Below are 115343 nucleotides of genomic sequence, written 5' to 3' on the forward strand. Positions count from 1 at the left end.
GCCAGGTCCCCTGATCCACCCCACAAAATACACCCCAACACCCTCGCGGGGTGGAGCAGCCCGGTAGCTCGTCAGGCTCATAACCTGAAGGCCGCAGGTTCAAATCCTGCCCCCGCAACCAAAATCCTATACAAATCCTCACGCAACGCCTCAGCCTCACAGCACGAGGCGTTTTTCACGTTCCAGGCTTCACACACAAAGCCCGCATTTGACAGCACAATCAGTTCGTCTTCCATCGTGCTCTCGTGCTCTCGTGCTCTCGTGCTCTCGTGCTCTCGTGCTCTCGTGCTCTCGTGCTCTCGTGCTCTCGTGCATAACTCACACTGGGGTCCCTCCAAAGATATGTCTGTGCGTGCGCCACCCGGCACACGCAGCGCCAGTCATGGGACAGACTGGTCTTTTAGGTCGACAGATCCGCGGTGACGGCCTCGATAGGGGCGAGGGAGAGCAGAGAGGTAGATCCAGACGAGAAAGATGATCCAAGTGCTCATCCGCTCTTATGATCGTCTTACTCATCAGCCCGTCGCTTGGGCCATCCGAAATCATTTTGATAAAGGCGGGGACCATGTGTCAGTCACCAGCGTCTGGCTGGCCGCGTCGGCAGACATAATCTTCCGGGACAAACCTATGTCCGCCTATAGACCGTCGCCTCGAACGTCACCTGATTTCGTGCGGGCTTTAGTCTGGCCGCAGCACAGATCGGAGGAAAAGCCTGAGCCTAGACGTACAATATTCTCCTCCTACCGCCCCGATCAGATGCACATCTCGTCACGCAATGCCTCGCACGAACTCACGCCCATTAGCGACATGTCTGTGTGCACTTCACGCTGCAAAAGACCGATTGCATGACGGATCGACGCCTCACCACCCAGACAGGCAGCATAGAGGAAGGGGCGGCCTACAAGCACCGCTGAAGCGCCACGCATCAGGGCCTTGATCACATCCGTGCCACGTCGAAAGCCACTATCAACCAGCACGGTCATATCCGCGCTTTCAGCCTTTACCGCGCTGAGCACATCAATCGGAGAGACTGCACAGTCGAGCTGTCGCCCGCCATGATTGGATACGACGATACCATCGGCGCCAAGTTCCCTGGCTAGCCGCGCATCATAGGGGGAGAGAATACCCTTTATGATGAGTGCGCCTCTCCAGTGACGCCTCAGCATCTCGACATGCTTCCAGCTGAAGCCCGGATAACCCGTTACAGCATTGATCTCGCGTGAAAAAATCGAGGGTCTGGCAACCGGGTCGATATTGCTGATTGCGGGAATCCCGCGTTGTTGCAACGTGCGCCATCCCGTTTTGTAGAGCCAGGAAGGATGACCGATCATATCCGCTACAAGGCGTGCGGTCGGTCTGAATGGCATTGTATAGCCGTTGCGCTTGTTATTCTCCCGGTTCGACCCGACAGCGACATCGGCTGTGAGCATATACGCGGAAAAACCCGCATCGGCGACACGAGCGGCCATATGCTGAATGTTGTCTTCGTCGGGCTTTTGATACCCGGCAAACCAGCATCCCGGATAGGACCGTCCGATTTCCTCCATGGGCGTGATGGCGTTTGCACTTAGAACGTAGGGTATGCGTGCCGCCCTGGCCGCGCGGGCCATGGCATTATCCGCATCATAGCCAACGACGGCTGAGGCGCCCATCGGTGCGATCATGAACGGGCTGGCGTACTCCTGACCGAACAGCGTGATTTTCTGACTACATGAGGACACGTCGCGCAGGACACGCGGGATTGTTTTGATCCGAGCCAGCGCCGCGAGGTTATGCCGGACCGTAGCGCCGTCATCAGCTCCGCCAGCGACATAGCCGAAAATCGCGCGTGGCAGATGCCGCTTTGCAAGACGCTCGAAATCGTTGAGGTTCAGGATAGACGAGGCAGATTTCAGCATGGCTCATGTCTCACGTTTATAGGCTGTTGCGCTCTTGCGTCCTCGGATCCTTTGTCCAGCGGGAGAGGGGCAATGGGGCCGACAATAAAGAGATAGGACAGCGCCCCGAGCAGGCCGAAGAACCCGGTTGCGCAAAGCGGAACAAGGAATGAACCGTGGGTCAGACTGACCATCAGCCCCGTGAAGCTCGCAATCACGATACCGGCAATATTGGCCGCGCTGTTCTGCATCCCACCAAGTGTCGCAACAAGGTCCGGGCTGGGGGCGAGGTCGGCCGGCAGCGACCAGATATTCGCACCAGTGAAGGCAATGCCCCCAAACGAAAGTGAGAGGAGCGTGATGCAAAGCCATGTCTCGGTCACGAAGGCGGTCAGGGCAATGACCGATGAGAGAAGCAATCCGCCAACGAGGCAGGTTTTGCGTGCGGCAGTAAGGCTCCACCCATGATGGTGGAGGCGATCGGATGACCATCCTCCGAGCCAGGCAGCCGGAATGGCGATGACACCCGGGATCATGCCGATCAGCCCGAGATCCTTGAGCGAAAACCCGTGGGCTGAAACGAGGTAGCTCGGAAACCAGGTAGCGAAGAAATAGAATACGAAATTGGCGCAGAAGAAGCCGAGCATCATACCCCAGACGGAGCGATGTTTCAGTAGGGCTTTCCAGCTACCGGGAGGGGCTTTCAGGGCTGGTGGCTGGGCGGCTCTCAGGCGCGCAAGCTCGTCTGCGCTGACCCTCGGATGGGCATCCGGGTCGTGATAGAGACCAAACCATACTGCGACCCAGACAAGCCCGAGTGCTCCTGCCGCCACAAAGGCGAGACGCCATCCCAGCCATGCGATGAGCAGCGCCACGACAGGCATCGAGAGAGCCGCGCCAGCGCGGGAACCGCTATCGAATATGCCGGCTGCAAGGCCTCGTTCCGCCTTGGGGAACCAGAGCGATGCGACCTTGGCATTGGAGGGATAGCTGCCGGCCTCACCGACGCCAAGCGCCAGTCTGAGCCCCAATATACTCAAGGGGCCGCGAACAAGCGCTGTCAGAGCCGTGCAGACGGACCACCAGATTACGGCAAAAGCATAGGCAGAGCGCACCCCCACCCGATCCACGATCATGCCGAATGGCAGTTGCATGAATGCGTAGGTCCAGAAGAACCCACCCAGAATAACGCCAAGGACAGCCGGATCGATATGCAGTTCGCGGGCCATGAACGGGGCGGCAATCGCGATTGTTGCTCTGTCGATATAATTGATGGTGGTGGCAGCAAAGCAGAGGATGATCATTAGCCAGCGAAGTCGGGGCATGATCTCTCTCCGATCATGAGGGAGGAAAGGAGTGTCAGTGTGGCAGACAGGCTGGGCCGGATGAGCGCGCAGCTCTCTGCAGGCCCGAAACGGTTGGGCCCGCAGATGAGGGGGAGGGTTCAGGCCTTGCGGGGTAGAACCCGACGCAGATACTCGCGATTGGTAGCGCTGACGCTCAGGCCGTCACCGCCGTAATGCTCGACCAGAAAGGCGCTTTTGAAACCATGGGCGAGGGCCATCTTGATGGCCGCGCGATAGCTGATCACCCCGAATTCTAGGGGTGCCGGGGCCGTGACGACCATGCCGGTGGTTGCGTCTTCCGTGCGGTAGTAATTCTTGACGTGCCAGTAGCGGGCGAACGGTGCGACTTTCTGCATCATTGAGGCCCAGTGCTCGACAGGGCGGTGCAGCCGGACCAGATTGCCGAGATCGGCATTGATGCCCACTGAAGGATGATCGACATCCTGTACGAAGCGTACCGCGCTGTCTGCCGTGCCCAGATAGGTATCCTCATACATCTCAAGCGACAGACCGACCCCGACTTCCTGGGCATGTCGCGCAAGTTCGCGGATGCGATCGACCGCTTTCTTCCATACGGACGGGTCATCGGGATTGACGCTGCCCTGCGCTGTCCAGAACCAGAGCGCCGCCTTTTGCGGGGGCGTAAGGGGGTAAAAGAGGCCGAAGGAGACTTCAGCAATGCCAAGTCGGGCCGCTGTGTCGATCACCCTGTGGCTATAGGCCAGATTCTCGTCGCCAGCCTCGGGATCGATGACCGAGCGCCGTGCGGTGGAAAGGCCCGGCATGGTCAGGCCCGCTTCCCGGACGAGATCGGCGAAGATTTTCAGGCGGGCTTCCGGCAGATCGGCGAGGCGTATCCAGGAATCTGTGGGGTCGATTTCCGTAAATCCTGCATCAGTCACTTCAGACAGCGTGGCGGCCCATTGCTCCGGCGTCTGGTCCTGCACGCTCGATCCATCTGGCAGGATATTGGCATACTGGATCATGGCGGCAGCGATGGGCCAGTTGGTGCGATCATAGGTGGTCGACATGGTCGGTTCCTTTATGATGAGGGAAGGCGAGAGGCCCTGACATCGGGCAAGGCGCGCGCGAGGGCGCTTAGTGCACAGGGCGATGCCGGGGGTGATGAGGTGGCGTTTGCTCGGCGTTGTTGTTGCGGGGCAGGAACGCGGCGATGACAAGCCCGACCACGCCGGACAGGGCGACGGCGTAAAGTCCGGCCATGGGGGTGTGCCAGAACCCTGTGGCAAAGCTTCGGATGTTCGGGGCGGCGAACCCGCCGAGATTACCCAGCGCATTGATAAGCGCGATCGCGCCAGCAGCCTGAACCCCGGTGAAATGGGCAAGCGGGAAATTCCAGAATACGGCCTGCACCGTGACAACGCCCGCTGCGGCAATGCACAGACCGATCAGAGCGACAGGGCCGAAGCCAGAGCCTGATATCACAAGCCCGATCGCCGCCGCCGCGAGGCAGCCCAGCAGCCCGGAGCGCGGGGCATCGTGCTTCTGGACAAGTTTCGTGACGACATAGGTGGAGAGAATGGCGCAGGCCCAGGGAATGGCACTGACCAGCCCGACACGCAGCCCGATTTTCTCATGCAGGATGGTCGAGACCTGCTCGGGCAGGTAGAAAACCACGCCATAGCTGGCAATCTGCATCACCATATAAAGCGCCAGAAACTGAAGCAGCTTGGTGGAATGGAGCAGGGCACCCAGTCTGACACTGTGGCCCGTCGCCCCAGCCTTGCTGGCGGCCTCGCGTTCGAGGACGGTTGAGAGCGTGGCTTTCTCTTCCGTCGTCAGCCATTTGACGTCCTGCGGCCTGTCGGGCAGCACGAAATAGGTGGCGATCCCCATCGCTACGGCCAGTCCGCCCTCGAGCAGGAACATCCACTGCCATCCGGCAAGACCGAAGGCGCCATCAAGACCAAACAGCGCACCCGAGAGCGGATTGCCGAAGGTCATCGCAAGCGGATAGCCGAAATAGAACACGCCCAGGACGCGGGTGCGCTCTTTTTCGGGAAACCAGAATGTCAGATAGAGCATGATGCCGGGAAAGAAGCCGGCCTCTGTCACGCCCAGCAGCGTACGCAGCAGCACAAAGGACAGATTGCCCTGGGTGAACATCATGGCGGCCGAGACAAGCCCCCATGTCACCATGATGCGGGCCATCCAGCGTCTGGCCCCAACGCGATAGAGAATGAGATTGCTCGGGATTTCGAACAGGGCATAACCGACAAAGAAGACGCCTGCACCGAAGGCAAACATGGCATCCGAAACGCCGACATCGGTTTGCAGCGCCTGTTTGGCCGATGAGATATTCGACCGGTCCAGAAAGGCCACGATATACATGAGGATGAGGAAGGGCAGCAGCTTGGCAAAGGCCTTGCCGGTTGCTCGGGCGCGCAGGGTGTCTTGCGAAGGCGCTTCGGCGCGCGGACTTGTTTTCTGATCGGGGCTCATGGTGCATGTGCTCCTCGCTCGCGCCAGTCTTGTGAGACTGGCGCGATGCTGGTCAGGCGGAAGAGAGGGTCAGGCAATCCGCCCTGCGAGTTCGTCCTCGATGTGAGCCCGGATGATCTCATCGAAGCTCTGCTCGGTCGTGAAACCCAGCGAAAGGGCCCGGCTCGGGTCAAAGCCTCTGGCCCATCCGGCCACGATGCGAGCTATGGCCTCGTCGGGCTCCCGGCGGATAAGCGCCACGGCTTTTTCTCCGGCAACGCGGCGCAGGGCGGCAATCTGTTCTCCCACCGTGATCGACAGGGCGGGCAGTGAGAGATTGGGTCGCTCGCCCAGCCGGTTCAGATCGAGCACTGCGGCATGACGCAGGAATTGCACAGCTGAACGAGGGCTCGTCATCCAGTGGCGTGTGGTGTCAGGCACGGGCAGAGTTGCCTCAAGCCCGACCAGCGGCTCGCGTATGATGCCGGAGAAGAACCCGGAGGCCGCGCGGTTCGGTTTGCCGGGGCGGACGCAGATGGTCGGCAGACGCAGGCCGATACCATCGAATATCCCCCTGCGGCGGTAATCGGCCAGCAGCAATTCGCCCATGGCCTTTTGCGTGCCGTAGCTGGTTTGCGGTGTCAGAATGTAGTCATCGGGAATGACATCGGGAAAGTCACCGCCGAAGACGGCGTTGGATGAGGCAAAGACAACGCGAGGTTTCCAGCCCTCACGCGCGCCATGATGGCGAATGGCCTCAAATAGCGCCCGTGTCCCATCGAGATTGACGCTGTACCCCTTTTCGAAATCGGCTTCGGCCTCGCCAGACACAATGGCAGCGAGATGGAAGATGATGTCGGGGCGACCGCTCAATAGGCGGTCGGCGGCGCCAGGCTGGGTGAGGTCGCATGTCATGGTTTCGCATCGTCCCGAGAACCCGGCTGGCGCTGAAGGTGCGACCACATCCGCGAGCGTCAGGATTTCGGGGCCGTCCGTGCCGGGAAGGGGATTCGCGACCAGGCTTTCAGTGAATTTGCGCCCGATCATGCCTGCGGCGCCAATGACGAGGATATGCATCTGTGTCACCTTTTCGTTCGGACAGAGCCGAATTGAGATGAACGAAAACTATCCGAAAGTTAATGGTGCGCTAGAAGCAAGATTGAACTGGGCGATCAGGAATTCTGATCGACTCACGCTCTATAGCGCTGAATACCAGCTGTGCCGCGGGAGAAAGCGGTCGTCCTGGCTGGCTGATGAGCGAGAATGGCCCGAGGAAATCCGGCATGGCGACTGAAAGACGGCGTATGAGCCCCGCTTTTTCGTAATGTTGGCTCACGCTGCAAGGGATGACTGCCAGCAGGCAGGAATGGAGCAACAGGTCGATGGTCGCGAACATCGATGACGCTTCGATGGGATGAGCGGGCAAGGGCAGGAGCGCCGTGGTGAATGCGGCTTCTATCGCCCGTCTCATGGGGCTTGGCGCAGTCTGGAGAATCCATTTTTCGTTCGCGACGTCCTGCAGCGTCAGGGTGCCGGGGTCGGGCATCGGGTTATGAATGCTGGTCACGACGCAAAGCGGCTCCTGGGCGAGCTCACGGCAATCGAGCGCCATCGGGCCGTGCAAACTGAGCGCACGCCCAATGACGAAGTCGAGACGACCGGTTTCCATACCCAGCAAGAGGGCATCGCTCGTATCGATGGTCAGTGAGAGACTGATGCCGGGCTGTGTCTGGGCGATGCGAGCAAAGACGGGCGAAATGATATCGGGCAGGGCGGCCACAATCGAGCCCACGCGCACCGTGCCATAGGTCCCTTCCTGCATCGCGTTCATATCGAGCTGGAGCCTGTCGATATCATTGAGCATCAGGCGGGCATGGCGCGCGGCCAGAACACCGCTTGGGGTGGGAAATACGCCTTGTGACGAGCGCTCGAAAAGACGTGTGTTCAGCGCGTGTTCGACTTCCTGCAGCAGCTTGGATACCGAAGGCTGGGAGAGATTCATCCGCTCGGCAGCGCGGTGCAGGTTATTGGTTGCCTCAAGCTCCAGAATGAGCCGGAGATGACGCAGCTTGAGACGGTTGATGAGAGAATGGGCGGTCATGAGATGGATATCCGCGTCACATATCGAGTGGACAGCCGCTGGGGCTCAGGGGCGCGCATAGGGTTTCAGAAGCATTCTTGCGCCGTGACGATTGCTGAATCATCCGCTATGTCGCGCGCAACAGCCGGGGCTTGATCGTTGATGTCATGATACGGGCGCACCTAGTCCTGCGGGCTCAGCGGTATCTGAGGCATGCACTGGCGCAGGAGTGTCATGACGGTGAGCGCTGCCGGAGTTGGCGCGCGTTCGCGCACGGTCATGATCCCCCACGGGGCGACATTGAAGGAAAAATCGATCAGCAGAATTGCGATCTGGCCGAAATCCGATTGCAGGGCGGCGGCCGGGGCCGAAAGCAGGGTGAGCGCCTGGCTGCGGGTGATGTAGGCGAGTGTCATCATCCAGGAATCCGACGAGACGATGCGGGTTGGCAGGGGCAGTTCGCGCTCGAGAAAGAGTTCCTCTAGGCGCTGGCGCGACCGGCTGCCGCGACGCTGGAGAATCCAGGGAAATTGAGACAGGGTTTCGAGCGTGTGCGGCCCTGAAACAGCGAGCGGATGGTCTGGAGCTGCTGCGACAACGAGTTGCTCTGACGCAATCTCCTCGTAGCTCACAGGATGAGCCGACGGAATAACGGGGCGACGGCCCAGCATGATGTCGATCTGTCCATCAATGAGCATCTGGAAAAGACTGTCGCTTGGGCCACTGCGTATTTCGAGCTCGATTGCAGGATAATCGTCCTGCGCGATGCGCAGCATGTCGGCGAGTGACTGCACCACCGGGCCATCGATGGCGCCAATCGAGACATGGCCAATCCTGCCATCGACAAGGGCGTTCAGTTCAACGCGGGTACGCTCGAGTTCATCGAGCATGACCAGCGCATGGCGGGTCAGGACCTCGCCTGCAAAGGTGGGGATCATCCGTCGCCCCTCCAGCCGGAACAGCCGGATTTTCATCAACTCCTCGAGATCGCCGATGAGTTTGGAAGCGGCAGGCTGGGCCATGCCAAGGCTCTCGGCCGCGGCCAACAGCGTCGAGTGGCGCGAAAAAGCCGCGAGAAGTTGCAGATGCCGAAGCTTGAGACGCGACGCGATGAACCAGAACGGGCCAAGATGGGAATGTGACATGGCAAGTTTCATATTAAAATAGGTATGGATCGTATCGATACGAGTATTGGACGCTCCCCGTTCCGGGTGAATATTTCTACGTCCACGACATCGCTGGAACATCCCGTTTCCAGCGTCCATCAAAATGATCGTGAGGAAATATCATGGCCGTTCAGACAATCAGAAGCGCTGCTGTCATCGGTGCGGGCTATATGGGCGGCGGTATTGCGCAAAGCATGGCGGCGGCCGGTATGCGTGTCACGCTGGCTGATATTTCGCCCGAGGCTACCCAGCGTGCGCATGAACGCCTGCTGGGTGAGGCGCGCGCCTTTGAGGATCAGGGACTCATCCTGCCGGGCAGCTATGATCGTATCATGACCAACCTGACCACAGCCTCCTCGATCGAGGAGGCTGTGCGCGACGTCGATTTCATCGAAGAGGCCGTTTTCGAGCGTGAAGACGTCAAGAAAGAGGTCCTGGGGCGCATCAGCGCAGCGGCGCGGCCCGATGCCATTATCGGGACCAACACCTCCACCATTCCTGTGCACGTGCTTGCCCCGTTTGTGACAGGGCAGGCCCGTTTTCTCACGGTGCATTTCAGCAATCCGGCCCCGTTCATTCCGGGTGTCGAGCTTGTATCGGGTGTGGAAACGACAAAGGAGGTCGTGGCAACGGTCAAGGAGATGCTGGGCCGTGTCAATCGCCAGTCAGCCGAGGTGGCGGACCGCCCGACCTTCGTGCTGAACCGCCTGCAATATGTGCTGTTCAAGGAGGCGAACACTATTGTTGAAGAAGGGATTGCTACGCCGCAGGATGTGGACACGATCGTGCGCTCCACTTTCGGCTTCCGCCTGCCATTTTTCGGGCCTTTCGCTATTGCCGACATGGCGGGTTTGGAAGTGTATGTGAATGGTTTCGTGACGGCCGAGAACGCCTTTGGCGAGCGTCTTTCATGTCCCGACACGGTGAAGAAGCTCGTGGCCGAGGGCAAATACGGGGTGAAGAACGGCGCGGGATATTACGGACAATATACGCCGGAGGAGGCGGCAGCGCTCGTTGCCTACCGGAACAAGGCCTATGCCAAGATGGCGGAGCTGCTGCGTGAGCTCGGACCGTCGCCTCTTGAGAAGAAATGAATGCTGACGCTCGGAGCCCTTGAGCGGCAGGCGTGGGACGGCATGTCGGCCCCACGCCGTGCGCGGCGATGTCGGGGAGGTAGGGCGCTACGCCAGAGCATGTAGAACATAAGGGGCACAGGCCGGGAAGTAGAACGCTTGGAAAAAGACCCCTTGTCTTGCCACTACTCTCTGTTCGCCACCATATGTGCTGCCTGCGCGTGACCAGTCAAACTACAGGCCGTCAATAGCCCCAAGGTGATCGGTCCGGAGGATGTCCGAGCGAGCATAAAGGTTTACTGATATGAACGATTTATTTACGGCATAGGAATTGATTTAACTTTATACTTACAAATATCTTTTAAAAACGATTTCATGGTTTTTGGGGAGAAACTGCGAGTTTACATTGCGCTACAGAGTGATTTAAATGGACAATCATTCACGTTGGCGGAACGGAACTTCGAGATCATGTCTGATAGGGTGAGCTTTTCGGGATTGCCGTGCTGAGGGCTGAAAACCCCCGTCGTGCAGCGCTGCGCAGGCATGTGCATGAAGCGCATGAGCAGCTCGATCACCTGATTGGCGATCTCACGACCGCGCGCGAGTATCGGCGCTATCTGGCTGGTATCGCCGGATTTCGTCTTTCCACCGAAGCGTCGCTCGCTGCGCAGCGCTATCCAGACTGGTTCGAGGGTTGGCGCCCGGTTCGCATGCAGCACACGCTTGATCAGGATCTGCGGCAGCTCGGGATTGCCCGGCCTTGTCTGACACCCGTTGAGCCCCCGGTCACGGAATCGGAACTTCTGGGGATGCTTTATACCCTCGAAGGGTCTGCACTGGGCGCAAAAATAATTGCGCGCCGTGCGGCTGCCCTGGGGTTTGATGCGGCGTATGGAGCCAGTCATCTGGCCGAGCAAACGGCAGCGCCCGAAAACTGGCGCAGGTTTCTGGCTCTTCTGGAAAAGGCTCCCGAATTCGATGACATTGAAGCGGGGCGTGCGGCGGCCGCTCTGTTTCGTCACGCGCGCGACGCCGTGACAAGGGTCGACCGCGCTGAGGAAAAAGTCGATGGCTGAATTTGGTCAGGTCGATCTGACAAGTTGCGATCGCGAGCCGATCCACATCCCGGGGAGCATCCAGCCTCATGGGTGTCTGATTACCTGCACCATCAGTGATTTCGTTGTATTACGGCACTCTGCCAATACGGCCGAAATGCTCTGCCATCAGCAGCTTGGTGTTGGATCTGATCTGATTGCCCTGTTCGGTGCTGATGTCATTCATGACATTCGCAATGGCCTGACGCTGAGCGTGACGCAACGAAGGCCTGTCTTCCTGCTCAACCAGGCTCTTGGTCCGGATCTGTATTTTGATATGGCGGTGCATATCGTCAACGGTGAGGTGGTACTCGAATGCGAGCCCGCAGCGCCGACGCATCGTGCGACCAAGTTCCTGACGCAGTTGCACGGCATGATGGACCGTGTGCGCAAGACAACCGACATCACGCGGTTGTTTGATGTTGTGACCATGCTCATGCGCGGTTTGCTCGAATATGACCGCGTTATGGTCTACCGCTTCGCCGATGACTGGTCCGGGAAAGTCGTTTCCGAAGCGCGGGCGCTTACCCTTGAGAGCTTTCTGGGACAGCATTTTCCAAGCGCCGACATCCCCGCACAGGCGCGGGAGCTCTACCGCCGTTCACCCATTCGCATGATCGGCGATGTCAAATTCACTCCCGTTCCGTTGATTGAAGGGCAGGGGCTGGCGCCGCTCGACATGTCGCTGGGGCAGTTGCGAAGCGTTTCTCCCATCCATTGCGAGTATCTGACCAATATGGGGGTCCGCGCCTCCATGTCGATCTCGATTGTCATCGATGGTGCTCTGTGGGGCATGATCGCGTGCCATCACTATGCGCCGCGGGTACTGCCGATTGCCGAGCGGGCCGTGGTGCAGATGTTTGCCGAATTTTTTGCGCTTCAGGTCATCGTCATTCTCAAGACGACGCGTCTTCAGGTGGCAGAACGGACGCACGGGCTTATCGAGAGCGTGCTGCGCAATGCCGCGTCCGTTTCAGACATGCCCGCATATCTGCGTGGGCAAATCGGTCGTCTGGCACCGCTCATCCAGTCAGATGGTATTGCGATCTGGATCGACAATGAGTGGACGGGTCATGGTATCTCGGCGCCTCCTGAGGTGCAGGAGCGCTTTGTGGATCTGGCCCGCACGAAAGCTGTAACGCAGATCTGGCAGTCTGATCATCTGGTCAAGGATCATCCCTGGATTGCGGCGCACACGGCGCAGGTGGCTGGCGTGCTGATCATTCCGATCTCACCCCAGCCCCAGAACTATGTTTTTCTTTTCCGTCGCGAAATTGTACAGACAATCAACTGGGGTGGGGATCCAAAAAAGACCTACCAGCATGGGCCGCACGGCCCGCGCCTGACGCCGCGCCAGAGTTTTGCCATCTGGAAAGAGCAGGTGCATGAGCGGTGCCTTCCCTGGTCGAGCTTCGATATCGAGGCGGCGGCACAGTTGCGCTCGGCCCTGATCGAGGTGATGGGCGTCTACCACCAACAGCAGCTTTCCGAGCGCGCTGACGCAGATCTGCGTCAGCGTATGCTCAATGAGGAACTCAACCATCGAGTGAAGAATATTCTGGCGGTGGTGCAATCCCTAATCGGGCGGCCCGTTTCTGCAGAACGCACGATCGAGGAATATGTCGAGATCCTGCGTGGGCGTATCAAGGCGTTGGCCAGCGCTCATGACCAGGTGGCGCGTACGGATGGTGGCGGATTGCTGCGTACACTGCTTGAGGCCGAGCTGGAGCCCTATCGTCACCAGCCTTCTGCGGTTGTCCTCAATGGGCCCAATCTCTGGCTGTCCGGCCCTGCGCTCTCGGTGGCAGCTCTGACCTTGCATGAGCTTGCAACCAATGCTGCAAAATACGGGGCCTTGTCTGTTTCGGGCGGTAATCTGCGCATCACCTGGTTTGCTGATGAGCCCGCAGGCTGCTGGGTTCTGGAGTGGACCGAAATGGGGGGACCCAAGGTTAGCCCTCCAAAGGGAAATGGCTTTGGCTCCATTCTCCTTGAGCGGGCGATACCACATGAACTTGGCGGGACCGCAACGCGAGAATTTCGTCCCGAGGGGCTATTCATCCGTCTGACGTTCCCGGTACGCCATGCTGTTCTGGTGGCCGAGACGGCTACAGTACCGGAGGCTGAATTCGTCCCTGCGGTTGATTCGGCGCAGACCGAGCGCCTGCATGCAACCCGGGTGCTTCTGGTTGAGGATCAGCTGCTAATTGCAATGGAGACGGAGCAAGCACTGAGCACATATGGCGTGCGTCATATCCGAACCGTCTCCTCTGTTTATGAGGCTCTGCAGGCCATCAAGGAGCGCTGTCCGGATGTGGCGCTGCTCGATTTCAATCTCGGCAAGGAAAACTCGCACGAGGTGGCAACGCTCCTGCGCAAGAAGGGGGTGCCCTTCATTTTCGCCACGGGGTACGCAGATCGTACCATGATCCCCAGCGAGTTCAGGGATGTGCCGGTTCTGCGCAAACCCTACGCCATCAAAAATGCTGTACAGGAACTGCTTCGCGTATTGCCCAAGGAGAAAGAGGGCTGACGTGCCGTCAGAGAACGCAGTGAGCGAGAAATAACGCTCTTTGCGGCGCTTTGACGTTCTTGACTTGTTCCTGCTCGATGCCCATTTCGGGTATATGAAAAAGACCCTCGCCGCACGTCTGGAAATTCTCTCCGATGCCGCCAAATACGATGCGTCCTGCGCATCCAGCGGCGCGCGTTCGAAGAAGAAACCGGGCGAGGAAGGGCTGGGCTCGAAGGCGCCGAACGGGATCTGCCATGCCTACACGCCTGACGGGCGTTGTATCTCGCTGCTCAAGATCCTGATGACCAATTTCTGCATCTATGACTGCGCTTACTGCATCAATCGCTCATCGTCGAAAATCGAGCGCACGCGGTTCACAGTCGAGGAAATCATCTGGATTACGCTCGAATTCTACAGGCGTAACTATATCGAGGGTCTGTTCCTCTCTTCAGGCGTCATCCGTTCCTCCGACTATACGATGGAGGAAATGGTACGTGTGGCGCGCGAACTGCGTCTCGTCCACCATTTCCACGGCTATATCCACCTCAAGACAATTCCCGATGCGGCACCGCATCTCATTGAAGAAGCCGGTCTCTATGCAGACCGCCTTTCCATCAACGTGGAAATGCCGACCGATGCCGGATTGGCGGCTTATGCGCCTGAGAAGGATGCGGGCCATATCCGGCAGAGCATGGGCGCGCTACGCCTGCGTATTCAGGAGTCAGGCGACAAGACACTGAGCGGTCGCAAGCCAAGACGGTTTGCGCCGGGTGGCCAGAGCACACAGATGATCATCGGAGCCGATAAATCGACCGATCGCGATATCCTGCGCAGCAGTGCCTCGCTCTATTCCGGTTATGCGCTGCGCCGTGTCTATTATTCGGCTTTCAGCCCCATCCCCGATGCCTCGGTGGCCTTGCCTGCCCAGTCTCCCCCGCTCCTGCGGGAGCATCGCCTGTATCAGGCGGACTGGATGGTTCGGTTCTATGGGTTCTCCTTCGAGGAGATCGTTGCTGAACGGCAGGATGGCATGCTCGATCTGGAGCTTGACCCGAAGCTTGCCTGGGCTCTGCAAAACCGCGCGCAGTTCCCACTCGATCTGAACCGTGCCAGCCGTGAAATGTTGTTGCGCGTACCGGGCCTTGGTCCGCGGAGCGTCGGTGCCCTGCTTTCGGCGCGCCGTCACCGGATCATCAGGCTGGAAGATGTGGAGCGTCTGAACGTGTCCCTGCGCAAGATCAAACCTTTTGTGGTAACAGCGGATTGGTCGCCCGGTCGTCTGATCGACAAGGAAAATCTTGCGGCATCATTCCGCCCGCAGCCGCAGCAATTGAGCTTGCTGTGAAGTCGATTTCTCTCCCGGCGGATGCCGGGTTTGAACAGTGGCGCAGCACGGCAAGGGCTGCATTATCACAGGGGCTGAGGCCGGACGACATCGAATGGGTCAGTCCTGACGTGGACCAGCCGGAGCTGTTTGGGGCCGCCGAGGCGGTTGCTGCGTTAGAGCCGACCGCTGACAGCCCGACCCATTCGGGCGCGCATGTCAGCAAGGCAGGCCTTGCCATGCTTCGTTCGATCCTGCGGTACCGCGATCCAAAGCGTTTCGCCCTTGCCTATCGCCTGTTGTGGCGGCTCCAGACAGAGCCCGCACTCCCTGCAATCGCGACAGATCCGGATGTGCGTGAGGCCGCACGTATGGACCATCAGATCCGTCGCGACGCGCACAAGATGAAGGCGTTCCTGCGTTTTCGGGAGGATAGCGCAGAAGAGGGGACGCGCAGGCGTTTTATCGCCTGGTTCGAGCCAGAGCACTATATTCTTGAGACGGTGGCCCCGTTCTTTGCCGAACGCTTTTCGGACATGGACTGGCTCATTCTGACGCCAATCGGATCGATCCTCTTCGAGAACGGCAAGGCAGTCCATGAGAGCACGCCGTGCGAGCCGCCGGACCTGAAAGACGATGTCGAAACGTTGTGGCATCGTTATTATCAGTCGATCTTCAACCCAGCGCGCATCAAGACAAAGGCGATGCGCTCGGAAATGCCAACCAAATACTGGAAGAATCTTCCCGAGACACGACTGATCCCGTCGATGCTCGCCAATGCTGAAAACCGCGTGGCGGCCATGGTCGCCTTGCAGAATGATGGAACAGCCCCCGGTTTTCATGAGCGCCATCAGGCGGAATGGCAGCGCAAGGCGGAGGAGGTCAGGGCAGCAGAGGCTGACCTGACGGGGCTTCCGGCGCTGGCGACGGCTCTGGAGCGCTGCCAGCGCTGCTCATTGTGCCGTCATGCGACGCAGGTGGTGCCCGGTATCGGGCCCGAGAACGCATCCCTCATGTTGATCGGGGAACAGCCGGGCGATCAGGAGGATTTGCAGGGCAAGCCTTTTGTCGGCCCGGCCGGACAGGTCCTTGACCGTGTTCTTGCAACTGTTGGCATCGAGCGCGAGAATGTCTGGATGACCAATGCGGTCAAGCACTTCAAATTTGTCTCGAAAGGCCGCCGGCGGATTCACCAGACCCCGGACAGAACCGAGATCGTCGCCTGTTCGGACTGGCTTCGTCAGGAGATTGCCCTGGTCCAGCCAAAGCTCATCGTCACGCTGGGTGCAACCGCCTTGCAGTCACTGGAGGGGAAGAGTGCGAGGCTGGGTGCAAGCCGGGGGCATGTGCGTAGCGCCAATGGCCTGCGCCCCCCAACCCTTGCTACCATCCACCCGTCCTATCTGCTTCGCCTCCCGGATCCGCAGCGTGCGCGGGAGGAGGAAGCCCGGTTCAGGCAGGAACTTGCGATCGCACGCGACTGGCTCCGTGCGCAGCAGGCAGCCACGTAGCCCGCCTTTCCCGGCGGGTTCCTGTTGGAGTTCAAAGGCGCCTGACAACCGTCATCGCGCCCCTCAACTTGTTCACCGTATTGACGCTGGGGCCATACTGCTTCCCGAGCGCTTCAGTTTCCCTACGCGTCGCGCATCCAGGCTGCGGCATTACCCGGCAGGAGGCCCGGCTCTTCGACAGGGTGGCTGACCAAAATTATGTCGCCCTCTGGAAGGGAGACGGCATCGCTGCCGCAGTTCAGTACGACGCGGATCGGGCCATTCGTGAACTCGACCACGTTACTGCGCTCCTCTGCCCAACTGAGCTCACCATGACCCAGTCCGGCGGCCTTGCGTTCGGCGAGCAGTGCGCGATAGAGCGCGAGTGTTGAGTCAGGGTCCTTTTCCTCTACCGAGACCGCATAGTTCTTGTAGTGATCGGGCTGGGGCAGCCAGAGTTTGCCTGTCTCATTGAAGCCAAGCGATGGCCCCTTGTCGCTCCACGGCAGGGGGATACGGCAGCCATCGCGACCGATCTCCTTGCCTTCGGTGCGGAAAAAGGCGGGATCCTGCCGGTACTTCCGGTCCAGCGTGGTGTGATCCGGCAGGCCAAGCTCTTCTCCCTGATACAACGTGGCTGAACCAGGCAGGGCAAGCGTCATGAAGATCACGGCCCGCGCCCTGCGCAGGCCCAGCGCCTCGTCAGGTTGCTCATGGGCCGCGTCGATTCCCTGCGGGCGTGCGCCGGCGTCCTTCAGTCCCATCCGCGAGGCATGGCGTACGGTGTCATGGTTGGACATGACCCATGCTGTTATGGCGCCGACCTCGTGCATGGCCTCGAGGGAGTCGGTGATGATTTCCCGATACTTGGCAGCGTTCCAGCGACAGAGGAGATAGTCGAAGTTGAACGTCTGCTGCATCTCGTCGGGCCGGACGTAGCGTGCAAGGCGTGCAAGCGGCTTGACCCAGGCCTCGGCAACCAGCATCCGGTCACCGGGGTAGCTGGCGAGAAGCTTGTGCCAGCTGCGATAGATTTCGTGCACGCCGTCGCGGTCCCACATGGGGGCGTCGCTCGGGGTCTTGTCGTCATCCTCGCCCACCATCGTGGCGCGCTCGGTATAGGGCGGAAGGCCTTTTTTCTTGATCAGGCCGTGAGCCACATCAATGCGGAAGCCGTCGACACCGCGATCCAGCCAGAAGCGCAACACGGACTCGAATTCCGTGCGGACTTCGGGATTGTCCCAGTTCAGGTCGGGCTGACAGCTGTCGAACAGATGCAGATACCATTGCCGGGGTTTGCCGTCCTTGCGCTCAGGTTCACGTGTCCAGGCGATCCCGCCAAAGACGCTCTGCCAGTTATTGGGTGGCTCATCGCCATTCTCTCCCTTGCCGTCACGAAACAGATAACGCGCACGGGCGACACTGCCGGGCTCGGAAGCCATGGCTTCCTTGAACCAGACATGCTGATCCGAGGTATGGTTGGGCACCATGTCGGCAATGAGGCGCAGACCATGATCATGCGCCTGCTTGATCAGCGCCTCGTAGTCATCGACCGTGCCGAAAATCGGGTCGATCTTTCGATAATTGGAAATGTCGTAACCCGCGTCCCCCTGAGGGGACTGGAAGCAGGGCGAGATCCACAACGTGTCGATCCCGAGATTTTCGAGATAAGGCATGTGGCTGATGATGCCTGGCAGATCGCCAATGCCATCACCATTGGAGTCTGCAAATGAGCGTGGATAGACCTGGTAGATAACCGCGTCTTTCCACCAGACAGGATTTGAACCGTTCTGAGACATCGCATTGTTTTCCACGAGATTAGTCTCAGGAAACATCTGGCGGGCAGCCGGGTTGGGTCAGTCACACTAAATTGCACTGATCCACCCACCCCGCAGGATGGGTGGATTGCAGATTTCAGATCAATCGCCGTCGGGTAAAAGGCGAGGACGACTTACTTCTGATACCCCGCCTGACGGATGACGCGATTGGTGGCGGCATTGGCGGCTGAGAGGCCAGCGTCAACAGTGGTTGAGCCTGCCAGAACAGAGGCGATTGTCTGGCCAACCTGCGTGCCGATGCCCTGGAACGGGGTGATATCGACAAACTGTGCCCCGACATAGGGGCGCGGCTGGGCCGTCTGGCCAGAGGGGTTCGAGCTCTCGATGGCCTTCAGCACGAAAGAAGAGAACGGCGCGACCTTCTGGTATTCAGCAGACTGGTAGGACGAGCTGCGCGTCCCGGGGGGAATATTCACCCAGCCATCCGTCTTCGCCACAAGCTGGATATACTCTTTGGAGGTCGCCCACTGGATGAAGGTGCTGGCGGCCTCGGCGTGGGTGGACGATGCCGGAATGGCAAGGTTCCACGACCAGAGCCAGGTCGGGCCACCCTTGAAGCTGCCGGTGGGCAGAGAGGCAAAACCGACCTTGTCAGCCACAGAACTCTGCTTGGGGTCGAACACCGTACCCGCTGCACTGGTGGCATCGACCCAGATGGCGCAATGCCCTGTGGCGAAGAGGGACAGGTTCTCATTGAACCCGTTTGCACTGGCACCCGGCGGGCCAAATTGCCTGAGAATGGAGCTGTAATAGGTGATGGCGTTATGCCAGGCTGGGGTATTGAGCGTCGGCTTCCAGCTCATATCGAACCACTGGCCGCCAAAGCTCGTGACCATGGTGGTGACCACCGTCATGTTTTCGCCCCAGCCCGGCTTGCCGCGCAGGCAGATGCCATAGGTATCGGTCGATTTGTCGGTCGTCTTGGCGGCAAAGTCGCGTATCTGATCCCAGCTTGGCGTTTCGGGCATCGTGATCCCGGCCTTGGCGAAGAGATCCTTGCGGTAAAGCGTCATGACGCTCTCGGCATAGAAGGGCAGGGCATAGACCTTGCCCTCGTAGCTCACGCTCTCACGTACGGGCGCGATGATGTCCGGCAGGTCGTAGGCCGCAGACAGATTATCGAATTTGTAGAGCCAGCCCTGCTTCGCCCAGAGCGGAACCTCGTAATTGCCGATGGTGAGGATATCGAACTGACCGGCATGGGTGGCAATATCGGTCGTCACGCGCTGACGCAGCACGTTTTCCTCAAGCGTGACCCAGTTCAGATGGATATCGGGATGCGCTTTCTCGAACACGCTCGACAGCTTGCGCATCTCGATCATCTGCACATTGTTGACGGTCGCAATCGTCAGGGTCGTATCGGCCTTGGCCTGGGCGCCAAGTCCCAGCCCGAGGGCGGCGCTGGCCAGAAGCAGGGATTTCTTCATATGGGCTGTCCTTGGAAAAACTCTGGTGAGGTAAGGCGCTATTGTGGACTCTGGCTGGCAGCAAAGATGTCTGCCATGCGGGACAGGCGGAGCCATATTCCGCAAGGGGGCGGCTTAAATGTAACAGGCGTTCCCCGCTGACCGGTGTTCAGGGCACCGCAAACAGGGCAGGGTGATATCAAGGCTGTGGGTAGCGGGGTCGGTATGATGCCTGAGCATGGATCACGTAACTTCTGGCGTTCGGGTTCCTGCGTCCCATTCCTTGAGGAAACGCGTCGGCACACGCTGTCATCCTTTCAGAAAATTAACAAGAAGATGACAAGTCTGTAACATGAATGTGTTATGCGTGTCCGTGCCTTGTGGGGTGGGCAGGCATTGGCAGGTTGCGCCTTGCGGTGTGGGCGGTAGAGGCTCTGTAACAATTCATACAATCTGTAGTGCTTTCGACCTAGTTCTCCGCATTCTTCTTGCTAATACGGAGGTCAAGGACATCGTTCTTGGTGTCTTCACAAATATAGGAAGATGACGAGCATGATCTCGAAGAAAACTTTCTGCATGTTGGCACTCGCTGCCGCGCCTTCTCTTGCGGCTCTTGCCTATGCACATCCTCCGGTTTCCGGTCCTGTTGGTCCCGTTCCCCCGCCGCCGGGCCGTATGGGCATGATGATGCCCCCGCCGCTGATGGGCATGCTGCGCGGCGTGGATCTGACGAAGGAGCAGCGCGACAAGATCCATGCCCTCATGCATGCCCATCGTCAGGATCGTCGCGAGGCAATGCACCAGCGTCGTGATCTGGATACCCAGATTGGCGCCCTGCTTCTTGCCAAGGGGCCTGTCGACAAGGCGAAACTCGATGGGCTGATCAAGCAGAAGGAGGCGCTCAACGCCAAGGATGAAGAGGCGATGGCCGCCGATGCCGTGGCTATCCACGATGTTCTGACACCCGAGCAGGTCGACAAGGCCCGCGTGACGCAGGACAAGCTCGACGCGCTTGAAGGCCAGATCCGTGATCTGCTGCGTCCCCCCCATGTAAAGGGCGCCGCCGACAAGGATGACGACGACGCACCCTGATTCCGCAACCCCGCGAGGTGCTGCCGAGGGGGCGGGTAGCCGCCCCTGAAGGTCGGGTCTACGACGATCACTGCTGCTCACCCTGTGTGCGTCGGGCGGCCTGATTGATGGTGTGACCGGGAAGAAGAGGGGCGGGTGGGGCAGATCGCTGTCCTGCCTGCCCCTTTTTCTGTCATCATGATGCCGAAACGAGGGCAGGCGGGCGCAGGGCAGGTTTTGCCTTGACTTTGCCGCGATACCCCTTTAGCTCCCTGTCCAGATTTGAAACGCCACCCCGCGAAGGCTCGCGCAGTGGCGTCTTTCTGTTGCTTATAAGGGTTCCACGTGTTCGACACGCTTTCTGGCAAACTTTCCGGTGTATTTGAGGGTCTGTCCAAGCGCGGCAGGCTGTCCGAGGCGGATGTTGCCGAGGCGATGCGCGAAGTGCGTCTGGCCATGCTGGATGCCGACGTGGCGCTGCCCGTCGTGCGTGACTTCGTCAACAAGGTCAAGGAAAAGGCCGTCGGAACGGAGGTGCTGGAGAGCATTTCTCCCGGTCAGGCCGTTGCCAAAATCGTCAATGACGCCTTGATCGAGGCGCTTGGCGGTGCGGGCAATGTGCCGCTGAACCTTGCTGCTGCGGCGCCGGTGCCCGTCCTGATGGTCGGTCTTCAGGGCTCCGGCAAGACCACGACATCGGGCAAGATTGCCCTGCGCCTTCTGACCCGTGAGCGCAAGCGCGTTCTGTTGGCCTCGCTCGACGTGCAGCGTCCTGCCGCGCAGCTTCAGCTTCAGCAGCTGGCGGAGCGCGTCGGCGTGGGCTCGCTTCCTATCATCGCCGGTCAGCAGCCTGTCGAGATTGCAAAGCGCGCTCTCGAGACGGGCCGTCGCGAAGGCTATGATGTCGTCATTCTCGATACGGCAGGTCGTCTGTCGATCGACGAAGCCCTGATGCAGGAAGTGCGCGACGTACGCGATGCGACCAGTCCGGTCGAAACGCTGCTCGTGGTCGATGCCATGACGGGTCAGGACGCGGTGAACACCGCGCAGCGCTTCAACGAGGCGGTTGGCATCACCGGTGTCGTCATGACCCGTATGGATGGCGATGCGCGCGGTGGTGCGGCGCTGTCGATGCGCGCCATCACCGGCGCCCCTATCAAGCTGGTGGGTCTGGGCGAAAAGCTTGAGGCGCTGGACGATTTCTATCCCGAGCGCGTGGCCGGTCGTATTCTCGGCCTTGGCGATATCGCCGGGCTGGTCGAGAAGGCCAGCGAGACGCTCGACCATGAAGAGAGCGAACGCGTCGCCAAGAAGATGATGGCGGGCAAGTTCGACCTCGACGATTATGCCTCGCAGCTGCGTCAGATCGGCAAGATGGGTTCCATCTCCGGTATCGTCGGCATGCTGCCCGGTATGGGCAAGCTGAAGGACAAGCTTGGCGATCAGGATCTCGATACCTCGATCTTCCGGCGCCATCAGGCCATCATTTCTTCAATGACCAAGGACGAGCGCAAGACGCCCTCGATCATCAAGGCCTCTCGCAAGAAGCGTATTGCTGCCGGTTCCGGCACGACGGTTCAGGAGGTCAACAAGTTGCTCAAGCAGTTTGACGACATGTCCACCATCATGAAGCGCATCAGCAAGATGGGCCTCGGTGGCATGAAACAGATGCTTTCCGGTCTCATGTCGGGCGGTGCTCCCGGCGGGCGGCCCGGCGGTGGCTTTGGTGGCCCGCGCCGCTAACCCCATCCGGCATGATTTCACATAGTTTACGATACCCTGGAGTTTAAAAAATGAGCGTTAAGATCCGCCTTTCGCGTGCAGGTGCCAAGAAGCGTCCGTACTACCACATCGTGATTTCAGACAGCCGCAGCCCGCGTGACGGACGCTTCATCGAGAAGGTTGGCGCCTACAACCCGATGCTGCCTTCCGATCACGCCGACCGCATCCGTCTGAACGACGAGCGTATCAAGCATTGGCTGTCGAACGGCGCGCAGGCGACCGATCGCGTTGCCCGCTTCCTTGGCAATGCCGGTCTGATCGAAAAGCCCGTTTACAACGAGCAGCCCAAGCAGTCTGCGCCGAAGAAGCGCGCCCAGGAGCGTGCAGCCGCCAAGGCCGCAGCCTGAGCCGTAGACCAGGGATAGGCTTCAGTATTCCATGACGACCGTCAGCGCCCCTTCGGATGTATCGAAAGATATTCTGGTCGCGACCGTGGGCAGGCCCCATGGCGTGAAGGGGCTCGTGCATCTTTTCGCGGCAACCGATGACCCGGCTTCGGTCGAGGATATCGGGGCATTGCATGACGAGAAGGGGCGCGTATGGCGGGCGGAATGGCAGGGTCATGGCATCGCACGTCTGTTCGACGCGTCGGGTCGCCCCGTTACTGACCGCGATGAAGCGTCGCGTCTCGTGAACCTCAAGCTCTATGTCGGCCGGGACTGCCTGCCCGATACGGATGAGGACGAGTTCTATCATGCCGATCTGATCGGGCTGCGCGCCGAAACCCGCGAGGGCACGGTGCTGGGCACGGTTGCGGTCATTCATGATTACGGCGCGGGTGTCAGCCTCGAAATCACGGCCGCAGGGCAGGATGACAAGGGTCAGGATCTGATCGTGCCCTTCACCCATGCCTGTGTGCCCGAAATCCTGTTCGATCAGGGCCGGATCATTGTCGAGCCGCCGCATGAGGTGGAAGTCGAGGGTGATCTGTCGGGCAAGGCCGATGTGGCGGTGCGTTCATGACCTGGCGCGCTGATATTCTCACCCTTTTTCCGGACATGTTTCCGGGGCCGCTGGGGTTCTCCCTGGCGGGGCGAGCGCTTGAAGAAGGCGTCTGGTCTTTGGGTGTGCATGATCTGCGTGATTTCGGTCGCGGGCGTCATCGCGCCGTGGATGACACGCCATTCGGTGGTGGCGCGGGCATGGTGCTTCGGGCCGATGTGGTTGCCGAGGCGCTGGACTCGATCGAAGCCGATGGCCGCCCGGTCATCTACCCGACGCCGCGTGGCGCACGCCTGACACAGGCGCAGTCGCGCGAGTTCGCATCGGGTGACGGGGTTGTGGTGCTGTGCGGGCGCTTCGAGGGCGTTGACGAGCGTGTTCTGGAGCGACGCAATGTCGTGCAGATTTCGCTTGGCGATTTCGTGCTGTCGGGCGGGGAAATCCCTGCCTATGCACTGCTCGATTCCTGCGTGCGCCTTCTGCCCGGTGTGATGGGGTCCGAGCTGAGCGATGCCGAAGAAAGCTTCGGTGACGGTCTGCTTGAATACCCGCATTACACCAAGCCAGCCTCATGGGATGGCATGGATGTGCCGGACATCCTGCTTTCAGGACATCATGCTGCGATTGCGGCCTGGCGTCACGAGCAGGCCTGCCTTGTGACACAGGCCAGACGCCCCGACCTCTGGGCGGCCTATGCTGAAGCCAAGACCAACAGATAAATTTTCGTTTTCTCGGAGAAGTACCATGAACATTGTCCAGCAGTATGAGGCGCGCGAAATCGAGCGTCTGACCGCCGCCCGTCCGGTTCCAGAATTCCAGGCCGGTGACACCGTGCGCGTTGGCGTGCGCGTTGTTGAAGGCACGCGTGAGCGCGTACAGGCCTACGAAGGCGTTGTGATTGCCCGTTCCAACAAGGGCCTGAACAGCAACTTCACGGTTCGCAAGATTTCGAACGGTGAAGGCGTTGAGCGTATCTTCCCGCTCTACTCCCCTTCCATCGCTGAGATCGCTGTTGTCCGTCGTGGCAAGGTGCGTCGTGCAAAGCTGTATTATCTGCGTGAGCGTAGCGGCAAGTCGGCTCGTATCGCCGAGCGTCCCCGTGACGTTGTCAAGACGGCTTCCTAAATCAGGATAGTCAAAACCGGTTCATGACGAAGGAGAGTATGGTGGCGCGAACATTGTTCGATAAAATCTGGGATGACCATGTGGTCGAACGCCTCCCGGACGGCACCTGCATCCTATACATAGACCGGCACCTTCTCCATGAGGTGACAAGCCCGCAGGCTTTCGAGGGCCTGCGGATGTCCGGGCGGCGCCTGCGTCGTCCGGATGCGACGGTTGCCGTGGTCGATCACAATGTGCCGACCTCGGACCGCTCGCTGCCGATCGAGGAGCCGGAATCCCGGCTCCAGATCGAGACGCTCGAAAAGAACGTTGCCGAATTCGGCGTTCCCTATTTCAAGCTGCGCTCGAAAGACCAGGGGATCGTGCATGTGGTGGGACCCGAGCAGGGCATCTCCCTGCCTGGCATGACCATCGTCTGCGGTGACAGCCATACCTCGACCCATGGTGCGATGGGGGCTCTGGCCTTCGGTATCGGCACCTCAGAGGTCGAGCATGTCATGGCCACGCAGACCCTGCTGCAGAAGCCGGCCAAGAACATGCGCATCACGGTGGCAGGCCAGGTTGGGCCCGGCGTGACGGCCAAGGACATCATGCTCGCCATCATCGGCAAGATCGGGACCGCTGGCGGAACGGGTCACGTGATGGAGTTCGCAGGCGACGCCATCCGTGCGCTCGACATGGCCGGGCGCATGACGCTGTGCAACATGTCGATCGAAGCAGGTGCCCGCGCCGGGTTGATTGCGCCGGACGAGACGACCTTTGCCTATGTCGAGGGCCGCCGCTTTGCCCCCAAAGGCGAAGATTTCGAGAAGGCCTGCGCCTATTGGCGCACCCTGGCCACCGATGACGGTGCGGTGTTCGACACTGAGGTGACGCTCGATGCCGCCTCCATCCAGCCCAATCTAACCTGGGGTACCAGCCCCGAGGACGTTATTGGTATTGATGGCATCGTGCCCGATCCGGCAAGCTGCAACGATCCGGCCCGTGCGCGTCAGGTACAGCGTATGCTCGATTATATGGGTCTCGAAGCCGGTCAGAAGATCGCCGGGACCAAGATCGACGTAGCGTTTATCGGCTCCTGCACCAATAGCCGCATCGAGGATCTGCGCTCAGCAGCCGCCATTGCCAAGGGCCGCCATGTGGCGCCGGGTGTGCGCGCCATGGTCGTGCCGGGGTCGGGCCATGTGAAGGCCGCCGCCGAAGCCGAAGGGCTGGATCAGATTTTCCGCGAAGCGGGATTTGAATGGCGCGAGGCCGGGTGCTCGATGTGCCTGGGCATGAACCCGGACAAGCTGACATCTGGCCAGCGCTGTGCCTCGACCTCAAACCGTAATTTTGAAGGGCGTCAGGGGCCGGGTGGTCGGACGCATCTCTGCTCGCCTGCGATGGCTGCTGCGGCGGCGGTCACAGGCTGCTTTGTCGATGTGCGGGAGATGGCATAATGGACAAGTTCACCACACTCACCGCCATTGCGGCCCCGATGCCGGTCGAGAACATCGACACGGACCAGATTATCCCGGCACGTTTTCTCAAGACCATCCAGCGCAGCGGCCTTGGCAAGAACGCCTTTGCCGCGCAGCGCTACAACGAGGACGGATCGGAAAAGCCGGAATTCGTGCTGAATCGCGAGCCCTACCGCCAGGCCGAGATTCTGGTCACGCTGGACAATTTCGGCTGCGGTTCCTCGCGTGAACACGCGCCTTGGGCGCTGCTGGATTTCGGTATCCGCTGCGTGATTGCGCCGAGCTTTGCAGATATCTTCTTCAATAACTGCTTCAAGAACGGCATCCTGCCGATCCGTCTGCCGCGCGAAATCTGTGAGAGCCTCATGGAAGATGCGCAGATGGGGTCCAATGCCCGCATCACTGTCGATCTGGAGAAGCAGGTCGTTCAGCGTCCCGATGGCAGCACCATTGCGTTTGAGGTTGATGCGTTTCGCAAGCACATGCTGATCGAGGGGCTCGATGATATCGGGCAGACCCTGCAGCATGACAGCGCCATCGCGTCCTTCGAGCAGAAGCGCCAGAGAGACGAATCCTGGCGCCCCACCATTGTGATGGAGACGGTTTCGTGAGCCAGGCCCATAAGCTACTCGTTCTTCCCGGCGACGGGATTGGCCCCGAGGTCATGCGCGAAGTCGTCAAGATTGCGCGCTGGCTGGACGAGGCCAAGGGCCTCAAGCTGGACATGACGGAAGAGCTCGTCGGGGGGGCTTCGCTGGCTGTTCACGGCGTGCCGCTGCGCCCCGAAGTTGTGGCGCTGGCCAAGGAAGCCGATGCCGTGCTGTTCGGCTCGGTTGGCGATCCGAAATGGAGCGAGGTCTCGTTCGACAAGCGCCCCGAGGCGGCTATTCTGGGCCTGCGTCAGGAACTCGAGCTTTTCGCCAATCTGCGCCCGGCTCAGGTCTTTCCGCCTCTGGTCAATGCCTCCTCGCTGAAGCCGGAACTCGTGGCCGGTCTCGACATCATGATCGTTCGCGAGACGGTGGGTGGCATCTATTTTGGCGAGCCACGTGGCATCGAAACGCTGGCCGATGGCTCACAGCGCGGAATCAATACCGAAGTCTATGCGACCTCGGAAATCGAGCGCGTGGCCCGTGTTGCGTTCGAACTGGCCCGTCTGCGCGATAATCGCGTCTGCTCGGTCGAGAAGTGCAACGTGATGGAAAGCGGTCTGCTGTGGAAGCAGGTTGTGACCGCGCTGCATGCGCGTGAGTACAGCGATGTCACGCTCAGCCATATGCTGGCCGATAACTGCGCCATGCAGCTGGTTCGCAACCCGAAGCAGTTCGACGTGATCGTGACCGGCAATCTGTTTGGTGACCTTCTTTCCGATCTGGCCTCCATGCTGACCGGCTCGCTGGGCATGCTGCCCTCGGCCACGCTGGGCCCGGTGCAGGAGAGCGGCAAGCGCCATGCGCTGTACGAGCCCATTCATGGTTCGGCACCGGATATTGCAGGGCAGGGTATTGCAAACCCGCTGGCGCAGATCCTCTCTTTCGCCATGCTGCTGCGTTATTCGCTTCAGCGTGAAGACGAGGCCTGCCTGATCGAGAAGGCGGTATCAAATGTGCTCGCCAGTGGCTTGCGCACGGCCGATATCATGTCCGATGGTATGAACCGCGTCGGCACCGAGGAAATGGGCGCCGCTGTTCTTCAGGAAATGCAGAAGCTGGCCTGAGAGCCAGCCGGAGGAAGATATGTCCCTGATCGCTGCCCGGCTCAACCGGATCTCTCCCAGCCAGACGATCGCCATCACGCAGAAAGCGCGGGCCCTGAAAGAAGCAGGGCGGGACATTATCAGCCTCTCTGCCGGTGAGCCGGATTTCGACACGCCGCAAAACGTCAAGCAGGCCGCCTGCGACGCCATCGCCCGTGGCGAGACGCGCTATACGGACGTTGCTGGAACGGCCCCGCTGCGCAAGGCGGTTGCCGCCTGGCTGAACCGTGATTTCGGCCTCGATTACAAGGCAGAGGAGATTGTCGTCTCCACGGGCGGCAAGCAGGTCATCTATGACGTGTTCACGGCCACGCTCGATGCTGGGGACGAGGTGATCATCCCGGCACCGGCCTGGGTCTCCTATCCCGATATTGTGGCGCTGGCCGATGGCACGCCTGTCATCGTTCAGACAAATCCCGAGAACGGCTTCCGGCTCGACGCCGAAGCCCTTCGTGCAGCGATCACGCCCAGGACCAAGTGGCTGGTGCTCAACTCGCCCTGCAACCCGACCGGCGCGGTTTACTCTGAAGCCGATCTGCGTGCGCTGTGCGACGTGCTGCTTGATCACCCGCGCATCTGGGTGCTGACCGACGATATCTATGCCAAGCTGGTCTATGACGGCCATGTGAGCAAGACACTGGTGCAGGTTGAACCGAAGCTGCGCGAGCGCGTGGTGACCATGAATGGTGTGTCCAAGGCCTATGCCATGACGGGCTGGCGCATCGGTTTCTCGGCTGCGCCCGTCGAACTGACCAAGGCGCTCATCAAGCTTCAGGGACAGAGCACGAGCAATCCTTGCTCTATCGCTCAGGCCGCAGCGCTTGAGGCTGTGACAGGACCGCAGGATTTCATCGGTGAGATGGTGTCAGTCTATCAGGGCCGACGCGATCTCGTCCTGTCCATGCTGGCTCAGGCACCGGGTCTGACCTGCACAAGACCAGAGGGCGCATTCTATGTGTTCCCCTCCATCGCGGGGCTGATCGGCAAGAAGACAACGTCCGGCAAGGTCATCGAGAATGACGAGGTCTTTGTCACTGAACTGCTTGAGGAGACGGGTGTTGCCGCTGTCCATGGCAGCGCCTTCCTGACGCCTGGATATTTCCGTATCTCTTATGCGACCGATACCGAGAGCCTGCGCGAGGCTTGCACCCGTATCCAGCGCTTCTGCGCCGCTCTGAGCTGAAGCAGTGAGTTTTCGTCTTGCGCAGCGCCTGCACGGCCTGCCGCAGCCTGCCACCATAGCCATGTCCGCCAAGGCGCGCACCCTGCGTGCGGCGGGTGTGGACGTAATTTCCCTCGCATTGGGCGAGCCCGATTTTCCTTCACCGCCTGAGGCAGTGGAGGCGGCCTATCAGGCGGGGCTGCGCGGCGATACGAAATATCCACCCGTTGGCGGTCAGCCCGCGCTCAAGGCCGCCGTTGCGAAGAAATTTCTCGACGAAAACGGGCTAAGCTACGCACCGGAAGAGATTCTGATCGGCAATGGTGGCAAGCAGCTCATCTACAATGCCTTTGCCGCAACCATCGACCCGGGCGATGAGGTGATTGTCCCCGTGCCCTATTGGGTGAGTTATCCGATCATTGCGCAGATGATGGGCGGCGTTGCGGTACCGGTACCCTGCCTTGAGAGCGATCGGTTTCGACTGCGTGCCGAAGCTTTGCGCGCTGCGATTACGCCGCACACACGCTGGCTGGTCCTGAATTTCCCGAACAATCCCAGCGGGGCCATTCTCGAACGCGATGATCTGGAGGCGATCGCCGCTGTACTGCGTGACGCGCCGCATGTTCTGGTCATGGCCGATGAGATCTATGAGCATCTGACTTTCGACGGACGCCGTCATGTGTCTCTTGCTTCTGTTGCGCCGGATCTGAAAGACCGCATCCTGACGATCAATGGCATGGCCAAGGCCTATGCCATGACTGGATGGCGTGTCGGGTTTTGTGGTGGGCCTCAGCCCTTGATCAAGGCCATGACGAGCATCCAGAGCAACGCGACGTCAGGCATCTGCACGCTGGCGCAGGCGGGGGCAGTGGCCGCGCTGGCCACACCGGCGGCGGGACGCGATACCATGCGTGATGTGTATCAGCAGCGGCGCGACATTGTTGTCACGGCCCTGCGCGCCATGAAGCATGTTTCCTGCGCCATGCCGGAGGGGGCTTTCTACGCGTTTCCGGGCATTGGTGCGGCGCTGGGCAAGACCACAGCCAAGGGACGCGTTCTGATTGATGATGTTGCGTTTGCCGAGGCGCTTCTGGAGGAAGCGCATGTGAGTGTGGTGCCGGGCAGTGCCTTCGGTCAGCCCGGTCATATCCGTCTCTCCGTCGCCGCCTCGGATGATATGCTGCGTGAAGCCTGTCAGCGTCTCTCGTATTTTCTCGATACGCTGGCCTGACCATTATTATGGGGGCAGTATTGCCCTTAGGGTTGTCAAACCGGGTGCGGGTCAAACCTGCTCCGACTAGAAGGGCGCCGTCTGGACGTGCGCTCCGGGGGATGCGACCATAAGGCATGATCACACCCTTTCCAGAATTCAATACGCTTGATTTTCCCACCCCGAGCCGTGAGAGCCTCGATCAGGCTTACGCGGTTATTGGCGAGACACTCGATTCCGGTGATATCGCTTCTGCCATCACCCTGTTCGATACGCAGCGCCGCGCCTATGAATCCTGGTCCGCGCTGGTCGAACTGCGTTTCGCGCAGGATACGCGTAATGCCGATTATGTGGCGGCTCGCAACTACGCCGATACGCTGACGCCTTACGCGACCGGGCTAGAGACCGATATCAAGAAGCGCCTCCTCGCGTCGCGAGAAGAGACCGCGAAGCATCTCTCCGCCCATGTGCTTTCCTTGTGGGAGGCCGATATCACCACCTTCGACGAGCGTATCGAGAGTATGCTGGCGGAAGAGGCCCGCCTTTGTGCGGAGTACACGGCGCTTCTCGCGGCGGCCGAGATTCCGTTTCGTGGTGAAACGCACAACCTCTCCGGCATCGAACCATTCCAGCAGGAGTCGGATCGGGCCACGCGTCATGAGGCTGAAGCGGCGCGCTGGAGCTTTTACGAAGCAAATGGTGAGACGCTGGACCGGATCTTCGACGATCTGGTGCGCGTACGTGTCGCAATGGCCCAGACGCTCGGGTTCAACTCCTATGTCGAGCTAGGTTACCGCCGCATGCGGCGCACGGATTACACGGCCCCAGATGTGGCCCGTTTCCGCGAGCGTATTGCCACCCATGTAACACCGTTGGTTCAGGCCCTGCTGCAACGCCGACAGCTTGAAATGGGCTGGGACAGTCTGAAGGCCTGGGATGAGGCCCTGGTCGATCCACGGGGTAATCCTGGCCCGGCTGGTGATTATGATCTGATGATCACCCGTGCCCGCGAGATGTTCTCGCGCCTCGATGAAAGCGGAGAAATGGCCGCGTTCTTCGCTGAAATGGTCGAGCGCGACTATGTCGATCTCAAAAACCGTGGGGGGAAGGCCGGGGGTGGCTTCTGTACGTCGTTTTCGACGCAGGGTACGCCATTCATCTTTGCCAATTTCAACGGAACACATGGCGATATCGGCGTCTTCACCCATGAGATGGGGCACGCCTATCAGAACTGGAAAAGCCGCTCACAACCGGTAATTGACATGCTCTGGCCCACCATGGAGGCAGCCGAGATCCATTCGATGGGGCTGGAGTTCCTGACCTGGCCAGAAATCGACTTGTTGGTGGAAGATGGGGCAGGCGAGCGTTATCGCCGACTGCACCTGATCGAGAGCCTGTGCTTCCTGCCCTACGGCGCCTGTGTGGATCATTTCCAGCACGAGATTTACGCCCACCCGGATATGACGCCGCAGGAACGCCACGCAACATGGCGGCGTCTGGAACAGCAGTATATGCCCTGGCGGGACTGGGGCGATCTGGCCTATCCGGCCAAGGGCGGCCGCTGGCAGGCCCAGCGCCACATTTATAATTCGCCGTTCTATTATATCGATTATACGCTCGCGCTGTGCGTGGCATTGCAGGTCTGGCTGATTGCCCAGGTCGATGCGCCACGCGCGCTCGATCTGTATCGCGGCCTCTGCGAGGTCGGCGGGAGCGAGGCTTTCTGCACCATCGTGCGTCAGGCCGGGCTGACTGTGCCGTTCGAGGACGATGCCTTGGCTGAGATTGTGCACGAGGCCGAGCAGATGCTCATGATGTGACGCCGGCACACTGATCCGGCGCAGCCGGATCAGGTATCGCGTCGACCCAGCCCCTTGGCATCCGTGGTTCGGGGCAGGTCGGCGCGATCGGGCGCGTTAGCCGCGACGATTCCACTTGTCCAGCAGATCAAGAACGGCCTGTGTGGACATGGCACGGGCATTGCCCAGCGTGTTCGCCCCATCGGCATTGAGCAGGGTGCGCCCGGGTGTAACGATCAGGACTGTGGGCACTTCGTGAATGGTCACGCCGTATTGCTTGGCGATGTCAAGATTCTGGTCGATGCGACCGACATTGACCGGCACGACAACAAATTGCGATTCGAGCCACTGCGCCACTTCGGGCTGCTCGAAGATGCCGGCGAGCATGCGGCAGTCAGGGCACCAGTTGCCGCCAAAATCGATCAGCACCTTGCGCTTGGTACGAGCCGCAGTGGCGAAGGCTTCCTCAACCTGTGTCTTGGCCAACGCGATATCAGGATAGACATCCTTCGCCGGTGTGATCTGCACATCCTTGTCGAGTACCGGCGGCGCGGGCGGTCCGTCTTCAGCATAGGCCACATTGCTGATAAAGGCAGGAGCCGCCACCGAGAGCGTCGAGAGACCGAGGGCAAGGGACGTCAAAACACCGAATTTGCGTTGGAACACGAGGCGGGCCTTTCGGTTGGCAGGGGCATTGGGGCAGGACAGCTGGGCCAGGGGCCCGGAGATAAAAGCGCTTGTCCGATGGCGAGGGGTTGAAAGTCTGACAGAGTATGAAATGTTTCCTGTCCCGTGGGAATACAAGAGAGCGAGGAACGCATCATGAAACAGCGCCAGCCCGTGAGCGATCCGGGTACAGAGGTCTCGATCACCACGACCCTGCTGCGTACCATCGGGCTTGTCGGTCTGACACTCGTCCTCGCCTGCCTGATCCGTTTTGTACCCTTTCTCTCCCACGGTGTGCAGTTCGTTGCAGGCACGCAAATCTGGCAGAAGCTCTATGCGCTGCTTGGCATCGACACGAGCCTCGGGCGTGAGCAGCTTATTCTGATCGGAATCATGATGGCGTGCTTCATCGTGGCTCTGGCTGTGCAGACCGGCCTGGTCTACGCGTTGTCGCGGTTCCGGCGCTGAGAAAGCCACGTCAGCACGGCAAGCAGCAGCCAAGACAGCATCGTGAGCGTGCCGCCCCAGGGTGCAATGAAACCGAGGGCTGGCCCGTTCAGGGCCAGCGTCACCACCGGGGCAACAAACAGGACCATGCCGAGCGCCATGAGATAGGCCGCCCAGCGCAGGCCGTTCCAGCCGCTCAGGGCAATACCCATGAGCGCAATGGTGTGCCACATGAGCATCTCAACGCCTCGTGCCAGCATAGCTCTGCCGCCGGGGATGAAGTGTGTATCCGGCAGATGGGCATCAAGCGCAGCCAGCATGACACCGGTACAGCCAGACAGCCCCGCCAAGGTCAGAATCAAACGTTGCCATCTCATCATGGGAAGCACACTCTTCATCGCTACGCGGTTCGGTCGGGAAAACAAACCTTTACCACACGCGTTGCACCGCCGGGATAACGAGAAAAAGGGAATGCCCATGAAATTCGGATTGAGACCTGAGCTGCGTGTTGGTCTTGCGCTTTTGCCGCTCTGTGCCTGCACGCCGGCCTATCCGAAGTTGCCTCCGCTCCCGGACAAGGCCCCGCCCTTTACGACGGCCGATGCCGCCTTCCTGCAGCAGGCCAATGAGCACGACCTTACGGAAATTGCTCTGGCAAAGCTGACGGTAGACCATGCTCGATCGAGCGACGTGAAAACGCTGGGTCAGGACGCACTGAAGGATTATGAGGCGCATCGTAAGACGCTGTCGACGTTGGCTGGCAAGCATGACCTTGCTCTCACCACCACCGTGCTGGCCGCCGATCAGGAGAAGACAGACCGACTGTCAAAGCTGCACGGCCCCGCATTCGATCGCGCCTATATGACGGCGATACGCGACGACGCCCAGGCCAATCAGGCATCCATTGGTACGGTGTTTACCACCACCAAGGACAGCGATGTGAAAGCTGCAGCGACCGATCTGCAGAAACTCGATCAGCGCTACATCTCTTCAGCTTTCAGCTGGCTGCCGCAACTCGCAACGCGCAAGCATCGGTCTGGCACGCACCGATGAGCGTACGCCTCGATCGGATCGTGACGCGCGGTGGTGATGGCGGGATGACATCCCTCGGCGATGGCGAGCGCGTGCGCAAGGATGATCCGTTGATCGAGGCGATGGGCTGTGTCGATGAACTCAATGCAGTGATTGGTCTGGTACGCCTTATCGGGGCCTTTGCGGACGAACTCGCTCGTATCCAGAATACGCTGTTCGATATCGGGGCAGTGCTGTGCATCCCGGCCCGTAACATTGGTATGAACGATATCGAAGCCGAGCTCTGTTGGCTGGAGAACGAGATCGAACGGTTACGGCAGGGGCAGGAGCCCCTGCGAAGTTTCGTATTGCCAGGGGGAACAGATGGAGCGGGCTGGGCGCATCTGGCGCGTACCATCGCCCGTCGATCAGAGCGGCGCCTTGTCACGTTGAATCAGACGCGACTTGCAGGCGGCGTAACGTTCCTCAACCGTCTTTCGGATTATTTTTTCGTTCTTGCGCGGCACTTTAACGATGATGGCCGCAAAGACGTGTTGTGGCAGCCGCGCGAGGCATAACACCTGCCTCGCAACGTGTCGCTGCATGAGTGCTGCCAATGGTCAGCAGGTCGTGGGTAACCGCGTTTGCGCTCTTATCGTCAATGATGGACAGATTTTCGTGAAAAAGTTCCCGCTAGATTGGCAAGTCGCTATGTGGTCGGACAAATATCTGTGATATACGTTAATATGTCACATGACAGCCCGCAGCTTGGGATCGAGTGCAAATCGCACCTGTAAGTTGATTTGTTTTCGCCATATGGGCATGTGCAAGCATAATCATATCATGGGATATAATTCGCGAGATTGATTGAGGGTTAATGAGAAGTACTTGTTGGGATTTGATTTGTTACGCTCCCACAAACAGCGTATTTCGCCGAGTGTCGTCAAGGTGACAACGAAAAGTCAATGGTCTAGAAGTTTGTCTAGATCAATCTCTCTGAATCATTGCTGTGAGATTAATTATATTTCTGATGAAGAGTGTAGTTATTTTGTGGTGGATAAATTAGTATTTTTCGACCGGATGAAGTAAAGTGGATATGAACCCGGATTTATCAAATAAAGAAGATCGTTCAGAAAGTGAAATCAGCGAGGACTCCTTGCGTCTTGCGCTTGAACGTCTTGGTACCAGTGGCCGCAAACGCGGCACTCACACAAATCATGCCAAATCTTCTGTCGAGCCGCGTCGTCGTCGCTTTGTCCAGGAAGGGCAGGTCGTTGTCGAGCATCACCAGGGCTCACGCATGGCGCAACGGGCTATGCCGATGCAGGGTGATGATAGCAGTGACGAAATCAACCGTCTGCGCAACCTTCTCAAGCTGGAGCAAAGACGCGCCGAGGACGTGCAGCGGGAGTTAAGTGATGCGCAGGTGCAGTTGCGTACGCTTGAGACGCATCTTGTACATGAAAAACTGCATGTCAAAGAGCTCAAGACGCGCTGCGTCGATGCCGAGCAGGCCCTGCTTGACGCGCAGATCATGATTGAGCGGCTGCAGGCGCAAGTGGCGGTCCCTAAAGCCATTGCCGAGCATGTCGCCTCAACCGAAGAAATCGTGGTGAAAAAGACCCGTGGCCCTGGGCGTCCGCCAAAGGCGCGACTGCCGGCTGAGCCAGCGCATGAGCCTGAGCCTGTCCAGTGGTGGAAAGACTAAGGTCGCTTCTTTTGATGTTGTGGGTAAATGGCAGGTTGCTGACAACCGGATGCTGAGTCCGGCTGCCCGTTCAGGGCTTCTGAGTTCATGGGCTCATACCAGGTCGTCAGGTTCTCATCGTGCGTGGGCCAAAGGCACCCTATCCTCGCGCGCCTGCCATTCCACGCATTTCTATTCCTGCCCGCGTGAACGTGACAGCTGGCGCGCGAACCAGATCAGGCTTGCCGCAAACACGGCCAGACCAACGATCTGCGTGACCCCTGCGCCGACCGGCAACGCAAGGAGATCGCCGTGGCCGCTCATGCCACTCAGCACGGCAACCACGACACCGATCAGGCTCTCACCAACGATGAAGCCCGAGGCGATCATTGTGCCGGCACTGTCATCGTCATGCACGTCGTTACGATGGGCCTTGTCAAATAGCCGACCGATTACAGCGCCGATGGCGATAGTGACCGACACATCGGCTGGGAGATAGATGCCCATTCCTACGGCCAGCGGGGGGAGGGCGAGATTACGCAGCCTGAACAGGCGGTCAATCACGATCAGGGCGGCACCAATCGCAGCACCGATCAGGATCATGGTCCAGTCGAGATTATGCAGCAGAATGCCGCGCGCCAGATCGACCATGAGGGCGGGCTGCGGTGCAGCGAGTGCACGTGTGGGATCCATGTCCGGACGAGGCATTGTGCCGACAAAACCATAGGCCTGATACAGCACGTTCAATACGGGCGGGATGATCAGGGCGCCTACCACGCAGCCAATCAGCAGCACGATTTCCTGCTTCCAGGGGGAGGCACCGACAAGCTGGCCGGTTTTCAGATCCTGCAGATTGTCGTTTGAAATCGCGGCCGAGCCGGTTAGGGCCGTAAGCACGAACAGGATATAGGCAATGGCAATATGCTGGTCATGGGCCGAGAGTGCGCCCGGCACCAGATGAAGGGCTTCGAGCCCCATCAGGGCCATGCAGAGCGCCACGACACTGATGATCGAGATGCCGGAAATGGGAGAGGAGGATGATCCGATAATCCCGGCCATGTAGCCGCAGGCGCTGGCCACAAGAAACCCGATGAACAGACAGGCAGCGAGGCCCAGAGCCAGCATGACCACCAGCAGGAAATCATGCGGTGTGACGGGCCACAGGAAGAGCGTGAACAAAGCGCCCAATCCGAGAACGAGCGCTGCGAGCAGGATGTTCATGATGGCGGGGGGCAGGTCGCGGTCCGTCTCATCCAGTGTCTGGCGATGCGTGCCAGAAAAGGCTTCCCTCAGGCCACGCGCGACGGGACCAAGCAGGGAACCAACGGTCCAGAGTGCCGCGATGGCGATTGTGCCAGCGCCCATGAACCGCACCTTGTGTACCCATATTCCAGTCGCGAAATCGGTGGCCGAAACGCCAGCCGGGTGGGGCAGAATGGCCGTGAGCCAGGGCACGGTAATTCCCCAGCCCAGCACCACGCCGCCCAGCATGGCGAGCCCGCCTGTCAGCCCGACCAGATAGCCCGTACCGATGAGCGCAAAGGAGTACGCCCCTTGCAGGCGGAAGATGGACTGGCCGAGACTGAGCGTCAGGCTCCAGCCATCCTGCATTACGCGCAAGCCGGTGCTCATGAATGTCACGACGGCAGCAAGCACGCTGCCGCGGATCAGGGATCTGAGCGCCTGCTGGTTTCCCTCGGGGGAGGCGACGCGTAGGATCTCGGCGCAGGCAACGCCTTCAGGGTATGGCAGGGCGCTATGGGTGACCAGTGCGCGGCGCAGGGGGATTGTGAACAGGACACCCGTCGCGCCACCGAGCAGGGTGATGAAGAAACTCTGCCAGAACGGAAAGCCGCCCCAGAATCCGATCATGACCAGACCGGGGATGGTGGCAAACACGCAGCTTAACGTTCCCGCTGCCGAAGCCTGTGTCTGGACCAGATTGTTTTCCAGGATCGTGCTGCCACCGAGGGCCCGCAGCACCGCCATGGAGATGACAGTCGCCGGAATGGATGAGGCAAAGGTCAGGCCGATCTTGAGGCCAAGATAGACATTGGACGCTGTGAAGATGACCGTGATCAGAGCGCCGAGAATGAGTCCTCTTATGGTTAATTCTCGTGTCGCCTTGCTCATGCTGTCTCTCTGTGTCGATTTCGTAAGGAACTGGTCCTACGACGAAGCGATCAGAAACGAAAGACGAAGTTGGACTGGTAGTAACTTCCGCTCTTGCCACCGGCTGCGCGCAACCCGTCCGAGCCGAAGAAGCGCGCCCCATATTGGGTCCATGTGAGGTGACGATTGAGCTGTAGCGTCAGCGAGGCCTGCGGCACAACGCCGATAAACCCGCCATGCAGGTTATTGAACGTGTAAGCGCCCGAGGGACCGTAAACAGCATCATCCGTCGATTCACGCCAGAAGAACGGGCTTTTAAACTGAAGGCTGAGCCAGTTGCGTGGCGTGATACGCAGGACCGGCGACAGGCTCACGAGGTTGCTTGGTGCAATATAGGTCGTGGTATCAAGATAGTTCGTCTGAGGGTTGAACGGGGCGATGTAGGTGCCGATGGTGCCGTTATTGCTTTTTGAGGAACCACCGGAATACAAATCGGCCTGCACACCGATAAAGGGATGTAGTGGCGAGGGTGTATGGCGGTAGCCGGCAATGGCGTTGAAGGCATAAGCCGAGACAGCCCGGTTCTGTCCGGTACGGTTAAGCTCGAAACTGCCCCCCTGATAGAGCCCGCCAACCGAGAATTCAAAGGATGGCGCGCCGCCATACCAGCGAAATCCGTAATCCTGACGCGCCGTCGTTCCGTTGAGCGTCGACCGGTTATAGGCGAGAGCCGCCGAACTGCCGCCCAGGCGAAAGGCAATCAGGAAGAGGTCGAGAAAGGACGACACGCGCTCTGCCCCAAGAGAGAAGGAAGGCGGTGCCCAGGTCACGTCGATACCGTGCAGACGGGTGCTCCAGTCCACGCGGTCATGAAACATCTTGTTGAACGTCACATTCGTGCCGACGAAATCGTAGACATCTGCGCGCAGGCGCGGCCAGATGGCATAGCCACGCACACCGTTCCAGGAGAGGGGAACGTTGGGCGTCTCACGGTTATAGAGAATATAGGATGGCGCATCGAGAAACTGCTGACGCCCCACAATCACCCCGGCCTTTGCGCCAGCAAGCCTGGAGCGCAGTTCCACGAACCCCTGTTGCAGGTCGAGGCGCTTGCGATAGGTGGTGTTGTAGCCAAAACCGCCCCAGCCAGCCGCATCACCATTAATGAGTTGGCCGAAGAAGCGCACATGCTCGCCCAGGTGAAGGTCGGCACCGTAGAGGTTGCGCACGGCAAATCGCCCCGAGCCAGCCGGGCCACGTGTCCCGAGAAAGGGCGTCTCCTCCGACCAGTTGCGCAGGCGGGTTTCGCCGGAAAAGCTGAGCCACCAGCGGCCACTGGCATTGAGCGGGATATATTTGATGGCATCGAACAGATCATCATGGCGCTTCCTGTCACGCAGGAAAGACCAGTCTTCCGCCCAGGGGGCGACACCGTAGCGGCCTATCGGGCCGAACCCGGCAGATTCACCGTTTCCCCGCGTGAAAACACCCCAGTCACCCTGCGTCCCGTGCGGGGGACGGTTTTGAAGCGGGGTCACGCGTCGCGGCTGCCCCACCGGCCCGGCATGGGGAAAGTTCTGGATCTCGGGTCGGCTGGTGCCGCTTACCGTCACTTGTTCATCGGCGGCCGTCGGATCAACGCGTGGTTTCTGGCGTGAAACCGATGTGGCGGTCGTCGCCGTGCGGCCTGTCTTGACCTGATTGATGGTTTCGTCATGCGCGGCGCAGGGAAGCGAGCCTGCAAGCAGGAGCAGGGCAGGCAGGGCAGGATATGGGCGCATGACGAAACGTTCCGGAGAAAGATGGTTCCCCAGCGTATCAGCATAAAACGAAGATATAAAGTGTTTCTATAAAAACACTATATAGATATGTGGTTTAATTCGTGTGGGCAGTGAATTTTGCCGGGCGCAGATGGGTCTGGTTGTAGTCAAGCTGTTCACGGCTGAGCTGGAAGCCGATCTTCAGGGAGTAGTTGGTCAGTTGCAGATCGGGCGACGCTGGCACATCGATGATGCGTACCGGCGTACGCAGCGAGACGGTGGACTGGTTGCCGGCAAACGAGACAGGAACCTCGAATTCCTTCTTGTCGATAATCTTGCCGTCGCGCATCACGGCCACGAAATAGGGCAGGACGATATCCTTGCCATCAGAGGCCGGGCCGCGCTCGACCGTAATGCCCAGGCTGAGGCGTGAGCGAACGGTTTTCTTGGGTGCGCCTTCACAATTGCCGGTCAGACCGCTCATGGCCGCATGGGTCACGAGGCTGCCTGCATCCAGTCCATGGCCATCATACTGATAATAATCGGCTGCCGAACTCAGGATTTCGACCGGAGGGCAGACAGGGGCAAAGGCGCTCTGATCGTCCTGATTGCAGGCTGTAAGGGCTGTGCCCGTGCCGAGTATGGCGAGCAGAGGGAGGAACTGGCGGGCATATCTGGTCATGAACAAGGCTCTCGTCTATTCACCGGTGCGGAAACCGAGCCCGGTATGGTATGGTGGCGACACAACGCCAAATGATCATGCAATCACGGGCTCATATCAATCATGGGCTTGCATACTGGCAACGGGTTGCGTAGCTCCCATATGCGAGCCCATATCGCGAAGCGTTGCATCATCTGACATGCGTGCTGCCATGGGGCTTGTTCGCATATACCGCCTGCCGTGAGATTGGGGAACACCATGCCCGACACCTTGACCACTTCACGCCCGCAAGAGACCTCGGAGCAGGCGTCCGGGGCACAAACGCTTCGCGTTCTTCTGGCCGGGCCGCGTGGCTTCTGTGCTGGCGTGGACCGGGCCATCCGCGTGGTGGAAGAAGCCATCCGCCGTTATGGCGCCCCTGTCTATGTCCGCCACGAGATCGTGCATAACCGCACTGTTGTCGAGAATCTTGAGGAGCAGGGCGCGATCTTCGTCGAGGAGCTCGACGAGGTCCCTGCGGATGGCCATGTCGTGTTTTCGGCGCATGGCGTGCCGAAATCGGTTCCGGCCGAGGCGCAGCGTCGCAACCTGCTTTACCTAGATGCGACCTGCCCACTGGTCTCGAAAGTGCATCGTGAAGCCGAGCGCCATTTTGCCGGTGGTGGCCCCGATGCCCGTCATATCCTCATGATCGGCCATGCAGGCCATCCTGAAGTCGTCGGCACGATGGGCCAGCTGCCCAACGGCGCCGTGACGCTTATCAACGATGCGGAAGAAGCCCGTACCGTCCAGCCCGCCGACCCGACGCGTCTTGCCTTTATCACCCAGACGACACTTTCGGTGGATGATACATCAGAGATCGTCGCGATTCTGCGTGAGCGTTTCCCGCTCATCGAAGGGCCGAAGAAGGAAGATATCTGCTACGCCACCACCAATCGTCAGGAGGCCGTGAAGGCCATTGCGCCGGAGAGCGACCTGGTGATCGTGATTGGCTCGCCCAACTCGTCGAATTCGCAGCGTCTGCGTGAAGTGGCCGAGCGCTCGGGCGCCAAGCGTGCGCTTCTCGTGCCCAAGCTGGCGGCGCTCGACTGGAGCGTGCTTGAAGGTGTTACCACGGTCGGGATCACGGCAGGGGCCTCGGCACCTGAATCGCTGGTTCAGGAAATGGTCGATGCCCTCTCGACTCGCTATAAGCTCGATATCGAGGAGCGTATCGTGAAGAAGGAAAACGTCGCGTTCCGTCTGCCCAGCCCGCTCGGCGAACCCGTCTGAGATCTGGCGGTACACGCATGAACGCTTTTCTGTCCGCCTGAATCGATGGCGGTTTATACAACCATCCCGCCAGAGACGCTTGAGGCTTTTCTGGCGGAATACGATCTCGGTCCGCTCAAGAGCGTGGATGGGATCGCCGAGGGTGTCGAGAACACCAATTACCTGATCGAGACCGAAGCCGGGCGCGCAATCCTCACCCTCTATGAAAAGCGGATGAATGAGGCCGAGCTACCCTGGTTTCTTGGCCTGATGCAGCATCTTGCCCGTCGTGGTCTCAAATGCCCGACCCCGGTGATTGCGCGTGACGGCGTCGCCCTGCGTCGGCTCATGGATCGTCCGGCAGCGATCACGACCTTTCTCACCGGCCGACCGATTGCCACGATCACGGCGGGGGCGTGCTTCTCGCTGGGTCAGGCGCTGGCGCGGCTGCATCTGCTGGGGGACGGCTTTCGGGCACGTCGTGAAAACAGTCTTGGTCCGCAGGCCTGGCAGCCGTTGCTCAACTCCTGCCACGGCGCAGGCGACAGCCTGTATCCTGGCCTGACTGAAGAGCTTCAGCTTGCCATTGCCGACGTGCTGGGGGCGTGGCCGCAGGAAGGGACCCTCCCGCAGGGGCAGATTCATGCGGATCTTTTCCCGGACAACGTGTTTTTTGAGGGCGGGAATGTCTCCGGGCTGATCGATTTCTATTTCGCCTGCACCGATCTCTATGCCTATGATCTGGCGATCTGCCTCAATGCCTGGTGCTTTCCCGACGAGCAGACAGCCTCGCCCGCGCTCATTGCCGGGATGATGGGAGGCTATCAATCCGTGCGGCCGCTCGCGGTTGAGGAAAAGGCGGCCATGCCGGCGCTCGTTCAGGGGGCTGCCATCCGTTTCCTGCTGACCCGGCTCTTTGACTGGGTCAACACGCCAGCGGATGCGATCGTCACACGCAAGGACCCGCTGGCCTATCATCACAGGCTTCGAGCCTGGCGCGAGAATGCGAAGGGGTTGCTCCATGTCTGAGGCAGCCAAGGCACCGCTCCCCGAGGGCGCGCCGCAGGTCGAGATCTGGACCGATGGGGGATGCCGCCCCAATCCGGGACCTGGAGGCTGGGGCGCATTGCTCTGTGCCAACGGGCATGAACGTGAGCTTTCGGGTGGCGAACCCGAAACCACCAATAACCGCATGGAACTCACGGCAGCGGCTGAGGCGCTTGAGGCGCTCAACAGGCCCTGTCATGTAACGCTCCACACCGACAGCGAGTATCTGCGCAATGGCATCACGCGCTGGCATACCGGCTGGGTAAGACGCAACTGGCGCAATGCGGCGGGTGATCCGGTCAAGAACATGGATCTGTGGCAGCGTATTCTGGAAGCGGAGAAGCGCCACCATGTGACCTGGCTCTGGGTGCGCGGTCATAGCGGCAACGTCAACAATGAACGCGTGGACCAGCTTGCCACTGCGGGACGCGAGGCTATCGAGCGGGGCTGATGGCCCCGGCCATTGCGTGCCGACACAAATATCTTTCTTGCCCCTCTGAGACGAGCCCCCGCCCAATGTCTCATGGCTCGGCGCGTCACAGCGCCGTCAGACACCGCGGGGCCTCACCCCCGTATCCAAGCCTTGCGAAAACCCCGGATCAGACGGGCAGGCAGATACGATGAGCGATATCGGTTGCGTTATCGGCGTCCTGCATCAGGCCGAGCAGTTTGAGCTCGTCCACATATTGCTCGACCTGCACACGAAGTGGATGCCCCGTGACCGGATGGCTGGTAATTTCGCGATCCAGCATGCCCTTTGCATCGTCCGGTGCGTCCTTGTCCTTGTCCCACAGCAGCGCCAGCTCATCGCGATGTGCAGGGAATTCGTGCTGGGCATCGCTGAGCGCGGCGGTGAGGGCGGCAGCGAGGCCGGGATCCTGAGCAAGAGCCCTGGTTGCGATACCGAGTGTTAGGTCGATTCTGTCGCGCTCGGCCCCCGTCATGCTGTCGAGCATGTTCCAGCTGACTCCCTTGGTCTGTTGCAGGATTCGCCATCCCATCGGGTCATGTATGGCAACGGCATCGAGTTCGCCTGCGCGCAGGGCATCGGCCATGTCATCTGCAGGAATGGCAACCCAATGCACCGAATCGGTAGGATGCAGCCCGCGGCGACGCAGCTGGATGCTGACGAATCGTCGGTCGGCTCCCTCCAGGCTCACGACACCAATCTTCTTTCCAGCGAGGTCAGCCACCTTGTGCAGCTTCAGGTCGCGTCGCACCAGAAGCCGATAGCTGCCGCCCCTGATGCCGCAGGCCAGTTTCGCCGGCAGGTCCTCGGCGTCGTCCTGATAAAGTACGGGCAGCCAATCGAGCAGGGGGCTCAGGGCCGCATCAGCGCGGCCGTTCAATACGGCATCGATCGCGCTGTTTCCGCCCCCAACCTCAACAATCTCGACCTGCAGATTGTAGCGACCGAAAAGCCCCTGCTGGCACAGCCAGAGCAGGGGATCATAGTCAGGTTCTGGCCAGGCCAGCCGCACGCGCCGTGCTTTGCCATCTGTCGCGATCTGTGTGCGATGATGGAAAACATGCCGTGATTGCAGGACTGTAGCGAGAATGATGCCGCCTGCACCCATGAGAACAAGTCGGCGGGAGGGCGCTGCCATCAGAAGAAAAACTCCATATGCAAAAAAAATGACAAAGGGGGGTTTACCCCATGAAAAGCTTTCGCTAGATAGTGCCTCGCCGGTCCCGAATAGCTCAGTTGGTAGAGCAAGCGACTGTTAATCGCTGGGTCGTAGGTTCGAGTCCTACTTCGGGAGCCAGGCATTTCTCCTTCAAAATTCATGTTTCATCTGGTGTGATCGTATCAAGGCGATCCAGCGCCCACAGGCGCGGGAACATCCTGATCCAGAGCCCCGCGACGACAAGCGTGCCAATGCCGCCTGCCACAACTGCGGCTTCAGTGCCGATGGCTGTCGCCAGCATACCGCTCTCGAATTCACCCAGCTGATTGCTTGAGCCGATAAACAGCATGTTTACGGCGGAAACACGGCCCCGCATGCCATCGGGCGTGGCAAGCTGTGTGAGGGCACCGCGCACCACCACACTCACCACGTCAGCAGCGCCCAGCACGGCCAGGGAGAGGACGGAGAGGGTGAGAGAATGCGAGACGCCAAACACAATCGTGGCGATGCCGAAAATACCGACAGAAGCAAACATGATGGGGCCAGCATGAGATTTGAGCGGGTAGCGGGCAAGCACCAGCGAGCCCATGAGCGCCCCCACAGCCGGTGAGGCCCGGAGTATGCCAAGCCCTATGGGGCCAAGATGCAGGATATCATCGGCATAGACAGGGAGCATGGCCGTTGCCCCGCCCAGTAGCACCGCGAACAGATCGAGTGAGATCGCCCCCAGCAGATCGCGCCGACGTTTGAGGAAGGCGATGCCCCCGAACAGCGATTCGAGGCTCATGGGCGAACGATTGCCCATATAGGGCTTCAGCCTGAGCAAAGAGGTCGAGACCAGCGCGATGGTAAAGCCGCAGGCGCAGGTCAGATAGCAGAAATCCGCGCCCATGCCGTAGAGCAGTCCGCCCAGGGACGGGCCAATGATCGAGGCTGTCTGGAACAGGGAGGATGACAGCGCCGCTGCCCGCGGGAACTGTGCCGGGGTGGCGATTGAGGGCAGAAAGGTCTGCTGGCAGGGCCCCTCGAAGGACCGAAGTGCCCCGAAACACGCAACGAGTGCATAGAGCGCCCAAGGCGCCAGCTGGCCCGTCATGGTGGCGAAGGCCATGAGAAGCGCACCGCACACCTCGATCGCCTGACAGATCTGCACGATACGCTTGCGATTATAGCGATCAGCCACATGGCCCGAGATGAAGACCAGCGCGAGCATGGGCAGGAACTGGGCGAGCCCGATAAGGCCAAGCGCTGTGACGCTATGGGTCAGGGCATAGGTCTGCCAGGCAACTGCGACGGCAAGCACCTGTGCAGACAGGGCAGAGAGTGTGCGACCGGCGAGAAAGGGCCTGAGCCCGATGATATCGCGCAGCGCGTCGGAGGGAGGAGGGGGCGAAGCGTCGGGTGAAAGGGGCTCTGGCATGGCGCAGTCACTATAGACAGCGTCCGTAATCCAGCAATGTTGTGTATGAAAATCGGCAGCGTGCATCAGCGCAGGTTTCCACCTGGCCAAAAGCGTCAGAATGCCCGCGCAGCATGGTGATTGCGCGATTGCATTTCACGGGTTGCGCAGGCAGGTTCCGCCGCATGACTTCAGACAGCGACATTGCCCCCGAATCGTCTCCGGCCCCGGTGCAGGCTGGGGCCGTTCAGCCCGATATACGCGTCGGGACCATCGCCTCGGCGCAGGAAGAGGGGGGCAAGACGCTGCTCTGGATCGATTTTGGCGCCCATCTGGGTGTCCGTCGTGCCACAATGACCCTGGCAAGAAACTACAAGGCACCGCAGCTGGTTGGCAGGCAGGTTTGCGCTGTGGTTAACCCGCAGCTGCAAAACACGACCGTCAATCAAGTGCTGGCGCTCGGCATGCCTGATCGCTCCGGCGACATGGTGCTGATCTGCCCGGACCACCGGGTGCCAGATGGAGGAAAACTGTTCTGATGGCTACCAACTACGCTACCGTCACCTGGGACCAGCTGCACCGCGATGCCCGCACCCTCGCTTCGGCCCTGATGGCGCGCGGCGAATTCAAGGGCATCGTGGCTGTCACAAGGGGCGGGCTCATTCCGGCGGCCATTATCGCGCGTGAGCTCGATTGCCGTCTTGTCGAATCCATTTCGGTCATCAGCTATGCGGGCGAAAGCGCACAGGACCAGAAGGAACCCCGTGTCGTGAAAGCCCCGATTGCTGCCGGTGACGGCGAGGGCTTTCTGGTGATCGACGATCTGGTCGATTCCGGTGAGACGGCCAAGGTCGTGCGCGATGTGTTGCCCAAGGCGCATTTCGCCTGCCTTTACGCCAAGCCCAATGGCAAGCCGCATACGGATCAGTATGTGATGGAAGTGGCACAGGATACCTGGGTGCTCTTTCCGTGGGACACGGCGCCGCTCTTCGTGCCGCCGCTGGCCCGTAACCTGGGCGCCTAACTTTTGGGCGTAACCTCGGATAATTCTTCAGTTTTTTCGAGAGTGCATCTTTCACCCTGCCGCGAGTTGCGGTAGGGTCCGCGCGTTCGGGGCGTGGCGCAGCCTGGTAGCGCGCTTGTTTTGGGTACAAGAGGCCCCCGGTTCGAGTCCGGGCGCCCCGACCACCACCACCAAGGGTATGGCGATACGCGCCCTTAGCTCAGTTGGATAGAGCAACAGCCTTCTAAGCTGTGGGTCGCTGGTTCGAATCCAGCAGGGCGCGCCATTTTCCAAGGGTTCCCTCGCTCTGGATTGCAAAGTTTGCAGATGGTTTGCCCGCACGGTGGGCAGCTTGCCAAAACGTTTACATCAGCCGACCACGCGAAGCCGTGATCGAGACGATTTTTGTCGTTTCACGGATTTGGTGCTTTTCCCAAACGTCCACTTATCTGACTGCCGACGATTCGCGCCCTGTGATGAGTGAAATGTCTTTGCACTGTCACCGGGCGCGGACTTGTCGGGCGGAATTCGGCAGTATCACTCCTCGGCAAAGAAATCCTCATCCACGCGCTTGAACGCAATCTGTCGGTTGATGCGCACGCCCACGCCATATTCGATCATCAGGTCGGTCAGCCTGTCGCCATCAATCAGAATGACGCGCTGATTCAGATGTTTGACATAGTCTCTCGCCTGAGCGCTGAAACTCGATGTCGTGACAAACACGCCCTTGGTCGCGCCATGCCCGACCAGACTGCCCACAAAGGCTTGCACATCGGGTCGGCCGATTGTCGTATCGGCATAGCGTTTGGCCTGAACATACACCCGGTCCAGACCCAGCTTGTCTTCGTTGATGACACCATCCACACCCCCATCGCCCGACCGGCCAAGATTTGTGGCAGCGCTTCGCTGCGAGCCGCCATAGCCCATGGCAATCAGCAGATTGACAATGAGGTGCTCGAAAAACGCCGGCGTGTTCTGGACGATGCGTTCCAGCAGTTCGGCCCGCAGGGCTGACTGCATGGCTTGGTATGCGGCCTCTATCTGCTCTTCCGGCGTGGCGGTTTCGATTGAAGGCGGCGCGGCGTCTGCGGGGGCGAAGGTGCTTGTTTCGCTCTCCACCGGCTTCGGCTTGTCGTAGAAATCATTGAAGCTCTGATAGGCTTTCAACTCGTGGACACCAAGCTGCGCGGGATTGGTGTTCAGCAAGGCTTTTCCGGCCTCGGTGGTGACAAACCGCCCGCGTTTGGGCGAGGCGATCAGCCCCGCCTTGCCCATATAGAATTTTGCCCAGTGGATGCGGTTATGGAGCACGCGCTGATTGCCGCTCGGGAGCAGTTCTTCACGTTCTTCCGTGCTCAGGCCGAGTTGGTTGGCAATATGCTCGGCGGCGTCGGCCACACGCTGTTCGCCTGTGGCGGCGAGACGCAGCACGGGGAGCATCACCTCCTGATAGGTCGGAATGGTCATAGGCTCAGGCCGTCTTCTTTCGCCCGCGCCTGGCTTTCGGCGCGGCTTCGCGCTCCGCCCGTATGCGGTCGAGCAGCACGCTGGCGGGTTCGTCATTCGGGTCCTGCGGCACCAGCTCGCCTCGGAAGGCTTTGGCCAATACGGCCTGATCAAGATGGTCGATTAGCTTGCGGGCACTCGTCGCATCGGCGGCGAGACGGTCGATCCATGCGAAGGCGGATTTGATACGCAGTATGACACTTGTTTGCTCATCTCTCGAACATAGAGGAATCGGCAGGTTTCCGACCTTTGAAAGGCTTAGTGTATGTAAACCTGAACCAGAAGAAGAAACCGTCTCAATATTATTCCTAGATAATGGAGAAATTAGCCAGTATAGAGCAAGATCTGTCTTAACGAGAGAGCCATATATAACGCGTATTATATGGTTTTGGTGCGAACACTCAGGTATTTCGCAATTACATATAGCTACTCGTCCAATTTGCTCGATACTTCCATTTCCTTCGACTAAAAGGAGGTCTCCCGCCTTGAGCATCGTTCGTTGCAGCTCGCCGTCTGTACATCCGATGTATGCTATGTCCACGAGCCTCAGCTCGTTCGCATAGACATTGGCGACTCTCAAGTAGGGCACCTGCTGGGGCAGGGAGCTTCTGGACGAATTTTTAGTAAGCCCGCCCGAGACATGGCCCACAGTTTTGATGGATGACCACGTCCAGCCAAGAGGTAATTTGTCTAGATGATGTGTACGAGAATTTATCTCGTTGTCGGATAGAAGGGAACAATTGTGGTCGGTGACGTCCCGCGTCAGATCGCCACGGAAGGCGGCGGCGAGGATGGCTTGTTTGTATTTCTCGACGAGGCGGGGGATGTGGTCGAGATGGTCTCGGGCGCGTCTGGATTTACAGGTAAGGCTGTCGATCTTCGCCACGATCCGCCGTTGTTCGGGGAGGGGGGGGAGTCGAAGAGACAGCTGCTTCAAGCGCCCACCAGCTATACGTTGACGAGTCGTTCCACCAGCTTGGTCAATAATATTGGCCCTGACTATAGGGCTGTTGATCGAGTGCATGACCCATTCAGTGAAGGTTGCAGTTTTTGCTCCCCGCCTCCAAACGAATACATCGACGGCAGTTATGGCTGGAGAGCTTAAACTTGGGAAAATACATGCGCGCCCTAATGGATCGGGCATCCGTGCGATCAACAGATCTCCTTGCTTCAGATAGGTGCAGCGAAGGCGCTCAGCTGTCAGATCCGTCACAAATCGAGAAGATCGATCGCGGAAATTGCCATCGCCAACATCAGCTAACTGAATCAGACGCACTCCTCCTTCTGGGTCTTGGTCCTTACTCTCGATCCAATCACCGTCAGTGGCCAATCCGTCGATGCCAGTCAGTTCTTCTAAATTCGCACAAGCCCACCCATGCGGTAAATCACTCATTCCGCGGCCTCCACAACCGAAACCGCCTTATCCACACTATCCGGCTCCAGTTCCTCGGATAGTGTCTCAATCTCCTCCAGCGCGGCCTTGAGATGCCCGATGATGGCGGCGGCGATGTCTTCGGGTTCGGTCAGGGATTCTTCTGCTTCGGTCTCGGTGTCACGCAGCCAGCTTATGTCGAGATTGTCATTGCGTTCCGTGATGGCGGCGCGGGTAAATTTGCGCCAGCGGCTGTCCTCGCCCTGATCCTGCCTCAGGGCCTTGCCGTAGGGGTCATCGCCATAAGCCGCCTCGAAATCGGCAAAATCAGCCACGGTCAGGGGGCGTGTCTTGCCGAAGGCGGGCATATTGGCACGCATGTCATACACCCACACGGCCTTCGTATTGCCCTTGTCGCTTTTGCCACGGGTGAGGAACAGCACGTTCGTCTTGACGCCCTGCGCGTAGAAAATGCCTGTTGGCAGGCGCAGGATGGTGTGCAGATCGCAAAGCTCCATCAGCCAGCTGCGCAGGCGGCGGCCGGTATTGTCCTCAAACAGCACGTTATCGGGAATGACCACGGCGGCACGGCCGCCGGGTTTCAGGGCCCGGACGATATGTTCCACGAAGGCAAGCTGCTTGTTGGACGTATCGGCCGTGATGGAGAAGTCAGAGCGCGTCGGGCGCCCGCCGCCCTTCTTGGTGCCAAAGGGCGGGTTGGAAAGGATGAGATCGGCTTTTGGCAGGGCCTCGCCATCGGGTGAGAGCGTGTCGATATTGACCATGCCGCCCTCAATGCCGTGCAGCAGCAAATTCATCAGGCTCAGGCGGTGGGTATCGGGCACCAGCTCCGCCCCTGTATAGGCGTTGTGACGCTGGAAATGGGCTTCCTTCTCGTCGAGGGCGTAAATCCCCCCCTTGTGCTCCTTGATGTAGTGATCAGCGGCGACAAGAAACCCTGCCGTTCCACCAGCCGGGTCCTGAATGATTTCGCCGGGATGGGGCTGCATCAGGCGCACGATGCAATCGATCAGCGGGCGTGGGGTGAAATACTGTCCGGCGCCGGATTTCTTGTCGGCGGCGTTCTTTTCCAGCAGGCCTTCATAGAGCGTGCCCAACCCTTCTTCACGGGCGGAGAACCAGTCGAGCTGATCGAGAGAAGTGGTCAGGGCCTTGAGGTTGGTTGGCTTGCGCAGGCGGGTCTGCGCATCGATGAAAATGGCACTGACCAGTGAATCCTGCGCCTTGCCGAGTGCGAGCAGCATGGCCTTATCTACTTCAAGCAAGCCCATGAGCCCTTGCGGTGTCGGCCAGTCGACCAGCGCGCGTCGATGGTTTGCCGGGCGACGGACATCGCGAAACCAGATGCCGCTCTCTGTCTCAAGCTGTTTGAGGTAGGAGCGCCCGTTGGCGGCGAAGACATAGGGGACCTTGTAGGCGCCCCAGGGGCCGCCAGCATAGGTGAAGTCAATACTGTCCTGCACGTCGATCGCGTAGCGTTCGGCCTGGTCAATTGCTGCCGAGACGTTCTTGCGTTTGCGCTTTGCCTCCACCATGCCAATCAGTGTGGTGCCTGCAAAAAGGGCATAGTCGGCGCGGCCTTTCGTGACCGGCCACTCGGCAATGGCGAGATTGCGCCCTTTGGCAGGCCGGGTACCGTTGCTGTAGCGCAGATCGGCTGTGTTGGCATCCCAACCCCGGTCACGCAATTGCTGGTCTATGAGCGCCCGTGTTTCGGCTTCATCGAGGTCGATCTTGGCGGCAGCTTTTTCACCCTTTTCGACCAGATGCGCGACCTCAGCGCGAGGCGCAGCCGCAGCTTCGGCCTGAAGCGCGACGAGTTTGCTCTCAATCTGCGCCTTTTCTGTATCGAGATCCTGGGCAATGCGTTCCCACGCGATACGATCTTCCGCCTCGCGTTGATAACGTATTTCGAGGGCTTCACGCGCCTGTGCGTGCGTCTCGGCGTCCAGACGGGCACGGGTCGCATTGCCTTCGGTATCGACGACAAGGCGTTTCAGCCGTTCGATTTCCTCGCGCAGAGCCGTTGCGGCATCAGCAGGCTGGCGCGGCGGTATGAAAGGGCCTGCTCTGAAATTTTCGGCGCGGCCATAGGTTTCATGAAACCAGATGCCAAGCGACCGAGCGAATTTGAGTGTTGTGAGAGCGGTAGCGTGATCTCCTGTCGCCTCATGAACGGCGCTGTTACCCGCCTTGCGCAAGGCGTGAAAGATATCGGCAATCTCTCTGGGTATAAGTCGATCGTAGGAGAGGCGTCGCAGGGTCTCCTCGAAGGTTTCCCGTTCATCGCGATAGGTCGCATGGTGGGCGGCAATCAGTTTCGCCATGAGTTCGGCAAACTGCCGCAGCTTGACGATGGTGGTCGAGGGATCGCCAGGAAAGTAACGTTCAGCCAGCCCGCCAAGCGTCGTCAACTGTTGATCATGCTGGGCCAGAAAACCGAAATTCAAGGAGTTCACAGTTTCGTCCCCATCCATTGCCCGTTGCACATCAACCCAATAACCACCTTCTGTAACAATGGGCTTGTGGCTGTAAATCACAGGGAAATACCGATGTGTCAGGCTGAGTCAGTTGCCCTATGCCTCTCGTATTCAAGGATGCCCCAATTTTTTCGACGTAACAATATCGGTCATTCATCGTGACCTGCATGAGGTTCAATCATCACTGGCAAGGCATGACAGGCAAGGCACCACTGGCAAGGCACCACTGGCAAGATACCACGGACAAGGCAGTGCCGGCGTGGCGATGGATGTTCTTGCGCAGCTAAAGGACTTGTCTGACCAAAGGGATTGGCCTTGCGGTGTCAGCGAGCGGTGCGATGTGATGGCGGTCATGATTCAGCCCTGAGCGCCGGAGTTACCAGGTCCGGGCCATCGGAGCCCTTGAAAAGTTGTTCCCTCATGGGAAGTATGGGGTCACTATCGAGCCTCTCGTCTGGCGTTGCGAAAAGGCAACGTCTGACCTGGGGAGGACTTGGTTGCTTTGCCTTCGGCGGGGGCAGCGGTATAAGCATTTCATTCTGCCCGCATCATGAACGTGACAGATGACGAAGCCTGACGACCAGAAAATGCGATTGCACCGCCGCGCCACGTTACCCTTGGAAATGATCCGCCGTCAGGGCGCGTGTTTTGATTGATGTGCCGCACATAGCTCGTTTGTTGCCGCGGGGGCACGAGCCATTCTCATTGCCGAGCCAGAAGCTTGCAGGGGTTTGCGGTTTCATGATGCTCGCAATCTCGTCGTTCCCTGCACACGCAGCATCGGCCGACGGCATCGCATCGCTGAGTGACTACACCATCAAGCACTGGACGACACAGGACGGTCTGCCGCAAAACTCCATCCGCGACATTGTTCAGACCCGCGACGGGCGCATGTGGTTCGCCACATGGGAGGGCCTCGTTTCCTACGATGGTCTCGATTTCCACGTACAGAACCGGGGTAGTGATCCGGCTCTGCCCGATAATGGTATCGGCGCCCTGACACTCGATGCCTCGGGGAATATGTGGTTCAGCGACTCACGGGGGGATATTGGCCGTCACGACAGCGACGGGAGCTGGCATTTCTGGCAGCATGAAGCGAGTGCCCCCTCCACACTCATCCAGTCGATGAAAGTGGACCGGCATGATGATATCTGGCTGCTCTATGAAAACCACGGGTTGGGAACGATGTCTCCTTCGGGGGATTTCCATTATTTCACGGCTGCGGCCAGTGAGCCGCTGTCGAGCATCTATCGCAACATGGCGTTTGATTCGGCCGACTCACTATGGCTCGGTGGTTATGGCGGCATCGTTATCCGGGACAAGAACGGCCATGTGCATCAACCCCCGGCCTCGTGGAATCTGCTGCACGGGTTGTCATGGCCGTACCATGCGCCGGATGGCACATTCTGGGTCGTTTCTGACAGCCGCATCTTTTCCATCACCGGTGGCAAGCCTCGCCTGGCTTATGATCTGAGGGATCAGGGACGGGTTACGGCACTGTTGCAGGATCGGCATGGATCGCTCTGGGTCGGCACGGAAGATCACGGATTGCTGCGACTGAGCGGAGGCAAGGTCGAGGTCATGCCCGACACGCTTGATCCCACGGGCGGGCGTATCCTGTCTCTCGCGGAGGATACAGAGGGATCGATCTGGGTTGGTACCAATGCCGGTCTCTTCCGCCTGCAGGAAACACCGTTCAGCACATTGCGCCGCCACAATGGCCTGTCGGGTGACTTTGTTCGCACTGTTATGGAGGATCATACCGGCGCCCTGTGGGTCGGCACGGATGGCGGAGTATCACGCATCGTGCATGATGACTCACCAGAGACCCTGTATTTGCCGACGCGCTCTGGCCACCAGCCGGAGGTGCTGTCGAGCGTTGAGGACAGGGATGGTACGATCTGGATGGGTACCTATGCGGACGGCCTGTTTGGTGTTGCTCCGGATGGGACAATCCGCCATCTGGATAGCGCCAGTGGCCTGCCGCCCGGTAATATCAGGGCACTCGCGTTCACTCAGGATCATAGCCTTTTGATTGGCACGCAGCATGGCCTGTTTCGCCTTGCTGCACCCGACAAGGTGGAGCGCTATGTGGTCCCGAAGGCGCCAGGCGGGCTGATCACGGCCCTTCTTGATCAGGGAGATACGTTGTGGGTTGGTACGCTCGATGGCGTGCGTGTCATCCATGATGGCAGAATACGTGCCCTGCGCTTCAACGGGAGCGATGGCGCCCATACGATATTCGGTTTTGTCGCGATTGCTGACGATCTCTGGCTCACCACTGATCGCGGTTTGTATCGCTATCGTCATGGAAAGATGAGTCATATCGGGCGCGAGGCCGGCTTGCCGGTCGATTCCGTATTCGCGATGGTCGAGGACCCCAGGGGATACGCATGGCTGACCAGTAACCGGGGGCTGTTTCGTTTCGCGTTGGCCAATCTCGATGCCGTTGCCGACGGTAAGCGGATAAATCTCAACGTTATTGAGCTGGACGAGACCAACGGGCTGAGCAGCAGCCAGGCAAGCGGCAGTGCGCAGCCCAGTGTTGCTCTGCGAAGTGATGGTTCACTCTGGATTGCCACGGCGGTCGGATTGGCGCGCACCGACACAATCAGTTTCGACCGGTTTCTTGTCAAACCGCCCCCACCGCCTGTCGCGCTTGACGGCCTTGCCATGGATGGGCGCGATATTCACAATCTGCGCAAGGATGACGTGCTGCATGTGCCGTCGCGGCACAACCTGACCATACGCTATAAGGCCCCCAGCTTCATTGCACCCAATGAAATCCTGTTTCGCACCACGATCACCGGGGCAGGAAACACATGGACGACAACGGGGCATTCGCGCACGCTCGAACTGACCTCGCTCCCGCCTGGCACCTATACCCTTACAACATCTGCTGCGCATCCCGGGCAGGTCTGGCCCCGGCCGGTCACATTGATACGGTTCGTGATCGATCCCAGATGGTGGCAGCGGCGTCAGTTCTGGGTTTTCTGTGCAGTTGCGCTTTGTATCGTCATTGCCCTGTCCTACTGGGGCATCGTCTGGAGCTACAGGGCAGAAGCCAGCAGGCTTTCGCGCATTATCCGGTCGCGTACGAAAGACCTTGAAGCCCAGACACGTGAGAAAGATGCACTGCTGGCGCGTCTTGAAATCCAGATTGACCTGACAGCGCGGCAGGCGCGCGAGGATTCCCTGACGGGGGCTTACAACCGGCGCGCTTTCGACGAAGCTGTCGAAAAGATGCTTGTCGGCGCCAATGCAGGCGGTTCCGATTTCTGCCTCGCAATCATCGATATCGATCATTTCAAGGCAATCAACGACACCTACTCCCATCAGACGGGAGACCAGATTCTGCGTCAGGTCGCGCATGTTCTCAAGACCAGCTCCCATCCGGCCGATATGGTGGCACGTATCGGAGGCGAGGAGTTCGGTATTCTTCTGCCGGCCCAGACACTTGACATGGCTAGATCCCGTCTCGAAAGCCTGCGGGTAGCGTTTCATGAAAAATTCGATTGGGAGATTTCGCGCTCTACCGGCCTCGTTACATTCAGCGCAGGATTGACCCGTTGTGAGCCAGACGACACCATCAAGACGCTTATGCGACGGGCTGATGCGCTGCTCTATGGGGCTAAACATGCAGGGCGTGACCGCATCCACAGCGCCTGATGCGACAGAACTCGTGCGCCGGGACGCTAGTTGGATCATGAGCGGGGGTCAGGCAAGGCCAAAACGTAAACAAACAACCATTGTCCTGCGGGCCTGTAACACCGTATGGTCGCGTTGATCAGCATCTTTCAGTTGTCGCACAAGCTTTAAGCCTCAAGCTCTAATGTTCCACTGCGAGCATTCTGGACCCAATAGGTATGGAACCGGGTATGGTCGATAAGATGGCGACACCGTATGGCCTGCGCGCCTATGATATTCTCGATACGCCGCCTGAGCGCGGCTATGATGATCTGGTCATGCTGGCCAGTCAGATCTGTGAGACCCGTTTTGGCGTCGTGAGTCTGATTGATCGCGATCGGCAATGGTTCAAGGCTCGGCAGGGTATTGTTCTGTGCCAGACTGACCTCGATCATGCCATTTGCGGCATGGTTGTAAGCACCGATTCAATCATTGAGATCGAGGATCTGCAGATCGATCCCCGTACGGCACAAAATCCTTTGGTGTTCGGCGAACCCCACTTGCGATTTTATGCCGGAGTGCCGTTACGGACGCCCTTTGGCACAATCGGCGCGCTGGCCGTCTTCGATCCAGCTCCCCGCCCCGGAGGACTGTCTGACGTTCAGCGAAGTGCTCTGGAAAAACTGGCGCGCCTTGTTGTCGATCTGCTCGAACTGCGCCGACAGAGCATGGAAAATGAACGCGCCCAGAACCACTGGCGTAGTCTTGTCCAGACTATGAATGAGGGTTTTTTTCTTGCACGGTTGCTGCGTGACGAGGAAGGACAGGTGCATGACTGGCGGTACCACGAGGTCAATCCCGCCTGGGTACGCTATATGGGTGTGACGGCAGAAGAAGCCATCAGCAGAACGTGTCGCGATATTTTCCCCTGGGTTGAAGACCGCTGGATTTCTCTCGCGGCACAAGCTGTCGATGAGAACCGTCCCGTGCCCTTTGTGCAGGAAGTGCGCACGCTGCGCCGCTGGTTCGAGGGTACCTTCTACCCGGTCGGGCAGGATTTTTTTTCGATCACGTTCCGCGAGATCACCGCTCAGGTCGCCGCCGAAAAGCGCCAGGCCGGGCTGATCGCACTTGGGGATGTGCTGCGCGACGAGCGTGATGTAGAGGCCATGATCAGCCGGGCGATGGCTATCATCGGCGAGGCCTTCGATGCTGATCGGGCGACCTATGGTGAGCTTGATCACGACATTGAAACCCTGACAGTCTGCGAGGGATGGGCGATTGATGGCATGCCACCCATCAGGGGCCGGTATCGCTTCGATGATTACGGCAGATTGCGTGAGACGCTGCTTGCCGGTGAGGCGCTTGTGATCAGCGATATCCTGACTGACCCGCGAACGATTGGTGAAAGCGCAGGCTGGCTGGCACTCAATGCCCGCGGGGTCATCAATATTCCCGTACGGGAAGACGGACGCAATGTAGCGCTTGTGCTCGTCCATTTCTCATGTCCCCATGAGTGGAGTACTGAGGAAATTCATTGGCTTCACAATGCAGCTGACCGCCTGGAAGTCGCCATAGCCCGACGACGGGCCGATGAAATGCAGGCCGTAGTCAACGGCGAGATTGCCCATCGCCTGCGCAACACACTTGCCATGGTACAGGCTGTTGCCAGGATGACGCTGCGTGATGTGTTGTCAAAAGAGGATGCTAGCCGGTTTTATGAACGGCTTCAGTCTCTGGGGCGTGCTCATGACCTGCTGCAAGGCGATGACCAGCGAGCAGCCCATCTGGGTGATCTGATCGCCAGTATCCTGCGTGATGCCAGCATGGATACGCGTTGTCGCCTGTCTGGCCCTGTCATCCGTCTCGGCTCGCGTGCCGCGATGTCGACAGCACTGTTGATCCATGAAATGACGACCAATGCCTGCAAGCATGGTGCCCTTTCAATGCCGGATGGCGAAATCGAGATCGACTGGGAGATCGATTGTCAGGCCGGGAGAGGGGAGCTGGTACTGAACTGGCACGAACGTCAGGGACCGGTGGTCACCGCGCCCGTGCGTGGCGGATTTGGCTCACGGCTTATTTCCTTTGGTCTGATTGGAACGGGTGGCGTTGCGTTGCGCTATGAGCCTGAAGGTCTGTCGGCCAGCTTCAGGGCCGATGTAGAAAAGATCATGAGGACATGATGGTGCACGCGATATCGGGCGAAACATCAGGTTTCCCTACCGTGTTGGTTGTGGAGGACGAACCCCTGCAACGCATGTGTCTGATGGATATGGTCGAGGAGGCAGGCTATGCTGTTGCGGAAGCTTCCGACGCGGATCAGGCCCTGATCATTTTGGAAAACCGCCCCGACATCCGTATCGTGCTTGCCGACGTCGATATGCCCGGCAGCATGGACGGGTTGCGTCTTGCGGCGCTGGTGCGCGACCGTTGGTCACCCATCGAGATCATTGTCACAAGTGGCCGCGGTGTGCCCCAGCTTGCAACATTCCCTGCTCGTGCCCGGTTTCTGCCGAAACCACTCAACGAGCAGCGGGTGAAAGAAGCCCTGACCCTTTTTGCCTGAACAATGACGCGCAGAGAGAGGATTTATCGTTTCAGGGCGCCAGCCTCAAAAACTCAGAGCGCCTGTTCGCTTATCGCTGTGCGAACGGGGCGGCGATGAGCCGCGACGCAGCAGAGAACACTGGCAATGATGAAAAGAAAAGAGGCGATCTCCAGCGGCCGTGGCAGGCGGTGCTCCCAGATAAAACCGTAGAGCAGGGCAAAAAGCGTCTCGAACAGGATCATCTGCCCCGTCAGGGTGAGTGGCAACAGACGACTCATGCGGTTCCAGAGCGCGTTGCCAAAGACTGATGCTACAAGCGCTACCCCCCCAGAGACGGCAAAGAAAGATGTCCATTCCCTGAGACTATGTGCCGCCGGATCAACGATCATTGCGACAGGAAGCAATAGCACCGCCTGCGCGCCGGTGATGATCCCCGTCAGCAGGTTCCACTCATGCGCTGTAACCTGACCAAGGCGAGCAAGAGCCCGGCTGTTTCCGACAGCAAAGCCGGTCCACGAGGCCAGTGCAGCGCAGGCGCAGATCAGCCCGAATACTGAATTGCGACCAGTGGTACCGGTCGAAAGATCTGCCTGAAAAAGGGCCTGCCAGCCGATGCAGAATGCGCCAATCATGCAAAAGAACAATGAGGGTGCGAGCTTGAGTAAGGGCGGAGCGTCCTTGTCACGACTGCCTATGATCGTCACCACAACCGGCATGAAACCGATTACGAGCGATGTCAGCGCAATTCCGCCTTTTTGCACGGCCATCGACAGCATGACGTAATAGAAGCTGTTGCCGAGAAAAGAGAGACGGAACAGCGTGCGCCAGTCGGTAGCATCAAGAGCATGGCACAGCGCGGGCAGTCTGCGTCCGATCAGGATCAGCGCGATGGCACCATAGGCGAGGTAGCGCCCGGCGGCGAGATAAAGCGGCGAGTAATGACGTACCAGTTCAGGGGCGAGAAAAACCAGCCCCCAGAGGGCCCCGGCCCCGGCCCCGCACAGAATTCCCATAGGTGAAACCGATACCGGCTTCGCGGAAGGGAGCGTCATACCGGCGTTCTCCTATTATTCCTGCATGAGGTGGCGCGGCTTTCTTCTTGATGCTGGGGTTTGTCATGGTCAAGCCTTGCCGGGCTACGGCCTCGGCGTCGATTCAGGCAACGCTGCACGCCGATCCATAGCCCAGAAAGGCATATCAGGCTGACGCCGCAGAGCAGGGGCAGAATGATCCAGAGCCGTGCCTCTGGCTGACGAAGCCAAGAAAAGAAATCGAGATCATGGGGACCATAGATGACCCAGCGCGTGCCTTTTTCCGCTGTGTCGATACGTAGCAGCGCTTCGCCGGACCGGGCATCGAGATAGAGTCTTGCCCTGTCTTTTCCGATGAGACGAAAAACCGGAAAGACGCGGCGTTTGTGACGCGTCGAGAAATAATAGGCGTCATCGTTCTGCAAGAGGGTCACGTCGACCCTTGTGCCCGTCCGAGCCATTGTATCGACAAGTTCCTGCACGGTCAGGGGTGAGGGCGCGAGTGTCAGATCCAGACGCTGCGGGGGACCCTCTGCGTCTGTCACTGCAAGTCTCGTTCCATGCACGCCGGGCAGGACAACAATGTCGCGAAACGGCCGGTTGGGTGCGCGGGCAAGCGCTGCAACTGTCTCTGTCAGTGCCGAGGCGGGCAGCGTGCCGCGCCATTGGGACATCCAGAGGGGGGAGGGCTTGTGAGCCATCAGCCCCGCCGGGTTCATGCTGAGGAAGCCGGTCAGGATCCATGACAGGAGGAAGAGCCCGAAGACCGACCCGGTAGTGTGATGAATGAGATGCGTGCCGCGATAGGGTGAGAGACGACGCCCGACCCGGAAGCGGCGCAAACCGATCCAGAGCCCGAGCGTGATCAGGGTGACGCCAAGGCCTGACAGGAGAATGAGCGTGTCAGACCAGATGACGGGGTGACGGCGCAATTGTGAAAAATACAGCCAGTGGGGGATAGCGCCAAGCCATGACCAGAACCGTGTCTTGCGGGTGGTGGCCTGAACAACATCGCCCGTCAGCGGAGAGAGATAGAGGATCGTGTGGCGCGAGCTGTCGAAATCGAAGCGATAGAACCCTGCATCATGGCCTTTGGTATTCAGGATCCATTGATCTACGCGGCGCAGCCCCCTGAAAACGGGTGGGGCGGTTTCGCCCTCCAGCGCAGCGTAGCGGCAAGCGACCTCCGCCAGAGCGGCAGGGTCGGGATAAATATCTTCACGGCCCAGAATCTGGCCTGTGCGCAGGTCGTAATTCCGGCTTTCTGCCTTGTCGTCCATGACCTGCAAAACCGGGATAGATCCGGCCATAACCAGCCGGAACTGCCGATAGGAACCATGCAGATCCGGGAGCACTGGAGGGCGATCGAACCGGAGAGGCTCATGTGCCAGTCTGGCAAGCCGCTCGTCTGGCTGGGGCCAGGGCTTCCAGAGCATGACCATCCCGGACAGGCACCAGAGAAGCATCAACGCGCCAAGGCCAATACCCAGCCAACGATGAACCAGAAACGCCGTCCGAACGGCTTTTTTGCGCCACCGTTTCGCGCGATTAGTCATGATGAAGAAGGCGCGGGCGCATGACTGATCCGGATAAAAGCAGAAAGAGGCGGCTTTTACCTGCCGCCTCGTAGTCTTCCTGACAAGACGCTTGTGTCGTGCGGCGCTGCATCAATGCCGCCCGCTCAGGCCTCGATGAGGTTCACACCAAGCATGCGCAGTTCCGCCAGGCAGGAAGCAGGATCAGGGGTAATGCTGCGACAGGCAGGGAGCGCGATATCAGTTGTGAAGCCAAGCCGCCGCGCATGACGGGCCGTTGCAGCAACGCAGTAATCGAGCGCGAGGCCGCAAAGCGTGACATGCCCGATATCGAGCCCGCGCAGGAGGCCTTCGAGCCCGGTGGCGTGAACCTGATCGTTATCGAAAAAGGCCGAGTAGGAATCACAGGCGATATCCAGCCCCTTATGGACGATATGGCTGAGTCGGCTCTGGTTCAGGCGGGGAGAAAAATCGGCCCCTCTTGTGCCCGCTACGCAGTGAATGGGCCAGGGACCGCCATAGGGCGTGAAAGAGCAGTGTTCAGGCGGGTGCCAGTCCCGGCTGGCGATAACGGCTGCAAAATCGAGAGACACAAGCGTGTCAATCGCGGGGAAGATTTCATCGCCATTGGGCACGCCGAGCGCGCCGCCAGGCAGAAAATCATTCTGAACGTCAATCAGGAGGAGGGCTTTTCGCATGGTCAGTCCGGTGGCTCCCTGTTTCTTCAAGAGGCTAGGCGCCTGCGTGCCATCACATTATTCCGCTTTCCTAATGGCCGATAACATGACGCATGTCGTCCTCGAAATGATGAAGCGCGTCCTTTGTGGACATGTGCCGCCTGTGGCCGTTTTCGGAGACAATCGTAACCGTGGCGGTCATGCCCGCTGCCAGATGCAGGTCAGGCGGAAGCTTGTCGATGTGGATACGTACCGGGATACGCTGGGCGAGCCTCACCCATGTATAGACCGGGTCCACCGATGGCAGGCCCTGTGTTGCGGTCGAGGCATTCATGCTTGAAATACCGCGGGTAATGCTCTCGACATGGCCGAACACAGGATGATGGCCGCCCATGAGATCCATCCGGACAGGGTCGCCAATTTCGATATTATGAACCTTGGTCTCCTCGAAATAGCCGTCCACCCAGTAGGAGGCGGAATCGATGATCTGGATATTCACATGGCCGGCTGTCGCAAAATCGCCGGGCCGCATGAGCAGGTTTGTCACGTAGCCATCAATCGAACTATGCACGATCGTCCGCTCCAGATCGATGCGGGCCTGTCTGAGGGCAGCCTGGGCGGCGTCATACTGGGCCCGGGCCTGAGCGGCGGCGGCGGCATATTGCTGCTTTTCCTCGCCGGATACGGCAACACCCGGGATAATCCGACGCCGCTGGAACTGCGAATTTCTGAAATCGAGATCGGCCTTGCGCTCGGCCAGATTGGCTTCGGCAGAGGCGACACGCACCTTGAAGTCGAAAGGATCGATGACATAGAGCACGTCGCCCCGGTGCACGAACTCGTTGTCCCGTACCCGGACTTCGATAATTTCGCCTGAAACACGCGGCGCCATGTTCACAACCTGCGCGCGGACCTGCCCGTTACGGGTCCAGGGGGCTGCGGTATAGTAATCCCACAAGATCACGATGACGATCCCGGCGACCATAAGGATCGACAGGGTGATGAACCACCGGATCAGGCGGGAGGCACGAGCGAGCACGAGCGGATTACCTTCACAAAAGCCAGGTATAAAGGCCAAGCAGACACACAAGCAGGCCGAATTGCGCGAGTGGCGGATTCCAGAAGAAACGCCATAGATTGAGACGGCCGAAGCACCAGCGCACGATGGCCAGCGTCAGAAGGGCGAGAAACAGATTGGCGACAAAAGCCGAGACGAGAACGCCTTCGAGGTCGATGACTTCACTCATACCCATCACCCGTGTTGCGTGTGGAAATCCCGCCTACCATCGCCGACGCCCCAGGCCGAAATGGCGCAAGGTCGAGCGATTATCCTCAAGCGTGGACCGCACCGCCTCAAGACTGCCCGCGCAGAGCACGGCCAGATTGCGCTCATCGTGGCGCGCCGTGCGTGCGATATCGAGAAAGCGGTTGCTGATTTGTGGCAGGGCATGACCAAGGGTGGGAAACGAAGCGGTATTGATGAGCCCATGTGCTTCAGTGGCGAGAAGGCGCAGGCACGGCAAGGCCGCAGCCTCATCCAGATAGTGGCGCACCCGCGCCAGCGTGGTGGCGAGATCTTCCAGCATGACCAGGCGATTGAAGACATGGCGGTTGACGCGGCGATGCGCGTCCATGCGTTTTGTCCAGGTCAGTAATTGCGCAAGCCTGTCATATTTGAGGCTGAGCAACTGTGCCCCGGCAGGACGCCCATCGCCACGCAGCTGGGCCTCAAGATCCTGACCGATTGAGGCCGCAATACGAAAACGCCGGCTTTTGGGCGTAGGAGGGAAAAGCAGGACCAGAATGACGAAGGCAACGACACCCGAGATCAGATAGAAAATATTGCGCGAGATGAAGGCGAGCGGGTCGTAATCCTGATGATTGCTTAGACCGAGAATGATGGGAAAAAACGCCCCGTAATTGAACCCGATGGCGCTTGTGCGGGCGTTCATCAGCATGACGCAGGCAAAGATCGTGTGGGGCAGAAAGACCAGGGCCAGTGCACCGAAAGCAGCAATATGCGGAAGCACGAAATAATTCATGATGATGGCCACAGCCACGGCCAATGAGAGGCCGAGTATGGCACCCATGCCGAATTGGGAGGTGTCGAGCGCGGTGGACGCGAGCGTCAAGATCAGCGCGGCCTGTGACAGAGCCGCCATTGAGGCAGGCTGATCGCTGGCGATGCAAAGCCCGGCGGTGATCGAGAATCCCAGCAGGACCCGTAGCGCGTTGATGAAAGCGGCGACATGATCGGCATGCTGGCCGAGCTGTGCCAGTTTGAGGGCGTTTCCTGCAGGGGTGGCGTGCTGCAGCGTATCGATGCCCGTCGCGATATGAAGCCGGTTGCTCAGCATGACGGCGCTGCGCTCCAGAAAATGCGCATCATGGGCGTCGGGGTGATAATCCGGTGCTTCGGCCTGCATGGCGTCCATCAAGGAGCCAACCGTTTCGTAACGGTCGCTATTGTCCTCACGCAACTCATGCCATGCCAGCACGTGACGATGCGCGAGAGCCGAGACACTCTTGTGGCGCAGGATATGGGCGATGGCGCGTCCTGACCCAAGGACGGTGAGCATGCCGATGATCGCAAGACGCGCCCCGGCGCTACGCCGCGTTGAGCGGTCGATCTCGGTACGGGCATAGGTAATCTGGGCCGAGAGCGAGAGAATCTCGCCTGCGATGGCGGTGGTCTCCATCGCATCAGGTATGGAATCGCCCCGTATGGCGTTGCGTCCGAAAGCCCGGATCTGACCCGCCTTGGCCTCTAGACTGTCCGCCAGTTTCTGCCACGCCTTGGGTGAGCCGGTAAGCATGTTGACGAAGGCCACAGAGGCGATGCCAATCGCCACACAGCTTGCGCGGGAAAGGGCGACGTCAAACACATTCTGCGGTGTGTCGATCACGTTGATGGCGACCAGAGCGATCGTATAACCGGCGAGCAGCGCACCATAGGAACGGAAATGGCGTTCCAGCGACCCGATATAGGTGCAGCCTGCCAGCCAAAGCGCGCATCCACCCAGCATCATGCCGCGATCCTGGCTGAAACAGGCGATGAGCAGGATGGAAGCGCCTACGCCAAGGGCCGTGCCAACCAGCCGGTAGAGCGCCTTGGAGAGGGCCTGTCCGCGAAGGGGCTGGGTGATGATCATGACGGTGACGGCGGCGCCAGCAGGGGAGTCGAGCTGCGCCCAGAAGGCGGTGGCAAGGGCGAGGCAGACCGCCGCCCAGCTGCGCAGGGAAAAACCGATCCATCCGGGCGGGAAGGGTGGGTTGGGCAGATCGGCGGGGACGGGCCACCAGCGTATGCGTGTTTCCACCCCCTCTGACATGTGCCTCCAACCCGAAATCTGACGCGCGCAACAGGAACGCCCCGAAGGCTCAGAAGGTCAAGCACGCAGGGGCCTGGCGCAGGCCGGGAAATCCTTTGTCAGATACGGGTCTGTAATGGTGCCCCCATTGGAGGCAGAGATGGAAGGTCTTGGCAGAATATCGGCGGGCTGTCCTGTGATCGAAGACCGCCATGACGGTACGCGCTGTCGGAATTGACGTTGCGACGAGACGAGCAGGCGACAGGCTGGGGACTGACCCGAAGGCGGGTCTCCGGCAATGCTACGGCTGTCTCGAAGCGGCAGGAGACGTTCGATTGACGCCGTTTCCGATTACCGCCCGATATGACGAGTATCCCTGGTTCGAGGCGTGGCTAGCGCTGAAAAAGGTACCTATGCGTCACCCTGCGCCATGCGGGATACGAGAAGCTGATTGATGCGGAAACCATCCACATCGACCACTTCGAAGCGGTATCCCGCGGCCTCGACCCGGTCGGCCTTGCGCGCCATGCGGCGCAGGCGATGCATGACGAAACCGCCGATTGTGTGAAACAGATCGCGCTCGGCGTCGAGGTTGATATCGAGTTCACGGAACACGTCTCCGATGGGCGCTGCGCCGTCGATCAGCCATGAATTTGCGTCGCGTCGCACAATGGCCTGTTCTTCAAACGGGCTTGCCAGTCCATCCATGAGCGCGCCCATGATGTCCTTGAAGGTGATAAGACCGACCACCAGACCGTATTCATTTACGATCAGCGCAAAGCCGGCGCCATGCGAGTCGAATTGCGCCAGTGTGTCCCACAGGTTCAGCGTGTCGGGCAGCGAAAGTGTGTCACGACGCATCCGGAAAATCTGGTTGGTGATGGGCTGGCTCGGATCGGTATAGGCCGGTACCTCATCCACTACGGCGACCAGAACGTCCTCGGCGCGGATCGAGCCAATCACGTGATCGAGCCCGCCATCGCATAGCGGGTAGCGTGAGTACGGACGGATACGTACCTTGTCGCGCTGAGATTCAAGGCTTTCCTGCACATCGAGAAACACAATTTCATCGCGCGGGGTCATGGCCGAGGTGACAGAGCGATCCTGCAGCGCCAGAACGTTCTGGATCAACTGGTGCTCTTTCTCCTGCAACGCCCCGGACGCCGTTCCTGCGGCAAGCATGGCGTTCAGATCCTCGGGTGTGACCGGCTCGACGGCAGAGGCCGCCGGAATGCGGAGCAGGGCAAGCATCCAGTCCGAAATGACCGAGAAGATCCAGACAGCGGGGTAGAGCACTCTCAGCGCCCCGGTAAGGAACCAGCCGACACGCAGCGCTACGCGGTCAGGATTATTCAGGGCAATACGTTTGGGCAGCAGATCGGCAAACAGGACAAACAGGCCTGTCACGACCACGAAGGCCAGTGTCGCAGCCGTCTTGGTGGCGACACCTGGTGTCAGCCCGGCCTCGATCAGGGCCGTGCTGAAGGCCGGTGTGAGAAGCTCACTGGATATGACACCGCCAAGGACGCCCACGGCATTAAGGCAGATTTGCAGGACGGTGATGACCTGCCCGCTATTACGCCGCAGCTTGAGGAAAGCCGCCGCGCGAGCGTCACCCTGATCGGCCAGCGCACGCAGGCGAATGTCGCGCGCTGCGGCAAAGGAGATCTCGGAGAGTGATATCAGGATCGAGACGGCAATCGCTGCCACCATGGCCGCGAGGCCCAGAAGCAGCAGCATCATGTGCCTGACTCCTCATTCTGAATGGGCTGAAAAAAGAAGAGCCTGTTTTTGGATTTTTCTTGGCTCATGGCACAGTATCCGCCCTTAACCGGCTGTCGGCAACCCGGCGATTGCGCGCCAGCCTGCCTCGTCGCAGGTCTCAAGCCCAAGCTCAGCGGCTTTCTTTGCCTTTGATCCGGCTTTTTCACCCAGCACCACCAGCCCGGTTTTTTTCGATACGGAATCGCTCACCTGCGCGCCCAGACGCTCGGCAATGGCCTTCGCTTCAGGGCGCGTCATGGTGTGCAGGGTGCCGGTAAACACGATGGTCTTGCCCGAAAGCGGGCCTTCCTCGGGGCGGGATTCCGGCTCGATTGTAAGTTGCGCCCGCAGATCAGCCAGCGCCTCCACATTATGCGGCTCGGCAAAGAAAGCGAGGAGATCGGCCACGATGCTCTGGCCGATACCCATGATGCTGCCCAGGGCAAGGCGGTCGTCAGAACCGATCATGGCGGCGGCGCGCATCGCGTCGAACCAGGCTTCATAGGTCTGGTAATGGCGCGCCAGAAGCTGGGCATTGCGCTCGCCGATACGCCGTATGCCAAGCCCGAAGAGAAACCGGCTGAAGGCGATGGTACGGCGCTGCTCGATGGCATTGAGCAGATTGCGCGTCGATACCTCGCCCCAGCCTTCACGGTCACGGATGATGTCGGCCTTGTCCCGCAGGCGGAAAATATCGCCGGGCCGGTCGATCAGGCCGATCTCGTGGAACTCGCGTATGGAGCGCTCACCCAGCCCGTCGATATCGAATGCCGGCCGGGAGACGAAATGAATCAGGCGCTCGACAACCTGCGCCTCACAGGTCAGGCCGCCCGTGCAGCGTCGTACAGCCTCGCCTTCGGGACGCTCTGTCAGGGCGCCACAGACAGGACAATGCGTCGGGAAGATGAAAGCCGGGCCGCGCGGCTTATCCTCGGGGACAGGGCCGAGAATTTGCGGAATGACATCGCCTGCGCGCTGCACACGCACCAGATCACCGGGGCGGACATCCTTGCGCGCAATTTCGTCTTCGTTATGCAGCGTTGCGCGCGACACGATGACACCGCCGACATTGACCGGCTCCAGGTGAGCCGTGGGAGTAAGCGCCCCTGTGCGCCCGACCTGTATCTCGATTTTTTCCAGTCGCGTGATGGCCTGCTCGGACGGAAATTTCCATGCAATGGCCCAGCGCGGTGCACGGCCCGCAAAGCCGAGACGGGTCTGGAGGTCAATATCATCCAGCTTGAAAACGACACCATCGATGTCATAGGGCAGCGACGAGCGTTCACGGGCAAGATTGGCGATATAACCGGCGATCTCGCTGGCGTGGCCGATGCGTGTTGAAAGCGGATTGACCGGGAAGCCCCAACGTTTCAACTGCTCCAGCCAGTCCCAGTGTGTTGCGGCACAGCGTTGGCTCGAAAAGCCCTGCGCATAGGCAAAAAGCGACAGAGGGCGTCTGGCAGTCACGTTGGGGTCAAGCTGGCGCAGTGATCCTGCAGCAGCGTTGCGCGGGTTCGCGAAAACCCTCTGTCCCTGTGCCTGCATCGTCTCGTTGAGCGACAGAAAATCGGCCTTCGCCATGAAGATTTCGCCGCGTATCTCAATCTCCTGCGGGAACTCTCCTTCCAGCTTTTGCGGAATGTCAGAAATGGTTTTCAGATTGGCGGTAACGTCCTCACCCACCAGCCCGTCACCGCGTGTCGTCCCGCGCAGCAACTGACCGTTCACGTAGGTGAGGTTGATCGACAGGCCATCGATCTTCGGCTCGGCAACGAAAGTGAGCTGATCGGCCGCCTTGGCATCCAGCCCGAGAAAGCGGGCTGCTTTCGCCACGAAAGCCTCAAATTCCTCAGTATTGAAGACGTTGTCGAGCGACAGCATGGGCACGCGATGGGGCTGCTTGCCAAAGGCGTTATCCGGCGCCGCACCAATGCGCTCCGAGATGCCGCTCTCAGTCCTGAGGTCAGGGTGCGCTTCTTCAAGGGCAAGGAGCGCCCTTCTGGTCTCATCATATTCCGCGTCTGACACTTCAGGAGCGTCGTTGCGGTAATAGGCGTCGTTCCAGCGCGCAATGAGCGCCGTTAATCTGGCGTGCTCACGGGCGGGGGTATCAGTCATCACTCTTGTTCCAGCAGGCTGTCAGCGGCCGTACGCGCCGCATCCGTTATGGTCTCGCCAGCCAGCATACGCGCGATCTCCTCACGTCGTTCCTCGGCTGAGAGTTTTTCTGCAAGGGTTTCTGTCCTGTCCTTTCGGATACGCTTGCTGATGCGCAGATGCTGGTCGCCACGTGCCGCAACCTGCGGGCTATGGGTGACGACAAGCACCTGTACATCCTGCGCCACACGGTGCAGGCGGTCACCGATGGACGAGGCCGTGGCCCCGCCAACGCCGGAATCCACCTCGTCGAAAACGAGTGTGGGTATGGCGGAGCGTTCGGCAAGCACGACCTTCAGAGCCAGCATGAGGCGCGATAATTCACCGCCCGAGGCCACCTTGGCCAGTGGGCCAGGCGGTTGGCCCGGATTGGCGGCGATCAGGAAAGATGCCTGCTCCTTGCCACGCAGGTTCCAGGCTTCCGGCGCAAGTGATGTAAGTGAGACAATAAATCGGGCACGTTCGAGCCGAACCGGTTTGAGTTCGGCCATGACTGCGGTTTCAAGCCGACGTGCAGCGCGCTCGCGTATTTGGCTGAGTTTTTCTGCTTCTGTGGCAAATACCTCCCGCGCGGCCTGCGTTTCCGCCATCAGCTGATCAATCCGGGCATTGCCTGAATCCAGCGCTTCAAGGCGGGCCTGAAGGCTCGCCAGCAGAGCAGCCAGTTCGTTGACCGCCACACCGTGCTTGCGACCCGCTGCGCGCAGGGCAAAGAGACGTTCTTCGGTTTCCTCAAGCAGGCGGGGGTCGGTGTCTGCATCAGCGGCGAGGCGGGAGAGCAGTGTTTCGGCCTCGGCAAGCGCCTCTTCGGCTTTTTCCAGAGCTTCCAGCGCCTCTTGCGCCTGGGCCTGCTGCGCAGAATGGGCGACGGGGTCGTCGCCCGGGGAGGGGAGCAGGCGGGCCAGTGTGCGGCTGGCACTGCGCAGGGCGGCCGCCGGCGTAGCGGAGCGACGGTCACGCGGTGTCAGTTCGGACAGGGCCGCAGCAATGGCCTCGCCACGTCGTTCGTTTTGCTGCAGGCCGATACGCAGCGCAGCCAATTGCTCTTCCTCATCTTCCTGCGGAGCAAGAACGCTGAGGTCGTCAACGGACTGTCTCAGCCAGTCCTCCTCACGCCGCGTTGCTTCCATTTCGGACTGTGCTGCGGCGAGTGCTGCGGTGAGTTCGATCCAGCGACGATAGGCGCGAGCCACGGCCTCGCGCGCGCTGCGATCCACGCCAAAAGCGTCAAGCAGATCGAGATGGGTCGCCTGATCAGCCAGCCCCATCTGGTCGTGCTGGCCCTGGATTTCGACCAGAAGAGCCGCGATGCGACGCAACAGCCCAACGCCAATGGGTTGGTCATTCACGTAGGCCCGCGACCGCGCATCGGCAGTGACCGTGCGCCGGAGCACAAGCGGTTCATGCGGGTCATCCAGGGCAATGCCCTGCTCGGCAAGAAGCTGATGGACCGGGTGACCATCGGGGATGTCGAAACAGGCGGAAACGCCAGCCTGATCTGCCCCGGCACGAACGAGGCCGCCGCTGGCGCGGTCGCCCAGAGCCAGTCCAAGGGAGTCGAGAAGAATGGATTTGCCCGCCCCGGTTTCACCCGTAAGGACCGTCAGTCCCGGATGAAAAGGCAGATCGAGCCTCTCGATCAGAACGACATCGCGTATCGAGAGGTGAGTCAGCATGCAAGGCGGTCCTGATGTGTCAGTCTGGAAACATCGCTGGCGGCGGTGGATTACGCCAGCGTCTCTGTCTCGTCCGGATCAGAAAACCGAGTGCCACATGCGGCCGAACAGACCGCGCTGCTTGCTACCCGGTGCGACGCTATGATCGGGCAAAAGATCGCGGTAGCGCAGCAGATTGTAGCTGTAACGATACCATTGGCTGTTGGGATAGTTGTAACCCAGAACCGAAGCCGATTTGCGCGCCTCGTCAACAAGGCCCAGTTCAAGGCTGACTTCGACAATGCGTTCGAGCGCTTCAGCGACGTGGTTGGTCGTCTGGAAATCGTTGACGACGCGCTGGTAGCGGCCAAGGGCCGCCTCGTAGTTGTGCTGCTGCTGGTAGTAGCGGCCGACAAGCATTTCCTTGCCTGCAAGATGGTCACGGCAAAGGTCGATCTTCAGCTGGGCGTCGCGCGCATAGGCCGTCTGCGGAAAGCGTGTCACGACTTCCTCAAGCGCGTTCAGGGCCTCAATCGTGCCCTGCTGGTCACGCTGCACTTCGGCAATCTGTTCGTAATAGCAAAGAGCGCGCAGATAATAGGCATAGGCGGCGTCAGGGCTGGTGGGATGCAACAGCAGATAGCGCTCAAGCTGCTGAACCGAAAGCGCATATTCCCCCTGCAGGTAATAGGCATAGCCTTCCATCAGCTCGGCATTACCGACATAGCCTGAATAGGGATAGTTTTGCTGGAGCAGCTCAAATTCGCCACTGGCCAGTGTGTAGCGCTTGGAGTGGAGCGCATCGATGCCGTAATTATACAGCGTTTCGGCACTGGCAACCTTTGGTGCCTTGACCTCTTCCTTGTTCGAAAAAAGCGAGCAACTGCTTAACAGCGCGAAGCTGCTGACCATCAGTACGCTAACAACGCGATGGCGCTTCGAGGCAGGAGGTACGTGAGGTTCTGTATTCTGGTGCATGCCGACTCTTCCACTGACGAATGGTCTTATATCACGCCTGACCATTCGCGGAAGTCCTGGGCGTACGAGATCGTTTCTCTCACGCTGTGGCGTGTATTTCGTTTCTGCCACGCACATTCTGGCCTGCGAGACGCCAGTTCTGGGTTGAAGAAAACAGCGATCGCAGCAGACGGTTGTTCAGACCATGACCTGATTTATGGCCCATGAAGCCGGCTTTAAGGGTGTGACCGGCCAGATAAAGGTCTCCCACGGCGTCCATCAGCTTGTGACGCACGAATTCCTTGGGATGGCGCAATCCGCAGGGATTGAGAACCGTGTCATCTTCCACAACGATCGCATTGTGTAACGAACCGCCGCGTGCCAGCCCCATTTTCTGGAGGGTCTCAATTTCCTTGCGCTCAACGAACGTGCGGCAGAACCCGACCTCCTGGCGAAAACGCTCAAGGGTGAGGGGCATGGCATGGCGCTGATGGCCAATCGCCTCAGCCGCAAAATCAATCGACATGGCGAGCGCGAAGCCAGACCGCGCGGGCCGCAGTTCGGCAAAGGCACCATTCTCGTCTTCCACACGGACGGTACGAACAACCTCGATCACGTTGCGCGGCACGTTCTGCCCGGCTTTTCCGGCACACTGGATAAGGAAGTCGAATTCGGTAGCGGAACCATCGAGCACCGGCGTTTCCGGACCGTCTATCTCGATCAGGGCATTATCTATGCCATTGGCATGAAGCGCGGCCATGAGATGCTCGATGGTGGCAATGCGCACGTCCGGCGTCTCAGCACACGCGATGACGGTGCTGAGACGGGTGCACACGACATTGTCGTAAAGCGCTGCGATTGGCTGTGAACCGGGAAGATCGCTTCTACTAAAAACGATGCCGTGGTCTGCGGGCGCAGGGTTGAGCGTCATCCGCAGTTGCTGACCGGTATGAAGCCCCACCCCGACGCAGGTTATGGGCTGTGAAAGCGTCTGCTGCATGGCGATCTGAGCGGTATTGCCGAAAGGGCTCAGGAAATCCGGGGTATTCTTGAAGGTGGAGGGCGGCACGATCAATGCTTTGTACGGTGTTTCGGCCGTGATCTGCATGGAATGACGTTCCCCTGAATTACCAAAACGTTATGTTCTGGACCCTCAGGAAGCTTTACCCCCTGACAGGGCAAACAGACCAGTCAATGTTTATTGCCAAACATTACGCTCTAAGGCTCTGAAACTGAACGTAAAATTCAATCTCAGAGCATGACGTATCATTTTCGCTCAGCGGTTTTGATCACGACGCAGAAATGCCGGGATATCCAAGCCATTTTCTTCGCTGTTGTCATGGCTGGCAACAGGGCGCGACGGCTCAGCCCGTTCGACAACCGTTGGTTCGTTACGGGGACCTTCATCATGCTGTGTCTGAGGTGACGCGGCAGGGCGGCCACGCAGGGCACCTGTCACGATGCCAAACAGGCTGCGTGACTGTGGTTCGGCTGCCGGCCGCTGGCCTTGCTCTGAAAACAGCCCCGATCGCGGAGACGGTGCGTGCTGTGGCGTTGCCTTTGCCGCCTGCGGGGGAACTGAATGAGGCGATGGGGCGGCGTTGGCGGGGGGCTGTGTATCGAGCCCGTAATGAGGCTGCTGCTTTGCATAGGTAGAAGCAGGCTGGAAGGGCGGCTGGCTGGTACCAGTCGCGATTTCTGCCCCGTCAGGTACGACGACGGCTTCGGGCACCGGTTCGGCGGCCGGTTGAATCGCCTCGGGTTCAGGGGCGCGGCTGCCGTCGATCCCTGTCGCGACGACCGATACGCGGATACGCCCGTTAAGCGACGAATCAATAGCCGAACCCCAGATGATCGTGGCGTCATCGGCTACTTCCTGACGGATACGCTCGGCAGCCTGATCCACTTCGTACAGGGTCAGGTCGTCACCACCGGTGATATTGATCAGCAGACCGCGTGCGCCCGACATGGACGAGTCGTCAAGAAGCGGGTTGGAAATGGCACGGTTGGCAGCTTCGAGTGCACGATCCTCACCTTCAGCTTCACCCGTACCCATCATCGCCTTGCCCATCTCCGCCATGACGGTGCGGATATCGGCGAAGTCGAGATTGATCAGCCCGGGTGCCAGCATGAGATCGGTCACACCGCGCACACCCATATAGAGCACCTCGTCAGCCATCTTGAAGGCTTCACGCAAGGTGGTGTGCATGGTCGCCATGCGAAACAGGTTCTGATTCGGAATGACGATCAGCGTATCGACATATTGCTGAAGCTCGGCAATGCCTGCCTCGGCCACTTTCTTGCGTCGTGCGCCTTCAAAACCGAAAGGTGTGCTGACCACGCCGACTGTAAGGATTTTGCGATCACGCGCCATCTTGGCAATAACGGGTGCTGCGCCTGTGCCAGTGCCGCCACCCATTCCGGCTGTAACGAAAACCATGTGTGCGCCATCGATGTGGCGGCTGATTTCCTCTGCGGCTTCCTCGGCAGCAGCCTTGCCAATTTCCGGCTTGGCGCCTGCACCGAGGCCCTGTGTAAGATGAGGACCAAGCTGCACACGGCGTTCTGCGCGTGAGCCCGCCAGAGCCTGCGCATCCGTATTGGCCACAACGAATTCGACGCCCTGCAACTGCATCTCGATCATGTTGTTGACGGCATTCATGCCACCGCCACCAACGCCGATAACGGTGATGCGCGGAGAGAAATCAGAGTAATTATATTGCGGGGCAGTGAGATTGAGCGTCATGGCGTAATCCGGATAGGGCTGGTATCAGTCCCGAATTCAGGGAGAATGACTGAAAAGCATCACCTTAATAGGTCAGTTTTTAGTCATGTGCGACCCCTAATGAAATGAACGAGGCGCTTTAATACGCCACCAGGTCTTGCTTCTGGCGTATCGGCGTCGTGGAAACTCCGATCTGCACCAGCCACCCAGGCGAGCAGACCCGAAGCGGTTGAGAATCCGGCAGAATTTGCACCAATTTCCGGCAGTCCGACGATACCGAGCGGACGGCCAAGGCGCACCGGTCGATCAAGGATGCGCGCGGCCATCGGCCCGACGCCATCAAGCAGTGAGGCCCCTCCCGTCAGCACCACGCGTTCGCGTCCAGTTCGACTGAATCCGGCGTCGTCCAGACGGTCGCGCACGAGTTCCAGCGTTTCCTCAATGCGCGGCCTGATGGCCGAAACCAGTCTCGCGCGTGAGACGGTTGTCAGCGTGCCGGGTGCCTCGCCGATTTTCTGGAGCGTGATGAGCTCGCTGCTGTCCTCGGCGGAGAGTTCGGCGGCCCCGTATTTGGTCTTGAGGCGCTCGGCTTCGTCCAGTGAGGTCGAGAGCATCCCCGCAAGGTCACGGGTGACGTGCAATCCGCCGACGGGCAGGAAGGCCGTATGGCGCAGCATGCCGTCACCGAACACGGCAATCGAGGTCGTGCCACCGCCCATGTCGATCACCGTAGCGCCGAGTTCACGCTCGTCTGCATCCAGTACCGAAAGGCCTGAAGCGAGAGAGGCAGAAACAAGCCCTGTCATCTTGAGTTCGGAGCGCATGAGGACCGAATCCAGCGTACGGACGGCTGTCGTTGCTGCATCGACAACATGAAGCCGTGCCGTAAGCTGTTCACAGACCTGGCCTCGGGGATCGACAATGCCATAGGTGTCATCCACCGCATAACCGATGGGCAGGGTGTGGATAACGGTGCGGCCCTCGGTAAACGCACGCGCCTGGCCTTCCGCTACCACACGGGCCATATCGCTCTCGCTGACTCCGTGCCCGCCGATGGGCATACGCGCATTGAACAGACGGCTCTCGGGATGACCGCAGGAGAGGTTGACAGCGATATTGTCGAGGCGACGGTCGGCCGCATCTTCAGCCTGGCCGACTGTGGCGCGTATGGCCTGCTCAGCCTCTTTCAGATCGACGATATTACCATTGCGTATGCCGCGTGAGCGACGCCAGCCATAGCCGAGCACGCGCAACGTGCCATCAGCCTCGCCACGTCCGATGAGGCAGGTCATCTTGGTCGAGCCGATGTCCAGCACACCGAAGACGCCCACACGCCAGTGTCTGGGCATGGCAGGTTCATCCGCCGGGGGCAGGGCCAGGATATGGTCCTCCGAGCGTTCGTGATGTCGCTGCCCTGTGCTGACCGGCAGGAGCGCGCGGCTACGCACTGTCCGTCGGCGCCTCTTGCGCGGTGAGTCCGGGTCTGTGGCCACGAGGTCGTTCATTCTTCGGTCGAGGCTCCATCTGCGGAGGAAGGGGCTTGGCTGTCATGGCCGCGTTGGGTAGCAGCATGGCCCGGTTTGTGCGTCGATTGAGGCGGATTTCCGGCACTTCCAGGACCTGATCTCTGCGCAGATCCTGCTTGTCCGCCACTCCTGACGGGCGTGCCATTAGCGGGGCGGGAAGCGTCAGAGCCGGGTTCCTTGCCCTGGTTGGTATTCGGCGAATCCTGCGGGGCGTTCGGATCGGCAACCGAAGCGGGGGGCTGGTGAATGACCATACGATCCGGCAGGCGCATATCGATCGAAACGACCGGGCGCTCCAGCAGGCGGAACTGACCCTGATATTGCGCAAGACGCGCAAGCGCTGCCTGTTCCTGCCCTTCCGGCAGCAGGACGGTTGCCCCATCGCGCAGGGTCAGGTTCCAGCGACGCTGCCCGACGCGTACGGCCGCTACGACGAACTCCTTGACCGATGGATTGGCTGTCAGCGCATCGACCAGCGTGGAGGCCGCAAGGTTTGCGCCCTCGCCAACAACAAGTGGCAGCTTGATGAAGGCCTGGCCGTTTTTGCCCTCAAGCCCCTGATCCGGCACGCGCTCTCCAGCGCGGTTGATCAGGATGAACTGCCCATGGTCCTGCCAGACGGCCACCGGGCTGCGTTCGGTGATCTTGATGACGATTGTATCGGGCATATGCCGTTCGACCGTCGCATGATCGATAAAGGGCAGGGTGTCGATGCGATCACGCGCCGCCGAGACCGAAAATCCGAAAATCGGCTTGCCGACCGAGGTGCCGAGAGCCCGCATCAGATCGTCTTCCGGCGTGAGGTTGCGCCCCTCGACCCGGATCGTCTTGATCTGGAATGGCAAGTACTGAACGAGCTTCGCGCGATAGGGCGCAAAACGGGTCTCGGAAGCCGAAAGGCGAAGAAACGACGCGGCAACCCCTGCTACGATCAGCAGAAAAAGGAAGGCCAGAAATACGCGCAGGCCCCGCTTGTGGCGGCGCATGAACAGCACAAGACGCGCGGGTCTGTCCTGCTGCACGGGTCCGCGATACGGAGGTTCCGGCCGCCGATTTCTCATCTGCCCTGTTTGCCCCGCGTGGTGAGGGCATCACGTACGATCCAGTCGCAGAGCTCCGGGTAGGAAATGCCACAATAGGCGGCCTGTTCCGGCAGGAGAGAGGTCGCGGTCATGCCAGGCTGAGTATTGACTTCCAGCAGGATCAGACGGGACGTTTCCTCATCATAGCGGAAATCGGCACGCGAGGCACCCGAGCAGCCCAGCGCACGATGGGCGTTCTCGGCCACGCGCAAGGCCTGGGTGAAAATGGCTTCGGGCACTTGCGCTGGCACGTGATGCACGGAACCACCGGGTGCGTATTTCGCGTCGAAATCGTAGAAATCGCCTGTGGGAGACGCCGCCACGATATCAGTCACGGTCAGTGCCCGGTCACCCAGTACCGCCACAGTGAGTTCGCGACCCGGGATATATTCCTCGACCAGCGCCTCGCGGCCAAAGGTCCAGTTCGCGGCAATGGCCTGACGGCGGTTGCTGCCGGTCCGGACAATCTCGACCCCGAATGATGATCCTTCGGCGATGGGCTTGACCACATAGGGCGTAGGCAAAGGATCGGCCGCAGCGAGTTCGTCCATCGTCACCACCCGCCCTTCGGCGACGGGCAGACCGGCCGCGGCAAACACGCGACGCGAGGCTTCCTTGTCCATGGCGAGCGAGGAAGCCCGTATGGAGGAATGGGTGTAGGTCAGGCCCAGCCACTCCAGAACGCCCTGAATGGCACCATCTTCACCCAGCGGGCCATGCAGCGCATTGAACACGACATCTGGTGCTGCGGCGCGCAGGGCACGGATTGTTTCGGTCAGATCGGGGCCAGCATCGACACTGACAACATCATGACCGGCTTCAACGAGAGCCTGTGCAACGCCCGCGCCACTACGCAGACTGACGGGCCGTTCGCTGGAAATACCTCCCTGAAGGACGGCGATCTTCAGACTCATGGCTGTTCTCCCGATGACGGTTTTCCAAGGCGCTTGATTTCCCAATGCAGGGCAATGCCGCTTTGGGCAAGGACGCGCGCACGGACTTCGTCACCCAGATCTTCCAAATCGCGGCTTGTGGCCGTGCCGAGATTGAGCAGGAAATTACAGTGCTTTTCGCTCACCTGCGCGCCACCCCGCGTGAGGCCACGGCATCCGGCGTCGTCAATCAGCTGCCAGGCCTTGTGGCCGTCAGGATTGCGGAAGGTCGAGCCGCCCGTGCGGGCCTTGACCGGTTGCGAGGCCTCGCGGGCGGCCTTGATGCCCGCGATATGGGTGCGGATCTGTTCGCGGTCGCCCGGCTGGGCTCGCAGCCGTGCCCTTAGCACGATGGCCCCCTCCGGCAGGCTGGCATGACGATAGCTGAAGGCCAGCGCGGCATTGCCCAGACGCGTGATCGTCCCGTCGGGCAGGAGGATTTCGGCCCAGTTGAGTACGGCATTGATGTCAGAGCCATAAGCGCCGGCATTCATGACCACCGCCCCGCCAATGGAGCCGGGAATTCCGGCCAGGAATTCCAGCCCGGTCAGACCCGCTGCGGCAGCCTGCTCGGCTACGATCATGTCGAGGGCTGCAGCACCGGCCACGAGACCATCGGGTTCGATCACGATATCGGCGAAACCACCCGCCATACGGACCACAAGCCCCTCGATCCCGCCATCGCGGATGATGACATTGGAACAGGCGCCAAGCACCGTGACCGGAACCCCTTTGGGGAGGGCCGCCAGTGTGTCGGTCAGGTCCTGCACATCCTTGGGCACAAAAAGGGCTTCGGCATTACCGCCCGTGCGAAACCAGGCGCGCGGGCCGAGCGGGGCGTCGAAACTCAACCGGCCACGCGGCGAGAGCTGATGCAGCTTCGTGCTCATGATGCCTTGCCATTGAGCGCGGCAAGCTGACCCGGCAGCGCATGGGCCCAGTTGGTAATGGTGCCCGCGCCGAGGCACACAACGAAGTCACCCGGCTTGGCGATGGCGTTGATCATCTCGGCCAGATGCTCGGGGCCGGGCAATGGCACCACGGAGCGATGGCCGCTCGCACGCAGTCCCTCGATCAGTGTGTCGCGGCTGACGCCCTCGATCGGCGCTTCACCGGCAGCATAGACATCGGTCACGATCACCGTTCCTGCGTCATTCATGCAGGTGCAGAAATCGCTGAACAGGGCCTGAAGGCGCGAATAGCGATGCGGCTGCACCACGGCAATCACGTCGCGTGCGCCAGCCTGACGGGCGGCCCGCAGCACGGCAGCAATCTCGACCGGATGATGACCGTAATCATCAATGACCGTGATGCCATTGAAATCACCGCAACGCGTGAAACGACGCTTGACGCCGCGGAACCCGGCGAGCGCAAGGCGAATGGTTTCGTCACTGATATCCATCTCGCTGGCGACGGCGATGGCAGCAAGTGCGTTGAGCACGTTGTGCTGGCCCAGCATGGGCAGGCGAAACGGTCCGGCGCGACGCGTGGTCTTTCGCGTGCGGTTGGTGATTACCACCTCAAACGTGGCACCCAGGCGGTCGGTGATCAGTTTGTCAGCGCGGATATCGGCCTGCGGGCTGAAGCCATAGGTCACGATACGATGGTCCGACAGGCGCGGGATCATCTGCTGTACAGCAGGATGATCGATGCACAGCACGGCAAAACCGTAGAACGGAATGTTGGACACGAACTGATCATAGGCCGCCTGCATGGCCTCTGCCGTGCCCCAGTGGTCCAGATGTTCGGGGTCCATGTTGGTGACCACAGCGATGACCGCAGGCAGACGCAGGAAGGAGCCATCGCTCTCATCGGCCTCGACCACCATCCAGTCACCCGACCCCATGCGGGTGTTGGTGCCGTAAGCCTCGATGATGCCGCCATTAATCACGGTCGGGTCGAGTTTGGCCTGTTCGAGCACGCAGGCCACAAGACTTGTGGTGGTTGTCTTGCCATGGGTGCCGCCAATCGCCACCGCCCAGCGCAGGCGCATGAGCTCGGCCAGCATTTCGGCACGACGCACAACGGGGATCAGCCGTGCACGCGCCGCCAGAACCTCGGGATTGTCCTTCTTTACGGCCGTTGAGGTGACCACAACCTGAGCCGTGCCCAGATTGCCCTCGTCATGGCCGATCGCGACGACAATACCGAGCTTGCGCAGACGCAGCACATTGGCGTTTTCGCTGATATCCGACCCCTGAACCTTGTAGCCGAGCATATGCAGCACCTCGGCAATTCCTGACATCCCAATCCCGCCAATGCCGACGAAATGGATGGTTCCGATGGAAAGGGGGAGTGCGCGCATGAACCAGGCTTTCAGAGTAACTGCGAAAAAACAGGAAGATCGGGGTAAGGACAGAAAAACGGAGACAGGTTAGCGACGGATGTGGGCGAAGACTTTGCCTGTCATGAAGCAGGGGAGCGGTAGTCCGAAATGCGGGCTTCGACAAGGTCGGCCAGCAGTCTGGCGCTGTGCGGATGGGCAAAACCGCGTGCGGCCTTTGCCGCCATCGCCAGACGTTCGGGGTCATTCAGCAAGGTGGCTAGAAAGGCCGATATCGTCTCGGGGGTGAAGTCCTTCTGGCGGAACATCCAGGCACCACCAGCATCGACAAGCTGTGTAGCATTGGCGCCCTGTTCGTCTGACGCAGCAATGGGCAGGGGGACGAGAATCGACGGACGACCCGCAATGGTAAGCTCTGCCACAGAGGAGCCTCCGGCACGCCCGATCACCAGATGCGCCTGCCGCAGTAATGTGGCGACATCACTGAAAAACGGCGCCAGTGTGCACTCAATTCCTGCGGCCTCGTAGGCGGCGCGTGTTTCGGCAATGTCCTTCTCATGCACCTGCTGCGTCACGCGCAGCCGGGCACGGAACCCTGAAGGTAACTGGGCAAGCGCGGCGGGCATGGTGGTCGAGAACACTTTGGCGCCCAATGACCCACCCCAGATCAGGAGATTGATTGCTTCTTCGGGCGGGGTATAGGGCTCATCGAGCAGCGCCTCGATGGCGGGCCGCACCGGCATGCCGGTCAGGGCCGTGCGCAGCCCCAGAGGCAGACGGGCGACGGTGGGGAAGGATGTCGCGATGGCACTGGCGAAACGGGCCAGCAGGGCATTGGCCTGCCCGAGCACGGCATTGCCTTCATGAAGGATCACAATCGGCTTGCGTCCGCCGGTAAGGAAACGACTGCCCAGAATGGGGGGCACGGAAGGATAGCCGCCAAAGCCGATCACGGCGACGGGCGCGATCTGTCTATGCAGGCTGCGGGCCTCCCAGGCACCGCGCAGAAGCGACGTCACACCGCGGAGCTTGGCAGCGATGCCCTTGCCAGCCACACCAGTGCCATCGAGCACATATTGTGGCCTGTCCTGAAAGATGCCGCTTGTTCTTTTACCGGCGCGCTTATCGGTCATCAGCACCAGATCATGCCCGCGTGCCGCAAGTTCGGTCGCGAGCGCCTCGGCGGGAAAGAAGTGGCCGCCTGTGCCACCGGCAGCAATCACGATGGGGCTTTTCACGAATTGGATCCTTCACGAAGCGACGTCCAGTGCCCCTGACCGGCATAGTGCGAGCTGATGGGGCTGGCCGAAACCTGATGGCGTGTCAGGGCCAGCACCATGCCAAGGGTCAGGGCGATGGAGATGGCCGAGGAGCCACCATAGGAAATGAGGGGCAGCGTCATGCCCTTGGTGGGAATCAGATGCAGGGTCGAGCCCATATTGATGAAGGCCTGCAGCCCGAACCCGGCAACCAGCCCCGACGCGGCCGTGATCACGAACGGGTCGCTCTCGCGCATGAGTTTGAGCAGTGTGCGCACCACGATGACGGTGAAGATCAGGATGATGAACAGGCAGATGAACAGCCCGTACTCCTCGCCAGCCACAGCAAAGACGAAATCTGCATGAGCGTCTGGCAGCAGATCCTTCACCCGGCCTTCACCGGGACCACGCCCCATCATGCCGCCATTGCCGAAGGCACGCAGCGCGGTGTCGATCTGGTAATGATCGCCCACATTGGGGTGCAGGAAGCGTTCCACACGCGAGCGCACATGAGGAAACGCCACATAGGCGCCCGCAAACGCCGCGATCATGGCCCCCACGCCAGCGCCAACAAAAATGATGGGCAGGCCATTCACGAAAAGCTGGATGAAAAAGACCATCGTGATGACCGACAACATGCCGATATCAGGCTGTGACTTCAGCAGCAGCAGGATCAGCCCGAAACAACCGAAGGCGATGAGCATGCCGGGGAAACGAACCGAGCCGAAAATGACCCGCCGCCTCTGCTCGGCAAGCAGCCAGCCCGTCACCACTGCGAAGAACGGCTTGAGGAATTCGGAGGGCTGGACCGACATCATGGGCAGCGCAATCCAGCGCCGTGCGCCCTTGATCTCGACGCCATGAACGAGCGTCATGAAAGTGGCCGCCAACGCAATGACACCGCCGATGAGCGCGAGGCGTTTGACCGCCTCACGCGACAGGCCGGAGACAAGCAGCACGACCCCGCCCGCCAGAAGCAGGAAGATCACCTGTTTGAGGATGAACATCTCGCGTGAGGCGCCAATGCGCACGGCGACGGCAGGGCTGGCGGCCAGCATCAGGACATAGCCAAAAGCAATCAGCACCCCGACGCAGCACAAGGTGACGCGATCCACATTGCGCCACCAGCGCCCTATACGGGACGTATCGACACGTGAAAGCCCTGCCATGTTTCCCTAACCCCTCGGCCCTTCGGATCAGGGCGTTTCTGAATCGCTGAGGCGAGTCAGGATATCGATAAAAGACGCGCCGCGCGCTTCAAAACTCGTAAACTGGTCAAAGCTTGCACATGCTGGCGACAGCAGAACAACCGGCACATCGAGCGCGCGGGCCGCCTCCAGCGCCGCCGACGTCGCAACATCGAGCGTCTGGCTGATTTCAGTGGCAACCCCGTGGGCCTGCAGAGTGGTCTGCAGGAGGGGCGCGTCGCGGCCGATCAGAAGCGCCTTGGCAATCCGACCGAATAGCGGTGCCAGTGCTTCGATCCCGCCGGATTTGGCCGTACCCCCCGCAATCCAGATGACCCTGTCATAGCAGAGCAGCGCCTTTTCGGCGGCTTCGGCGTTGGTCGCCTTGCTGTCATTGATGAAGCGGATACCATCAATGACGCCCGCCAGCGCCTGACGATGCGGCAGGCCCAGATAGGTTGTCAGGCCGGTTTCAATGGCGCGGTCGTCCAGCCCAAGATGCTTCGCCATCGCCCGTGCCACGAGAGCATTCTGCAGATTATGGGCGCCGGGCAGGGCGGGCGCTGAATCAAGGGCTTGGGCAACCGGTGCGACAAGCGTTTCATCATCAACCGAGATCGTGACGACGTTCAGGCCGTTGGCAATCAGCGTTGATGCCTCGGCGCGGGTGTAGGTGTCGTCTACGCCCACTACAGCGAGATCATCCGGGGTCATGTTATCGAAAACGTGGCGTTTGGCTGCGGCATAGCCCGCCATATCCCCGTGACGGTCTAGATGATCCGGCGTCAGATTGAGCAGGCAGGCTGTCGCAGCACGATACTGGTCCAGACGCTCCAGCATATAAGACGACATCTCGATGACATACACGCCGTCATCCGGCAGGAGCGGCAAGGCAAGCGAGGCCGTACCGAGATTGCCCCCTGCCAGAACAGGCACTCCGGCCTTATCCAGCATATGGGCGAGCAGGGCGGTCGTCGTGGACTTGCCGTTCGTCCCGGTGATCGAGGCAAAACGGGCCCTCGAGCCTGCCTTGCGCACCGCACGATAGAGCATCTCGGCATCGGACAGAATGGGGATGCCAGCCTCACGTGCCTTTAAGGCAACGGGGTGAGGGCTCGGAAGCCTGTGAGGGATGCCTGGTGAGAGGATCAGCGCCTCGAACCCGGTCAGGTCGTCCAGAGGGGCTGCGGTAAAGCGGCTATTTTCGCCTTGCGCCCCATAAGCATCAGGGGCCGGGGGTGATTTGTCATCCCAGGCCTGAACTTCTGCCCCCATGCCAAGCAGGGCCTCGACGACAGCGTGGCCATTGCGGCCGAGGCCGACCACAGCAAAGCGCGACCCGGCAAACAGATCGGAGGGGAAGGAGCGACCCGTCATCTCAGCGCAGCTTCAACGTGGCAAGGCCAGCCAGGCCGAGCAGGATGGACACGATCCAGAACCGGATGACGATCTTGGGCTCCTGCCACCCCTTTTTTTCGAAGTGATGATGCAGCGGGGCCATCAGAAAGACGCGCTTTTTTGTGCGCTTGTACCAGAACACTTGAATGACAACCGAGAGCGTCTCGACCACGAAAAGCCCGCCCACGATGCAAAGTACCAGCTCATGCTTGACCGCCACCGCGACGGCGCCCAGAGCGCCACCCAACGAGAGTGAGCCCGTATCGCCCATGAACACATCGGCCGGGGTCGCATTGAACCAGAGAAAGCCGAGCCCTGCGCCGATAAGCGCCGCGCAGAAAACCGCAAGCTCGCCGGTGCCGGGGACAAGGTGAAGCTGCAGATAATCGGCGAAAACGCGATTGCCCACCAGATAGGCGATCAGCGCGAAAACCAGCGAAGCGATCACGACGGGCACAATGGCGAGCCCGTCGAGGCCGTCGGTGAAGTTTACCGCATTGCCGAACCCGGTCATGGTGAGCATGGCAAAAAGGGGAAAGGCAAAGCCGAGCGGCAGCAGGAAGTCTTTCACGAACGGAAAGGCCACCATATTGCGCAGTTCGGGTGGCATCAGGCTTTCCATCCAGTAGCCGGCAATCAGCGAGGCGGCGAATTCGCTCCCCAATCGGGCCCGCTTGGATACGCCTGCCGTGTTGCGACGCGAGAGCTTGAGATAGTCATCCGCAAACCCGACAGCGCCGAAAGCGGCTGTCACGAACATGACAGCCCAGACGAAGCCGTTCGTGAGATCGGCCCAGAGCAGGGTGGAGGCAAAAAGCGCGATCAGGATGAGCATACCACCCATCGTGGGGGTGCCGGCTTTTTCAAGGATATGGCGTTCCGGGCCGAGCGTGCGAATGGGCTGCCCCTCGCGCTGGATACGCTTGAGCTGCGCAATGAAGGGACGTCCAAAAACCAGCGAAATGACGAAAGCCGTCAGGCATGCGCCGCCTGAGCGGAATGTCAGGTAATGGAACAGATTAAAGAAGCCGCCATGAGTCGTGTCGTGGATGGCGATAAGATTATACAGCATCAGGCCTGCACGCCCCCTGCGAGAAGAGAGGTGACAATGTCGCGCATGCGACTGCCAAGACTGCCTTTTACGAGAACCACGTCACCGGCTTTCAGATTCGATTGGACGAAGGGGGCGAGAGATGCCGCGTCTGGTTGCCAGACGCCACGCTTTTCTTCGGGAAGAGCGTCAAAAACATGGCGCATGTGCGGACAGCAGCAAAAAACCAGATCGGCGTTCGCTGTGACATCCGGCACGAGTGAGAGATGCTCTGACTCGGCAAAGTCACCGAGTTCGCGGATATCACCCAGAACGGCGATTTTTCGCTGGCCCGGCACGAGAGAGAGCGTCTCCAACGCTGCACGGATGGAGAGAACCGAGGCGTTGTAGCTCTCATCCAGCAGGGCAGCCTGACCGGCCAAGATAGGCTGAATCTGGCCACGCCCCGCGCCGGGGCGCCACGCAGCCAGAGCCGCTATGGGGGGGGCAAGAGGCAGGCCGAGCGCCTGAAGGGTCGCAAGGGCCATGCCTGCGTTGCGCACGAGATGGGCCCCCGGTGCTGCGAGCGCCACCGCATAACTCATCCCATCACGACAACCGAGTGTGAATTGCGAGCCTTCTGGCGCGGTCTGCACCCCGATCAGACGATAATCGGCATTCTCGCCCAGACCGACACGGGCCAGTCGGCACCCGGCCTGTCCCGCAGCGCCTGTGAAAACGGCGTCCAGACCCGTATCGTCGGGAACGAGCGCCACGCCAGCGTCACTCAGGGCGCGGATCAGGTCGGATTTTTCTTCTGCAATGGACTCGACACTCCCCATATAGCCCAGATGCGAGCTGCCTATGGTGGTGATGACGGCTGCATCGGGGCGCACCATTCCGGCCAGTGGAGCGATCTCGCCACGATGGTTCATGCCGATCTCGGCCACGCAGAATGCAGCGTCGCGCGGCATACGGGCGAGCGTCAGGGGGACACCCCAGTGGTTGTTGTAGGAGGCGACTGCCGCATGGGTCGGCCCGAGCGCCGAAAGGGCGCAATGCAGCATGTTCTTGGTCGTGGTCTTGCCGACTGACCCCGTTATGCCAATCATGACACCGGTGAAACGCGCCCGTGCGGCCTGTGCCAGGGCACGTAGCCCCTGCATGGTGTCCTGCACATGCAGCAACCGCGGGTCGTCGCTGCCTGACGCACTGTGAACCATGACGCAGGCCGCGCCTTTCTCCAATGCAGTCGCGATATGGGCGTGGCCGTCGCTGGTATCGCCCACGAGGGCGATGAACAGGTCGCCCGGCTTGAGCGTACGGGTATCAATGGAGATACCGGTCACGGCGACATCGGCAATGAGCTGCCCTGATGTGGCCTCACGAAGCTCGGCGCCGGTCCAGATCGGTGTCATGCCGGCACCCCGGCCAGTTCGCGGATCACCGAACGGTCGTCAAACGGGGTCGTGACACCAGCCACGGTCTGTCCACTTTCATGGCCCTTGCCTGCCACGACCACCACATCACCCGGTCTGGCTTCGGACAGGGCAGCGGCAATGGCCGCGCGTCTGTCCCCGATTTCCAGAGCATCAGGACATGCGGCACGGATGGCGGCACGGATCGAGGCGGGGTCCTCGCTGCGGGGGTTGTCATCCGTCACGATCGCCAGATCGGCCAGTTTCGCGGCGATGCCACCCATGAGCGGGCGCTTGCCCCGGTCACGATCGCCACCGGCACCGAAGACGACAATCAGGCGGTTCTGTGCATGAGGGCGCAGGCTGTGCAGCAGATGATCCAGCGCATCGGGGGTGTGGGCATAATCGACATAGACGCCGGCACCATTGTCCAGTGTCACGGCCAGTTCGGCACGACCGCGTACGCCTTGCAGACGGGAGATGAGGTCGAGAACACCTCGCGCCTGATCGTCCTGCGCCCAGATCATCGACGCCGCCAGAAGCACGTTGTCGATCTGGAAGCGGCCCGTCAGCCCGATAGTGACGTCGGGCAGTTTCTCCCCGAACAGGGCGAGGGAGACAATCTGACCATGCGGCAATGGGGTGGCATTCAGCAGGCGGATCGTCTCACCCTGTTCGCCCACGCTGCGCGGCTTGAGGCGTCGTGCCTGCGCCAGATCGCGCAGCGCGGTGACAGTTCGCGCATCCATATCCGCGTTGAAGGCGGCAATGGCCCCTTCGGGCAGCAGGTCGGCAAAAAGGCGCAGCTTGGCGGTGCGATAGGCGTCCATCGTCCCGTGATAATCGAGATGGTCGCGCGTCAGATTGCAGAACCCGCCCGCACCGAGATGCACGCCATCCAGGCGATGCTGATCGAGACCGTGAGACGAGGCCTCCAGCGCGACATGGTCGATCCCTGCGGCTTTGAGCTGGGCAAGCGTCTGAGCCATCGAGACGGCGTCGGGCGTCGTAAGCGGCGGCGGGGCCTCGACCGGGATGTCGCTGATCAGCCCCAGCGTGCCGATACTGGCAGCCGGATTACCGCTCATGGACCAGAGCTGACGCAGGAAATCTGCCGTGCTGCTCTTGCCGTTTGTTCCCGTCACTGCAGCGATATGGGTTGGCTGGGGCCCGGCAAGGACGGCGGCCATGAGCGCCAGCGCATGGCGAGGCGAGGGCGATGAGACGCAGGGCACGGAAAAAGCGGGGGTGATCGCGTCTGAGGCCAGCAGGGCCGAGGCACCTTGTGCGAGAGCCTGCGGGATGAACGTCGCCCCGTCGACAGCAACGCCGGGCAGGGCGGCAAAGATCATACCCGGCTGTACCGCACGACTATCTGCCGTGATACCATGAATTTCGGGGTCAGCGACAAGGGGCGGGACCGTTAGTCCGGCCCGCTTCAGGATCTCGGAAAGACGCATGGGCTCAGCCTCGTTCGGGAGTGTGGTGCGCGGCGCGATCGGCAGCTTTGGCTGCGAGCCTCGCAGCTTTCTCGGCAGCCTTGGCAGCTTTCTTCTCGGCCGCTTCCTTCTGCGCGGCAATGCGCGGGTCGCCAGGATCATTGCCCGGCCCGAGAGCGCGGCGTCCGGCGGGAATGCCAGGTTCAAGCGGTATGGCCATCTCAGCGTCGATACGGGCGGCGTTTTTCGTGTCTGGAAACAGGCCAAGCATCGGGCCAATACGCGCAATCAGCTTGCCGGTGGTTGGCGCCGCGTTCCAGCCGGAGGTCACAAAGCCATGTGTCTTGGGCGTAGGATGCGGAGAGTCGAGCATGACATACACGGCATAACGCGGCGCATTCATTGGGAAGATAGAAGTGAAGGCCGAAATATTGACGTGCTTGAGGTAACGGCCATTGGGGCCGACCTTTTCTGCCGTGCCGGTCTTGCCGCCCACGAAGTAGCCCGGAACCTCGGCGCTGCGTGCCGTACCCTGTGTCACGTCAAGACGCAGCATCTTGCGGATGAGCCTTGAATTTTCCTCTGACACGACACGATCCCCCTGCGGGGCGGGCGGCGGCGCAGGGGCATCGCTGCTGTTGTCGGCATCGGGTTTGAACGCAGCGGGGACGACAGGTGCATGAGGGGGTTGCCCGGTTGCCGGGGCCGTGTTCAGCGCGCCACCCTGAGATGCGGCATTGCCGGCTGGCAAAGGTGAGGTGGTTTCCTGTGTCTGGTCCGTCGCTGCTTTGGTGCCATCATCCTGCTCGCGGGCAATAAGGGTCGGCTTGATGAGAATGCCGCCATTGACTGTCGCTGCCGTGCCACGCACGATCGAAAGCGGTGGCTCGGCAACGCCGTGACCGAACCCGACCGTCATGACAGTCGATATGCCCCAGTTCCTTAACGAGGGCACAATCGGACGCCCGGCCTCGGGCAGCTCGATAGGTACGCGGTTGAAAAATCCCATCGTGCGCAGCCAGTCCTGCTGCCTTTTTGCACCGACATCGAGCGCGATATGCGCAGCCGCCGGGTTGGAGGATTTTGCCAGAACATCGGGCAACGCCAGCCAGGGGGCGAAATGGTCGCTCTTGATATCAGAGATGGTGAACCGGCCGATATGGATGGGAATAGTCGAGAAGCGGTCCCAGATATGGGCAACGCCGTACTCGATGGCCATAGCCGCTGTCTGCAGCTTGAAGGTCGAGCCAGGCTCATACATGCCCGTGACAGCGCGGTTGAAGCGCGCATCGGCAGGCGCATGGCCGAATTCATTGGCATCATAATCAGGCAGGCTGACCATGGAGATGATCTCGCCTGTGTTCACATCCATGACAATGGCAGCCGCGCCGATGGCCTGAAACTCGTCCATTGCCGCCTGGGTCACTTCACGCGCCACGGCCTGGATACGTACATCAAGCGACAGGCGCAGAGGGGTGCGATCCTTGTTCAGGCGCTCGTTGAAGTAGCGTTCGACACCGGCTACGCCATGATCATCAATGTCCACGCCGCCCAAAATCTGTGCAGCGGTGCGCCCCAGCGGATAATGACGCCGCTCGCTGGCCTCGAAATAGATGCCGGGAATGCCGAGATTGTTGATCGCAATTTCCTGCACCGGCGAGATGTCACGCGCGATATAGACAAACTGCTTTTTCAGTGAGAGGCGACGTGTGGTCTCGGCCTCATCCAGTTGAGGAAGTACGCTCTTGAGCTTTTTCGCCGCGTCTGCCGCGTCGATCAGTTCCATGGGGTTCGCATAGACCTGCGCCACAGGCAGCGACAGGGCAAGCGTCTGGCCGTTGCGGTCAACGATGCTGGCGCGATGCACGTCGGGAAGCGAGAAGTCACCGGCAACCTGACCCTTGGGGTCACTTTTGGGGATTTCCGGGACTTGAGAGGCAATCTGGCGCTTCTCGGGCGCCATGGGCATGAACACGGTGGCAAGGCTGAGTTTGACTGCGACAAGGCTGAAAAGCAGCATGAAGCCGAGCCCGACACCGATCAGTCGCGTATGCATCTGGTCGAGCGAGGCCCGAACCCTCTTTGTGGTCTTTCCCTCGGCGCGAGACGATGCGCCGCTGCTATGGCCCGACCTGTTAGAGGGTGGGGGTGTCCTGCCAGCCATGCTCAGCCGCTTTCATATCCGCTCAGTTGGCGAGTGGGGTCGGGGGCGGCAAGGTATCGCCGTAGCCTGCCAGCGCCGATGAAGACCCGGAATCGCTCTGCACATGATGCGGCTTTGGAGACTGCATGGCAATGTCATGACTGGTGTGCGCGGTGTGAGAGACGGCGCCGCGCGCGCTGTGCCATGACGTTGCCGGGGTCGCTTGCGGGCGATTGCCACGGAAGCTGGCCAGACGCACAGCGAGGTCAGAATTGCTGCCTGACTGGGCTACGCTGTCATGCGCGCCGACATCGCGTGGCGAGGCATGAACCACGGCACCGTAGCGGGATTTGTGATGGCTGGTCTGGCCGAGTTCGTCAGATACGACATGGGTGCGCGGGGTTTCCTGCGCGAGTTCGATGGTCGGGTGCGACGAGGTGCCCTGCACACGAACCGCATGGGCCGCAGAAGGCGCAGGACGTGCCAGCGGGGCCACGCGGGGCGTCACTGACGCAACCATGACGTGGGGTGCCATCACCGTAGAGGCGGCAGAGGGTGTTACCGCCGGCGCGTGATGGTGAGCAGGCTCGGCACTGGCTATGAGAGCCGCAGTGTCACGTGGGGCCTGTACCTTGGGGCTGCTGACCTTGACAGCCGGTGCTGCGGGGGGCTCTTGCATACGAGCAGCAGGAGCCGCCGGTGCCTGCGAGACCGCAATGCTCAGGCTCTCGCGCGGGTCACGAAAAGCGGGACGCGTGGAGGGCGCGGGAAGCGTTTCGATCATGCTGGCAAGACGCACATATTGCGTAGGTGCCATGGGATGAAGCTGGCCGAGAAAACGCGTTGACAAGGCGCTCAGGCGATCCGGCTGGTTCAGCAAGGCCCATTGCGTGCGCAGCATGGCTGTTTGCTGCCTCACGCGTTCGGTTTTCTGGACAACCGATGTAATGTTCTGGTCCAGAACCGTTGTTTCATGCTTCTTGGTGTAAAGAAACATCCCCGAACCACCAGCAAGAAGCGCGCAAAGAATAGTAAACGGCCGGATCATGAAGAAGACCCCCTAACAGAGGCTGATGGTGCGGTACGGAGAAGGCTGCGCAGCTTGGCGCTGCGAGAGCGGGGGTTGCGTCCGATCTCCTCGTCAGAGGCGAGAACGGGGCGGGTATGGGGCAGAACATAGTCGGGCGTGACGAAACGCTCGGCCATGGGTTCATGGCGTGACGGGCGGCTCACCCGTCCGGCAGCCTGCGCGAAGGCGCGCTTGACGAGACGATCCTCAAGGGAGTGGAAGGTCACCACAACCAGCTTTCCGCCCTCGTCCAGAAGGCCAGGGGCTTCGTCCAGCGCGCGTTGTAGCTCGCCAAGCTCGTCATTGACGGCAATGCGTAGTGCCTGGAAGCTGCGCGTGGCGGGATGGATGCCGGATTTGTCAGGGCGCACGACGCTGCGCACGATATCCGCAAGGCGGGCCGTTGTGCGGATCGGCTCTTCCTGACGCGCACGCACGATAGCCGAGGCAATGCGGCGGGACATGCGGTCTTCGCCATAATGATAGATGATATCGGCCAGCTCGGCTTCAGCCGCTTCATTGACCAGATCTGCTGCCGAGCGACCAGCGCGGGACATGCGCATGTCAAGCGGACCGTCATGGCGGAAAGAAAAGCCGCGCTCGGCTTCGTCGAGCTGATACGATGAGACGCCAATATCAAGCACGATGCCATCGAACGGCGCATCATCAGTCAAAAGTTCAGCCATGGCACCGAATGTGCCCTCGACAGGCACGAGCGCCCGCCCTGGCGCATGAGCAGCCAGCTCTGCGGCGAGGTCGGCGGCACGGGCAATAGCCGTCGGGTCGCGATCAATTCCCCAAATGGTGCAGGCGGCACGCGCGAAGATGCCGCGCGTATAACCGCCACCGCCAAACGTGCCATCGACATAGCGTCCGCCATCACGTGGCGCGAGGGCATCGAGCACCTCTGGCAGCATCACGGGCACATGGCCGGGGTCGTGGCGGGTCAGCATGGCGAGTGGCACAAGGGTGTTCACGACACCACCTCGCCCTGTGTGGCGGGGCGGCTGGTCATGCGCCGCGCGCGCGCGCGCGCCTCTTCACGGCGCCTGGCACCGGCTTCGGGCTCCCAGATCTGGAACACGCGCCCCAGACCCATGAATGAAATCTCGTCGATGAGATTGGCGTGACGCTTGAGGACGTCTGGCAGGATAATGCGCCCTTCCTTGTCGGCGTCGATCGGGTAAGCGTCGGCGTAGAGACTGGCGGCCAGATCATCATGATCGTCAGAGAAGATATCGAGCGATTCCACCGGCCCTGCCAGTGTGGCGAAGGCAGCGCTGGGCCAGGCCTCGATGCAGGGGTGAAGATGGGACGGGCGTAGAATCACGAGGCTCTCATCGGGTTGCGCCTGGGCCTTGAGGGCCGCGCGAAAGGAAGCCGGAATGGACACGCGGCCCTTGGCGTCGAAGCGGTTCTGATGCGTGCCGAGGAACACACTCACGCCGTTCGATGCCTCCCCTTCGTCCTGGAGTGATTGCCGCAGATGTTTCGGACCCGACACGGGACAGGACTTTGAGCGTCATGTCGAAAAAAACCGCTTGGGATGAGTTTGGGATATCATGGGATTTCATGGGACGTCAAACAATTCGCAACAAAAAACGGCGGAATTTCCAAGTTTTTTAAACAGAGCCAAGATGGGTGTTCTTGATATGTTCTGACCCGAAATCAAAGGCCGACGAATCAATTCATCGATAAGGCGTTTTTGTTATGTTCCTATTGTGGCAGCCCGCACGGCGATTGCGGCATGATTGGGGCGAAAAGCGTAAAAGAAGCGTATATTTGGCGCTTATTTACATCATCCGACTATTTCGGGATATTTCTTCGACAATGCCGGTATTGGTGCCGCAAGCTCAGCCGGTGTCTAAGTGTCAGACGGTCTGTAAGCCGGGTTCTGTCCGCTGAAAGCGGGGCGATCATTCCTCTGGGACCGGTCTTGCAACCGGCCTCACGCAACCAACCCGAATGACAAGGCGGGAGAGCCTCTGATCCCATCCCGGGGGACGGATCCGCCATTCCTATTCGGTCTTGCTCCCGATGGGGTTTGCCCTGCCTCCCGCGTTACCGAAGGAGCGGTGCGCTCTTACCGCACCGTTTCACCCTTGCCTGCAGCCCGAGAGCCTGGCAGGCGGTTTGTTTTCTGTGGCACTTTCCCTAGGGTCACCCCCGCCGGCCGTTAGCCGGCATCGTTCTCCCGTGGAGCCCGGACTTTCCTCCATCACGACGGTTCTCACCGGCGCAGCAGCGATCGCCCGACCGTCTGACGGGCGCAACCTGACCCAACAGGGCAGGCGGGTCAAGCGCAAGGCGCGCTTTTCGCTCAGTAGCGGCTACCATTACTGAGATCCGATGCCTGAAACCGAGGCGGTGTCTCGCGCGCGCTGCATCCGGTGTGAAGCGGGGGAAAGAGGCCGCGTTATGACGCCGCAGAGGAGAGTGTCCTTTTTTCGCGGCGATCGATTTGAACGTCTCTCGCGAGAGGGTGGAGCCTCTCGGGCCGGGGGCGGATGATTGGAGGCCGGTTATGTGTGTACATCCTGTGCTAGGGTCCGTGCATGACTGATTTGCCCGTTGCACGCCCCGGATTGCCCTACAGGATCTTCCTCTCATGGCTGAAGCGCGCCGCAAAGGGGCGTGATGGTCTGCCCATACCGAACGACCTGACCCCGGAATCGCTCGCTGCCCTGCGCCGCATGACGGGCATGCCGAGCTTTCCGCAGGGTCTCTCTGCCTTGCAGATAAAGGCGTGGCGGACTCTCTATATCCCGTGCGGCGATCATGTGCGTCCGGCGAGGTTGTATCGTCCGAGGGGCGAAGTGACGGGCGTCATCCTGTTTCTGCATGGTGGCGGGTTTGTCCATTGCGATCTGGTGTCGCATCACGGCATGTGCTGCCGTCTCGCGCGCCATGCAGGCGCGATGGTGTTGTCTCTGGATTACCGGCTGGCCCCGGAACATCCCTATCCGGCGGCCGTCGAGGACGGATGGGCGGCCCTAAAATGGCTCGATCAGCAGGCCGGGATGCGTGATCTGCCCATCGCTGTTTGTGGCGATAGCGCAGGTGGGAATCTGGCAGCCGTGCTGGCACGCCGTGCCGGAGTGGAGGGCATGCGGCGCGTGGTCGCCCAGCTTCTTTACTATCCCACGGTGTCGGGTCTCTGGTCACCTTTAAGCCGCGCTGTCTACGCGGAAGGGTTTATGCTCACAGCGCGTCTGCTCGACTGGTATGGCCGGCAGTATATCCGGCGCGATCGTGACATGCTCGACCCGGATTTTGCGCCAGTTTTCGCAGATGATCTGTCAGTGGCGCCTCCCGCCATGATCGTGACGGCCGGGTTCGATCCGTTGAGAGGTGAGGGCGAGTTGTATGCCACGCTGTTGCGTGAAGCAGGGGTACGGGTGCGTCTCGTCTGCTGTGCAAAAGCCATTCATGGCTTTCTCAATTTCTATGCTGTCGTGGTCGAAGGGCGGCGCGCCTTGCGGCTGGGCGGGGCGTATCTGCGGGCGCAATTCGCGCGGTACAGCAAGGCGCAATAAAAAACCGGGCTCAGGGCCCGGCTTTCTTTATTGTTGCGACATGGCGTGGAACCGGCCGGGTGTACCCTGATCGGTCGCCAGCATGCGATCGGCACGGTTGACCTTGATGGTGAACAGGCGGTCAAAAGTACCCGGCTTTCCGGGGCAGCCATCATTGCTGCGCTGCATGAAATCGATGCGTGTTGCATCTGGCGGATCATTGCCATTGAGAATGGGCACGAGACATTTGGCCGGCACGTCGGTCATACCGTTATGCGTGACCATGACGCGCAGATGCTCGACCAGCTTCGTGTTGTCGAACCATGCCAGACGATCGAACTGGATCTTGTCGGCCGCCTGATCCAGCCACCCCATTTTCATGACGAGGATGGCCAGGAGCGAGGCCGGCACCAGCACGATCAGGCGGCGCAGCAGATGCTGCTTGAGCGTGCGGGGCTTGCGGCGACCCGAACCAAGTCTGGGTGCGCCGGGCTGCAAGGGTGTTTTGGGTTCAGAGGCCAAGGGGATGCCTTATTCCATGTCTTCGTGCCAGATCTGCCCGTCACGGGCGAGCATCTGACGCGCTTCCTCGGGGCCCCAGCTGCCCGCCGCATAATGCGCCATCGGCACCTCGTTCTTTGCCCAGGCGTCCATGACCGGCGCGACCCACTTCCATGCGGCCTCGACCTCGTCGCGACGGATGAAGAGCACAGGATAGCCGCGCACGGCATCGAGCAGCAGGCGCTCATAGGCATCGGGGTAACGGACAGAAAATTCGCGCTCGAAATGCACGTCCATGTTGGTTTCCCACAGGCCGAAATCATCATCGAGCGGGTTCTTGACGTTGAACTGCCACGACACGCCCTCATCCGGCTGAATGCGGATCACCAGCACATTCTTCTCCGGCTGGGACGGGAACAGCTTGGTGGCGGACGGCTTGAACGTGACCACGATCTCACTGACCTTGGCCTTCAGACGCTTGGCCGAGCGGATATAGAACGGCACGTTCTTCCAGCGAGGGCTGTCGATCTCGGCACGCAGGGCAACATAGGTCTCGGTGTTGCTGTCATGGCCGAGCTCGTCGAGATAGCCATCGACCGTCGCACCCTTGCTGTGACCCTTTGTATACTGGGCACGCACCGTGCTGGTGGGCAGCGTGCTGGCATCGAGCGGCACGAGCGACTTCAGGACAGCCACCTTGGCGTCACGCACATCGTCGGCCTGCAAGGAGGCCGGCTTTTCCATGGCAACCAGGCAAAGCACCTGCAGCAGATGGTTCTGCACCATGTCGCGCAGGGCGCCAGAATTGTCGTAATAGGCAGCGCGGCCTTCGACACCGACAAGCTCACCTGCCGTGATCTGCACGGACTCGATATGCTCACCCGACCAGACCGCCTCAAAAAGCGGGTTGGCAAAGCGCAGCGCGATCACGTTCTGGACGGTTTCCTTGCCAAGATAGTGGTCGATGCGGAAAACGTTGCTTTCCTTGAAGTACTGGCCGACGCCTTCATTGATCTCTTCGGCCGTCTTCAGATCGATGCCGATCGGCTTTTCCAGCACGACACGGCTGTCATCAGTGATGAGGCCTTCGTTATGCAGGTTCTTCGAGATTGCGCCATAGAGGTCAGGGGCCGTGGCGTAATAGAACACGCGCACATGCTCCTCGGCCTTGTGGCTGAGTACGTCGCGCAGCCCCGACCAGTTGCTGTCAGGCTTGGACCCGTCGAGACTGACATAATGGACCATGTCCAGGAAGCGATCGACCGTATCCTCGTCGAAATCATCGCTCTTGACGAAACGCTTGAGCGCATCACGGGCACGCGTCTGGTAGTCGCTGCGCGACAGCGGCGAACGGGCCGTACCGATGATGCGCGCTGTCTCCGGCACCTGCCCCATGGTCAGGCGGTAATAGAGGGCGGGTAGCAATTTGCGCATCGTCAAATCGCCAGTGGCGCCGAAAATGACATAGTCGAATGGGGCAACCTGATGGCAGTTGGTCATCTTCCTGGCTCTCCGGTTCTGGGTGGGACAGTGCGGTCTTATGACATGCACGCCCGGATGGGGTAAAGGTAGCAAAGCTAAGCCGCCAGATGGCCGGTCGTTCCCTCGCAATATGCGTTGACCCGGCCTATCCCGGCGCGATAAGCCGCCGTTCTTCGCAAGTGCTTGCAAAATCCCGCTGCGTGCATCTGTGGCTGTTCTGGCCCGACCGGGCCGTGTGCAACCCCTGTTTTCGAGGTCACCATGTCTGACATGCCTTTTGATATTGACGAAGCCGCCGCCAGCCGTGCGCGTCAGGCTGCCGATCCTGACTCGAATGTGGGTGGCATTGCCGTTGACCGCCTGCGTAGCGTTATCGAGCGCGTCGAACGTCTGGAAGAAGAGCGCAAGGCGCTGGCGGGCGATATCAAGGATATCTTCAGCGAAGCCAAGTCGGCCGGCTTCGATGTTGCAACCATCAAGAACATCATCAAGCTGCGCAAGAAAGAGCCCAACGAAATTGAAGAGCAGGAGACGCTGCTCGATATCTATCGCCGCGCGCTTGGAATGTAAGACTTATTTCCAACGCGAACCGCGCACGTTTATCGATGCCTGTTTTCTGAACCCGGTTTCATGGGCGTGCGACCCGGCAAGGTGAATGTGCCCCGTCGCCGGGCGCACTTGTTCCCGCTGTGCCCTGAGTAGCCAGCGCCGGGTTTCATGAAGATTTAAAGACACGACCCATCTCTCCCTGACTTTGGGAACGGCCATTGATATGAAACGCCCGGTTCCGGTTGTTTCATTACGGTCAGGATGGCAATGTCAGCGGCAGAATGGTGCCTCAGGCAGTCCGTTTGGACGTCTTTGCACGAGCGTATCCGGCGTCAGAACCGGCGCAACGATACAGATGATCTGCTTCAGACCGCGCTCATGCATCTGTTCGAGCGCGGGCTGGACGGCATCGAACATCCCGAAGCCTATGTCCTGCGCGCGGCACGCAATCTCGCCATCGACCGCACTCGGCGCGAAGCACGGCTGCGTGTGGGATCGCTGGACGATGATACCAGCGCAGAGCCCGTCTGTGCTGCGCCGGGACCGGAACGCATCGTCTTGGGTCGCGAGCAACTGAGGCGCGTGCGCACGGCATTCAATGCGCTCGATCCCCGCACGGCGCGTATCTTCCTGATGCATCGTCTGGATGACCTGACCTACAGCCAGATTGCCACAGCCCTCTCGCTGAGTGTCAGCACGATCGAAAAATCCATGGCGCGAGCCCTTGCCCATCTGGCGATGGCGCTCCTGACCGATACAGCGGTGGACGCGTGACGCCCGCAGAAATCGAACAGGCGGCAAACTGGCAGGCGCGGCTCATGTCCGACCGGTGTTCCGACCTTGACCGCAGGCGTTTCGATGCGTGGCTTGAGGAAAAGCAGGCGCATCATCAGGCCTATAACCTCGTCTCACAGATCTGGCAGGGCGGGCAGTTTGCACAGTCACATCAGAGAGGCGGCTCCCTGCCGCTGTCGCGTCGTGGCGTCGTGGCTGGTATCGTCGGCCTTGGGGCAAGTCTCGCTGTCGCGGCAAATGTGGCAGAGGCGCGGACGATCTGTACGGGCCGTGGCGAGCATCGGCGCGTCATGGCATCTGGGCTGCGTGTGGAGATGGATGCGTGCAGTGCGCTCGTTCTCGCACCGCGCACCAGGCGCATGGTTTTCGAGGCAGGGCGCTACGAGGTAATGGCCGCGCCACTCGGGCAGCAGGCGCGATTCGACTGTTGCTCGTGGTCCGTGTCCGGGCGTGGCGGTCGCTATGCGCTGAATGTGACGAGCACTGCCATGACTCTTGCGGTGCTTGAGGGGAGTGCAAGGCTGGAAAAACCCGGCGCGTCGCATGTTGTGCAGGCAGGGCAGGTCTTTGCATATGACAGGCAGACCCGTCTGGTGACCCAGCGGCCCGGGAGGCTGGATGATCTGCTGGCTTGGCGTGAGGGGCGCGCCGTGTTTCATGGCACGCCGCTTGCGCAGGCTTTGAACGAGATGGCCCGTTACAGCGATCGTCCTGTCAGGCTTGTTTCGCCCTCGCTTGCCTCTTTGCGCATCAGCGGTGTCTTTCACACCCATGACCCGGCTCGTTTCTTCCGGGCGCTGGCGCATCTTCTGCCTTTGCGGGTGGTTTTTGCCCCCGATCTGATCTCGGTCGTGCAGCTCTGATTGTTAAGCTTTGATGAAACGACATCGAAACAGATGAGGGCCTGATCATGCCTGTCGTCTCGCCAGGGAGAGACCAATCCGGTCGTACCCTGACGGAAACCCGCTTCAATGATTCCCGCCCTGTATGCCTCTGATCGCCCTGCCTCATGCCCTCTTCCTGCCACGCAGCCGCGCGCACGTCGCCAACGTTTGGCAATGGTGCTGCTGTCGCTAGGTGCCTGGCCACTTCCTGGCCTGGCTCAAACCCCTGCCTTACGGCACGCAGGGGCAGTGGATGCGGCCTCCGGGGAAGGGCGTGTGGTCACAGGGTTCAGTCAGCCTGCGGGACCACTCGAAGACTCCCTGACCGCCCTCGCGAGGCAGTCCGGGCGCGACATCCTGTTCTCGAGCGATCAGGTGCGCGGCAGGCATGCTCCGGCGCTAAAGGGGCGCTTGACGCTCGACAAGGCACTGGAGCGTCTGCTGGGCGGGTCCGGGCTGAGTGCGCATATCCAGCCCGATGGCACTGTTGTAATCGCCAATGCCGCCCGTGGCAGCAATTTCGCGCATGACAAACACGACGACAAAACCGGGCAGGAGCATATCACGGTCATCGGGCGGGCCGAGCGCCTTGCGCCCTCCACCGTACCTCTGACCATTACCGAACCGACCTCGGTCATCCAGAAGCGCTTCATCACCAATAATATCGTGCCACTGGCAAGCGTGGATGACATCATCAAGTTCCAGCCGAGCATCTGGACACAGAATCCCAACGGCCCCGGCATGGGCAAGGCCGAGACCATGAGCCTGCGCGGCTTTCAGGATGGTCAGTACAACATGCTGTTCGATGGTATCCCGTTCGGAAATGCCAGCGATCTGCACCACACCACCTCGTCGCTTTTCATTTCGCATTTTCTGGGCGAGGTGCAGGTCAATCGTGGGCCGGGTACCGCCTCGACTATCGGTAATGCGACCTTTGGCGGGACGATCGGGTTTCAATCCCGCACCCCTGCACAGCATTTCGGGGTCACACCCTATGGCACCTATGGCAGCTTCAACACCCGTGCCGGGGGTGTGGAGGTCGATTCCGGCAAGACCCGTTTCGGTTCGATGGTGCTGGATCTGCAGCATGAGGAGACGGATGGATATCTGACCGGCTCGGGAGAGCGGCGCAATAACCTGCTGTTCAAGGATGTCGCGCGGCTGGGGGAAAACACGACCCTGACCTTGCTGACCACCTATAACTGGGAGAACCAGAACACCACGCAGGGGGCCACGCTGGCCCAATATCGTAAATACGGCAAGGATTATGGCCTCTGCTTCAATCCTGCGCTGCAATGCTATGCCGGGTATCAGCCGAGCACCTACACGTCGGATTTCGATTACATCGATATCAAGAGCAAGGTGCTGCCCTGGCTGACAATCGAGAACCGACTTTATACGAACGGTTTTGAACACGATTACACCGAGTCCACCGACGCCAGTTCGGATGACCCGAGCGCCAATGGCGTGACCTTCTATTCAACTGCAGGCAAGAAGCTGGCCACTTACAAGAATGACGTGCCCGGTAAATATGCGGATGCGAAATTTCGTGACTATGGCGACACCCTGACCTTCAAGGCCCATACGTCGCAGGGTGATGTGTTGCTTGGTGCCTGGGTCGATCTGCAGGACGACCGGCGCTATACCTATGCCCTCGATCTGACGAAGGGCGGCATCATGGTGCCTGGCAAGAATGGCTCGGCATACAGCTATGACATTTCGGATTTCAACACGACCGTTCAGCCCTATCTCGAATTCGACTGGAAGCCGTTCCGCAACACCATCATCAAGCCGGGCATCAAATACTCCTACTTCCGTCGTGATTATGATGCGGCGGTCAATAAATCGACCAAGGTGCCGCTGAACGCGACGCAGCAATTCAGCTCATGGCAGCCTTCGATCTCGGCAAACCAGATCATCCTGCCGGGCTGGAGTGCCTACGCCCAGATTGCCCGCGGTTTTCTCGCGCCGCCCATGAGCGTGTTCCAGACCCAGAATGTCGGTAATGTCAGCCCTGAAACCACGCTGAACTATCAGATCGGCACAGTGGTGCAGCAGAAGCGCTGGACGGTCTCGTTCGACGCCTATTACATCAATTTCTCGAACTTCATCGCCTCGGCGCAGATCAAGGTGCCCGGCTTTGGCACGCAGAGCACTTCGGTCAATAGTGGTGGCGCCATCTACAAGGGGCTGGAAGTCGAGGGGCAATATGCCATCGGTCATGGCGTGTCGCTTTATGGCAATTACAGCGTGAATGACGCGCAGTACAAGCACAGCTCGGTGCGCGTGGCAGCGACCCCCAATGTGCTCGCCTCCTTCGGTGTGCTCTATGACGACAACAAGGGCCCTTATGCCTCGCTTATCGGCAAATTCGTCGGTAATCATTATGGGCTCGACAGCACCACCGATAGCGCTGGCAATACAGTCTTTGCCAATCAGTATCGTATTGGCAGCACCACCACGGCCGATCTTGCCCTGGGGTGGCATTTCAAGAAGCTGGGTGGCTTCATGCGCGATGTGACGCCCAGCCTCAAGATATCCAACCTCTTCAATAATCGTGGCATCAGCGACTATGCCGGTAACCAGTCTGCCGCCAGTGCGGGTTATCCAGATGGCGCACCGCTCTACTGGCGTCTGGCGGGTCGCTCTGTGTTCTTCAACCTGACGGTCACCCTGCCATGAACCGCGCCTTCGTTCTCGTTGTTGCGCTGGCGGTGGGTGGCACAGGCAAAGCACAAGCCGCCCCATCTCCCGTTTTCTCTGCGATCGAGCCTGCGGCGCCAGCGAGACTGGAGCGCGTTGTACTGATCGCACGCCATGGGATACGCAGCCCGACGCATGATCCCCGCAGCCTCGAACAGGAAACCGGGGTTGTCTGGCCCTCCTGGCCAGTGGCCCCCGGCGAACTGACCGATCATGGCCGCGCCACACTCGATGCCATGATGCAGGGCATTGCTCGCTATTACGATCTTGCCTGCACACAAAATGCGTCTCCCTGCCTTGGGGCGACGCCTCCCTTCATATGGGCGGATTCTGCCGATGACCGCACCCGTGAGAGCGGGCAGATCATGGCCCGTGCCCTTTCGCCGGGGCATGAAATCGCGGCCCGCTCACTTGCCGCCGGGCAGGATGATCCGGTGTTCGACGCTGTGACGGCTGAGTTCGTGAAACAGCACCATGATCAGATGGCACAGGACGCGACGCAGCTGGCCCGGAATGACAGACAAGCGCGTCCTGACAGCGTGAATGCCGGGCTGGCAGCGTTGCAGCAGCTTTTTGCGCCACAAGCCTGTGAGACGGGGCAGGGACCCTGTTTTAAAACCGGCCTTGTGGTCAGTGAGAAAAAGGGGCGACCGTCACTGGGCGGAGGGATGACATTGGCAGCAACGCTCGCTGAAAACCTGATGCTGATCCATGCGCAAAGCCTTGACCGGGCGGGAAATGCGTCCGTCCGTGAGGCATGGGTAGGGAAAATCAACCCGGCTCTGCTGACAACCGTGCTTCCGGTGCATGACTATCTGTCTGGGCTCGTTCGTCGTCATGGTGTCGCTGTAGCCGCACGCAGCGCGGTCATGGCGGATATTATCGCGCGATTCATGGCAGGCGAGGCGATCACGCTGGGGGATGGTTCGATCGTCTCACCCGCAACACGGCTTCTCGCCTTTGCGGGTCATGACACGACGCTTGATGCCTTGGCGGCCCGATATGGGCTGGACTGGCATTTCAGTGATCAGCCAGACAGCACGGCCCCGGACACGACATTGGCTTTCGAGCAATGGCGCGATGGAAAAGGGCAGATCGTCTATCGCGCCCTGATATTCCATCAATCCCTGCAAGCCCTGAGGGAAGGCAAGAGCGGTGGCGCTCAACCGCTTGCTGTAACCGTCACGGGGACGGATTTTCGCTAGAAGCTGAGCTGCCGAGAACAGCATCGCTTTCGCAGCTGGAGACTGGGGAGGCACCGTTACGGGCGCTGGGAGCCAATCTGAGCGCCGACGGCTGCTGGGCGGGAAGGCTGGACTCAAAAGATCGCTCTTGGCGGAGTCGGCAAAATTAGCATAGATCGCTGATCATGACGACCGCGCTCCTTTCTCTCCCTCTGTGGATGCAGTTTCTTGCAGGGTTTATCCTGCTCGGGCTGGGACTTATGTTCATCCTCATGCCATTTTCCATCTTCGGGGTGAAACCGCGGCTGGAAGAGGTGGAGCTGCAACTCAACGAGGTGCGGGCGGAGCTGCGGATCATCGCCATGAGGCTGGCTCAGGGCGCTGGCGAAACTGGCCCCTCGGGTGAGCCGATCTATGCGCCGCCCCGGCGAGCGGCAGCGTCTGGCGGGCAGGCTGAGCCGCCCCTTCGTCCGACTGAAACCATGCGCGCCCCCGACCCCATGCCGTGGTCTGCTCAGGCCAACCGCCAAGCGCACCAGCGTCCCCAGGGTGACGATCGCCCCCCGACCGGACGGCTCGCAGGCGAGCGCCCTGCGAATGAGAGACCGACCATCGATCATGGCGCAGCGGCGCGATTGCATCCGGACCGTATTCAGCCCGAGCGGCCTCAGGCAAGCCGAATGGGGCCGGCTGAGCGCCCCCGGCAGGATGCCGAGGCCCAAGAGGTCTCGCCACGCGAAGTTTTCCAGCCACGCGATTCTTCCATCGACGAGCGCCGTGACCGTTCCCCTTCGCCTGCGGCACGGGATGACTACAGTTATGCGGAATCGGGCGCACAGGAAAATCTGGAGCGCATCCTGCGTCCCACTCATTTCGATCCGCCGCCGCCTCGCGAGGCACCGCGTCCGCCGCGTAGCCCCTATGATAACCGGGCGACATCTTCGTCTCCCGTTCAGAGCGCCGGGGCGGAAGGCTCTGTTGGTCAAGATGACGATGCCTGGCGCCTGAAAGCCTATCGCCAGGAAATGGCCCCGCGTGGTGCCTCAGCGGAGGCCGAAAGGATGAGACAGGCGGAGGAGGCAGGCGCAAGACGTGTACGTTCCGAACCGACACTGCGTTGGCCGCCCCGGCCCTGAGCCTGGCATTGCCTGATTGGCGGGACTAAGTGAAAATTTGACATGAGGAAGTTCTTCTCGCAACAAAAAGTCGAAAATTAATTTTAATTTCAGCTATATATCTTTTCTTGTTCGTAACAATACTGAGGATATCGGTATTTTTCTATCTCGCTATTGAACGAATTCCTCCAACTTCTTGACGAACACGATCATGTGTCGCGATACACTCCGATTTGTGTCGTAATGTGTCCGAATGATTGGCATCGTTCAAAGAGGGAGATACGACCATGCCCCATTCTCAGACGAAAAAGGCGATCCAGGGGAATCTACCGGAGGCCGCGCATGGGCACGCACGACGGACGTTGCTGGTTGCCAGCCTGGCGGGCGGCGCGGCCTTTCTCTCGTCTGCGACCGGGGCCAGGGCCGCAGCCGTCAATGATGACGGGACGCGCGCGACGCCGAACAACTCACCCGCTTTCAGCGCAGGGGTGATCCGGCCGGGACGAGGGTCTCAGCTACAGGGGCGCGTTGCGGTTGTTACCGGGGCGGCCCGTGGTATCGGTCGCGCCATAGCCGTCGAATATGCTGCCAACGGCGCTGATGTTGTTGCGCTTGACATTGCTGGACCGATCAGCCGCGTGGCCGATGCCGTGCCAGCGAGCAACGCGGAACTTGACGAGACAGTCAGGCAGGTCCGTTCATATGGCCGTCGCGCTATGGCGATCACAGCCGACATAAGGCGGATCAATCAGATGCGGGCAGCGGCTGATCTGGTGGTCAAGAGCCTCGGTCATATCGACATACTGGTTGCAAATGCCGCAATTCAGGGGTGGAAGTCGCTGCTCGATATGGACGAGGCAGACTGGGACGACCAGATTGAGAACAATCTGAACGGCACCGCCCGTACCCTGCGGGCTTTCGTCCCTCACATGATCACCCGGCGAGGCGGACGTGTTCTGATCGTCTCATCCATGCAGGGGCGGCATGGCACCAAGGGGGGGGCGAGCTACTCGGCCTCGAAATGGGGCCTGATCGGGCTGATGAAATCTGCCGCGATGGAGTTTGCGTCCTATGGCATGACGGTGAATGCCATCATTCCGGGGCTGGTGGGTACCGCTCTCACGCTTAACCCCCAGCGTTTGGCGGCCCTTGAGCAGCAGGTACATCACAAGGTGCAGGGCGAGATCACGCCGGCTCAGGCATGGGCGGACCGCGCGCGGACCGAGGTCGAGCCTGTAGGCTGGCTACAGCCCGAGGATATCTCACCCATTGCTGTATTTCTGGCCTCTGACGCATCGGCTCTGACAACCGGAGCTGAATTCGAGGTCAACGGCGGCGACAGTGCTCTCGTGACCTGATGGGCAGCAATTGGAATTACCGGGTATCAGGGGCCAGATCCCACGGTCTGAGGCAGTCGAACGTCTCCCGGATCGTGGGAAGGGGATAGACCCGCGGGGAGGGTAGTGCTCGATGAGGGAAGCCGGTTGTTGATCTGGGCGCGCCGGATCATCTGGCGCGTCAGGAGCCCGGTTTTGCCGCGTGGCTTATGTGTTCTCGCGTGGCTGGCGGATCAGAACCAGATCATCGCGATGAATCAACTCGTCACGACCTGTATGACCAAGGCAGGTGACGATGTCCTCAGAGCGATGGCCGGCAATCAGGCGGGACTCGTCGGCATCATAGGCGGTCAGGCCGCGTCCGACTTCCTGTCCGGTCTCATCGCAAATAACGACGAGATCGCCCTGGCTGAAACGGCCCTCGACCTGTTTTACACCCGCAGGCAGGAGGGAGCCGCCATGATCGAGGGCACGTACCGCGCCCTGATCGATCATGACGCGGCCTCTGGTTTCCAGCGCACTGGCAAGCCAGCGCTTGCGAGCCGAACCCGCATCTTCGGCAGCCAGAAACCAGGTGCAGCGCCCGGTATCGAGCAACTGGCTGATCGGGTGAGGGGAGAGGCCAGAGGCAATGGCCATGCGGGCACCCGCACGCGTGGCAATCTGGGCCGCAAGCAATTTGGTGTGCATGCCGCCTGAGGAATAACCGGGCGGGGGCGCGCCACCCATGGCCATGATCGACTCAGTCAGTGCAGCGACCTCAGGCAGATGTTCCGCCCTGGGGTCGAGGCGGGGGTCAGCGGTGTACAGGCCATCGATGTCCGAAAGCAGGATCAGCGTGTCAGCGCCGATCATCTGGGCGACACGGGCCGCCAGACGGTCATTATCGCCAAAACGGATTTCAGTCGTGGCGATGGCATCGTTTTCATTGATGACCGGCACACAGCCCAGGCCAAGCAGGGTGCGTAATGTCGCTCTGGCGTTGAGGTGACGCTCGCGGTCCTCTGTGTCACCGGGGGTCAGCAGCAACTGACCTGCGGTAAGGTCCTGAAGGCCCAGAGCGGCGCTCCAAGCCTGCGCAAGCTGGATCTGTCCGACACTGGCAGCAGCCTGTTTTTCCTCAAGGCGGAGCTTGCGCCCCACCATGCCCATACGCACACGCGCAAGCGCGATGGCACCCGAAGAGACAACCACGACATCGGTGCCCTGGCGGCGCAGCCGGGCAATATCCTCGCAGACAGTGTTCAGCCAGTGATGGCGTAGCGCGGCGTTCTTGGCATCGACCAGCAGGGCCGAACCAATCTTGATGACAACACAGCGCGCTTCAGCCAGTCGGTTGGTCACTGATGGGTCTCGCGTTCTTCCAGACGGTAATGGGTGACGCGATCCTGCACGATACGCAACAGCTCGGCCAGCCCTTCATGGGTTGCTGCCGACAAGGTGAACACCTCGGCACCAGAGGCCTTGGCAAGAGCCTTCGTCTTGGCCGTGATCTGGGTTTTGGTCAGGGCATCGCATTTGTTCAGCACGATGATTTCCGGCTTCTCAGCAAGGGTCTCATCGTAGGCAGCGAGCTCGCCACGGATCATGCGGTAATTCTTGACCAGCTGGCTCTCTGTGCCGTCGAGAAGGTGGATGAGCATGGCGCAACGCTCGACATGACCAAGAAAACGATCGCCAAGACCTGCGCCTTCACTCGCACCTTCGATCAGGCCCGGAATATCGGCAATGACGAATTCTTCCGTGGCCGAAAGGCGCACAACGCCAAGCTGCGGGTGCAGCGTGGTGAAGGGGTAGTCGGCAATCTTGGGCTTGGCCCGTGAGCAGACGGAAAGCAGGGTGGATTTACCGGCATTGGGCAGCCCCACGAGACCGACATCGGCAATCAGCTTGAGGCGCAGCCAGACCCAGCGTTCCTCGCCTGGCCAGCCCTTGTCAGCACGGCGCGGCGCACGATTGGTGCTCGTCTTGTAATTGGCATTGCCAAACCCGCCATCCCCGCCCTTGCAAAGCAGCACTTCCTTGCCGTCCTCATCGAGGTCGGCCAGCATGGTCTCACGATCATCGTCGAAAATCTGCGTGCCGATCGGCACATTGATGATGACCGTTTCGGCCTTGGCTCCGGTACGGTCCGAGCCCGCGCCATTGCCGCCCTTGCGGGCACGGAAATGCTGGGTATAGCGAAAATCGATGAGGGTGTTCAGGTTCGGCACGGCGCGGAAAATGATGTCGCCACCGCGGCCACCATTGCCGCCATCAGGGCCGCCGAATTCGACGTATTTTTCGCGACGGAACGCGACAACACCATCCCCGCCATCGCCGGAGCGCACATAGATCTTGGCCTGGTCGAGGAATTTCATGGTCTGTCTCGTCTTCGTCCAACAATATCGTTCAAAACAAGAAAGGCCGGCCCAAGCGGACCGGCCTCTCCCGTCAACTGGTATTGGCCAGTCTTTTATTCTGCGGCTTCTGCCAGCGTCACGGAAACGTGGACGCGGCCTTCAGCGCGGCGCGTGAACTTCACAGCGCCATCGGTGAGGGCGAACAGGGTGTGGTCACGACCAACGCCAACGTTCGGGCCAGCCATCATCTTCGTGCCGCGCTGGCGGACGATGATGTTGCCTGCAAGAACGGCTTCACCGCCGAACTTCTTGACGCCGAGACGGCGGCCTGCACTGTCGCGTCCGTTACGGCTCGAACCGCCTGCCTTTTTTTGTGCCATGGAGGTCTCTCCTTCTCTCTAGCGTCAGTTACGCTGCGTTGATCGCGTCGATGCGCAGGACGGTCACTTGCTGGCGGTGACCATTCTTGCGGCGGCTGTTCTGCCGGCGGCGCTTCTTGAAGATGATGACCGTGTCCAGACGGTCCTGGGCGATGACGGTTGCCGTGACGGTGGCGCCAGCGACCAGCGGAGCGCCGATCTTGATGCCTGCGTCGGAACCAACGGCCAGAACGTCGGAGAAGGTGATGGTCGTGCCGGCTTCGGCTTCGAGCTTCTCAACCTTCAACGTTGCCTGCGGGGCCACGCGATACTGCTTTCCGCCGGTGCGGATGACTGCGAACATGTCTTAAACTCTCTATCAGTCCGATCTCTTGGCAATTTTGCCAGGGTTTTCCCCGGTCGGCATTGCCCAGTCGCTTTTTATTATTGGCCGGACCACGCACCAGAAGGCGCATACTCCCGCGAGGGGGGCTCACTACAGGAGGCAAGCCGCGTCCGTCAATCATTATCGCGTGGGGAACGGGGCGAAATGACAGCATGATGAAAAGAATCGCATTTTCCCCTCTTGCACGCGACCGGATCTGGCCCTTATAAGCCGCCCACGACCAGGTGATCCTGCTACGGAGAGGTGCCAGAGTGGTCGATTGGGACGGTCTCGAAAACCGTTGTGCCTTCACGGGCACCGTGGGTTCGAATCCCACCCTCTCCGCCAGACCCTATTTTGAAGGGTTCTACAGATCGCCCCAGCTCCCTCAAGTTGCATCTCATCCCTTTGATCCTGCGTTCTGTCAGGATGCGTGAGTTCGTGCCGTAGCATCTCCATGAGCCTTAGACGCCATGAGAGGTAATTCCCCGTGCAAGTCTGGTAATTCGGACCCTGTTGGATGTAGACGCTTTCCTGACAAGCAAATCAAAAGCGGCCTTCCATCCCACGATTGTGAGGCGCCCAACAGGAACAGGAAGACAAGATCGTGAAAAGCGATATCTGCCCTCAATGTGGTTGTGAACATATTTATCAGGACGGTGGACTCTGGGTCTGCCCTGAATGTGCGCTGGAGTGGAGCGTCGAGAGCGGTGCCTCGGATGGTGCAGCCCAGGCTGGCGAGGATGCGACGGTGCGCGACGCCAATGGTAATGTGCTTGCTGATGGCGATACAGTGACCATCATCAAGGATCTCAAGGTCAAGGGATCGTCGTCGGTCATCAAGGGCGGCACCAAGATCAAGGGGATCCGTCTTGTCGATGCCAGCGATGGGCACAATCTGTCTTGCAAGATTCCCGGGATTGGCGGGATGAATCTCAAATCGGAATTCGTCCGAAAGGCCTGAGCGCCGTTCGCGACAAGCAGGAAGGAAGCCGCATGTCGCGTAAAGCGCCCGGAAGTTTCAGACCCGCTATCGCAATGGCGGAGCAAGGTGCCGTTCATGGTCTGACCGCTGCGAACGAGGGGCCAGCCGAGGCGAAGAGTGCGCTCAACCGCCGCCGGGTGCTGACCTCCTCTCTCGCATTCTCCGCCGCAGCTCTGACAGGATGTCACGGGCCGTCCCGCTCGCGATCGCCAGAGCAGATTGCGCTCTGGCCCGAGACGCCACCTGGTGGAGGTGGTCCGAGCGGACCGGAACAGGCGACGGCCAAAGGCGCTCTTTACAACATCACCGAGCCTCGCCTTGAGATCTTTCGCCCGGACCGCCCCAATGGCAGTGCGGTACTCATCGCGGCAGGGGGCGGGTATCAACGCATCGGCATGAAGCGTGAGGCCTATCCTGCTGCACACTGGCTCTCGGCCCGTGGCGTGACCGCCTATGTGCTGGTCTATCGTCTGCCGGGTGAGGGATGGGCAGAGGGTCCGCTTGCTCCCTTGCAGGATGCTCGTCGTGCGCTTGCCCTTATCGGGCGCCATGCGCGTCGTGACGGTATAGACAAGGCGCGTATCAGTTTGCTCGGCTTCTCGGCTGGAGGCCATCTTATGGGGATGGCGGCCTCGCAATGGCACGGAGAAGGTCCGTTTGCGTCCCTCCTTGCAAAGATATCCGTGCCGAAGCCGGCTGGCGCTGCCCTGATCTACCCTGTGATCACGCTTGAGAAGCCCTATGATCACACCGCGACGCATCGGGATCTTGTGGGCGTCGATGCAGCCCCCGATCTGGCGCGTCTGTGGTCGGTGCAAAGTCATGTCAGGCCGGGTTATCCACCTGTGTTTCTGACCCAGGCGGATAATGACCGTATCGCAAACCCCTATAACGCTGCGCTGATGGCCCAGACCTGCGAGGCGATAGGGACATCTGTCGATTACCATCGCCTGCCCACAGGCGGACATGGCTTCGGTATGGGTGAGCCTGATCAGGTCACCGCGCGCTGGCCAGGGTGGTATGACTCCTGGCTTACTCAGTACGGGCTGATCCGTGCCATCTGAGTTCTGATCGTGCCGGGTTGGGGGGCGTTTCAGGGGGTTGGGCGCTGATGCCTTCGCCCCATGACATAAGTGGCGCTTATTGCTCTGTCGTCCCCCAGCATGGAAAGCGCAAAAAGCAGATCTGACACCGTTTCGGCACGTTTCGCACGTTGCGCCATTAGGGGCGTCGCATAAGGGTCCATCACGCAAAGATCAGCCTCGAGCCCGGGCTCCACCTGGCCAATCTGATGCTGTAGCCCCAGCGCCTGCGCTGCCCCGACGGTTGCCAGCCAGTAGGCCTGCACCGGATGCAGACTCGTTCCATGTGACTGTGCAGCGCAATAGGCGTCGTTCATCACACGCAGCATTGAGAGGCTGTTTCCGCCGCCGATATCGGTGCCCAACCCGACATGTACGCGCCGATCAGGTCGCAAGGCGTCGAAAAGCCGAAAAGCGCCGCTACCCAGAAAAGCATTCGATGTCGGGCAGTGGGCAAGCGTGCAGCCCGCATGGGCGCAGCGCGTCAGATCCGCCTCTGTGACATGGACAGCATGGCCGAAAATGCTGCGTGGCCGCACAAGACCCGCCTGATCATAAACATCGAGATAACCGGCGCGATGAGGGAAGAGCGATTTTACCCATGCCTCCTCGCGCAGGTTTTCCAGCAGATGCGTCTGCATGAACAGGTCAGGTACCGTATCCAGCAGCGTGCCGGCCAGTTCCAGCTGGGCTTCTGTGCTGGTCGGGGCAAAGCGCGGTGTGACGGCATAGAGCTGACGGCCCTGGCCGTGCCATCTGTCGATCAGACGCCGGGAATCGTCGTAACCGCTTTGCGCAGTATCACGCAGGTAATCCGGCGCATGACGATCCATGAGAACCTTGCCCGCTATCATGCGGGTGTTGCGCCTCGATGATTCCCTGAAAAATGCCTCGACCGATTCAGGATGGACCGTGCAATAAACGGCTGCGGTGGTTGTCCCCTGATCCAGCATGTCGTCAAGAAAGGCAGAAGCAATGCGCTGGGCGTAGGCCAGTTCGGCAAAGCGACGCTCTTCAGGGAAAACATAGCGTTCGAGCCAGGTGAGCAGCTGCTCACCGTAGGAAGCAATGACTCCGTATTGCGGATAATGCACATGGGTATCGATAAAGCCCGGTCCGATCAGCTTGTCGCGATGATCAACAAGTGAGACGTCACAGCCGAGTTGCGGACCGAGTTGCGCGTAGGATCCCACGGCACTGATATGGCCCTTTTCGATAATAACGAGACCATCCGTATCGTGCCGCAGTGCTTCCTCAGGAGGCATATCAAACGGGTTGCCGACAAAACGCAGAACAGTGCCACGCAGGGCGACGCGCTGTGGGACAGGGCAGGAGCCCGAGGTATTGATCGTTACGATGTCTGAATTCCCGAAATCTGACGGCACGGGGGTCATTTGACCTCTGCAAGAAGTTCCCGGCTGGTGAAGGCCTGTGTCTCATCCAGAAAAGCCGCGTTGGCCACAAGTTCATCGCGTATCACGATCAGATAGGAAATGCCCCGGATAAGTTCGAGGCGTGTCACCTGGTCTTTCTCGGTCTGGTCTAGTGCACGCAGGCGTCGCACCGCAGCGGCCGCCACCCGGGCCGGACGATCATGGCGATCGCGAGTATATTCCATCCGGTCCAGCAACAGTTCGATAGGGCGTCTTGCGGTCACCGGAAGGTGCTCCCGGTCGAGCAATGTGCGCAGCCGGATGGCATTCAGACCAACTGTCATGACGGCCAGTGTGCCCTGCAGGTAACTCTCGACGATGGGGAGCGGGGAGGGGCCAGCATGGCGGATCAGGCGTGCAAAACGATCGATATTACGTCCGATCCACTGCCGGGTCTCCGGCGCCTTGTCGAGGTGACATAGCGAGCGCAGTTCTCCCAGCATCTGCCGTCGCAGGCGCAGGCGCTCAGCCTGGGGGCTGAACGGCAGGAACGTATGAAATACCAGCACGGCCGCGCAGGCTGCCATGACGGTACCCATTGCGCCGTTATAAAAGGCGATCTCATCGAGTCGGTGATGGTTCTGCACATTGACCATGCTCGGCATGAGCAGGCCATATGCCGCAGCGGCGCCAGCAGTGGCCGCGTTGGCACGGGCCAGGCCGCCGATGAACATCGCGGGTCCGAAGGCCATGATGAACATCTCGTAGGTGTCAAATTTCGGCACGAAGACGAACGTCAGAATGCCACCGGCAATCACAGACCAGATGGTACCCTTGAGAAAGGCGGTTGTTCCCAGAACAGGGTTTTCCTGCGTGGCAAACAGACCACAGATGAGCGAGGTCATCGAAATGAAACCGGTCCCGTTCGGCCATGCAGTGACTTCCCAGACCAGCGCTGTGAAGAGAATTGCTGCCATGACACGGAGCCCGTTGTTGATGGCATTGCGCGGGTCACGATGTGTTTGCAGCCTGAAGTGGAAACGATCACGAGGGATCAGATGCGTGCTCGCATCGTATTCTATGATTGCGATTTCGAGATCGTTGAGAAGTTCTCCGAGGGCGACATGCAGTACGCGCTCATCCACGGGGCCGAGTCCCGAAGCATCCTCATGATCTGCCCTGAGGAATGGCGCAGCATGAACGCGACATGACTCAATCAGGAGGTGAAGGTCAGCGAGAATGCTCTGAACAGGCTCCGCATTGCGTAGCCGTTCTTCCAGCCCGCGCAAGAAAACCTGGGCATCATGAGAGGTCTCGCGAAAACTGCCGTGGCTATGGGAAAGGGCGGCCAGTCGCGCAGCCATCCCAAAACCTCGTGAAAGGAGGATAGACACAGCAGCAAGCGCTGCACGAGCGTGATCGCCCTCATGTCCATGAGGCCCCATTTCGATTTCGGCAAATTCAATTTCACTGTTTAGGCGCAATATGGTTGCGAAAAGCTCGCGTGCCTTGCGCTGGGTCGTCGCTGCGTCCGACAGGATATCGGCGATTGAAAGCGAAACGAGTGAAAGGGCTGTCTGCAGTTTTGTCCGGACAGCCTGTCGCGCCTGACGTTCCTGACTGGTGGCGAAAACAAGGCCCATCCCGGCCTCGCAGACCACACCGAGTGCAATATAGGTGGATCGTGACACCGCGATCATGAAGACGTTTTCGGGATCGTAGACGGCGCCCATGGCAATAATTGCGCAGGTGTAGCCCGACAGCACCAGGGCGTAGGCACGGAAATTACTGACAAATGTCGCAAGTCCGGCGCAGAGGCCCATCCAGAGCGCCAGAGTGAGGAAGAAAAGCAAAGGCTGTTGCGGGAATACGGTGAAGAGCCCAATCGCTGCAACAGCCCCGATAACCGTTCCGACGATACGCCAGCGCGCCTTGGAGAGACTCTCACCGCGTGTTCCCTGCGCTACTGCCCAGACAGTCATGGTGGCCCAAATAGGGCTATCAAGTTCCATCCACATGGCAATGCCGAGTGCCAGCAGGGCGGCGATCGTATTGCGCAGCGCGAATTCGAGTGATTGGGCAGAGGGCGCAAAAAGCCACCCCCAGCGACCCCGCCCAAACGCGTCCTGGAAAGTGGGCACGATTCTCCCGGCCAAGGAGAAGCTTCTGCCAAAGCGAACGCCCGAGGAGCGAAGAAGGGAGAAAAGAGGCAAGGAATAAGACCGCGTTCTGAACGACTGGAGCCGGCGTGAAAAGAGGGTGCCCGGATAAGCGTTCGACTATGATGGCAGGGCACCCAGAGGAAGAAAAGCACACGTGGCCCGGAGCAGCCTTAAGAATAAGTAATGCGTAACAGTTGCCAAATTACTGCCTATTCAACGAAACAGGCAGCCTTTCAGAGGGGGTGCTCCGTGAGAGCGCAAGCAGGGGAAGCCTTAAACTTGCCAAATGGTTAACGATCGTTATTCCACAACAGGCGATCTTGTGCACCCATAGAGCACTCCAGCAAGCGCGTGACGGTGTGAGGCAGTTATTGGCGGATGAAGTACGGTATTACCTATCACTGCCGAGTATGATCGGAGTTCTGTGAGTAACGGAATGTAAATACAGAAAGCCGACTGTGCACCCGTCGCGTCACAGTGGCGTTATCGCTGATCGCCGCAACCGGGGTTCGCATGACCTATGAACAAAACGCCTGCCTTGGACATAGGCCTTGCATGATCTGCGGGCTATTCTGGGTACTGGGGAGTGGTCATCGGCGGCAAATGTACAGCAAGAAAAATCGTTAATTATACAATAATTGCTTGAGTTCGCAGAGATGGAATTTGAGGCATATTTATTTTCGGAGAGATCTCCCTGAATTATCAAAAGGTTTACAAATTTATAGTATATGAGTTTCACGAATATTTATGGTAAACGAAAGGGTGCTCGCAGAAAAAGGCGTCGAATAAGTTTTTCTTCTTGCTGCGTGAGGGGGAAAACTATCTGATCAAGCCAGTTTTAACGAAATTCGGTCAAAAGTATAAAAAAGAAAAGATAGATCGTTAAACCTATTTACCTCAAAAAATCGATGCTATAAAAGAACCTGTTAAAGCAGTTAAACTTCAACAAAGAGAAAATAAATGTCAGAGTCAGAAACCAACGTCGCCTTGCTTGAGTTGACGGCCCAGATCGTCTCCTCTCACGTTGCCAACAATTCGATCGCTGGCGATGACCTGCCAGGTATGATCAAGCAAGTATACAATGCACTCCAGGGTGCTGGTCAGGCCGACCCGGAGCCTGAACGTCCCCAGCCTGCTGTGCCGATCAAGCGCTCTGTTTTCCCTGATTACATCGTCTGCCTTGAAGACGGTAAGAAGCTCAAGATGCTGAAGCGTCACCTTCAGAGTGCTTACGGCATGACGCCGGAGCAGTATCGCGAGCGTTGGGGGCTGCCGAGCGATTACCCGCTGGTTGCACCGAATTACGCTGAGCGCCGCTCGCATCTCGCCCGTGAAATCGGTCTTGGCCGCAAGATCAATGCCGGTGCTGATGCAGCTTCGCGCGCGCCTGTTGAGGAAGGGAGCGAAGGTGAAGAGCGCACAGTCCGTCGCGGTCGTGCAAAAAAGGCCTGATACAGTAATTTATCCTGTAGACGTGCTGCAAAAGGCAACCCATCCTGCGATGGGTTGCCTTTTTTATTTGCCTGATGGGAAACAATGCCGATGACAGAGCTCAATCCCCCGGATGTCGGTATGGCCCTTCTACACCAGCGTCGTCGTCTGTTGCTTTGGCGAGGCATTGCGGTCGCTGCGCTGATCGCGATCGTCATGATCATGTTGATTCCTGGCAGGTACCGCACGCCGACGGATGCCATCGGCCGGCTGGAAATCAATGGGGTCATTGGCAATAATATGCGCCCGGTCGTGGAGGCTTTGCAAAAGGCCGAGCGTGACCCGCACATCAAGGCATTGCTGTTGGTGATTGACAGCCCCGGAGGGGGT

At 60.0% G+C, this 115343-nt stretch carries 95 protein-coding genes, 5 tRNA genes and 1 other RNA gene (1 of these 101 running past the window's edge); 46 read left to right on the forward strand and 55 right to left on the reverse strand.

Annotation, left to right across the window (positions count from 1 at the left end):
• The first annotated feature begins 44 nt into the window (after positions 1-44).
• A tRNA-Met gene (locus tag ACWNRM_RS02325) sits at positions 45-121 on the forward strand.
• Between the two features lie 631 nt (positions 122-752).
• On the opposite strand, the gene ACWNRM_RS02330 is transcribed toward ACWNRM_RS02325, so the two are convergent.
• The 7 genes from ACWNRM_RS02330 to ACWNRM_RS02360 form a co-directional block, all read right to left on the reverse strand.
• Entirely contained in the window at positions 753-1898 is a 1146-nt protein-coding gene (locus tag ACWNRM_RS02330; RefSeq protein WP_485169327.1) for an alpha-hydroxy acid oxidase, read from the reverse strand.
• Positions 1892-3202 (reverse strand): MFS transporter, encoded by a 1311-nt coding sequence (locus tag ACWNRM_RS02335; RefSeq protein WP_485169328.1) that lies wholly within the window; start codon positions 3200-3202, stop codon positions 1892-1894. Before ACWNRM_RS02335 ends, ACWNRM_RS02330 begins: the two co-directional genes overlap by 7 nt.
• A gap of 119 nt (positions 3203-3321) precedes the next feature.
• Positions 3322-4254, reverse strand: a complete 933-nt coding sequence (locus ACWNRM_RS02340; RefSeq protein WP_122049355.1) for a sugar phosphate isomerase/epimerase family protein — start codon at positions 4252-4254, stop codon at positions 3322-3324.
• A 67-nt stretch (positions 4255-4321) separates the two neighbouring features.
• Positions 4322-5686: an MFS transporter gene (locus ACWNRM_RS02345; RefSeq protein ID WP_485169329.1), complete on the reverse strand. Its 1365-nt coding sequence runs from the start codon at positions 5684-5686 to the stop codon at positions 4322-4324.
• A gap of 69 nt (positions 5687-5755) precedes the next feature.
• Positions 5756-6742 carry a D-erythronate dehydrogenase gene (gene denD, locus ACWNRM_RS02350; protein ID WP_285533394.1) on the reverse strand — a complete coding sequence of 329 codons (987 nt, stop codon included), beginning with the start codon at positions 6740-6742 and terminating at the stop codon, positions 5756-5758.
• 70 nt (positions 6743-6812) lie between these two features.
• A complete protein-coding gene (locus tag ACWNRM_RS02355) occupies positions 6813-7766 on the reverse strand; it encodes a LysR family transcriptional regulator (RefSeq protein ID WP_485169330.1) in 954 nt (317 codons plus the stop codon).
• A 161-nt stretch (positions 7767-7927) separates the two neighbouring features.
• Positions 7928-8890 (reverse strand): LysR family transcriptional regulator, encoded by a 963-nt coding sequence (locus ACWNRM_RS02360; protein ID WP_485169331.1) that lies wholly within the window; start codon positions 8888-8890, stop codon positions 7928-7930.
• A gap of 143 nt (positions 8891-9033) precedes the next feature.
• Here ACWNRM_RS02360 and ACWNRM_RS02365 point away from each other — a divergent pair, with 143 nt between their 5' ends.
• From ACWNRM_RS02365 to ACWNRM_RS02385, 5 genes are all read left to right on the forward strand, one after another.
• Positions 9034-10005, forward strand: a complete 972-nt coding sequence (locus ACWNRM_RS02365) for a 3-hydroxyacyl-CoA dehydrogenase family protein (protein WP_485169332.1) — start codon at positions 9034-9036, stop codon at positions 10003-10005.
• Between the two features lie 479 nt (positions 10006-10484).
• On the forward strand, positions 10485-11060 hold the full coding sequence (locus ACWNRM_RS02370) for a biliverdin-producing heme oxygenase (RefSeq protein WP_485169333.1): 576 nt from the start codon (positions 10485-10487) through the stop codon (positions 11058-11060).
• Positions 11053-13611 (forward strand): HWE histidine kinase domain-containing protein, encoded by a 2559-nt coding sequence (locus ACWNRM_RS02375; protein WP_485169334.1) that lies wholly within the window; start codon positions 11053-11055, stop codon positions 13609-13611. The genes ACWNRM_RS02370 and ACWNRM_RS02375 overlap by 8 nt, the downstream gene beginning before the upstream one ends.
• Positions 13612-13705: 94 nt before the next feature.
• Positions 13706-14938, forward strand: coding sequence for a putative DNA modification/repair radical SAM protein (locus tag ACWNRM_RS02380; protein ID WP_485169335.1), 1233 nt, complete (start codon positions 13706-13708; stop codon positions 14936-14938).
• Positions 14935-16428 (forward strand): UdgX family uracil-DNA binding protein, encoded by a 1494-nt coding sequence (locus tag ACWNRM_RS02385; protein WP_485169336.1) that lies wholly within the window; start codon positions 14935-14937, stop codon positions 16426-16428. Before ACWNRM_RS02380 ends, ACWNRM_RS02385 begins: the two co-directional genes overlap by 4 nt.
• Before the next feature lie 122 nt (positions 16429-16550).
• Here the strand turns inward: ACWNRM_RS02385 and ACWNRM_RS02390 are convergent, their stop codons facing one another.
• Both ACWNRM_RS02390 and ACWNRM_RS02395 read right to left on the reverse strand, forming a co-directional pair.
• A complete protein-coding gene (locus ACWNRM_RS02390) occupies positions 16551-18206 on the reverse strand; it encodes a glycoside hydrolase family 13 protein (protein ID WP_485169337.1) in 1656 nt (551 codons plus the stop codon).
• Between the two features lie 152 nt (positions 18207-18358).
• Positions 18359-19672 carry an ABC transporter substrate-binding protein gene (locus ACWNRM_RS02395; RefSeq protein ID WP_485169338.1) on the reverse strand — a complete coding sequence of 438 codons (1314 nt, stop codon included), beginning with the start codon at positions 19670-19672 and terminating at the stop codon, positions 18359-18361.
• Between the two features lie 555 nt (positions 19673-20227).
• Here ACWNRM_RS02395 and ACWNRM_RS02400 point away from each other — a divergent pair.
• The 12 genes from ACWNRM_RS02400 (at position 20228) to ACWNRM_RS02455 (ending at position 31982) form a co-directional block, all read left to right on the forward strand.
• Positions 20228-20743, forward strand: a complete 516-nt coding sequence (locus tag ACWNRM_RS02400) for a Spy/CpxP family protein refolding chaperone (RefSeq protein WP_485169339.1) — start codon at positions 20228-20230, stop codon at positions 20741-20743.
• Between the two features lie 324 nt (positions 20744-21067).
• Positions 21068-22465, forward strand: coding sequence for a signal recognition particle protein (gene ffh, locus ACWNRM_RS02405; protein WP_485169340.1), 1398 nt, complete (start codon positions 21068-21070; stop codon positions 22463-22465).
• A gap of 50 nt (positions 22466-22515) precedes the next feature.
• The gene (gene rpsP, locus ACWNRM_RS02410; protein ID WP_025841964.1) at positions 22516-22851 is read left to right on the forward strand and encodes a 30S ribosomal protein S16; all 336 of its coding nucleotides are present in this window, start codon (positions 22516-22518) and stop codon (positions 22849-22851) included.
• Between the two features lie 31 nt (positions 22852-22882).
• Positions 22883-23467 (forward strand): ribosome maturation factor RimM, encoded by a 585-nt coding sequence (rimM, locus tag ACWNRM_RS02415; protein ID WP_485169341.1) that lies wholly within the window; start codon positions 22883-22885, stop codon positions 23465-23467.
• Entirely contained in the window at positions 23464-24165 is a 702-nt protein-coding gene (trmD, locus tag ACWNRM_RS02420; RefSeq protein WP_062164272.1) for a tRNA (guanosine(37)-N1)-methyltransferase TrmD, read from the forward strand. The genes rimM and trmD overlap by 4 nt, the downstream gene beginning before the upstream one ends.
• 25 nt (positions 24166-24190) lie before the next feature.
• Positions 24191-24571, forward strand: coding sequence for a 50S ribosomal protein L19 (rplS, locus tag ACWNRM_RS02425; protein ID WP_485169342.1), 381 nt, complete (start codon positions 24191-24193; stop codon positions 24569-24571).
• A 38-nt stretch (positions 24572-24609) separates the two neighbouring features.
• The gene (gene leuC / locus ACWNRM_RS02430; protein WP_485169505.1) at positions 24610-26013 is read left to right on the forward strand and encodes a 3-isopropylmalate dehydratase large subunit; all 1404 of its coding nucleotides are present in this window, start codon (positions 24610-24612) and stop codon (positions 26011-26013) included.
• Positions 26013-26645, forward strand: a complete 633-nt coding sequence (gene leuD, locus ACWNRM_RS02435; protein ID WP_485169343.1) for a 3-isopropylmalate dehydratase small subunit — start codon at positions 26013-26015, stop codon at positions 26643-26645. Before leuC ends, leuD begins: the two co-directional genes overlap by 1 nt.
• Positions 26642-27751, forward strand: a complete 1110-nt coding sequence (gene leuB, locus ACWNRM_RS02440; protein WP_485169344.1) for a 3-isopropylmalate dehydrogenase — start codon at positions 26642-26644, stop codon at positions 27749-27751. Before leuD ends, leuB begins: the two co-directional genes overlap by 4 nt.
• Before the next feature lie 19 nt (positions 27752-27770).
• The gene (locus tag ACWNRM_RS02445) at positions 27771-28973 is read left to right on the forward strand and encodes a pyridoxal phosphate-dependent aminotransferase (RefSeq protein WP_485169345.1); all 1203 of its coding nucleotides are present in this window, start codon (positions 27771-27773) and stop codon (positions 28971-28973) included.
• A 4-nt stretch (positions 28974-28977) separates the two neighbouring features.
• Positions 28978-30183, forward strand: coding sequence for a pyridoxal phosphate-dependent aminotransferase (locus ACWNRM_RS02450; protein WP_485169346.1), 1206 nt, complete (start codon positions 28978-28980; stop codon positions 30181-30183).
• 116 nt (positions 30184-30299) lie between these two features.
• Positions 30300-31982, forward strand: a complete 1683-nt coding sequence (locus tag ACWNRM_RS02455; protein WP_485169347.1) for a M3 family oligoendopeptidase — start codon at positions 30300-30302, stop codon at positions 31980-31982.
• 96 nt (positions 31983-32078) lie between these two features.
• On the opposite strand, the gene ACWNRM_RS02460 is transcribed toward ACWNRM_RS02455, so the two are convergent.
• Complete coding sequence (locus tag ACWNRM_RS02460) at positions 32079-32627, reverse strand: thioredoxin family protein (RefSeq protein ID WP_485172142.1); 549 nt, start codon at positions 32625-32627, stop codon at positions 32079-32081.
• Positions 32628-32783: 156 nt separating this feature from the next.
• Here ACWNRM_RS02460 and ACWNRM_RS02465 point away from each other — a divergent pair, with 156 nt between their 5' ends.
• Entirely contained in the window at positions 32784-33095 is a 312-nt protein-coding gene (locus tag ACWNRM_RS02465) for a hypothetical protein (RefSeq protein ID WP_485169349.1), read from the forward strand.
• Here the strand turns inward: ACWNRM_RS02465 and ACWNRM_RS02470 are convergent.
• Entirely contained in the window at positions 33068-33454 is a 387-nt protein-coding gene (locus tag ACWNRM_RS02470; RefSeq protein ID WP_485169350.1) for a DUF423 domain-containing protein, read from the reverse strand. The genes ACWNRM_RS02465 and ACWNRM_RS02470 overlap by 28 nt on opposite strands.
• 97 nt (positions 33455-33551) lie before the next feature.
• Here ACWNRM_RS02470 and ACWNRM_RS02475 point away from each other — a divergent pair, with 97 nt between their 5' ends.
• The 3 genes from ACWNRM_RS02475 (at position 33552) to ACWNRM_RS02485 (ending at position 35793) form a co-directional block, all read left to right on the forward strand.
• The gene (locus ACWNRM_RS02475) at positions 33552-34127 is read left to right on the forward strand and encodes a DUF4142 domain-containing protein (protein WP_485169351.1); all 576 of its coding nucleotides are present in this window, start codon (positions 33552-33554) and stop codon (positions 34125-34127) included.
• A complete protein-coding gene (locus ACWNRM_RS02480) occupies positions 34124-34663 on the forward strand; it encodes a cob(I)yrinic acid a,c-diamide adenosyltransferase (protein ID WP_485169352.1) in 540 nt (179 codons plus the stop codon). Before ACWNRM_RS02475 ends, ACWNRM_RS02480 begins: the two co-directional genes overlap by 4 nt.
• Before the next feature lie 578 nt (positions 34664-35241).
• The gene (locus ACWNRM_RS02485) at positions 35242-35793 is read left to right on the forward strand and encodes a hypothetical protein (RefSeq protein ID WP_485169353.1); all 552 of its coding nucleotides are present in this window, start codon (positions 35242-35244) and stop codon (positions 35791-35793) included.
• 171 nt (positions 35794-35964) lie between these two features.
• On the opposite strand, the gene ACWNRM_RS02490 is transcribed toward ACWNRM_RS02485, so the two are convergent.
• From ACWNRM_RS02490 to ACWNRM_RS02500, 3 genes are all read right to left on the reverse strand, one after another.
• Positions 35965-37905, reverse strand: coding sequence for an OPT family oligopeptide transporter (locus ACWNRM_RS02490; RefSeq protein WP_485169354.1), 1941 nt, complete (start codon positions 37903-37905; stop codon positions 35965-35967).
• 50 nt (positions 37906-37955) lie between these two features.
• Positions 37956-39665 (reverse strand): alginate export family protein, encoded by a 1710-nt coding sequence (locus ACWNRM_RS02495; protein WP_485169355.1) that lies wholly within the window; start codon positions 39663-39665, stop codon positions 37956-37958.
• A gap of 94 nt (positions 39666-39759) precedes the next feature.
• Entirely contained in the window at positions 39760-40326 is a 567-nt protein-coding gene (locus ACWNRM_RS02500; protein ID WP_485169356.1) for a hypothetical protein, read from the reverse strand.
• A 237-nt stretch (positions 40327-40563) separates the two neighbouring features.
• Here ACWNRM_RS02500 and ispH point away from each other — a divergent pair, with 237 nt between their 5' ends.
• From ispH to rnhA, 3 genes are read left to right on the forward strand one after another with little or no spacing between them, the layout of a single operon-like run.
• A complete protein-coding gene (gene ispH / locus ACWNRM_RS02505; protein WP_485169357.1) occupies positions 40564-41577 on the forward strand; it encodes a 4-hydroxy-3-methylbut-2-enyl diphosphate reductase in 1014 nt (337 codons plus the stop codon).
• Positions 41578-41622: 45 nt separating this feature from the next.
• Positions 41623-42585: a homoserine kinase gene (gene thrB / locus ACWNRM_RS02510; protein ID WP_485169358.1), complete on the forward strand. Its 963-nt coding sequence runs from the start codon at positions 41623-41625 to the stop codon at positions 42583-42585.
• Positions 42578-43054, forward strand: a complete 477-nt coding sequence (gene rnhA / locus ACWNRM_RS02515) for a ribonuclease HI (protein ID WP_485169359.1) — start codon at positions 42578-42580, stop codon at positions 43052-43054. The genes thrB and rnhA overlap by 8 nt, the downstream gene beginning before the upstream one ends.
• A gap of 148 nt (positions 43055-43202) precedes the next feature.
• On the opposite strand, the gene ACWNRM_RS02520 is transcribed toward rnhA, so the two are convergent.
• Positions 43203-44210 (reverse strand): ABC transporter substrate-binding protein, encoded by a 1008-nt coding sequence (locus ACWNRM_RS02520; protein WP_485169360.1) that lies wholly within the window; start codon positions 44208-44210, stop codon positions 43203-43205.
• 83 nt (positions 44211-44293) lie between these two features.
• On the opposite strand from ACWNRM_RS02520, the gene ACWNRM_RS02525 reads away from it, so the two are divergent.
• A tRNA-Asn gene (locus ACWNRM_RS02525) sits at positions 44294-44369 on the forward strand.
• 19 nt (positions 44370-44388) lie between these two features.
• On the opposite strand, the gene ACWNRM_RS02530 is transcribed toward ACWNRM_RS02525, so the two are convergent.
• Positions 44389-45651 carry an MFS transporter gene (locus ACWNRM_RS02530; protein ID WP_485169361.1) on the reverse strand — a complete coding sequence of 421 codons (1263 nt, stop codon included), beginning with the start codon at positions 45649-45651 and terminating at the stop codon, positions 44389-44391.
• 164 nt (positions 45652-45815) lie between these two features.
• Between ACWNRM_RS02530 and ACWNRM_RS02535 the strand changes: the two genes are divergently transcribed.
• The 4 genes from ACWNRM_RS02535 (at position 45816) to ACWNRM_RS02550 (ending at position 46919) form a co-directional block, all read left to right on the forward strand.
• Positions 45816-46169, forward strand: a complete 354-nt coding sequence (locus tag ACWNRM_RS02535; protein WP_031240730.1) for a hypothetical protein — start codon at positions 45816-45818, stop codon at positions 46167-46169.
• Positions 46169-46654, forward strand: coding sequence for a xanthine phosphoribosyltransferase (gpt, locus tag ACWNRM_RS02540; RefSeq protein ID WP_485169362.1), 486 nt, complete (start codon positions 46169-46171; stop codon positions 46652-46654). Before ACWNRM_RS02535 ends, gpt begins: the two co-directional genes overlap by 1 nt.
• Positions 46655-46741: 87 nt before the next feature.
• Positions 46742-46818: transfer RNA gene (locus ACWNRM_RS02545), tRNA-Pro, on the forward strand.
• 24 nt (positions 46819-46842) lie between these two features.
• A tRNA-Arg gene (locus ACWNRM_RS02550) sits at positions 46843-46919 on the forward strand.
• A 251-nt stretch (positions 46920-47170) separates the two neighbouring features.
• Here the strand turns inward: ACWNRM_RS02550 and ACWNRM_RS02555 are convergent.
• From ACWNRM_RS02555 to ACWNRM_RS02565, 3 genes are read right to left on the reverse strand one after another with little or no spacing between them, the layout of a single operon-like run.
• Positions 47171-48100 carry a restriction endonuclease gene (locus ACWNRM_RS02555; protein ID WP_485169363.1) on the reverse strand — a complete coding sequence of 310 codons (930 nt, stop codon included), beginning with the start codon at positions 48098-48100 and terminating at the stop codon, positions 47171-47173.
• Between the two features lie 4 nt (positions 48101-48104).
• Entirely contained in the window at positions 48105-49532 is a 1428-nt protein-coding gene (locus ACWNRM_RS02560; protein ID WP_485169364.1) for a restriction endonuclease subunit S, read from the reverse strand.
• A complete protein-coding gene (locus ACWNRM_RS02565; protein WP_485169365.1) occupies positions 49529-51991 on the reverse strand; it encodes an HsdM family class I SAM-dependent methyltransferase in 2463 nt (820 codons plus the stop codon). The genes ACWNRM_RS02560 and ACWNRM_RS02565 overlap by 4 nt, the downstream gene beginning before the upstream one ends.
• Positions 51992-52753: 762 nt before the next feature.
• On the opposite strand from ACWNRM_RS02565, the gene ACWNRM_RS02570 reads away from it, so the two are divergent.
• The 3 genes from ACWNRM_RS02570 to ACWNRM_RS02580 all read left to right on the forward strand — a co-directional run bounded on the left by ACWNRM_RS02570 (position 52754) and on the right by ACWNRM_RS02580 (position 58208).
• The gene (locus ACWNRM_RS02570) at positions 52754-55681 is read left to right on the forward strand and encodes a two-component regulator propeller domain-containing protein (protein ID WP_485169366.1); all 2928 of its coding nucleotides are present in this window, start codon (positions 52754-52756) and stop codon (positions 55679-55681) included.
• A 209-nt stretch (positions 55682-55890) separates the two neighbouring features.
• Positions 55891-57825, forward strand: a complete 1935-nt coding sequence (locus ACWNRM_RS02575) for a GAF domain-containing protein (protein WP_485169367.1) — start codon at positions 55891-55893, stop codon at positions 57823-57825.
• Positions 57822-58208, forward strand: coding sequence for a response regulator (locus ACWNRM_RS02580; protein WP_485169368.1), 387 nt, complete (start codon positions 57822-57824; stop codon positions 58206-58208). The genes ACWNRM_RS02575 and ACWNRM_RS02580 overlap by 4 nt, the downstream gene beginning before the upstream one ends.
• A gap of 53 nt (positions 58209-58261) precedes the next feature.
• Here the strand turns inward: ACWNRM_RS02580 and ACWNRM_RS02585 are convergent, their stop codons facing one another.
• The 28 genes from ACWNRM_RS02585 to rnpB all read right to left on the reverse strand — a co-directional run bounded on the left by ACWNRM_RS02585 (position 58262) and on the right by rnpB (position 93033).
• Positions 58262-59242, reverse strand: coding sequence for a DMT family transporter (locus ACWNRM_RS02585; RefSeq protein WP_485169369.1), 981 nt, complete (start codon positions 59240-59242; stop codon positions 58262-58264).
• The gene (locus tag ACWNRM_RS02590; RefSeq protein WP_485169370.1) at positions 59239-60777 is read right to left on the reverse strand and encodes a PepSY domain-containing protein; all 1539 of its coding nucleotides are present in this window, start codon (positions 60775-60777) and stop codon (positions 59239-59241) included. The genes ACWNRM_RS02585 and ACWNRM_RS02590 overlap by 4 nt, the downstream gene beginning before the upstream one ends.
• A gap of 125 nt (positions 60778-60902) precedes the next feature.
• The gene (locus ACWNRM_RS02595) at positions 60903-61454 is read right to left on the reverse strand and encodes a nicotinamidase (protein WP_485169371.1); all 552 of its coding nucleotides are present in this window, start codon (positions 61452-61454) and stop codon (positions 60903-60905) included.
• 70 nt (positions 61455-61524) lie between these two features.
• The gene (locus ACWNRM_RS02600; RefSeq protein ID WP_485169372.1) at positions 61525-62472 is read right to left on the reverse strand and encodes an HlyD family secretion protein; all 948 of its coding nucleotides are present in this window, start codon (positions 62470-62472) and stop codon (positions 61525-61527) included.
• 13 nt (positions 62473-62485) lie between these two features.
• Positions 62486-62680: a DUF1656 domain-containing protein gene (locus tag ACWNRM_RS02605; RefSeq protein ID WP_023978594.1), complete on the reverse strand. Its 195-nt coding sequence runs from the start codon at positions 62678-62680 to the stop codon at positions 62486-62488.
• A 33-nt stretch (positions 62681-62713) separates the two neighbouring features.
• Positions 62714-64765 carry an FUSC family protein gene (locus tag ACWNRM_RS02610; protein WP_485169373.1) on the reverse strand — a complete coding sequence of 684 codons (2052 nt, stop codon included), beginning with the start codon at positions 64763-64765 and terminating at the stop codon, positions 62714-62716.
• 390 nt (positions 64766-65155) lie between these two features.
• Positions 65156-66487 (reverse strand): hemolysin family protein, encoded by a 1332-nt coding sequence (locus tag ACWNRM_RS02615; RefSeq protein ID WP_485169374.1) that lies wholly within the window; start codon positions 66485-66487, stop codon positions 65156-65158.
• A gap of 84 nt (positions 66488-66571) precedes the next feature.
• Positions 66572-68626: an NAD-dependent DNA ligase LigA gene (ligA, locus tag ACWNRM_RS02620; RefSeq protein ID WP_485169375.1), complete on the reverse strand. Its 2055-nt coding sequence runs from the start codon at positions 68624-68626 to the stop codon at positions 66572-66574.
• Positions 68626-70341 (reverse strand): DNA repair protein RecN, encoded by a 1716-nt coding sequence (gene recN, locus ACWNRM_RS02625; RefSeq protein ID WP_485169376.1) that lies wholly within the window; start codon positions 70339-70341, stop codon positions 68626-68628. The genes ligA and recN overlap by 1 nt, the downstream gene beginning before the upstream one ends.
• Before the next feature lie 78 nt (positions 70342-70419).
• A complete protein-coding gene (locus tag ACWNRM_RS02630; RefSeq protein ID WP_485169377.1) occupies positions 70420-71298 on the reverse strand; it encodes an outer membrane protein assembly factor BamD in 879 nt (292 codons plus the stop codon).
• A 79-nt stretch (positions 71299-71377) separates the two neighbouring features.
• Positions 71378-72385 carry a UDP-3-O-acyl-N-acetylglucosamine deacetylase gene (lpxC, locus tag ACWNRM_RS02635; protein WP_485169378.1) on the reverse strand — a complete coding sequence of 336 codons (1008 nt, stop codon included), beginning with the start codon at positions 72383-72385 and terminating at the stop codon, positions 71378-71380.
• A gap of 168 nt (positions 72386-72553) precedes the next feature.
• Positions 72554-74023, reverse strand: a complete 1470-nt coding sequence (ftsZ, locus tag ACWNRM_RS02640; RefSeq protein ID WP_485169379.1) for a cell division protein FtsZ — start codon at positions 74021-74023, stop codon at positions 72554-72556.
• Positions 74024-74106: 83 nt separating this feature from the next.
• Complete coding sequence (gene ftsA / locus ACWNRM_RS02645; protein WP_485169380.1) at positions 74107-75507, reverse strand: cell division protein FtsA; 1401 nt, start codon at positions 75505-75507, stop codon at positions 74107-74109.
• Positions 75504-76550, reverse strand: coding sequence for a cell division protein FtsQ/DivIB (locus ACWNRM_RS02650; RefSeq protein WP_485172143.1), 1047 nt, complete (start codon positions 76548-76550; stop codon positions 75504-75506). Before ACWNRM_RS02650 ends, ftsA begins: the two co-directional genes overlap by 4 nt.
• Before the next feature lie 35 nt (positions 76551-76585).
• Positions 76586-77524 (reverse strand): D-alanine--D-alanine ligase, encoded by a 939-nt coding sequence (locus ACWNRM_RS02655; protein ID WP_485169382.1) that lies wholly within the window; start codon positions 77522-77524, stop codon positions 76586-76588.
• Positions 77521-78432, reverse strand: a complete 912-nt coding sequence (gene murB, locus ACWNRM_RS02660; RefSeq protein WP_485169383.1) for a UDP-N-acetylmuramate dehydrogenase — start codon at positions 78430-78432, stop codon at positions 77521-77523. The genes ACWNRM_RS02655 and murB overlap by 4 nt, the downstream gene beginning before the upstream one ends.
• Complete coding sequence (murC, locus tag ACWNRM_RS02665; protein WP_485169384.1) at positions 78429-79847, reverse strand: UDP-N-acetylmuramate--L-alanine ligase; 1419 nt, start codon at positions 79845-79847, stop codon at positions 78429-78431. The genes murB and murC overlap by 4 nt, the downstream gene beginning before the upstream one ends.
• Positions 79848-79948: 101 nt before the next feature.
• Positions 79949-81064, reverse strand: a complete 1116-nt coding sequence (murG, locus tag ACWNRM_RS02670; protein ID WP_485169385.1) for an undecaprenyldiphospho-muramoylpentapeptide beta-N-acetylglucosaminyltransferase — start codon at positions 81062-81064, stop codon at positions 79949-79951.
• Positions 81061-82254: an FtsW/RodA/SpoVE family cell cycle protein gene (locus ACWNRM_RS02675; RefSeq protein ID WP_122039247.1), complete on the reverse strand. Its 1194-nt coding sequence runs from the start codon at positions 82252-82254 to the stop codon at positions 81061-81063. The genes murG and ACWNRM_RS02675 overlap by 4 nt, the downstream gene beginning before the upstream one ends.
• Positions 82255-82281: 27 nt before the next feature.
• Positions 82282-83649, reverse strand: a complete 1368-nt coding sequence (gene murD / locus ACWNRM_RS02680; protein ID WP_485169386.1) for a UDP-N-acetylmuramoyl-L-alanine--D-glutamate ligase — start codon at positions 83647-83649, stop codon at positions 82282-82284.
• 1 nt (position 83650) lies between these two features.
• Positions 83651-84742: a phospho-N-acetylmuramoyl-pentapeptide-transferase gene (gene mraY, locus ACWNRM_RS02685; RefSeq protein ID WP_023977565.1), complete on the reverse strand. Its 1092-nt coding sequence runs from the start codon at positions 84740-84742 to the stop codon at positions 83651-83653.
• Positions 84742-86118 (reverse strand): UDP-N-acetylmuramoyl-tripeptide--D-alanyl-D-alanine ligase, encoded by a 1377-nt coding sequence (locus tag ACWNRM_RS02690; RefSeq protein ID WP_485169387.1) that lies wholly within the window; start codon positions 86116-86118, stop codon positions 84742-84744. The genes mraY and ACWNRM_RS02690 overlap by 1 nt, the downstream gene beginning before the upstream one ends.
• The gene (locus tag ACWNRM_RS02695; protein WP_485169388.1) at positions 86115-87578 is read right to left on the reverse strand and encodes a UDP-N-acetylmuramoyl-L-alanyl-D-glutamate--2,6-diaminopimelate ligase; all 1464 of its coding nucleotides are present in this window, start codon (positions 87576-87578) and stop codon (positions 86115-86117) included. The genes ACWNRM_RS02690 and ACWNRM_RS02695 overlap by 4 nt, the downstream gene beginning before the upstream one ends.
• Positions 87579-87582: 4 nt before the next feature.
• Positions 87583-89613: a peptidoglycan D,D-transpeptidase FtsI family protein gene (locus tag ACWNRM_RS02700; protein WP_485169389.1), complete on the reverse strand. Its 2031-nt coding sequence runs from the start codon at positions 89611-89613 to the stop codon at positions 87583-87585.
• 130 nt (positions 89614-89743) lie between these two features.
• Entirely contained in the window at positions 89744-90748 is a 1005-nt protein-coding gene (ftsL, locus tag ACWNRM_RS02705) for a cell division protein FtsL (protein ID WP_485169390.1), read from the reverse strand.
• On the reverse strand, positions 90745-91722 hold the full coding sequence (gene rsmH / locus ACWNRM_RS02710; protein ID WP_485169506.1) for a 16S rRNA (cytosine(1402)-N(4))-methyltransferase RsmH: 978 nt from the start codon (positions 91720-91722) through the stop codon (positions 90745-90747). The genes ftsL and rsmH overlap by 4 nt, the downstream gene beginning before the upstream one ends.
• A gap of 20 nt (positions 91723-91742) precedes the next feature.
• Positions 91743-92213: a division/cell wall cluster transcriptional repressor MraZ gene (mraZ, locus tag ACWNRM_RS02715; protein ID WP_485169507.1), complete on the reverse strand. Its 471-nt coding sequence runs from the start codon at positions 92211-92213 to the stop codon at positions 91743-91745.
• Between the two features lie 423 nt (positions 92214-92636).
• Positions 92637-93033: RNase P RNA component class A (gene rnpB, locus ACWNRM_RS02720), an RNA gene on the reverse strand.
• Between the two features lie 291 nt (positions 93034-93324).
• Here rnpB and ACWNRM_RS02725 point away from each other — a divergent pair.
• On the forward strand, positions 93325-94305 hold the full coding sequence (locus ACWNRM_RS02725) for an alpha/beta hydrolase (RefSeq protein ID WP_485169391.1): 981 nt from the start codon (positions 93325-93327) through the stop codon (positions 94303-94305).
• A gap of 27 nt (positions 94306-94332) precedes the next feature.
• Here the strand turns inward: ACWNRM_RS02725 and ACWNRM_RS02730 are convergent, their stop codons facing one another.
• Positions 94333-94806, reverse strand: a complete 474-nt coding sequence (locus ACWNRM_RS02730; protein WP_485169392.1) for a hypothetical protein — start codon at positions 94804-94806, stop codon at positions 94333-94335.
• Between the two features lie 9 nt (positions 94807-94815).
• Positions 94816-96285, reverse strand: a complete 1470-nt coding sequence (gene zwf, locus ACWNRM_RS02735) for a glucose-6-phosphate dehydrogenase (RefSeq protein WP_485169393.1) — start codon at positions 96283-96285, stop codon at positions 94816-94818.
• Positions 96286-96537: 252 nt separating this feature from the next.
• Here zwf and ACWNRM_RS02740 point away from each other — a divergent pair, with 252 nt between their 5' ends.
• The 7 genes from ACWNRM_RS02740 (at position 96538) to ACWNRM_RS02770 (ending at position 104855) form a co-directional block, all read left to right on the forward strand.
• Positions 96538-96837: a DUF2312 domain-containing protein gene (locus ACWNRM_RS02740; RefSeq protein WP_051395789.1), complete on the forward strand. Its 300-nt coding sequence runs from the start codon at positions 96538-96540 to the stop codon at positions 96835-96837.
• A 246-nt stretch (positions 96838-97083) separates the two neighbouring features.
• Complete coding sequence (locus ACWNRM_RS02745) at positions 97084-97590, forward strand: RNA polymerase sigma factor (RefSeq protein WP_485169394.1); 507 nt, start codon at positions 97084-97086, stop codon at positions 97588-97590.
• On the forward strand, positions 97587-98474 hold the full coding sequence (locus ACWNRM_RS02750; protein ID WP_485169395.1) for a FecR family protein: 888 nt from the start codon (positions 97587-97589) through the stop codon (positions 98472-98474). The genes ACWNRM_RS02745 and ACWNRM_RS02750 overlap by 4 nt, the downstream gene beginning before the upstream one ends.
• A gap of 108 nt (positions 98475-98582) precedes the next feature.
• Entirely contained in the window at positions 98583-101177 is a 2595-nt protein-coding gene (locus ACWNRM_RS02755) for a TonB-dependent receptor (RefSeq protein ID WP_485169396.1), read from the forward strand.
• Positions 101174-102403, forward strand: coding sequence for a histidine-type phosphatase (locus ACWNRM_RS02760; RefSeq protein ID WP_485169397.1), 1230 nt, complete (start codon positions 101174-101176; stop codon positions 102401-102403). The genes ACWNRM_RS02755 and ACWNRM_RS02760 overlap by 4 nt, the downstream gene beginning before the upstream one ends.
• Positions 102404-102567: 164 nt before the next feature.
• Positions 102568-103518, forward strand: coding sequence for a hypothetical protein (locus ACWNRM_RS02765; protein WP_485169398.1), 951 nt, complete (start codon positions 102568-102570; stop codon positions 103516-103518).
• A 266-nt stretch (positions 103519-103784) separates the two neighbouring features.
• Positions 103785-104855, forward strand: coding sequence for an SDR family NAD(P)-dependent oxidoreductase (locus tag ACWNRM_RS02770; RefSeq protein ID WP_485169399.1), 1071 nt, complete (start codon positions 103785-103787; stop codon positions 104853-104855).
• 186 nt (positions 104856-105041) lie between these two features.
• Here the strand turns inward: ACWNRM_RS02770 and proB are convergent, their stop codons facing one another.
• From proB to rplU, 4 genes are all read right to left on the reverse strand, one after another.
• Positions 105042-106178 (reverse strand): glutamate 5-kinase, encoded by a 1137-nt coding sequence (gene proB / locus ACWNRM_RS02775; protein WP_485169400.1) that lies wholly within the window; start codon positions 106176-106178, stop codon positions 105042-105044.
• A complete protein-coding gene (gene obgE, locus ACWNRM_RS02780) occupies positions 106175-107194 on the reverse strand; it encodes a GTPase ObgE (RefSeq protein ID WP_023977547.1) in 1020 nt (339 codons plus the stop codon). Before obgE ends, proB begins: the two co-directional genes overlap by 4 nt.
• 95 nt (positions 107195-107289) lie before the next feature.
• Positions 107290-107556 (reverse strand): 50S ribosomal protein L27, encoded by a 267-nt coding sequence (gene rpmA, locus ACWNRM_RS02785; RefSeq protein ID WP_485169401.1) that lies wholly within the window; start codon positions 107554-107556, stop codon positions 107290-107292.
• A gap of 28 nt (positions 107557-107584) precedes the next feature.
• Positions 107585-107899 (reverse strand): 50S ribosomal protein L21, encoded by a 315-nt coding sequence (gene rplU / locus ACWNRM_RS02790; RefSeq protein ID WP_485169402.1) that lies wholly within the window; start codon positions 107897-107899, stop codon positions 107585-107587.
• Between the two features lie 279 nt (positions 107900-108178).
• Here rplU and ACWNRM_RS02795 point away from each other — a divergent pair.
• The 3 genes from ACWNRM_RS02795 (at position 108179) to ACWNRM_RS02805 (ending at position 109969) form a co-directional block, all read left to right on the forward strand.
• A tRNA-Ser gene (locus ACWNRM_RS02795) sits at positions 108179-108268 on the forward strand.
• Between the two features lie 256 nt (positions 108269-108524).
• The gene (locus tag ACWNRM_RS02800; protein WP_485169508.1) at positions 108525-108884 is read left to right on the forward strand and encodes a zinc ribbon domain-containing protein YjdM; all 360 of its coding nucleotides are present in this window, start codon (positions 108525-108527) and stop codon (positions 108882-108884) included.
• Positions 108885-108916: 32 nt separating this feature from the next.
• Positions 108917-109969, forward strand: coding sequence for an alpha/beta hydrolase (locus tag ACWNRM_RS02805; protein ID WP_485169403.1), 1053 nt, complete (start codon positions 108917-108919; stop codon positions 109967-109969).
• Between the two features lie 29 nt (positions 109970-109998).
• On the opposite strand, the gene guaD is transcribed toward ACWNRM_RS02805, so the two are convergent.
• Entirely contained in the window at positions 109999-111381 is a 1383-nt protein-coding gene (gene guaD / locus ACWNRM_RS02810; protein ID WP_485172144.1) for a guanine deaminase, read from the reverse strand.
• On the reverse strand, positions 111378-113501 hold the full coding sequence (locus ACWNRM_RS02815) for an FUSC family protein (RefSeq protein WP_485172145.1): 2124 nt from the start codon (positions 113499-113501) through the stop codon (positions 111378-111380). The genes guaD and ACWNRM_RS02815 overlap by 4 nt, the downstream gene beginning before the upstream one ends.
• A 981-nt stretch (positions 113502-114482) precedes the next feature.
• Here ACWNRM_RS02815 and ACWNRM_RS02820 point away from each other — a divergent pair.
• A complete protein-coding gene (locus ACWNRM_RS02820) occupies positions 114483-114974 on the forward strand; it encodes a Ros/MucR family transcriptional regulator (RefSeq protein ID WP_485169405.1) in 492 nt (163 codons plus the stop codon).
• A 90-nt stretch (positions 114975-115064) separates the two neighbouring features.
• Positions 115065-115343, forward strand: partial view of a signal peptide peptidase SppA gene (sppA, locus tag ACWNRM_RS02825; protein ID WP_485169406.1) — the beginning only. The gene runs 660 nt beyond the window's last position; only the first 279 of its 939 coding nucleotides appear in the window; the start codon lies at positions 115065-115067; its stop codon lies off the right edge, out of view.

Source organism: Asaia sp. A2, from assembly GCF_057319415.1.

What these genes read in the sequence shown, in the direction of transcription:
- ACWNRM_RS02330 (WP_485169327.1), bottom strand. Translation starts at nt 1,898, where the DNA reads ATGCTGAAATCTGCCTCGTCTATCCTGAACCTCAACGATTTCGAGCGT.
- ACWNRM_RS02335 (WP_485169328.1), bottom strand. Translation starts at nt 3,202, where the DNA reads ATGCCCCGACTTCGCTGGCTAATGATCATCCTCTGCTTTGCTGCCACC.
- ACWNRM_RS02340 (WP_122049355.1), bottom strand. Translation starts at nt 4,254, where the DNA reads ATGTCGACCACCTATGATCGCACCAACTGGCCCATCGCTGCCGCCATG.
- ACWNRM_RS02345 (WP_485169329.1), bottom strand. Translation starts at nt 5,686, where the DNA reads ATGAGCCCCGATCAGAAAACAAGTCCGCGCGCCGAAGCGCCTTCGCAA.
- denD (WP_285533394.1), bottom strand. Translation starts at nt 6,742, where the DNA reads ATGCATATCCTCGTCATTGGCGCCGCAGGCATGATCGGGCGCAAATTC.
- ACWNRM_RS02355 (WP_485169330.1), bottom strand. Translation starts at nt 7,766, where the DNA reads ATGACCGCCCATTCTCTCATCAACCGTCTCAAGCTGCGTCATCTCCGG.
- ACWNRM_RS02360 (WP_485169331.1), bottom strand. Translation starts at nt 8,890, where the DNA reads ATGTCACATTCCCATCTTGGCCCGTTCTGGTTCATCGCGTCGCGTCTC.
- ACWNRM_RS02365 (WP_485169332.1), top strand. Translation starts at nt 9,034, where the DNA reads ATGGCCGTTCAGACAATCAGAAGCGCTGCTGTCATCGGTGCGGGCTAT.
- ACWNRM_RS02375 (WP_485169334.1), top strand. Translation starts at nt 11,053, where the DNA reads ATGGCTGAATTTGGTCAGGTCGATCTGACAAGTTGCGATCGCGAGCCG.
- ACWNRM_RS02380 (WP_485169335.1), top strand. Translation starts at nt 13,706, where the DNA reads ATGAAAAAGACCCTCGCCGCACGTCTGGAAATTCTCTCCGATGCCGCC.
- ACWNRM_RS02390 (WP_485169337.1), bottom strand. Translation starts at nt 18,206, where the DNA reads ATGTCTCAGAACGGTTCAAATCCTGTCTGGTGGAAAGACGCGGTTATC.
- ACWNRM_RS02395 (WP_485169338.1), bottom strand. Translation starts at nt 19,672, where the DNA reads ATGAAGAAATCCCTGCTTCTGGCCAGCGCCGCCCTCGGGCTGGGACTT.
- ACWNRM_RS02400 (WP_485169339.1), top strand. Translation starts at nt 20,228, where the DNA reads ATGTTGGCACTCGCTGCCGCGCCTTCTCTTGCGGCTCTTGCCTATGCA.
- rpsP (WP_025841964.1), top strand. Translation starts at nt 22,516, where the DNA reads ATGAGCGTTAAGATCCGCCTTTCGCGTGCAGGTGCCAAGAAGCGTCCG.
- rimM (WP_485169341.1), top strand. Translation starts at nt 22,883, where the DNA reads ATGACGACCGTCAGCGCCCCTTCGGATGTATCGAAAGATATTCTGGTC.
- trmD (WP_062164272.1), top strand. Translation starts at nt 23,464, where the DNA reads ATGACCTGGCGCGCTGATATTCTCACCCTTTTTCCGGACATGTTTCCG.
- rplS (WP_485169342.1), top strand. Translation starts at nt 24,191, where the DNA reads ATGAACATTGTCCAGCAGTATGAGGCGCGCGAAATCGAGCGTCTGACC.
- leuC (WP_485169505.1), top strand. Translation starts at nt 24,610, where the DNA reads ATGGTGGCGCGAACATTGTTCGATAAAATCTGGGATGACCATGTGGTC.
- leuD (WP_485169343.1), top strand. Translation starts at nt 26,013, where the DNA reads ATGGACAAGTTCACCACACTCACCGCCATTGCGGCCCCGATGCCGGTC.
- ACWNRM_RS02445 (WP_485169345.1), top strand. Translation starts at nt 27,771, where the DNA reads ATGTCCCTGATCGCTGCCCGGCTCAACCGGATCTCTCCCAGCCAGACG.
- ACWNRM_RS02455 (WP_485169347.1), top strand. Translation starts at nt 30,300, where the DNA reads ATGATCACACCCTTTCCAGAATTCAATACGCTTGATTTTCCCACCCCG.
- ACWNRM_RS02465 (WP_485169349.1), top strand. Translation starts at nt 32,784, where the DNA reads ATGAAACAGCGCCAGCCCGTGAGCGATCCGGGTACAGAGGTCTCGATC.
- ACWNRM_RS02470 (WP_485169350.1), bottom strand. Translation starts at nt 33,454, where the DNA reads ATGATGAGATGGCAACGTTTGATTCTGACCTTGGCGGGGCTGTCTGGC.
- ACWNRM_RS02475 (WP_485169351.1), top strand. Translation starts at nt 33,552, where the DNA reads ATGAAATTCGGATTGAGACCTGAGCTGCGTGTTGGTCTTGCGCTTTTG.
- ACWNRM_RS02480 (WP_485169352.1), top strand. Translation starts at nt 34,124, where the DNA reads ATGAGCGTACGCCTCGATCGGATCGTGACGCGCGGTGGTGATGGCGGG.
- ACWNRM_RS02490 (WP_485169354.1), bottom strand. Translation starts at nt 37,905, where the DNA reads ATGAGCAAGGCGACACGAGAATTAACCATAAGAGGACTCATTCTCGGC.
- ACWNRM_RS02495 (WP_485169355.1), bottom strand. Translation starts at nt 39,665, where the DNA reads ATGCGCCCATATCCTGCCCTGCCTGCCCTGCTCCTGCTTGCAGGCTCG.
- ACWNRM_RS02500 (WP_485169356.1), bottom strand. Translation starts at nt 40,326, where the DNA reads ATGACCAGATATGCCCGCCAGTTCCTCCCTCTGCTCGCCATACTCGGC.
- ispH (WP_485169357.1), top strand. Translation starts at nt 40,564, where the DNA reads ATGCCCGACACCTTGACCACTTCACGCCCGCAAGAGACCTCGGAGCAG.
- thrB (WP_485169358.1), top strand. Translation starts at nt 41,623, where the DNA reads ATGGCGGTTTATACAACCATCCCGCCAGAGACGCTTGAGGCTTTTCTG.
- rnhA (WP_485169359.1), top strand. Translation starts at nt 42,578, where the DNA reads ATGTCTGAGGCAGCCAAGGCACCGCTCCCCGAGGGCGCGCCGCAGGTC.
- ACWNRM_RS02520 (WP_485169360.1), bottom strand. Translation starts at nt 44,210, where the DNA reads ATGGCAGCGCCCTCCCGCCGACTTGTTCTCATGGGTGCAGGCGGCATC.
- ACWNRM_RS02530 (WP_485169361.1), bottom strand. Translation starts at nt 45,651, where the DNA reads ATGCCAGAGCCCCTTTCACCCGACGCTTCGCCCCCTCCTCCCTCCGAC.
- ACWNRM_RS02535 (WP_031240730.1), top strand. Translation starts at nt 45,816, where the DNA reads ATGACTTCAGACAGCGACATTGCCCCCGAATCGTCTCCGGCCCCGGTG.
- gpt (WP_485169362.1), top strand. Translation starts at nt 46,169, where the DNA reads ATGGCTACCAACTACGCTACCGTCACCTGGGACCAGCTGCACCGCGAT.
- ACWNRM_RS02555 (WP_485169363.1), bottom strand. Translation starts at nt 48,100, where the DNA reads ATGACCATTCCGACCTATCAGGAGGTGATGCTCCCCGTGCTGCGTCTC.
- ACWNRM_RS02560 (WP_485169364.1), bottom strand. Translation starts at nt 49,532, where the DNA reads ATGAGTGATTTACCGCATGGGTGGGCTTGTGCGAATTTAGAAGAACTG.
- ACWNRM_RS02570 (WP_485169366.1), top strand. Translation starts at nt 52,754, where the DNA reads ATGATGCTCGCAATCTCGTCGTTCCCTGCACACGCAGCATCGGCCGAC.
- ACWNRM_RS02575 (WP_485169367.1), top strand. Translation starts at nt 55,891, where the DNA reads ATGGTCGATAAGATGGCGACACCGTATGGCCTGCGCGCCTATGATATT.
- ACWNRM_RS02580 (WP_485169368.1), top strand. Translation starts at nt 57,822, where the DNA reads ATGATGGTGCACGCGATATCGGGCGAAACATCAGGTTTCCCTACCGTG.
- ACWNRM_RS02585 (WP_485169369.1), bottom strand. Translation starts at nt 59,242, where the DNA reads ATGACGCTCCCTTCCGCGAAGCCGGTATCGGTTTCACCTATGGGAATT.
- ACWNRM_RS02590 (WP_485169370.1), bottom strand. Translation starts at nt 60,777, where the DNA reads ATGACTAATCGCGCGAAACGGTGGCGCAAAAAAGCCGTTCGGACGGCG.
- ACWNRM_RS02595 (WP_485169371.1), bottom strand. Translation starts at nt 61,454, where the DNA reads ATGCGAAAAGCCCTCCTCCTGATTGACGTTCAGAATGATTTTCTGCCT.
- ACWNRM_RS02605 (WP_023978594.1), bottom strand. Translation starts at nt 62,680, where the DNA reads ATGAGTGAAGTCATCGACCTCGAAGGCGTTCTCGTCTCGGCTTTTGTC.
- ACWNRM_RS02610 (WP_485169373.1), bottom strand. Translation starts at nt 64,765, where the DNA reads ATGTCAGAGGGGGTGGAAACACGCATACGCTGGTGGCCCGTCCCCGCC.
- ACWNRM_RS02615 (WP_485169374.1), bottom strand. Translation starts at nt 66,487, where the DNA reads ATGATGCTGCTGCTTCTGGGCCTCGCGGCCATGGTGGCAGCGATTGCC.
- ligA (WP_485169375.1), bottom strand. Translation starts at nt 68,626, where the DNA reads ATGACTGATACCCCCGCCCGTGAGCACGCCAGATTAACGGCGCTCATT.
- recN (WP_485169376.1), bottom strand. Translation starts at nt 70,341, where the DNA reads ATGCTGACTCACCTCTCGATACGCGATGTCGTTCTGATCGAGAGGCTC.
- ACWNRM_RS02630 (WP_485169377.1), bottom strand. Translation starts at nt 71,298, where the DNA reads ATGCACCAGAATACAGAACCTCACGTACCTCCTGCCTCGAAGCGCCAT.
- lpxC (WP_485169378.1), bottom strand. Translation starts at nt 72,385, where the DNA reads ATGCAGATCACGGCCGAAACACCGTACAAAGCATTGATCGTGCCGCCC.
- ftsZ (WP_485169379.1), bottom strand. Translation starts at nt 74,023, where the DNA reads ATGACGCTCAATCTCACTGCCCCGCAATATAATTACTCTGATTTCTCT.
- ftsA (WP_485169380.1), bottom strand. Translation starts at nt 75,507, where the DNA reads ATGAACGACCTCGTGGCCACAGACCCGGACTCACCGCGCAAGAGGCGC.
- ACWNRM_RS02655 (WP_485169382.1), bottom strand. Translation starts at nt 77,524, where the DNA reads ATGAGTCTGAAGATCGCCGTCCTTCAGGGAGGTATTTCCAGCGAACGG.
- murB (WP_485169383.1), bottom strand. Translation starts at nt 78,432, where the DNA reads ATGAGCACGAAGCTGCATCAGCTCTCGCCGCGTGGCCGGTTGAGTTTC.
- murC (WP_485169384.1), bottom strand. Translation starts at nt 79,847, where the DNA reads ATGCGCGCACTCCCCCTTTCCATCGGAACCATCCATTTCGTCGGCATT.
- ACWNRM_RS02675 (WP_122039247.1), bottom strand. Translation starts at nt 82,254, where the DNA reads ATGGCAGGGCTTTCACGTGTCGATACGTCCCGTATAGGGCGCTGGTGG.
- murD (WP_485169386.1), bottom strand. Translation starts at nt 83,649, where the DNA reads ATGACGGGTCGCTCCTTCCCCTCCGATCTGTTTGCCGGGTCGCGCTTT.
- mraY (WP_023977565.1), bottom strand. Translation starts at nt 84,742, where the DNA reads ATGCTGTATAATCTTATCGCCATCCACGACACGACTCATGGCGGCTTC.
- ACWNRM_RS02690 (WP_485169387.1), bottom strand. Translation starts at nt 86,118, where the DNA reads ATGACACCGATCTGGACCGGCGCCGAGCTTCGTGAGGCCACATCAGGG.
- ACWNRM_RS02695 (WP_485169388.1), bottom strand. Translation starts at nt 87,578, where the DNA reads ATGCGTCTTTCCGAGATCCTGAAGCGGGCCGGACTAACGGTCCCGCCC.
- ACWNRM_RS02700 (WP_485169389.1), bottom strand. Translation starts at nt 89,613, where the DNA reads ATGCATACGCGACTGATCGGTGTCGGGCTCGGCTTCATGCTGCTTTTC.
- ftsL (WP_485169390.1), bottom strand. Translation starts at nt 90,748, where the DNA reads ATGATCCGGCCGTTTACTATTCTTTGCGCGCTTCTTGCTGGTGGTTCG.
- rsmH (WP_485169506.1), bottom strand. Translation starts at nt 91,722, where the DNA reads ATGCTGACCCGCCACGACCCCGGCCATGTGCCCGTGATGCTGCCAGAG.
- ACWNRM_RS02725 (WP_485169391.1), top strand. Translation starts at nt 93,325, where the DNA reads ATGACTGATTTGCCCGTTGCACGCCCCGGATTGCCCTACAGGATCTTC.
- zwf (WP_485169393.1), bottom strand. Translation starts at nt 96,285, where the DNA reads ATGACCAACTGCCATCAGGTTGCCCCATTCGACTATGTCATTTTCGGC.
- ACWNRM_RS02740 (WP_051395789.1), top strand. Translation starts at nt 96,538, where the DNA reads ATGCCTTTTGATATTGACGAAGCCGCCGCCAGCCGTGCGCGTCAGGCT.
- ACWNRM_RS02745 (WP_485169394.1), top strand. Translation starts at nt 97,084, where the DNA reads ATGTCAGCGGCAGAATGGTGCCTCAGGCAGTCCGTTTGGACGTCTTTG.
- ACWNRM_RS02755 (WP_485169396.1), top strand. Translation starts at nt 98,583, where the DNA reads ATGATTCCCGCCCTGTATGCCTCTGATCGCCCTGCCTCATGCCCTCTT.
- ACWNRM_RS02760 (WP_485169397.1), top strand. Translation starts at nt 101,174, where the DNA reads ATGAACCGCGCCTTCGTTCTCGTTGTTGCGCTGGCGGTGGGTGGCACA.
- ACWNRM_RS02765 (WP_485169398.1), top strand. Translation starts at nt 102,568, where the DNA reads ATGACGACCGCGCTCCTTTCTCTCCCTCTGTGGATGCAGTTTCTTGCA.
- ACWNRM_RS02770 (WP_485169399.1), top strand. Translation starts at nt 103,785, where the DNA reads ATGCCCCATTCTCAGACGAAAAAGGCGATCCAGGGGAATCTACCGGAG.
- obgE (WP_023977547.1), bottom strand. Translation starts at nt 107,194, where the DNA reads ATGAAATTCCTCGACCAGGCCAAGATCTATGTGCGCTCCGGCGATGGC.
- rpmA (WP_485169401.1), bottom strand. Translation starts at nt 107,556, where the DNA reads ATGGCACAAAAAAAGGCAGGCGGTTCGAGCCGTAACGGACGCGACAGT.
- rplU (WP_485169402.1), bottom strand. Translation starts at nt 107,899, where the DNA reads ATGTTCGCAGTCATCCGCACCGGCGGAAAGCAGTATCGCGTGGCCCCG.
- ACWNRM_RS02805 (WP_485169403.1), top strand. Translation starts at nt 108,917, where the DNA reads ATGTCGCGTAAAGCGCCCGGAAGTTTCAGACCCGCTATCGCAATGGCG.
- guaD (WP_485172144.1), bottom strand. Translation starts at nt 111,381, where the DNA reads ATGACCCCCGTGCCGTCAGATTTCGGGAATTCAGACATCGTAACGATC.
- ACWNRM_RS02820 (WP_485169405.1), top strand. Translation starts at nt 114,483, where the DNA reads ATGTCAGAGTCAGAAACCAACGTCGCCTTGCTTGAGTTGACGGCCCAG.